Raw genomic sequence first — 112,248 nt, forward strand, 5'->3', positions numbered from 1 at the left:
CGGCTTGTCCGACAGGAAGTTGGCCGATAGGCCGTGCACCGCCTCGGCGCCGGCGGGCATGTCGCGTTCGGGATTGAAATAGGCGTGATAGGTCTTGCCGGTCGGCACGAGGTTGACCATCTCGACACACCCGATCTCGACCATCCGGTCCCCGGTTTTGGGATCGAGTCCGGTCGTTTCGGTGTCGAACACAATTTCACGCATTGGCTAACCTATCGGCCTCAAACCCCGCGATTTCAAGGGGTATCGCGACGTCGATCCGATGCCGTCGCACGCAATTCCCCAATCAGCGCAAGGACGGCATCTTCGGTTTCCGCAAGCGACGTACCGGTATCGATGACGTGGTCGGCCCGGTCTCGCTTCTCCGCATCGGGGACCTGCAGGGACAGGATGTGAGAGAACTTTTCCGCCGTCATTCCAGGCCGGGCCAGTACGCGCTCACGCTGCTGCTCCGCCCCGGCGGAAACGACGACGATGCGGTCGACGGCCTCCGCGCCGCCTTTTTCGAACAGAAGCGGGATGTCGAAGACGACCAGCGGTGCTCCTGCGTGTTCGATCAGAAAAGCCTCGCGCTTGCGCGCCACTGCCGGATGGACGATCGCCTCGAGTCGCGCGAGCGCTTCGCTGTCGCCGAAGACCTCGCCACCCAACCTGTCGCGGTCGACACCGTTCGGGCCAGTACTGCCAGGAAAGGCCGCCTCGATCGCTGGCAGCAACTCTCCTCCCGGTCCCTGCATGGCGCGCACTTCGGCATCGGCATCGAAAACCGGGACACCGGCCGCCTCGAACATGGCGGCGACGGTGGACTTGCCCATGCCGATCGACCCGGTGAGACCGATTATCAGCGGGCGGCTCATGCCATCAGTCTTTCGCGCAGTTCGGCATCATGTTCGCGTGGTGGCTCGACGCCGAAGAAATGCCCGAACGCGGCGGCTGCCTGGCCAATCAGCATGGCGAGGCCGTCGATAGTATCGAACCCCGCCCCGCGCGCGTTCTCCAGAAAGCGTGTATCAACCGGATCGGTCACGATATCATAGCCAATCGAGCCGGGTGGGGCGTGGCTCCAGTCAAAAGCGAGCTGCGGTTGGCCGCGCATGCCGAGCGGGGAAGCGTTGACCACCAGGTCGCAGCAGCCTTCACGATCGTCGAAAGCGAAATCGGTCGTATCGGCAAAGTGATCAAGCGGGGCGACGTGATGTTCGCCGTCCGGATCGAGTTCTTCGAGCAGTCCTCGCGCCTTTTCGGTATTGCGTCCGGCGAGAACGATCGTGAAATTCTCCTTCACCAGCGCGGCAATGATCGCCCGCGCCGCGCCCCCGGTCCCGATTATCCGCGCCATCCGGAAATAGTGCTGGCTCCGCAGCAGGGACTGCAGCGGCTCGAGAAAGCCAGCGACATCGGTGTTGCGGCCGACCAGCGCGCCGTCCGCTGCCTTGACGACTGTATTCACGGCCCCCACGCGCTTGGCGAGAGGCTCCAGCCGGTCGAGAAGGGGCATGATGGCCTGCTTGTGCGGCATGGTCACATTGCACCCGCGCCAGTCAGGATCTTGGCGCCGATGGTCGCAATAGGCTTCGAGGTCCTCCGCGCTGACCAACTGCGCGCGATACTCCGCATCGAGGCCGAGCTTTTCGATCCAGAAGCCGTGGATGGCCGGCGACTTGGACTGTGCGATCGGATCGCCGATGACTTCCGCGTAATGGCTCACGCGGCAAGGGCGCCTTCCTCGCGCAGAGCCTCGAGCACCTGCAGCAGCGGCATGCCGAGCACGGTGAACTGATCGCCCATGATGCTTTCGAACAGCTGCACACCCGGCCCCTCGATGCGAAAAACGCCGACGCAATAGGAAACCGCCGGCCATTCTGCGTCGAGATAGGCATCGATGAACGCGTCGCTGAGCTCGCGGACACGCAGGCGCGCGAAATCGGAGCCGACCCAGACGATCTGCCCGCCACGCGCCAGCGCCGCGGCACTGTGCAATGTCATCACCTTGCCCGAAAAGCTGCGCAGATGCTCCGCCGCCTGCGCGCGTGATGCCGGCTTGTCGAACCGCCGGCCATCGACTTCCACGAGTGAATCGGACCCGAGAACGAGCTGCTCCGACGTAATCGCCGCCGCCTTTGCCGCCGCCAGCGCCTGTGCGACCTCGGCAGGGTCGGCGCCTGCCATATCCGCTTCGAGCGCGCGCTCGTCGACATCGGCGGGCTGTGCCGTGAACGCAATTCCGGCAGCTTCCAGCATCGCCTTGCGCGAGGCGCTGTTCGAAGCAAGGACGATGCCGTTGCCTGCGATACCGATCATATCGGTTTTGCCCCCTGGCTCGATCCGCGCAGCTCGCGTTCGTTGAAAAGGCGAATGACCGCCGCGGCGGTTTCCTCGATCGATCGGCGGGTAACGTCGATCACCGCCCAGCCATTGTCGGCAAACATGCGCCGCGCGAATTTCACCTCGTCCTTCACCCGCTCGTTGTCGACATAGTCGGTCTGGCGTTCCTCGTTCAGCGTCAGCAGGCGATTGCGCCGGATCTGCACCAGCCGCTCGGGCGCAGTGGTGAGACCGACGACCATCGGTTTTTTCAGTTCGAACAGTTTCGCAGGCGGCGGGCTTTCCACGACCAGGGGGATATTCGCGACCTTGTATCCGCGATTGGCGAGATAGATACTGGTCGGCGTTTTCGAGCTGCGCGAGACGCCGGCGAGCACGATGTCGGCCTCTTCCCAGTTCTCCCAGCCCACGCCATCGTCATGGGCAATGGTGAACTGGATCGCCTCGACGCGTTCGAAATAGGCCTTGTCCATCGCATGCTGGCGCCCGGGCCGCCCATGCGCTTCCTGGCCCAGCGCCTTTTCAAGTGCAGAGGTGACATGGTCGAGGATCGGCACGGCGGGCAGGCCCTGCTGTGCGCAAACCTCTTCCAGCCGCGCACGGGTCTCGGGATTGACCAGAGTGAACATCACGAGACCCGGATTGGCCTTGAGTTCGGGCACGATCCGTTCGAGATGCTGGCGGCTGCGCACCATTGGCCAGAAATGCCGCATGACGTCGGCATCCTCGAATTGAGCGAGAGCCGCCTTGGCCAGCATTTCCAGCGTTTCGCCGGTGGAATCGGAAAGAAGGTGGAGGTGGACTCGGTTGGAAATGGTGAGGTTTCCTGCCTGTGGAGAAGCACCGGCATAAACCACGGGAGAGCCCTGGCGACAAGTTCGGGACGAAATTGCCTCCCCAATGCGAGTCCTTCGCCAGGCGATTCCCGCACACCAAATGCGAGTTTTGCGCAAGGCGACTAACAGCGAGGAAAAGTTTGACTCGACTCACTGCGGCTGGCGAGTCGCCGATCCCCTGTCGCCCTTTGCATTGCTGGAGAAATCGGGCAGGGACGGCTTATCCCTGAAATCCACAGGGCCAACAGACTCCATCATCTCTCTTTAAATAAATAATATTATTGGATTGGACTCTCCGATGCCCGGTCTCCTCCTCGATACGCTGAACGGCAAACGAGGCACGCGCGTGCCTCTCTGGCTCATGCGACAGGCCGGGCGCTATCTGCCCGAATATCGTGCCCTGCGAGAAACGAAGGGCGGATTTCTCGCGATGGCTTACGACAGCGAAGCTGCCTGCGAAATCACGCTGCAACCGATCGAGCGTTTCGGCTTCGACGGGGCAATCCTGTTTTCCGATATCCTGATCGTGCCCCATGCGATGGGGCAACATCTCGAATTCCTGGCCGGCGAGGGACCCAGGCTATCGCCAGCTCTTGTCGATGCCGCGCTCGAAGACCTGGTGGCAGACCACTCGCGCTACGATCCGATCTACCAGACCGTTCGCCTGTGTCGCGAACGCCTGTCGGACGAGGTCACCATGCTGGGCTTCGCAGGCAGCCCCTGGACGGTCGCGACCTACATGGTGGCGGGTGAGGGGAGCCGTGACCAGCACGACGCTCGCGCCATGGCTTATCGCGACCCGGCCGCGTTGCAGGCGATTGTCGATGCGATTACCGACGAGACGATCACCTATCTGCAAGGCCAGATCGATGCGGGCGCCGAGGCCGTGCAATTGTTCGACAGCTGGTCGGGCAGCCTCGCCCCGGATGAATTCGAGCGCTGGGTGGTGGCACCCAACGCCAGGATCGTCTCCGCATTGAAGGCGAGCCATGCCTCCACGCCAATCATCGGCTTCCCCAAGGGGGCAGGCGAAAAGCTGCCCGGCTATGCCCGCGAGACCGGCGTCGATGCAGTTGGCGTGGACGAAACGCTCGATCCCGCCTGGGTGGCACGCGAACTGCCTGCCGGCATGCCGGTGCAGGGCAATCTCGACCCGCTGCTTCTGCTGGCAGGAAGCGATCGGCTGGAAGACCGGGCGCGCGCCATTCTCGAAGCGTTTGCCGACCGGCCGCATGTCTTCAATCTCGGCCATGGCATCGACCGGCGCACGCCGATCGATCATGTGCACCGGCTGATCGACACGGTCCGGTCTTTCGAGGGGTGACGCGCGGCTGATGGCTCACTACATCAACGCGCAATGCAGGATGTCCTCGCAATGACCTATCTCTGGCTCAAGGCCGGCCACGTGATCTTCATGGTCTTCTGGCTGGCGGGGCTGTTCATGCTGCCGCGCCAGATGATCTACCTGCATCCGGCTACACCGGATACGGACGAGACTGCGCTGTGGGGCAAGCGAATAGGGCTCTTGCGTAAAATCATCCTGACGCCGAGCCTTGTCGTCGTCTGGCTGCTGGGCCTTGCCCTGGCGGTTTCTATCGGCGCCTTCACCCAGGGCTGGTTCCATGCCAAGTTGCTGCTGGTCATCCTGCTGACCGGCTATCACGGCTACATGGTTGCCCAGTCGAAGAAGATGGTCGCAGGCAAGCGGCCCTTGAGCGAGAAACAGCTGCGCATGCTGGGCGAGGTGCCGGGCATCCTGCTCGCGCTCATCGTGGTCCTCGTGATCGTCAAGCCGTTCTGAACCCGCGCCATGCCCGATTGGCGATTGACGGCCTGTCCGGGCAATCGTAACTGCAATCTACCTACCGGCTACAGGCCCCGCATCCGACGGGGCCGGGTCTGCTTTCTCCAAGCCCTTTACCGACCTGCCGGCCATCAAAGCTATTTTACCGAGAAAAAACAATGCATCTCAAGGATTTGAAAGAGAAGACTCCGGCCGAGCTGGTCTCGATGGCCGAGGAGCTGGGTGTCGAAGGCGCCTCGACCATGCGACGGCAGGATCTGATGTTCTGCATCCTGCGCGAACTCGCCGAGGATGAGGAATACGAAGAAAAGATCATGGGCATCGGCACAATCGAGGTGCTGCAGGACGGCTTCGGCTTCCTGCGCAGCCCCGAGGCCAATTACCTCGCCGGTCCCGACGATATCTACGTATCGCCGAACCAGGTCCGCAAATGGGGCCTGCGTACTGGCGATACGGTCGAGGGCGAAATCCGGGCGCCCCAGGAAGGCGAGCGCTACTTCGCGCTGACCAAGCTCTACAAGGTCAATTTCGACGATCCGGATGCGGTCCGCCACCGCACCAATTTCGACAACCTCACGCCGCTCTATCCCGAAGAAAAGCTGACGCTCGACACGCTCGATCCGACCGTCAAGGACAAGTCGGCGCGCGTGATCGACATCATCAGTCCACAGGGCAAGGGCCAGCGCGCGCTGATCGTCGCCCCGCCGCGTACCGGTAAGACAGTACTGCTTCAGAACATCGCCAAGGCGATCACTGACAACCACCCGGAAGTCTTCCTGCTGGTGCTGCTGGTCGACGAGCGGCCGGAAGAAGTGACCGACATGCAGCGCAGCGTGAAGGGAGAGGTGATTTCCTCGACCTTCGACGAACCGGCCAACCGCCACGTCCAGGTCGCCGAAATGGTGATCGAGAAAGCCAAGCGGCTCGTCGAACACAAGCACGATGTAGTCATCCTGCTCGATTCGATCACGCGCCTCGGCCGCGCCTACAACACCGTGGTGCCCAGCTCGGGCAAGGTGCTGACCGGCGGTGTCGACGCCAATGCCCTCCAGCGTCCGAAGCGCTTCTTCGGTGCGGCGCGCAATATCGAGGAGGGCGGTTCGCTGTCCATCATCGCCACCGCTCTGATCGATACCGGCAGCCGCATGGACGAGGTTATCTTCGAAGAGTTCAAGGGCACCGGTAACTCGGAAATCGTGCTCGACCGCAAGGTCGCAGACAAGCGGATCTTCCCGGCGCTGGACGTCGGCAAGTCCGGCACCCGCAAGGAAGAGCTGCTGGTCGAGAAGGACAAGCTGTCGAAGATGTGGGTCCTGCGCCGCATTCTCATGCAGATGGGCACGATCGATGCGATGGAATTCCTGCTGGACAAGATGAAGGATTCCAAGACCAACGAGGACTTCTTCGCCAACATGAACCAATAAGGCTCCGGCAAGGGAAACTGGAAATTAAGCGGTCGGATCTAGGAGGCTGCTGCAGGAGATATGATCATGCAGCAGCTTCTTTACCGATCGATCGCGGCGGACGGACTTGGTTCGGATGCCGTCTTCGAAATTGTCGAGACTTCGGCGCGCAACAATCCGGCCCGCGAAGTGACCGGATTCCTCGTCCGTTCGGGCGATGTCTTCCTCCAGCTGGTCGAAGGACCCACGGCATCGCTCGACGAGTTGCTGGCCGTTCTGGCCCACGATCCGCGACATCATTCGATCGAGGTCCTCGTGCGTGAGGAGATCAACCAACGCTCGTTTCCGCGCTGGCGGATGGAGCGGGTCGGCACGGATCAGCCGAGCGTTGCCGCCTTGCTCGAACGGCTCGATGCAGCGAAGGTCGTGCCCGCGGCTGCCGCGCATATCCGCGGCTTTTTCGACGCCCGCAAGGCCGCTTAGTCGCACGGTCGGCAATGGGCAGTGAAGGATTGGGACGCTCCGCGACAAGCTAACGCAAAATTAACCCTGTTTACGTAGGGAAATCCCGTGCGCGGTGACGATCGCGCATCGCTGGGCAGGTGTGCTGCCCGACGGGTTCGACAGGGGGTGTACATTGGCTGGTCAAGCGATCACGTCGCGTATCCCCTCGCGATCCGCGCCCGTTGCGCCGCGCTGACTTTTGCGATGGCTCGACTCGGCACACTCCCCTTTCCCCGCCTTGCTGCTGCGCGCCCCAATTGGCGTCTGCTCGGCCGCGAGCAATTCGCCAGCATCCTGCTGCCGGTGGTCACGGTCGCACTGCTGGCGATAATCCACCAGTTCGGCCTCTTTCGGGACAGCGACGGACGTTTGTTCGATCGCTATGCCGTGCTGGGAAGCGCCACTGCCCCGCAAGTCGTGGTGATCGAGCGCAATGCGCGCTTCGCAGCGATGGGTGAGACCGGTCGCGCCAGCCTCGACGCCGCCCTGGCCCAGCAAGGCATCGCGCGCATCGGCTATCTGGATCAGCAACCGCCCGAGGGCGCGCCTACCGGCGCGCTTCGCATCCATGCCCGGCTTGCCGACTGCGTACCGCTTGGTGACCGGTGGATTTTCACGGGTGCGCCGGTGAGTACCGGTCCGCGCACTGAAGTGGCTGCTGGCAATCTTGCCCCTTCGGAGTACGGTATCCAGCGCGGGCAGTATCTGGGCCTGCCCGCGGCGGGCCGTATAGTGCCCTCGTTCGAAGCGCGGCTCGCCGGGATTCCGCCAAGCGAAGGCGAATTCCTCGTGCGGATGCCGCGAACCCAGTCGATCCCGGTCATTCCGGCCAGCCAGATCGTGAATGGCGAGCTTGCCAGCACCGATCTTGAAGGCCTCGTTGCCATCGTGGCGGGGCGGCAGTCGCTAGCCCCGACCCTAGCCACTTCGCGTGAACCCGATCGGCTGGCGATGTCGCCGGCCCTGTTCCGCGCCCATGCCGTTCAGACTCTCGCCACGGGCCAACATGTCCAGCGCGCCGGCGTGTGGGACAGCTGGATTGTCTTGTTGGCAGCCGGACTTGCGCTGACCGTGGCCTATCGCCGCAGCGATCCGAAGCGCATGATCTTTCAGGTTTCGCTGATTGCCAGCGTCGTGATTCTCCTCGGCGGCTTGCTCGCACTCGAGCTGGCTGGCCGCTTGCTCCCGCTGACGGCCCTCTTGCTGGCCCCGTGGATTATCGCGGTGCAGCGGATGCTGATCCGCGAGCGCCGGCAGGACAACAGGCTCGAACAGGTTGCTGCACGCGCTGTGCAGAATTCGGTCCGCCGATCTGCGCTGCGCGAAGGAGCTCGCCTGCCACAGTTCGTGGAGCCTGCAGCGCGGATTGCCGGTGTTTCGAAAAGCCTTCTGATGGAGCTTTCCGGGACCGGGGAGCTCGCGCTGGTAAGCGGTATCGACGCCTCGCTGGACGACATCGCAATGGATCGCGCCGAATTTGGGCGGGAGCTGCGCAAGCTGCGTGGACGGCAGGGCGGTTTCGACGCAGCCAGCCTCGTTCCCGGCTGGGATTGCGAAGCGCGCCTGACATGGATCGGCGGGGCCGACAGGAACCTGTTCTGGCTCTACGCTGTGCCGCCCGGCGGGCGATCTGGTAAGCGCGGCCAGCTTGTCCGCGCGGCAGCATCGTCCTTCAGGGAATTGTTTCGCTGGCGTGCTGACCTCAATGCGCGCGAACGGCAGGAAGAACGCTACCTGCCGATCGACGAAAAAGTAGCCAGCGCAATCGAGCTGGTTTCGCGCGAATCGGATCAGGTCAGGCGCGGTTTCGACACGATCGATACCGCAATCATCATCTTCCACCTGATCGGCTCTCCGCTCCATGCCAATCGAGCCATGGAGGAGCTATACCAGGAAGCGGGCCTGGCACTTCACGAAACACCACTGGTCGACGCGCTTGTCGCCCTTACCACGCTGGATGTCGTCCGGATCGAGGCGATGCTGCAGGAGTTGGTCGTGCGTGGTGGCGAGATGCGACTGCCCATGCGCGAGCTGGGGCCGGTAGAACGCATCCTGAGAGTGGCGGCGCCTGACAGCATGGCGCGCGGCACCGACCGCGTCATTGTGCTCGAGGCGGTCGACATCACCGACCTGCACGCGGCTGCCGACCTGCGGCAATCGGTCGGCCTGTTCATCGACCTGCAGCTGCGCAACGACCTCGAGGCCATCCTGCTTGCCAGCGATCTGGCGGCCAACCCCCGGCTTGAGCGAGATCGTGTCGGCCCGATCGTCGCCCGCATCGGCGAGGCGGCGCGCCGCGCCACGGGACGTCTCGACGAGGTTGCCGAACTCGTACGGGGTGAGAACGACGATCTGGTCGAAGCCTGTTACCCCGTCGACGCACGCAGCCTGGTGCTCCAGACGCTCGAGAAGACAGTCGGCCTTGCCGAAGATCTCGATGTCACGATCGATGTTCAGCTGCCTGCCATGAGCGGCTTCACCATTGCCGAGCCGCGTGCGCTGGCCGACATGCTCGAGGCCATGATCCGGGTAGTCGTCGCCGACACGCCGCAGGGCGACACGGTGGTGGTCAAGCTGGAAGAGCAGGATACGCAAACGCAAATCCAGGTTTCCGGTGGCTTCGGTATCGGCTTCGGCCGCCTGGTCTATCTCCTGACCAAGGGCGAGGACCAGTCGGTCGGCGAGTATCGCCAGATCAATCGCGGGATCGCGCGAACCTCGAAGTGGGGTGGCAGCGTCTCCTACTGGGGACGCGACGCACGCGGTTTCGGCTTCAACGTCAAGCTGAGGCGCATCGGATGACAGCCCCACACATACTTATCGTCGATGACGACGAGATCCTCGCCAGCCTGCTCGAGCTGACGCTCGAGATCGAGGGCTACCGCGTTTCGACCGCCCATGACGGTGAGGAAGCGCTGGTCCGCATGGCGCAGGGCGGGATCGATCTCGTGGTCCTCGATCTCGTCATGCCCAAGATGGATGGCGTGCGGTTCCTGCGCGTGCTCAACGAAAAGGGAGAAGCACGGCCACCGGTCATCGTCATTTCCTCGACGGCCGGGAACTCGCTCAGCGATGAATTCCGCTCCCTCGGCGTCGTCGCGATTGCGCGCAAGCCGGTCGAGCCCGCCTGGCTTGTGAGCGAGATAGGTACTGCACTCCATGGCGGACAATTGCTGCGGCAATGACGCTGTTTCCGCTCACCATATTTCCCGAGGGCGGTCTCGTCAGCTCGATTATCACGACTGTCTGGGTCGGGGTCTTCGTGCTGTGCTTTTTCAACCTGCGCTACGGCTGGGTGCTGTCGGGCCTCGTGGTGCCGGGGTATATCGTCCCGCTGCTGATCGTGAAGCCCGTGGCAGGCGCCGTCATAATCGTCGAGGCCATCATGGCCTATGCGCTGGTCTGGGTGTTCAGCGAGAAACTGAGCCGCGGACGCTATCCAAGCCTGTTCGGTCGCGACCGCTTCATGGGCCTGATCCTGGCAAGTATCGCCGTGCGACTGGTCATGGATGGGTACGTACTACCCGAGATCGCCGCCTGGCTGGAAAGCGATTTCGACCGCCGGTTCGACTGGCGCGACAATCTCCAGAGCTTCGGCCTCGTCATCATCTCGCTATTGGCAAACCAGTTCTGGAAGCCGGGCCTCGTGCGCGGGCTGGGGGCGGCGGTGGTCACCATGGGGATCACCTATCTTGTCGTGCGCTACGGCCTGATGGAATTCACCAATTTCCGCATGAGCGCGGTGACCTACATGTACGAAGGGCTGGCCAGCTCGATCCTTGCCAGTCCCAAGGCCTATATCATCCTGACGCTGACCGCGCTGATCGCGAGCCATATGAACGTGCGCTACGGCTGGGACTTCTCCGGTATCCTGATCCCGGCATTGATCGCGCTGCAATGGTACCAGCCGACGAAGATCGTGACCTCCTTCCTCGAGGCAATCATCATCTACGTGATCGCCCGGCTGCTGCTCAAACTGCCGAGTCTTGCCAACGCCACCATCGAAGGCGGACGCAAATTGCTGCTGTTCTTCAACATCAGCTTCGCCTGGAAGATGGCCTTGGGCTGGTTTATCGTCTGGCAGGGCTTCGACGTGAAGACGACCGACTTCTACGGCTTCGGTTACCTGCTTTCGACGCTGATAGCGATCAAGGCACACGACAAGGACATCTTCCCGCGGCTTGCCCGCTCCACCCTCCAGGTCAGCCTGATGGGCGCCGTATTCGGCAACATCGTCGGCTTCGGCCTGTCCGCGGCAGTTTCGCGCACGACGGTGGGGGACGCGGCGAGGGCACAGCAGGCGGCTGCGGTCAGAAACAAGCAACTGGACCTGCTGGTGGTGGAGGCTGTCGGCGATGCGCACATGCGCGCGGCAAGCGGTCGCGCGGCGCCGCTTCTCGCCGGAGCCGAAGAGGCGCTCGCGGAACTGGTCTTCTCGCTTGAAAGCGGCGCGCCGCAGTCGTCGCCCGATTTCGACATGCAGGCGGGCGGGTGGCGGCTGATGGCGGTTGGCGAACAGCGTCTGGCAATTGTGCGCGCCGATGGCGCCGGCCGCGAGCTGCTGGTGTTCGATCCGTCTGCAAGGCGCGATGCGGCGGTGGTGCTGCGTGATCCGACCAGTCGCCCGGGAATGGCGACGGCGGCGATGGTCCTGCAAGACCGTCTCGACGCGCGCTGGCTGGTCCTTTCCGCACCGGTCCCGTTGGCGGATATCGAGCGCCGCAGTGTGGCGGATATTTTCGGCGAGGCGACCAAGGCGGTCGAACTGGAACTCGAGCCGAGCGCTAGCGATGACAGCACAATCTCCTATGCAGACGCTTCCATCGGAACGATCGATCTGCCCAGCCTTCGCACCTTCGCCCCCGACATCACCGCGCGGATCGACGCAGAAGCGACCGAAGGTAGAGCGGGCAGCCGGGCGATCCTGTTCTTGGGGCGGAGTGCCCAATCCAGGCTCAACGCCGTCCGCGCACCGCAGCTTCGCGGCACGGGTGCCTGCAGATTGGTGGACCCAACCAACGCTCGCCGGCCATGGAGAAACCACGAACGCCTTGCATTCCTGCGCTATGAAATCGCGGCGCCGCTAATAGAGGATTCGCTCAATGGAGGGACCGCTTTAACCGCGCGCACAGCTGCTGACATTGCTGGTTTCGGTGTGGGTCTGTGTCAGATAGCGGGGCGCGACCACTGGACGCTGTTTTCCAGCGCCCGGCACGAGGGGCAGGTATTCCTGGCTGCTGATGCTCCTGTCCGGAAAAGCGTTCTTACCTGGCAGGAAGGCGACTATGTGCGCGCAGCCCGGCTTGGCGCAGTGGTGCATCGCAGCTGGGGCAGCGATCTGCTGCTCGTGGCTCCCTGGCCCGACAGCGCCGCCAATTCGCCGCGGAGCATGACAACCGTGTTCTGGCATGAGGTGGTCAGACAGCAAGATGAGGATATCGAGCCGTTCTCGCTGCATCTGCGGCAACGCACGCGGGCAGCACCCGATATTGCAGGTCGCCCCGATATTCTCGTCGCAAGAGACGTCCTCGGCCCCGAACATCCGGATCTCGAGCCGCTGGTGTCGGCAATGCGGTCGGCAGGCGTGCGTACGGTCGTCGCCGATGGCAGCGCGGCATTCGGCGGTTACGAAGCGCGACCCGGCACGATCGAACGCTATTATGCGACCACCCAGGGCCGCCGCTACGCGATCGGCTGGGTCATGAATTATGCGGGAGGCGCGCGATGAGCCTGACGCTGATCGCGCGCAGCGCGGCGTTTCTCCTGCTGGGTACTCTGGCAGCCTATGGCGGGTGGGTGTGGGCGCTTCCCATGGCGCGCTACGTCGTTGCGGCACAGGATTCGACCAGTCAGGACCTGCGCATCGCCGATCGCATGCTGGCCTATAGGCTCGGCGAGCAGGAGCCGCTCAGCTTCGCCTTCTCCCAGCCGGTGGACAACCTTCGCCTCCTGACGCATGCCGCAACGGCCTCTCCGCCGACCGACGTGAAAGGGCTGATGTACCGGCTGAGGATCTCGCTGTTCGATGGCGATGGAAACCAGTTGGCCGAGTACGAGCAGGCGCTACTCGCCGGGCGCGACGACGGCTATTTGCCCGATGGCAGGGCCCGCCGTTTCTATCGCACGGGCGACCTCGCCATCTGGGGCGTCGCGCAGCTGGTGGTCGAAAACGACACGCCCTTCACCCGCGTCGACATAACGCTGATCGAGGCCGATGCCCCGGTAACCGCAGTCGACGTTCGCGTTTACGAACGCCGGCCGGTCCTGGCGGGTGAGGAGCGCGATGTCCTGCTGCGGCGCAGCGCGCAGGAGCGGGCTACCTTGACCGCTTTCAGCCCCTTTCCTGCCGAGATGCTTACCGAGGACGAGGTGCGCAATCTGGCGCGAAATCTCTGGCGTCCGGTCGGCCCGGTCGGCGTCGAGGGTCGCGATTACGACGCACTGGTGATCTATGCCGCGCAGCGCGGCGAGGAAGGCGCATCATGATGCGCTGCCGACTTCTGTTGCTTGCGCTCTGCACCGCGGTCGCCGGCTGTGCTCCCGAACCGGACGAGGCACGCCTCCTGTTCGCCAAGGGCGCTGTTCAGTCCAAGCAGTTCGCCGCAATCGGTTTAGCGGGAAGCGAGAAGGACGGCATCGTCAGCCTGCGCGATCCGGGGCGCTGCGGCGACAAGGGCGAATATCGCCTGCGCGCCGAAGGCGGCGCACCGGTGCTGGTCATGGCGCCGCACGCTTTCCATGATCGCCATACCGGCGATCTCGCCTGGCTCCTGTTCGACAGTGTCCCGACACGTGCTGCGGCGCGCAACACCGTTCCGCGCCAGGAGGTTCAGGGCAAGAACGAGGCCCGCTGCGCCGTGGTCGATCTAGCCGGCGAGCGTGAGCATCCGTTCACTTCGTTTGCGCTAGGTTTTTCCGACCGCTTTCCGGGCGGGCTGGTGGTGCAGATTCACGGCTTTGACGGAGAACTGCGCGCCACTGCGCGTGCGCGCGACGGAGCAATCATCGTTAGCGACGGGACGACAGAACCCGGGACTACGATATTCGATCTCGCGGATTGTTTGAGTCAGGCGGTTGAGCCACGCGAGGTGCTGATCTTTCCGGTGCAGACCCGTGAACTAGGCGGGCTGGAAAATGCGCAAGGACAGGCGCTGCGTGATGCCGGCGGCGCGGGCTTCGTGCACCTCGAACTCTCGCTTGAATTGCGCCGCGCTTTGCTGGAAGACAGGCGGCTCCTCGACCGGTTGGGGTCCTGTCTCGAGCGAGTTGCCGCATGAACGCCGTCACCCATATCGAGCTGCCCGGCTCCGATGCGTTGGAGGTGCCCCTCGGCAAGCGACTGGATCGCGGCTTCGCTCCCAAGCTGCTGCCCGTATATGCCGACCTGCGAGAGGAAATTCTCGCCTATGCCGCGGACAAGGGAGATGCGCTGCCCGCCGCTCGCCACGCGACTGTCCTGACCGATTTTTGCCTCCTCCAACGCGATGCCATCGCACGGCTCGGCAAGGCGGAGGCGCAGTTCCAGTCGCGCCACGCCAGCGCGCTCGACAGTGCGGAACAGCGTGCTGCAGTGCTGGATTTCGCACGGGCAATGGGTTCGCGCGGGCGGTCGCTCAAACGCGATGCGGAAGCGACGAAGGAGTTCTTCGACGCCGATGCCGTGCTCGAGCGTTACACGAAGCGGCTCGGCGAACGCGAGCGCGTGCTTGCCTTCGCTTTGGAGAGGCTCGGCTGGATCGCCGGGGAGGCCGCGGCATCCGATCCGCTGGTGCTGGAAGGCGACAGTTTCACCGAGCTTTTCGAAGAATTGCTCCCGGCAATGCGTCACTGGCTCGGCGATCCGCGCATCCGGCGCGCCGCCCATAGTTGCATGCGCCGTATTGCGGAGCAGCTGCCCTCGCGCACGGGCGGGCTGTGGCTCGATGCCGCTCTCAGCGCGACCCGCCGCGCCTGCCTTGATCACGGAGAGGATGTATGGACGCAGTGCGAGGCTTTCGATGCCATGTTTGCGCTGTCGCCCCACACGGTCCATTCGCTGGTCGAGCGTCGCCTCGCGGCAGATCTGGAGCAAAAGACCGCTGCCCAACGCGATAGCGAGGTTTTCGTCCGCCGGCACCTGGTCCGCCGGGTCGCGGCGCGCGTGGACGCAAACCCCCGGCTCGACGCCGGTTTCGAGCTCCTGTGCACAGACGCCGAAGGCGCTGTCCGGCAGGTCCTTGCCGAAATGCTGCCGCTGCTCAGCCCGGCCCGCGCGAGCCGGCTGGCGCAGCAACTGGCCCGCGATACGGACCCGCAGGTGCGCGCTGCCCTGTTTGCCCGGCCCGCGGACATGCTCGGAGTGCTGTCGGCCAATTTCTATATTCGCATCCTGACGGCGGTACTTCACAAGGATGAAGACGAATTCGTCCTGCGCATCGCGCTCGACGCCTGCGCCCTTCTCGCCGAGGAAATCGCGCGGACCCAAGGCGAAGTGGCGGATGGCATCGTGCGCCAGCTCTATCGTGCCGTGGAGGGCCTGCGGGGGCGCGATCCCAAGCCGAAGCTCTGGCGCTGGAGCGACGAGACACGCGAGCGGATCTGGTTCTGGACAATTCCGGAGGCACGGCAAATCGGCGAGGAGCTGGCAAAGGTCGTCGTGCCCATGCGCGAGGGGGCGATCCGCCGCATACCGGCTCTTCGCCAGTGGATTGAAGATGACCGGGATCGGGTCGGCCGGGTCATGGCAGTGCTCGCCCAGCGTGATTTCGGCCTGGCATTGAAGGCTGGGCGACGTCCGACGATCCAGCGTGGGGAGTTCTTCCGCCGACGCGCCTGGCGCATGCTGTTCGAGGGACGGCAGAGCGCGACCGACAAGCGGCAGGCTTTCTACCATACGAAGGGTCGCCACTATCACGGCGACATGATTGCGCCGAGCGCACGCATGGCCGAGCTTGCTCCAACCAAGGTTCCCGGCGAGCCCCTGTTCGAAAGCGCCGAAGGGGGCTGGCGCAATTATCTCCCGCTCGTCGATCAGGTCCTGTCCGCGCTCGATCGTGGGGGCCGGACTCAGGTTTACACCAGCGCCGGCATCACCAGCGTGGAAGCGCCCGCGGGCATCCTTTTACGGACGCGCGCCTTCAGCGCAGTTACGCGCCGCTTTCCCGAGCTTGCTGCCCAGCGCAATCGCGACCCCGAAGCCTATGTCGGTGCGCTGCGAACACTGGGCCTGACGCTGGAATTCAGAGGCTATGACGATACGCCGGGAGCGCCCACACCGCATATCGTGAAACTCTATAGTGCGGGCGGCGTGTTCGCTGCGCTGCCGATCGTGTGGGATCGCGCTTCGGCCTATGTTTCGACGGTTTTCGCCAACAATCTGGTGGAATTGGGCGTATTTGTCGGCCTCGCAAGCGCATGGTTTCTCGGCCGCCACGTCGTGCTTGGCTGGCAGGCGCGGCGGCTGCGCAACGGACTTTCGCTGGTGCTGGGAGGCTGGGGAACGCGCGGCAAATCGGGCACCGAACGGCTCAAGGCTGGTCTGATCAACGCGCTCGGCCCCTCAATCGTCTCGAAGACCACTGGCTGCGAAGCGATGTTCCTGCTCGGCAATCCCTATGGCGAGCTGACCGAAATGTTTCTCTTCCGACCCTATGACAAGGCGACGATCTGGGAGCAGTTCAACCTGCTCAAGACCTCGCGCGGGCTGAAGGCGCGCGTCTTCCTGTGGGAATGCATGGGCCTCAACCCCTCCTACGTCCGGGTATTGCAGCAGGACTGGATGCGGGACGATATCGGAACTATCACAAACACTTACCCCGATCACGAAGACGTGCAGGGTCCGGCCGGCCGCAACATCCCCGAAGTCATGTGCGAATTCATTCCGCATGGCTCGACGCTGCTGACAACCGAGGAGGAAATGCTCCCGATCCTTGCCGAGGGCGCGGACAAGGCCGGAACAGCCATGCGTTCGGTCGGCTGGAAAGAGGCCGGCCTGATCCACAAGACGTTGCTGGACCGTTTCCCTTACGAGGAGCACCCATTCAATATCGCGCTGGTGACGGCGATGGGCGACGAACTGGGGCTTGAGCCGGACTTCTGCGTGAAGGAGATGTCCGACCGGGTGGTGGCCGATCTGGGCGTGCTGAAAACCTATCCGCGCACCGAGATCGACGGGCGCAGCCTGCAATTCGTGATGGGGATGTCCGCCAATGAACGTTTCGGTGCGATGGGCAACTGGACGCGCATGGGGTTCGCAGACCACGATCTGGAGAAGGACCCGGAAGTCTTCGTCACCACCGTGGTCAACAACCGCGCGGACCGCGTCCCGCGCAGCCGGGTTTTCGCACGCATGCTTGTGCGCGATGTCGCGGCCGACAGGCATTTCCTGATAGGGTCCAATATCGAGGGCCTCCTTGGGTTCATCGAGGAGGAATGGGCAGACTATTCCGCCGATCTCAGCCTGGTCGCCAAGGACGAGGCGCCGCTGGAAAGGCTGCGCGCCTTGGCGAACCACCAGCGCATCGCGCTCACCCCGACCGCGCTCGAGGGCGTGCTGGCTGCAATGCTCGCCCCGCAGGGCGAGAGGATCACCGCGAAAGCCGCCGTGGAAGCGGCGCGAGCCGGCGCGCTTGCGCAAGCATTGCGGGATGCGAAGGTCGAGCATGGCGATGCCATCGCCGCCCACTACGACGGGATGGCCGCCCTTCATCGCGATTATGTCGCCATCGAGCAGGCCGTGACCGGCGGAGCCGATCCGGCAAGCCAGGACCAGGCGCTACGCGCGCTGCTCGGCAAGGCGTTTCACGCCAAGCTGGTACCCGTGCGCGACTACTATATGAAGGGCGAAGCGATCGTTCGGCTGGTCGCCGCGAACACACCCCCGGGCCTGCTCAACCGCATCATGGGCATGCAGAATATCAAGGGCACGGGTCTGGACTGGGTCTATCGCTGGCAAGCCTGGGAGGCTGCGTGGAAAGCGTGCCAGCAATTGCGCGAGGAGGATCCGGCAAGCGTGGAGCGGGGCTACCGCATGCTGGCCAGCTTCCACGAATTCGGCGCGCTCAGCGAGGCGGAGGTGCGCGCTGTGCTGGGTGAACTGCGCGGGCAGGGTGCGCAGGCCCCGCTGTCGCAGGCGCAGATCGACGGCCTCGAGGCCCGACTTGATGACCAGATGGGCAAGTTCGCATCCCTGTCGATCGACGCGGGCGCGGGCGATTCCGGCAAGAACAGCAGGCTTGCCGGCGCCGGCACGAATTTGGTCACGGCGGTCGAGGCCTTCATCGATGCTGGCGATGCCGTCCGGCGGCGCAAGGCGGCCGACCGGATTTATGCCTCGCTCATCTCCGAGCAGATTTCCAACCAGCGCGCGGCGGCCGAATTGAAGGTTCTCACCACGCGCCAGAAGGGCGGCTGGCTGATGAAGGCTATCAAGGATCGGCGCGAGAAGCGGGCGGCCTGACGGGCAGCAGGTTCAGGCGGAGGTCGCGTATCCCGTCGACCCCGTCCGGCAGGTGTCGAGGCTCTAGAAGCGGTAGCCCGCGACGAGCCCGAACCTTGCTCCGTCCATATCGTAACGAATGTCGTTCGATTGCCGGAACCGGTATTCAGCGCTGGCGGTAGCATAGGGTCCGCGGCTGGCCCGCCCCCAGGAAAGGTCCACGGAGGGCGCGACGTAGCTGTCCTCGCGCAGCGCGCCGTCGGCATCCCCGCGAGCGATGCGCGCGGCATAGTCCCATTCGCGATATTCAACCGAAGGCCGCAGGCGCAGCATCCTGTTCAGGGGATGACTGTACTTGATGCGCGCCACCCGGCGATCGTAGCTGCGTCGTTCCTCGTCTTCGCTGCGCAGCTGTTCGACCCGAGCGTCCAGGCGCAACCAGTGGTAGGGGCCGAAGCGGCGGTTGTATTGCGCGGTGGCGCGATAGCCTTCGCCCTCCCCGGCGCGGGCCGTGTCGTATTCGCGCTGGCGATAATCGGCTTCGATCCGGACTCGATCGTTGCCCTGTTCCCACTCGACACGCGCGGCAATCGAGGTCTGGTCTGCGCTGAAGGCCTCGAGCACAGCAACGTTTTCGAGGCGCCTGGCCTGCAGGCGTACGGTGACGCTGGGCGAGATTTCATGCTCGACGCTCGCCGTCACGCCGTAAGTGGTAAGCGTATCCCGGTTCATGCCTTCATAATCGAATACGCCGGCATCGATCTCGACGCGCGCGGTGGTGTTCGGGCTCAGGCTCCAATCGAGTGCAAGATCGCCACGAATGCCAAAGCCCGAACTGTCGATATCGTCGCCATCTTCCATCATGATGTCGGATTGGATGCCGATCACTTCGACGCGCGCAGCGATTTCGACCGGATCGCCATTCTGTGCCAAAGCAGGCAGGGCGAGCGCAGCCAGCAAGACCGCAACTGCGGCAGCGGCCACGCGGCGGGCCCGGGCGACACAGGTCGTCAGCATCGCCTCAAATCTCGCCCTGAAGTGCCTCGCGGGCGGATTTCAGCACCGGCCTGACGTCCTCGCCCGCGAAAAAGGCCGCGAGAAGCGCCGTTTCCTGGCCGCGCGCGACATCGCCCAGGCGCGGTTGCCCGAAGGATCCCGCGATACCAGCCAATTGGTGCATCTGGTTGCGCAGATCCATGACCAGCGCCTCGTCGACCATGCCCTCACGTGCCAGTGCTCCATCGAGCAGCCCGAGAAGGGCGATCGTCCGATCCTCGAATTTGGACTTCAGCGCGGCCATGGCGGCATTGCGCGTGCGTTCGGGGCGGCTGCCAGTGCGGTGGCCCCAGGCGCGCAAGGTGGCGCGCAGGTCATCCAGCGCGACCGGTTTCTCGAGGTAGGCCTGCATGCCGGCGGCGCGATAGGCGCGCACTTCCTGCAATTCGGTGGCGGCGGTGATGGCAATGATCGGCAGATCGTCTGCGCTGAGCCCTTCGGTCCGCAGGCGTCGCGCGGTCTCGACTCCATCCAGGATAGGCATGTTCACATCGAGCAGGAGCAGCGAATAGGGTCGCCCGGCCTGTTCCGCCGCCCGGATCATGCCGATCGCCTCGAGGCCGTTGACTGCATGGTCCATAGCGACCGACAAATGGCGGGTCATCGCCAGCAGGACGTCCGCGCTGATCTGCGTATCCTCCGCGAGCAGGACCCGCAGGGCAACGGCCGCATCCCTCTCGGCCGAAGCCCGAGGGTTTTCACGCAATGGCCAGCTATCGGATTTCGGCTCGAACACGCGGCCGATATGGCAGAACAGGGTTAAACGAGACCTAACGATGAATGCCTAGGCCGCGCAGGACCAAGGTCCCGGCTATTGGCCGTCAGCCCGCCTTCATGCGCTCAAGCTCGGCTCCCATCTGCTCCCACACCTTGTTCACGGCCTTGAGCGGTCGAACCATGACCTTGAAATCGACGATCTTTCCATCTTCGTCAAACCGGATGAGGTCGATCCCGTTGACATGGATGCCGTCCATCTCCGTGGTGAATTCGAGCAGCGCGTCATTGCCGTCGGTCATGGTGCGAACATAGCGGAATTCGGCGTTGCCCAGCGTCTGGCCCGCAGCGGCAAGATAGGCGGTGACGATGGCCTGGCCGTGTTGCGGCGTGTGCACTACCGGCGAATGAAACACTGCATCTGGGTGTATCATCGCCGCCAGCTCCCCTGCCTTGCTGCCGTTTTCGATGACGCGATGCCAATTTTCCAGCCCCTTCGTCGCTGCGCTCATGGTTTATCCTCCTGCCGTTCAAACCCGCCGAAACGTATCCGCCCGCGCCGCGGACCAGTGGCGCGCATAGGGCGTTGCCTCGGCATTCTCGAGCAATTCTCCCGGCTCGAGGAACGTGTAAATGCGGTCGATGGCATCCGAGCGGGCGCCATTCAAGCGTTCGCGCATGTCATGGGGCGAAATCTCCCACGGGCTCGACAAACCCATGGCGACCACGATTTCGCGCAGGGAGTGGACGGTCTGGCGCTGGAATCGCGCCACCCGCGGGCCCTTGTCTTCTACCACGAGGCCGCGCTGCCGCCAGGCGTCCTGCGTGGCGACGCCGGTCGGGCAGGTGCCCTTGTGGCAGTTCATCGACTGGACGCAGCCGAGCGCGAACATGAAGGGACGCGCGGCGTTGCACCAGTCGGCGCCGAGAGCGAAGGCCTTGGCCATCTGCGCGCCCGAGTGGATCTTGCCCGATGCGGCGATCTTCACCCGATCCTTCAGATTGAGTCCGACCAGCATGTTGCGCACCATGATCTGGCCTTCGCGGAGCGGCATCCCCACCGAATTGGACAGTTCAAGCGGCGCGGCCCCGGTTCCGCCTTCAGCGCCATCGACAGTGATGAAATCGGGGTGGAGGCCGGTCTCGATCATTGCCTTACCAATGGCGAAGAGTTCGTGCGGCTGGCCGACGCAAAGCTTGATGCCGATTGGCTTCCCCCCGGAAAGATCGCGCAATTCGGCGAGGAATTCGAGCATTTCGACTGGCGTGGCAAAGGCGGGATGTGCGGCGGGAGACACGACCGTGTCGCCGACGGGCACGCCGCGAGCCTCCGCGATTTCCTGCGTGACCTTTTTGCCCGGCAGCACGCCGCCATGGCCCGGCTTCGCGCCCTGGCTCAGCTTGAGCTCGATCATCTTGACCTGCTCGTCGCCTGCGCGATCGCGGAACTGGTCGGGATCGAAACTGCCATCGGGCTTGCGCGCGCCGAAATAGCCGCTGCCCAACTCCCAGATCAGGTCACCACCGTGCGAACGGTGATATTTGCTGATCGATCCTTCACCGGTATTGTGAGCGAAACCGCCCATGGCCGCTCCGGCATTGAGCGCCTGGATAGCCTTGCCGGACAGGGAGCCGAAGCTCATCGCGGAGATGTTCAGCAAGGCGGAGGAATAGGGCTTCGCGCAGCTTCCCTCGCCGATCGAGACCCGCCAGTGATCCGGCGCGTCCTCTTTGGGAGCGATCGAGTGGCTGAGCCATTCGTACTCGTCCGAATAGACGTCGAGCTCGGTGCCCATCGGGTGCGAATCCAGATCGCCCTTGGCCCGGGCATAGATCAGCGCCCGCGCCTGGTGGCTGAAAGGGCGGCCCTCGAGATCGCTTTCGACGATGTAGGATTGGGCGAAGGGGCGCAGGTCCTCCATTAGCCAGCGAATCCGCGCGATCAGCGGATAGTTTCGCCTAAGTGTATGATCCTGCTGAAAGAAATCCCAAATCGCTAACAGCGTCGCGGGTACCAGCAGCCAAAGAAGCCAGCGGGTCGGATCCCAGAGCCATGCGGCACCGCACAGGGCAAGCAGGGCGAGCGGGACGATGTAGCGAAAGGGGACGCGCTCCACGCGTCAGCCAAGGTGCTCGGCGAAGAATTCCGCGCTGCGCCGATCGGCTAGCTGCGCCGCGTCATCGGAGCGCCGCTCCCCGAATTCGGTCGCAAATCCGTGGTCGAGACCCTCGTAGTCGAACAGGGTGACCTTGGGATGATCGTCCAGCCCGTCGTGCATCGCCTTCTGCGTGTCCTTGTCGACGAAACCGTCTTCGGTCGGAATATGCAGCATCAGCGGATGCGCTATCGCGTGCTTCTCGCCAAGCAGCCCGTCGATCCCGACGCCGTAATAGCCGACCGTCGCATTCACATCGGTGCGCGCGGCGGTCATGTAGGCGAGACGGCCACCGAGGCAGTATCCGACGGCCCCGACCTTCGCGACATCCTCTTCACGCCGAATATGATAGATTGTCGCTTCGATGTCGCGAATGCCCTGATCCTGATCGAACTTGCCCATCAGATCGAGCGCGCGCTGGAATTCCGGTTCGACGTCGGGATCGAGCTCGATCCCCGGCTCGAGCCGCCAGAACAGGTCCGGCGCGACCGCGAGATAGCCGTCTTCGGCCAGCTTGTCGCATTTGCGCCGGATACCGGCGTTGACCCCGAAGATTTCCTGGATGACGATGATCGCAGCGCGCGGGGTGTCGGCCGGCCGCGCGACATAGGCATCGAATTGCGTGTCGCCGGACAGGGTGGAAATCTTGACGGTCTCGGTCATGCGGGGGCTCTCCTGTGTTGATTGGGGTCTAGCGCTTGCCGAGAAGGCTTGGCAAACCCAGATATGCGTAACAGCGCCACAACGGAGGAAGCGCCATGAAGGTCCACATCGAAATCGACTGCACCCCCGAAGAGGCGCGTACTTTCATGGGTCTGCCCGACGTAGGCAAGGCCAACGCGGTCTATGTGGACATGATGTCGAACGCCATGAAAGGCGTGTCCAACACCGAGCAATTGCAGGAATACGCGCGCCAGCTGGCACCCATGGGGCAGGCCGGCTTCAAACTGTTCCAGAGCTTCATGGAGGGGGCGAACTCGGCCCGGCCCGGCTCGAAGTCGGGAAGGCCTGCCGACGAGGATTGAGGCTCGAGGCCTGCACCGCCACCGATGACCGATACGATCTATGCGCTATCGAGCGGTGCCCCGCCTGCGGGCATCGCGATCATCCGCATTAGCGGACCGTTCGCGGGCGAGGCGCTCTCTCGGCTCGCGGGTAAGCGACCACGCGCGCGACATGCTGCGCTGCGCACCTTGCGAGCGGCCGATGGCTCGGTTCTCGATCAGGCGCTCGTCCTGTGGTTTCCCGGGCCGGCCACGGCAAGCGGCGAGGACATGGCCGAATTGCACTGTCATGGTGGGCGCGCCGTCGTCGAAGCCGTCCTCGCCGAGCTTGGCAGGCTGGAAGGCTTCCGTGAGGCGCAACCTGGCGAGTTTACGCGCCGCGCTTTCGCCAATGGCAGGATCGATCTGGCCGAAGTCGAGGGGCTCGGCGATCTGCTTGCAGCTGAAACCGAATGGCAAAGGCGAGGGGCGATTGCAGCCGCCGGGGGAGAGCTTTCGCGACGCATCGAGCAGTGGCGCGGCGAGGTACTCGGTCTTTCGGCCAAGCTTGAGGCCGTCATCGACTTTTCGGACGAGGACGATGTAAGCCAACTTCCGGCCGATTTTTCCGGCCAGCTGGCGGCGTTGGCCGGCGCTATCGAGGAAATCATCGCGCGCCCGCCATTGGAGCGGCTCAAGGACGGCGTGCGCGTAGTCTTCGCTGGCCCGCCGAATGCGGGAAAGTCGTCACTTTTCAACGCTATATTGAAAGAGGGCGTGGCAATTGTGTCTGCCGAGGCGGGCACGACACGCGATGTGATCGAGCGGCCGATTGCATTGGGCGGGGCGCCCTTCGTCCTTGTCGATACTGCCGGTCTGCGAGACGAAGGCGCCAGCGCTATCGAGGCGATTGGCGTCGATCGGGCGAAGCAGCAAATGGCGAGCGCTGATATCCTGCTCTGGCTGGGGCCCGCCGACATGGCACCGGAGGGCGCGCATCTGGTCCAGTCGAAATCCGACCTTTTGGCGGAGATGCAAGTAGCAGACCATGTCGTTTCATCTGTAACTGGTGAGGGACTGGACGATCTGGTCGATTGGTTGGTCGCAACTGCGGCCGGACTTTTGCCACCGCTCGACCGGCTAGCCCTCAATCGTCGACAGCGCGCTCTTGCCCGGGAGTGTGCGGTGCATCTTCGCAGCGCGGAGGGGCAGAGCGATCCGCTGCTCGCCGCCGAGGACCTGAGGCTTGCGAGATTGGCGCTCGACAGCATATCTGGCCGCAGTTCCACCGAGGACATGCTTGATGCACTTTTCGGACAATTCTGCATCGGAAAGTAGGGCCGCGAACGATGTTTCACGTGAAACAAAGGCCCTTTGACCGCGCACCTGCGTATCGGTAAGAGGCGCTCATGCGCGAATTCGATGTTCTGGTTGTGGGCGGCGGACATGCCGGCGTCGAGGCTGCCTGCGCTGCGGCGCGGATGGGGGCGAGTACGGGCCTCATATCGTTCGACCTCGATGCAATCGGAGCGATGAGCTGCAATCCGGCAATCGGCGGCCTCGGCAAGGGCCATCTCGTCCGCGAAGTCGACGCCCTTGACGGCGTAATCGGTCGCGCGGCGGATGCGGGCGCGATTCATTACCGGATGCTCAACCGCTCGAAGGGGAGTGCGGTCTGGGGCCCGCGCGTCCAGGCTGATCGCCGCCTGTTCAAGGCGGAGGTGCAGCGTATCATCAGGGCAGAGAGTCGGCTGTGTTGCATTGCAGGGGAGGCCGCGTCGCTCGTGCTCGAAGGAGGGCGTGTTGCCGGCCTTCATCTTGCAGATGGCACGCGCCTCAGGGCCAAGGCGGTCATCCTGTGCACCGGGACCTTCCTCGGCGGGGTACTGTTTCGGGGTGAAGAGCGACTGGAGGGCGGCCGGATTGGGGAAAATGCGGCCCACCGTCTGGCGGAGCAATTGCGCGCTGCCGCCTTGCCCATGGGGCGGTTGAAGACTGGAACGCCGCCGCGCCTCGATGGCAGGACGATAGATTGGGCCAACCTCGAAGAGCAGCCGAGCGATGGCGAGAACTGGACCATGTCTGCCTTGTCGGGTGGAAGGGATAACCCGCAGACTTTCTGCGCGGTGACCCGGACTAACGAGCGCGCGCATGACGTGATCAGGGCCAATCTCGATCGTTCGCCGCTTTTCTCGGGGGCCATTGCCGGGGCCGGGCCACGGTATTGCCCCTCCATCGAAGACAAGATCCACCGCTTCGGGGACCGCGATGGCCATCAGGTCTTTCTCGAACCTGAGGGTCTGGATACCCATCTCGTCTATCCGAACGGCATTTCCACCTCGCTGCCCACCGACGTGCAGCACGAGATGCTGCGCGCCATGAAGGGATTGGGCCGGGTCGAGATGGTGGTTCCCGGCTATGCGGTGGAATATGACCATATCGATCCGCGAGCGCTGCGGCACAGCCTCGAGCTGCATGCCGTGCCCGGCCTCTATTGTGCAGGCCAGATCAACGGCACGACCGGCTATGAGGAGGCGGCCGCGCAGGGGCTCGTGGCCGGAATGCATGCAGCTTGCGCTGTGCTGGACAAGCGGCCCGTCCCGCTTGACCGCTCGAATTCCTATATCGCTGTGATGGTCGATGACCTCACGCTGCACGGTATCAGCGAGCCCTACCGGATGCTGACCGCGCGCGCCGAATACCGCCTTCGTCTTCGGGCGAGCAATGCCGACAGCCGCCTGACCGGACTTGCGATCGACGCTGGCCTCGCAGGAGCGCGCCGCACCGAATACTACCGCCGCCGCGAAGAACGGCGAAGCGTGTACGAGGGTGTATTCACGCGCCCGTTAGCCGCGCCTGAACTTGCGGATGCCGGCTTGCCGGTCAAGCGCGATGCTGGCTCGAAAACCGTGGCAGAGTGGCTATCGACCGGGAATGTCGAGTTGGCGGACCTTGTCTCGCTGGGCTTACCGATCGACCTGGAGGACGATCTGGCGACCGAGATGGCCGAGGATGCGGCCTATGCGCCCTATCTGGCACGGCAAGACGCTGAATTGCGCGATCTGCGCGCCAGCGAGGCTCTGCCGCTCCCACCCGACTTTCGCTACGATCTGGTGCCCGGCTTGTCGAACGAGATGGTCGAGCGCCTGAGCAGCGCGCGGCCCGAGAATCTTGCTGCGGCGGGGCGAGTACAGGGCGTGACTCCCGCTGCGCTTGCGGCGGTCCTCGTCCAGGCCAAGCGTGCCGGAAGCCTTGCTGCATGATCGAGAGTGAGGAGGGGGCCAGGGCGTTCGTAGGCGATCTCGCTTCACATGAAGCACTGGACAAGCTCGAGCAGCTCGGGCGCGAGCTGGAAGCCGAGAACGCCCGACAGAACCTTGTCGCCAAGAACTCGCTGCCTCAGTTATGGCAGCGCCATATGGCCGATTCGGCGCAATTGCTCCGATTTGTGGAGCCGAGCCAGCGCCAGTGGCTCGATCTTGGCTCAGGCGCCGGATTTCCGGGCCTGGTCATAGCGGCCCTTCGTCCCGCGCAGCGCGTGGTTCTGATCGAATCACGCCGCAAGCGGGTGGAATGGCTTCTTCGAATGGTGGACGCGCTGGAATTGCAGAATTGCACGGTCGAGGGGACCCGGATGGAACAGGTGGAGACGGTAAAGGCGGGAATTATCTCGGCTCGCGCCTTCGCTCCGCTGCCTCGGTTGCTCTCATTATCCGCACGGTTCTCCACAACCACCACGCAGTGGGTGTTGCCGAAGGGCCGTTCGGCAGCGCAAGAAGTAGGTGAACTGGCTGCGGCCAACCGAAGGATGTTTCACGTGGAACAATCGCTCACAGATCCGGAAGCCGGGATTATCGTGGGTCGGGGCCAATGGCGGGCGTCGAAATGATAACCGTCGCCATTGCCAATCAGAAGGGCGGGGTGGGCAAGACCACGACCGCGATCAATATCGCCACCGCCATGGCCGCTACCGGGTGGAAGACACTGCTCGTCGACCTCGACCCTCAGGGCAACGCGTCAACCGGGTTGGGCATCGCCAGTACCGAGCGTGAGAACAGCAGCTACGATCTCCTGCTCGACCAGCGCAACCTCTCCGAATGCGCCCTGCAAACCGATATTCCCGGCCTCGACATCGTGCCGGCCACTCAGGATCTCTCCGGTGCGGAAGTCGAACTCGTGTCGGTAGAGGGCCGGACGCATCGCCTTTCGAAAGCGCTGGGCAATCCAGGCGCAAATTACGATGTGTGCTTTGTCGATTGCCCGCCGTCGCTGGGGCTGCTGACGCTGAACGCCCTGTGCGCCGCCGATACATTGCTGGTGCCTTTGCAGTGCGAATTTTTCGCGCTTGAGGGGCTTAGCCAGCTTCTTCAGACCGTCGAACGCGTGCAACAGGGTTTCAACCCCGAACTCGGCATCGTCGGGGTCGTGCTGACCATGTTCGACCGGCGCAATCGCCTGACAGATCAGGTGGCCGACGACGTGCGCGACTGTCTCGGCCAGCTCGTCTTCGAAAACGTGATCCCGCGCAATGTTCGCCTGTCGGAGGCCCCCAGCCACGGGCTGCCCGCACTCATATATGACCACCAATGCCCCGGCAGCCGCGCTTACATCGGCCTTGCGCGCGAGCTGATCGGCCGCCTTCCCCAAGCCAGGAAAGCCGCATGAGCGACGATATCCAGACCTCCCGCCCGATTGATCGTAAGAAAAAGCTCGGGAAGGGCCTCAACGCCTTGCTGGGCGAGACGCGCCGCGAAGAACCGCTGGTACGCCGCGAGATAACCGGAGAGGTGGGTTCGGACGATTCGACATCCACTGCTCCGCCGACAGGGGCAGACGGGCTCGCGTCGATCCCCGTGGGGGAGATCGAACCGCTGCCCGGGCAGCCGCGCACGAATTTCCGGGACGAGGCCCTGGACGAACTTGCCTCCTCTATCGCCGCGCGCGGCGTGATTCAGCCGATTATCGTCCGGCGCCTCGGATCCGGCCGCTTCCAGCTGGTCGCCGGTGAGCGGCGCTGGCGCGCTGCGCAGCGCGCGCGATTGCACGAGATTCCGGCGATCGTCCGAGAGCTCGACGACCGTGAGGTCATGGCTCTCGCGTTGATCGAGAATCTTCAACGTGAAGATCTCAATCCGATCGAAGAAGCGCGCGCCTATCAGAAGCTCGCCGACGACGAAGGGATGACGCAGGCGGAGATCGCAAAGCTGGTCGACAAGTCGCGCAGCCACGTGGCGAATTTTCAGCGCCTGCTCGCTTTGCCCGACAAGGTTCTCGCGCTCGTCTCCAGCGGAGCCCTGTCCATGGGTCATGCCCGTGCGCTCATTGGCAATGACGATGCGATACTCTTGGCCCAGCGCGCGGTAGAGGAAAATCTCTCCGTCCGCGAAATCGAAAAGCTGGTGCGTTCGCCCGCCAAGGGGGCGCCGCCGGTCGGCAAGCCTTCGAGAGCGACGCGGGGTCCAACGGACAATGCCGATATTGCCGCCGTCCAGGGGCATCTCGAGGAATTTCTCGGCATGCAGGTGCGCATCAAGACCGACGCATCGCCCAATACCGGCACAGTGACGATTCGTTATCGCACACTCGACCAGCTCGACCTGCTGTGTCAGCGGCTGACTGGCGGCGATATTTAACGTAAAATCAAAGCTTTACGGCGAAATTTGCTCGTTCAGTCGCGTGCCCTGACAGGCGTTCCGTCGCTATAGCGCGCCGCGCGTGGCTGCATCACCGTGACCGGCACGAGCATATAGTCGCCGGTCGGGGAGGGCGTGCCCCGCAGGCCGCCGCTTTGGGCGCTCGCCAGATAGCCATCGAGATAGGCTTCACAGCGCGCAAGACTGTCATTTGCGGGACGATTTTCGTCATCGTCGGTATCGTCGACGGGAGGCGTAAGCCGCCTCGCGCATTCGGTCAGCCATGCGCTGCGATCGAATTGCACCACCCGGCCGCCCGCGGGGAGCACAGGCTCTTCACCTGCGCGATACACGTAGGTGTCCATCGAACGCGGACTGCCGGAGGATGCGCCCGTGTAAGCTACAGGCGCAGGGGTCGAACCAGAGGAAGCGTAGCGATCCGGTTCTACCGAATTCAGTGGTTGGACCACCGGACGTTGCACGAATGTCGGTGCGGTTCCGTCTTGGCGCGCCGGAATCACCCGCCTCGCGCCGGTTTCCGGCTCGTCGAGCTCGATTTCGATCTGCGGCACCGCATGTTCTGTGTCAGACATTTCCGACGCAGCGTATTCGGTGTCGTCGACCCGCTCGTCGGAACCGGATTGCGCCGAAACGTTGGCCGGAATCGCAGCAAGCGCGACAAACGGGAGGAGGTAGAGACGCAGTTTCATCGACATGGGCTCCCTGAACGGATCCGGGCGGGTTCTTCTGCCAGAATACCATCATTGTCGAAGGCGCCAAAACCGGCGCATTCAACTGTGCCCATTTGGGATGTTTTGCTAGATGCGCGCGGCCAGGATTTCGGCCAGTCGCTCGATCCCTGCGCGATCCTCCTCATCGAACCGCGCGAGGTTGGGGCTGTCGAGATCGATGACAGAAACCACCGATCCGTCCCGAATTACCGGCACCACAAGTTCCGAGCGGGTTTCGGCATCGCAGGCGATATGCCCCGGGAACTCGTGCACATCTTCCACCAGCTGCGTCTCGCCCCGCTCTGCAGCCACCCCGCACACACCGGTTCCCAAGGCGATGCGGATGCAGGCCGGCCGCCCGACGAACGGCCCAAGGACGAGCTCGCCCTCGACCATGCGATAAAAACCCGCCCAATTCAGATCGGGCAGGAAATCGCCCAGTAGGGCCGCGACATTGGCCATATTGGCGACCGCGTCGCTCTCCCCCTCGGTCAGCGCGTCGGCGGCGCTGACGAGTTGCTCGTAAATATCGGCCTTCGAGGCCTCTGCACCGGGGCGGAAATCATACATCGAGCTCGATCTAGTCGGCCATCGCGAAAGGGCAAGGCCCATTGCCCAGCGCGAGCGCCTCGCCTATTCGCTAAACTCATGAGCCTCGCCAAGAAACTGGGCATCGCCCTCGTCATCGTCCTTCTTCTCGTTGCAGCCGCGTTCTGGTTCCTGACGCGCGGCGATACCGCCAGCGTCGCATGGGACGAGGTGGTCGGCACCGATCCGCTTCTCGAAGAACCCGAGGCGGAGACAATTCCGACCGTCGCGATCGCCGAGCCGGTCGGTTGGGCCGCGGGTGAAGTTCCCGCCGCAGCCGAAGGGCTTGCCGTTTCTCGTTTTGCCGAAGGGCTGGAGCACCCCCGCACGCTTCAGGCCCTGCCCAATGGCGACATTCTCGTATCGCTGACTCGCGCTCCGGCGAAGGAGGGTTCTGGAGGTCTGGTGGGGTGGATTTCCGACCTGCTGATGGATCGCGCCGGTGCCGGGGGCGTCTCGCCCGATCAGGTGGTCCTGCTGCGCGATGCCGACGGCGATGGCAGCGCGGAAATCCGGCAAGTGCTGCTCGAGGGGCTGGCTTCGCCTTCGGGTCTCGCCTGGAATGACGGGACGCTCTATGTTGCCAATCACGACGCGGTTCTCGCCTATCCCTACGAACTTGGCGCCTCGAGCGTGTCGGGCGAACCGCGCAAGATTACCGATCTTGCGCCCGCCGGCGGTCACTGGATGCGCAATCTCGCGCTGAGCCCTGCGGGCGACAAGCTCTACGTGGCGGTCGGTTCCGACACGAATATTGCCGACAAGGGCATTGAGGCCGAGGAGGGGCGCGCGCTGATCTGGGAGATCGACCTTGCGAGCGGCCGGCGCCGCGTGTTCGGTGGCGGGCTGCGGAATCCTAACGGGCTCGATTTCAATCCCTGGTCGGGCGAGCTGTGGACCACTGTGAACGAGCGAGACATGCTCGGTTCGGACCTTGTGCCCGATTATCTGACCAATGTGCCGGTCGGCGCGCAATACGGCTGGCCGTGGGTCTATTTCGGCGACAATTTCGATCGCCGCGTCGAATACCCGATCCCCGCCTATATCAACTACGTCCGCACGCCCGAATATGCGCTCGGGCCGCATGTGGCGGCGCTTGGCTTCGTGTTCAGCGCGGAGGGAGCCCGCATGGGTGAGGATTTCGCCAGCGGCGCGTTTGTTGCGCGTCACGGCTCGTGGAACCGCAAGCCTCCGTCTGGCTATGACGTGGTCTATGTCGCGTTCGACGGCCGCGGCAATCCCACCGGCAAGCCGATCCCGGTGCTCGGAGGCTTCTTGCAGGATGACGGCACGACGCGCGGACGCCCGACCTGGGTCGAGTGGGCGCAGGACGGGGCTTTGCTGGTTAGCGACGACACGGCGGGGATCATCTGGCGCGTCATCGCACCGGGAGCTGAGCGGCAAGCCGGTATCGAGCGCGTGACGGGGGACCGCCTGCCAGCGCGGCGCGAATTGCGCGGGCAGCAAGCCACCTTCGGCGAGGACGATTACGCCCGGAGCGTCGCGCCCGAGTAAGTCGCGCGGCGCGACTTCCTATCCGAGGAGCTGCGCCGTCTCCAGCTCGTAGAGTCCGATCGATCCTGCGGTTGCCGAGCCTTTGAGCCCCGCAGCCTCGGGAACGATCCGGTCGAGGAAAAACCGCACCGTCGCCTTTTTCGTCGCAGCGAGCGAGGGGGAGGCTCCCGCCTCGATCGCCCGGGCCTGTCGCACAAGCTGCCATGCTGCGACGGCCACCGCCAGCATGGTGCAGAAAGGAACCGAGCCCGAGAGACGGTCGTCGAGGCTCGCCTCCTCGCGCATCCATCGCGCCACCGTCGCACAGTCGCCGGCAAGGGCGAACAGGTCCGGCTCGTCGGCGCAGTCGCGTGCGATGTCCTCGGTCAGGCCGATGACCGCCTGGCCGTCGTCCATGCCAAGCTTGCGCGTCACGAGGTCGGCGGCCTGGATGCCGTTGGTACCCTCGTAAATCGGGGCGATGCGCGAATCGCGCCAGTGCTGCGCCGCGCCGGTCTCTTCTACGAAGCCCATGCCGCCATGGACCTGCACGCCGAGGCTGGCGACTTCGATGCCAATATCGGTGCCCCAGGCCTTGATCAGAGGCGTCAGCACTTCGCCGCGGGCCTTGGCGGCCTCGTCGCCCAGAACACCGCGATCGACTTGTCCTGCAGTGTAATAGAGCAGGGCACGAGCGCCTTCCGTCAACGCCTTCATGCGCAGCAGCATGCGGCGCACGTCGGGATGCTCGACAATCGCCACCGGCGCGCGATCTGGCGATCCGGCGCGCGCGGACTGGATGCGATCGCGCGCGTAATCGAGGGCCTGCTGCGTCGCGCGCTCGCCGATCTGGACACCCTGGTTGCCGACATTGATGCGCGCGTTGTTCATCATCGTGAACATTGCCGCGAGACCGCGGTTCTCGGCGCCAACCAGCTCGCCGACGCATTCGTCATTGTCGCCATAGCTCATGACACAGGTGGGCGAGGCATGGATGCCGAGCTTGTGTTCGAGGCTGACACAGCGGAGATCGTTGCGCGGTCCGAGCGAACCATCCGGTTTCACATGATACTTTGGTACGATGAACAGCGAGATACCGCGGCTGCCTTCCGGCGCATCGGGCAGGCGCGCAAGCACGAGGTGGATGATATTCTTCGACAGCTCGTGCTCACCCCAGGTGATGTAGATCTTCTGGCCCTTGATCAGGTATTTGCCCGCGTGCTCGCCATCCTCGATCGGCGTGGCCGTGGTGCGGAGCGCGCCGACATCCGATCCCGCCTGCGGTTCAGTAAGATTCATCGTACCCGACCACTCGCCGCTGACGAGCCTGGGGAGATATTTCTCCTGCATCTCGCGCGAGCCATGATGCTCGAGCGCCTCGATCGCCCCGACGCTCAGCATGGGGAGCAGATTGAACGCCATGTTGGCTGTGCCGAGATTCTCCAGCACGTTGCACGAGAGCGTGAAAGGCAGGCCCTGTCCGCCGAACTCGACCGGTCCCGAGATGGCATTCCAACCCTGCTCGACATAATGCTCGTAAGCTTGCGCAAAGCCGTCCGGCAAGCGCACAACGCCATTCTCCAGCTTGGCCCCTTCCAGATCACCGGCGCGATTGAGCGGCGCCCATTCGCCGGCCGCAAACTGGCCAATGCCCTCGACGATGGCCTCGACCATATCCGGCTCGGCAGCGGCAAATCGTTCGGACTGGGCCAGCTCCTCGATCCCGGCATTGACGCGGATGGCGAGCAGCTGGTCCTGCGTGGGGGCGGTGTAAGTCACGTGCAATCCTCTTGGCTTTCGTGCCCCCCAGATATAGCGGGCAGGCATGGTCGGCAAATACGCTACGGAAACGCTTCGCGCGGATAATGGTGGCATCGAACGTGCGGCGCAGATCCTGCGCGGCGGCGGGCTGGTCGCAGTGCCGACCGAAACGGTCTACGGCCTTGCCGCCCGCGCCGACGATGATGAGGCCGTGGCGCGCATTTATGCCGCCAAAGGCCGGCCTAGCTTCAATCCGCTGATCGTCCATGTCGCCTCGCTCTCGGCGGCGGAACGCCTGGCCGTATTCTCAGAAGCGGCACGCGCGCTCGCCCGGCAATACTGGCCGGGTCCGCTCACGCTGGTCTTGTCGCGCCAGCGGGGCGCGGGGTTGGCCGCGGCGGTCACCGCGGGCCTCGACACTGTCGCTCTGCGTATGCCGAGCCATCCGGCAATGCGCGATCTGCTCGAATTCACCGGCCTGCCGCTTGCCGCGCCATCGGCAAATCGCAGCGGCTTTGTCAGCCCGACAAGCGCAGCGCACGTCCTGGGCGCGCTCGACGGGCGAATCGACGCGGTGATCGACGGAGGGCCTTCAGAAGCGGGCATCGAATCGACCATCGTGGCCGTCGGCGAAGATGGGTCGCGTCGGGTCCTGCGCCCGGGACCGATCCTGCTCGAAGATATCGCTCGCCCGGATGCTGGCGGGCGAATCGAAGCGCCGGGCCAGCTTGCGAGCCACTATTCCCCCGGCAAGCCTGTTCGCCTTGATGCGACAGAAGTTGCGCCAGACGACTTTGTGATCGGCTTCGGCGCGATGGAAGGCGACTGTACCCTGTCGGAAGCCGGCGACCTGGCGGAGGCTGCCGCGCGCCTCTACGCCTGCTTTCACCAGGGTGCGATCTCGGACAAGCCGCGCATCGCGGTCGCGCCGATCCCCGAGGAGGGCATCGGGATCGCGATCAACGACCGATTGCGTCGCGCGGCGACGCCGCCCGACTAATCCTTCGGTTCGACCGGGATGGTCGGGATGATCTGCTGGATTTCCGCATAGGTGCCGCGCGCCTGGTCGCAGGCGCGCCGGCTGCCGTCGGTGCAGTCCTGCATTTGTCGGGCATATTCGCGCTCGAGCTTGGCGAGGCGCTCCTCACGCCGCCGAATTTCGCGGCCGCGCTTCTCGTCGGCTTCGGACTGGCTTGTTGTCGCTAGATCCACGCCCTTGCTCGCAATCTTGACCGGAGCAGTGACGACATCGAGGGCCGTCTTCGCGATGCATCCCGAGACGAACAGGCTGGCCGGTACTACGGCAATGAGGGCTAGGCGATGCATGACGAATCCTTTCGCGGCATCGCCTAGCCAAGATTGCGCTAACCGTCGATGAACTCAGTTTCCGGCAGGGTCGGGGGCTTCCGGAGTTTCCGGCGCCCGAGGCGTATCGGGCGCGTCAGGCGCGGCCGGCGCGCCCGCGGTTTCGCGCCGCGGCGCAGTCTTGGAGCAGCTCAGCGTTCCCGAACCGACCTTGCTGGCGGCGCACTCCGCATTGCCGCGAACCACGACGTCGCCGGAGCCGACAATGCTGGCATCTACGCGGCCATCCGAGGCGAATTCCGCATCGCCCGATCCGGCAACCGACACCTCGGCCCTTTCCGCGCGAAGGCCTGCCATGCGGGCCGAGCCCGAGCCGGCGATGGTAAGCTCGAGCCGCTCGACCTCGCCCGTGGCTTCCAGATCGCCCGACCCGGCGATTGTCGCTTCGAACCGCTCTGGACCGGCCTCGTCGATTTCAAGGGTACCCGAGCCCGCCACGGTCACATTTGCGCGCGATGCCACGCGTTGGGCGCGAATCGTGCCCGAACCGGCCAGGGTCAGGTCCTCGGGATCGGGCATCGTGACGCGCACGGTCGCCACGCCCTTGCCGCTCCAGCTGTCCTTTTCGCGATGGATGGCAAGCATGTCCTCGTCGAGCGCAAAGCGCAGCGCTTCGACCGCTTCGGGATCGCCCGATACGTCGATTTGAAGAGTGTTGCCGCTGGTCACCAGAACCTCGTCGGGTCCGGCGAGGACAAGCTTGGTCGGGGCGGCGCCGGTCATATCGAGTTCGGACAGGGGAACGCCTTCGCTGTCGCCGAACCGGATGTTCATGCCGTCGCAGCCCGACACCAGCGCCGCTGAGGCAAGCGCGGCAGCGGGCGCCAGCTGCTTGAGAATTGTCTGTATCATCATTGCTCCTGATCTCCCGTGCAGTCCGTATTGGTGATGTAATACAGCGAGAGCCCGGGTTCAACCCGAAGCAAAAAGGCCGCCCCTTGCGGAGCGGCCTTTTCATCGAGCCGTTGTGGCGGTTTACCGGTCAGGCGTCTTCGGTGTTCTCGTAATACTGCGGCGCATGCTCGCGCAGCACGTCGAGGATCTTTTCCAGCGCAGTCGGCTCGTCGGTCTTCTCCATCGCGGCCAGTTCGCGAGCGAGGCGGCTGGAGGCCGCTTCGAAGATCTGCCGTTCCGAATAGCTCTGCTCGGGCTGGTCGTCCGGGCGAAACAGGTCGCGGGTCACCTCGGCAATGAGGACGATTTCGCCAGAATTGATCTTGGCTTCATATTCCTGGGCACGGCGCGACCACATGGTGCGCTTGACCTTGGGCTTGCCCTTCAGGGTTTCCATCGCTTCCTTGAGCGTCTTGTCGCTCGACAGCTTGCGCATGCCGATCGATTCGACCTTGTTGACCGGAACGCGGAGCGTCATGCGCTCCTTCTCGAAGCGGAGTACATACAGATCGAGCTGCATGCCGGCGATTTCCTCGCTCTGCAGTTCGATGACACGGCCCACGCCGTGCTTGGGGTAAACAACGTAATCGCCAACGTCGAAGGCATCAGCCTTGCTTGCCATGCAATCCATCCTTTCGTGGGGCGCGACCGGGGTGGGGGAGCAACATCGCTACAAGCTCCTCGCATCCCGAAACGGAGTGCGACTCGGCCCTTGCGAAATGTTGCGGAAGGTGGCGTGCCCTTTCTTCTCTAGCACCTTACCGGGAGCAGGCCGGTAGAGTTGTTGCATTATATAGCACACAAAGCTGAATATTGCGAGTCGCTGTAACGAAGCGGTCACGGAGCGTCGTGAAACCCATCGGCGAGCGCGGTGACCTCGGCGCCGAACAGCAAGGCGAAGCCGCTGACCCAGAACCATGTGATCAGGGCGACGACGGCGCCAAGCGATCCGTATGTGGCGTTGTAGCTGGCGAAATTGGCCGCGTAGAACGCAAAAGCCCCGGTCGCTGCAAGCCACAGCACGGCGAAAATGGTCGCGCCGCGCCAGGCCGCCTGCCACGCCGGCCGACGGCCTCCCGGGGCAAAGCGATAGATCAAGGCTGCCCCGGCCGCGGCAAGCGCGAGCATGAGGGCGAGCGTCACCAGGCGGGCCAGCGGTCCGGCAAGGCCGGCCGTTGCCGCGGTGAGCCCGGCCGTCGCGGCGAGGGCGATGGCGCCCCCGGCAGTGATGGCGAGTGCAACCAGGTTCTGCCGCAAGAAGCCGCGCGGTTGGTCGACATGGAATACGATATTGAGACCGGTGATCAGCGCGCTGGCTGCACCGCGCGCACCCACCAGTGCGATGCCCAAGGCGATGAGGAGGCCGAAGCCCTGTGCGCCGCTATCGCCCTGGGAAACTTGCGCCAGCTGGTCGCCGATCAACTCGGCCGCAGCCTGCGGCAGCGCGTCCGCCAGGCCACCGATGTGGCGCGCGACCGTTTCGGGCTCGGCGATAATGCCATAGGCGAGAACCACCGCGCCCAGCGCCGGCACCAGCGCCAGCAGGGCGTAATGCGCGATGCCTGCAGCGGTCAGCGAAATGCGGTCCGCGCTGCCTGCGGTCCAGGCGGCTTTCAGTCGATCAAGCAAGGAAATGGATCAATCGCCCTCGCCGGGCTCGGGCGAGAAATACTTGTCGAACTTGCCTTCCTCGTCCTTGTGCTCGTCGGCGTCGGCCGGCGGCTCCTTGCTTTGCGTGATGTTCGGCCATTCGGCCGAGAACTTCGTGTTGAGCTCGAGCCACTTCTCGAGATTGTCCTCGGTATCGGGAAGGATCGCCTCGGCCGGGCACTCCGGCTCGCACACGCCGCAGTCGATGCATTCGCTGGGATTGATGACGAGCATGTTCTCGCCCTCGTAGAAACAGTCGACCGGGCACACTTCGACGCAGTCGGTATATTTGCATTTGATGCAGGCGTCGGTGACGACATAGGTCATTGGGTCGGTGATCCTTCGCGAAGTGTTTACCTGGTTCGGTGCTGCTAGGGCCGATCATCCGTTCGGGTCAAGCTCCCGATAGCAGGCCTGCGCGTCGCGGGGTGGACCCCTCCGGTCAGGCATCCCCAATATCTCTACGAGACGCACCTGGTTCCCGAGCGGAATGGTGAGCACGTCACCAATCCGTATGTCGATTGCTCCGCGCGTGACCCGCTCGCCGTTGCGGCGAATATAGCCCTTTTCGACCAGCTTTTGTGCCGCGCTGCGCGTCCGGACGAACCGAAGGTAGCAAAGCAGCCGGTCAATCCTCATTCGGCGCTCATGCCGTCATGTCAGCGAAGCAGCTCTGCAAGGCCGGCAAAGGCACTGCCTTCGCGTGGCCTGGCCGGAGCGCGCTGCGCCTGCTTGCGGCGCGACGGGCGCCATTCCCAGCGATCGGGACGCGGTGGACCGAACACCCCATCAGGCAGAGGCTTCGCTCGCTGGACGCGAAATCCGGCGACGCCAAGCAGGCGGATGGCATTGTTCTCCTCAAGGCCGATGGAAACCGGGAGCGAAAGATCGAGCACGAACTTGCGCTTGCGATCCTGCGCCTTCGCCCTTGTCTCGTGCGCAGCGCGCAGGATCTTCTCGGCCAGATCGATGCGGATGGCCTGTTCGCCTGCCGGCCGGTAGCCCGACGGCAGCTTCTTCCCGCCAGGGATGACCGGCAGCATGGCCTCCTGCAGCGGCCGGCGATCTACGCCGAGCGCATTGAGCAGCTGGCGCGGTGCGGGTTTCAGCAGCAGAGGCGAAAAGACGTCGAGTGCACCGAAGGTTACCCCGATCTTGCGCAGAAACGGACGCATCTCTTTCGGCAGATGCTCGATCCCGGCCCGTTCGCGGCTGGTGTAGCCATGGCCGGCGATCAGGTTGAGCAACAGCGCGCGCGCCTGCGAGCCTGCCTCGGGGTTGGCCGAGGCCTGATGCATCTTTTCGAGCGGCGCGAGCGGTTCGAGTTTCGCCGCGAGCCAGACCTCCAGCGCGGCGAGCAACTGCGTGCGGGCAGCATCGGGCAGCGCCTTGAGTTCGCGTGTCGGCTGGAGCAGCGACGCGACGGTGCCCTCGCGCTGTTCGAGCGTGACGAGGTCCTGGCCTTTCCAGCGGATTGCCCCGCGCGCGAGTTCGAGGTCGGACAGGTCCGAGGCCGCCAGCGCCTGCGCCTGTTCGCCCAGCAGGCGGGGGAGGGCCTTTTCTGCGGCCGCCAGCAACATCCGCCGGTCCTCGTGCCGCGCGGACGGATCGACGTCGAAACGAAAACCCTGGATCGTGCCGAGGTGCTCGCCTTCGACGCTTACCCCGCCGTCCTCGGCCAGTTCGATCGGAAGCATTTCGGGATTTTCACCCAGCGATTTCATCAGGATAGCCGTCCTTCGATTTACGAATCTTTCGGTCAGCCGCGCGTGAAGCGCGTCCGACAGTTTGGCCTCGACCGCCCGGGCACGCGACGCCATCTCGTCACGCGCCAGCACCCAGTCTGGGCGCTGGCAGATATAGGCCCAGCTGCGAATCGCCGCGATCCGCCCCTGCAGCGTATCGATGTCGCCGGCCATGTTGTCGAGTTCGCTGATCCGCGCGGCGACATAATCTGCGCCGAGATAACCGCCACGCAGGTCCTGCCACAGTCGCGCAACGAAACGGGCATGCACGTCCGGGCCGCGCTGGCGAAAATCGGGCAGCGAGCACGCCTCCCAGAAGCGGCGGACGTTTCCGGGCCCACGGATCGTCTGCCCGACCGGCTCCTCGGCCAGGCGCTTCAGCGTGGCAAGATCGATCGCCTCGGGCGCAGCCCTCAAGGCACGGTCTGCGGGCGAGGCCTCGAGGTCGGCGATCAGCGTTTCGAGCGAATCGTAGCGAGGGTCCGGCTCGCGCCAGAACAGGTGCGTCAGCGGCCCGAAGCGATGCTCCTCGATCGCGTAAATTTCTTCCTCGGTGAATTCCGGCTGCGTGCCGCCACGGTGGCTGCCGCCCAGCGTGCCGAAAGTGCCGTCGCGCTGGTGGCGCCCGGCGCGCCCGGCAATCTGCGCCATCTCGGCGGGCAGCAGGCGCCGCATGCGCTGGCCGTCGAACTTGGTCAGCCCGGCAAATGCGACATGCGTCACGTCGAGATTGAGGCCCATGCCGATCGCATCGGTGGCGACGATGTAGTCGACCTCGCCATTCTGAAACAGCGCGACCTGCTTGTTCCGCGTTTCCGGGCTGAGCGCGCCCATGACCACGGCCGCGCCGCCTCGGAAGCGGCGTAGCATCTCCGCCACGGTATACACCTGCTCGGCACTGAAGGCGACAATCGCGCTGCGTGGCGGCAGGCGCGACAGCTTGCGCGGCCCGATATGGGTGAGAGTGGAAAAGCGCGGCCGGTCCGAAATCTCGGCGCGCGGTAACAGCTCGCGCACCAGCGGCTCTGCAGTGGCGCTGCCGAGCAGCATTGTCTCCTCGCGCCCGCGCGTGTTCAGCAGGCGATCGGTAAAGATGTGGCCGCGTTCGCGATCTGCGGCGAGCTGGACCTCGTCGAGCCCGACGAAGGCGGCCCCCGCGCCATTGCGCGGCATGGCCTCGACTGTGCAGCACATGTAGCGCGCGTTCTTGGGCTCGATCCGTTCCTCGCCGGTGATGAGCGCGACCTGGTCCTCGCCCTTGATGGCACGCACCCGGTCATAGACCTCGCGTGCCAGCAGGCGCAGCGGAAAGCCCATGCAGCCGCTCGAATGGCCGCACATGCGTTCGATCGCCAGATGCGTCTTGCCGGTGTTCGTGGGTCCGAGGACCGCCTTGATCGCGCTACCCTGCACCCGCCCTAGGTGGCAGGCGCCACGCCGAACCGCAACCGTCCGACGTCGCGCCATGTCGCTTCGTCGCAGACGGGACTCGCGCTGCCGCAGCTTAAGCGGGTGTTTACTTTAATTCGGCACAGAAAGCGGGCAATGGACCCGCAAGGGTCTGGTCGCCCTGTGATCGAGGGGCGGCCACGGACGGAGGGTCTGGCGTGTATTGGTCTCATGGGGACAGCGAACAAGGCGGTTCCACGCACGCGGCGGATGATGGCGCCGCGGCTGCGGCTACGCTTGCGCACGACCAGATCGTCGACGAGCCAGCACGGTCCAGGCCGCGGCTTGCAGAGTTCCGGGACAAGCTTTTCACGAAAATTGCTTCGGTCGATATCGCGCTCGACCTCGGTAGCAATATCGGCAGCCGCCGCTGGTTTCGCGGCATGGGTACGTTCGTCGGCCTGTCCGCCGCAGCGCTTGCCTTCTGGCCGAGTTTTGCACCGCTCGAGGCCGCGCCGCCTGTCCCCGTCGGCGATGCGGTGCGCGCAGAATACCGCAGCCAGATGATCATGCCGCTGGCACTCGGGGCGGACAGCGGACGCCGCATGGGCGCGACGCGTCTCGTGCAACCGCTTGCCGAAGCGCCGGAACGGCCACGCATCGAACTGGTCGCAACGCTGGCCCAAGGCGACGATTTCGAACGCATGCTGCGCCGCGCAGGGCTGGGCCGGGACGATACGCAGCTGGTGACCAACATGGTATCGGCGGCGATGCCGCTCAGTGAGATCGAATCGGGTACCAAGGTCGACATCGTTCTGGGCCGGCGCCCGCAATCAAACGCGCCGCGTCCGCTAGAGGAACTGGCCTTCCGCGCCCGGTTCGACCTCGAATTGTCGGTCGGTCGCCTGGACGAGGACGGGCCGCTGACGCTGGTGCGCAAGCCGATCCGCGTCGACGACACGCCGCTGCGCATTCGTGGCGTCGTCGGCGACAGTCTCTACCGTTCTGCGCGCGCAGCGGGCGCGCCTGCCAGTGCAGTGCAGGCCTATCTCAAGACGCTTGGCCAGCATGTGAACATCGATCGCGAGATCCGCGCGAACGACACGTTCGATTTCATACTCGCCCACCGACGGGCCGCTACGGGCGAGCGACAGGCGGGGCAGCTGCTGTATGCCGGTCTCGAGCGGGCCGAGAAACCGCGTGTCCAGCTGATGCGCTGGGGCACGGATGGCGAATTCTACGAGGCATCCGGCGTCGGCGAGCAGCGTGGCGGGCTGATGGCTCCGGTGCCGGGACGCATGTCATCAAGATACGGAATGCGGCGCCACCCGATCCTCGGCTATCGGCGCATGCACGCCGGGCTCGATTTCAAGGCGCGACACGGGACGCCGATCGTGGCCGTGACCGATGGCCGCGTGCTGTCCGCGGGCCGCGCTGGCGGGTGCGGGAATGCGGTCAAGCTGCGCCATGGTGGCGGGATCGATACGCGCTATTGCCACATGAGCCGCATCGCGGTGGACCGTGGCCAGTCCGTCCGGCGCGGGCAGGTGATCGGCTACGTCGGGTCTACCGGTCTCTCCACCGGGCCGCATCTCCACTATGAAATGTACCGCGGTGGCCGGTCGATCAATCCGGCCTCGGTCAAATATGTGACGCGCGCCCAACTGAACGGCGCGGAACTGGCCCGCTTTCGGGATACGCTGGCAAAGCTGCGAACGGTCGAGCCTGGCGCTGCTCTCGCCGATCTCGCTCCGACGGCCAGCGAAACTGCCAACACAATGCCGCAACGCGAAATCGACAAGATCGACGGGCCCCGCTCGTTGCCCTGACGTGCGCCTTGGCGATTGCACCGCGTCCGCCCATGCGGCATTGCTGAGGGCATGAGCATCGCATCCTATCCCGCCACACGCCTGCGCCGGACTCGCGCCCATGCGTGGAGCCGCCGCATGCACCGCGAAACGGTGATGACGAGTGCGGATCTGATCTGGCCGCTGTTCGTGACCGATGGAACGGGCGTAGAGGAGCCTGTCGCAAGTCTGCCGGGGGTATCGCGCTGGTCCGTCGACGGTATCGCGGCGCGCGCGAAAGAGGCCGTCGATCTCGGTATTCCCTGCGTGGCGCTGTTTCCCAACACGCAACATGACAAGCGGAGCGAGGATGGCGCCGAGGCCTTCAATCCCGACAATCTCATGTGCCGCGCGATCAGGGCGGTGCGCGATGCCTGCGGCAGCGATATCGGCATACTCACCGATGTAGCCCTCGACCCCTATACCAGCCACGGGCAGGACGGGCTGCTCGACGATCACGGCTATGTCGTGAACGACGATACGGTTGCCGTGCTGGTCGACCAGGCGGTCAATCAGGCCGAGGCCGGGGCGGACATCATCGCCCCTTCCGACATGATGGACGGCCGTGTGCGCGCGATCCGCATGGCGCTGGAAATGGGCGGGCACCACAACGTGCAGATCATGGCCTATTCGGCGAAATATGCCTCCACCTTCTATGGCCCTTTTCGCGATGCCGTGGGATCCGGCGGCCTGCTGAAGGGCGACAAGAAAAGCTACCAGATGGACCCGGCCAATGGTGACGAGGCGATGCGCGAGATCGCGCTCGACATTGCCGAGGGCGCCGACAGCGTGATGGTGAAGCCGGGCCTCTCCTATCTCGACGTGATCTGGCGCGCGAAAGAGGCCTTCCACGTGCCGGTCTTCGCCTATCAGGTGAGCGGCGAATATGCGCTGATCGAGGCAGGTGCGGCGGCCGGGGTAGCGGATCGCGAGGCGCTGCTGATGGAAAAGCTGCTTGCCTTCAAGCGCGCCGGCTGTTCGGGCGTGCTGACCTATCACGCGCCACTCGCCGCGCGCATTCTCAATGGCTGACACTATTTCGGTGGCCGATACCGGGGCCGGATTTCACCACGAAACCGATCGCCTTGTCCTGCGCGACTGGCGCTCGGAGGATTGGCCGCGGTTCTGGGAGCTGTGCAACACGACCGCAGTGATGCGCTGGCTGGGCGGCGTAGCGGATGCCGCGACACAGGCAGGCGCGCAGGAGCGGCTGGAAGGCTATCGCCGCGATCACGGGCACACCTTCTGGGTCTGCGAGCGAAAGGCCGACGGCGGCCACCTGTCCGGGCAAATGCTCGGTTTTTGCGGATTGAAGCGCTCCAATGTCGAAGACGAGACGGTGTTCGGGATGATGGAGGTCGGCTGGCGCCTGCGCGAAGATGCCTGGGGGCACGGCTATGCAAAAGAAGCGGCGATTGCCTCGCTCGACCTCGGCTTCGGTCGCTTCGGGGGCGAGGAGATTGTTGCGCTGACGGTCCCGGGCAACACGGCAAGCTGGGGCCTGATGCTGCGCCTTGGCATGTCGCGCCGCGAGGATCTCGATTTCACCGACCCGCGCTGGGGGCCGGACCTCAACCCCACGATCGTCTATTCTATCGATCGCGAAACATGGCTTGCACGCGATGCCTGACATCATCGCCGAGACCGAGCGCCTGATTCTGCGCACGATCGGCGAGGGCGATGAAACGGAGCACGACCGCCTGCTGAATTCCCCGACGATAATGCGCTACATTGGCGGCCCGATGGAACCGGCGGAGATCGAGCAGCGGCATGCCAAGGGCATGGCGATGTTTGCGCGCGAAGGCTTCAGCTTCCTGTTCGTGATCGAGAAGGCGAGCGGGGAGATGGTCGGCTATTGCGGGATCAAGCGGGTCGATGATCCATCCGCGCCGAACGTCGGCGATCACGAGATCGGCTGGAAGATCCGCGAGGATCGCTGGGGGCTCGGTTACGCAAGCGAGGCGATGCGCGCGGTGATCGACTGGGCCTTCTCCCGCATTGGCGCGCCACATGTCGTTGCCATTACCGACCCAAACAATACCGCAAGCTGGAAGCTCATGGAAAAACTCGGCATGGTGCGGCGAGAGGAGCTGGATTTCGAGGCCGAGCACGGCCCGCTGATCCAGTATTCGCTGACCGCAGACCAATGGGAGAGCGCGGCTTGAGTATCCATCGACCCGGCGTGACGATCATTCCGATTCACGGCCATACGCCGAAAATCCACGACAGCGCCTTCATCGCACCTGGTTGCACAATCATCGGCAATGTCGAGATCGGTGCCGACAGCTCCGTATGGTACAATTGCGTATTGCGCGCCGACGTCAGCCGCATCGTTATCGGCGAGCGGACCAATATTCAGGACGGCAGCGTCTGCCACTGCGATCCGGAACGTCCCGGCGATCCCGATGGCTCGCCGCTCATCATCGGCGACGACGTGCTGGTCGGGCATATGGCGATGGTCCACGGCTGCACGATCGAGGACCGCGGCTTCGTCGGCCTCGGCGCGATCGCGATGAACAAGGCGGTCATCGGTAGCGACGCAATGCTCGCGGCAGGTGCCATGCTGACCGAGGGCAAGGTGATGGGCGCGCGCGAACTTTGGGGCGGCCGGCCGGCGCGCAAGATGCGCGACCTCGACGATGCTGCGATCGCCGGCATGCGCATGGGCGTCGCGCATTACGCGGAAAATGCGAAGGCGCATTCCAAGGCGATCGGGGACGCTGATCTGACCTAAGTCGCGCGGCGCGACTTTTTGATGCGTGCGGTCCGGACATCCGTCCGGCCCTTGCGGCGGCACCAGCCCACGCCCCCACCCGGCCACCCAAACAGTATAGTGCCGTGGGTGGCCGGGTGGGGGCGTGGGCTGGTGCCGCAAGGAGAGCGCGGATGCGCTTTCCGCACCCGACAAAAAACCCTTCTAATCCCGCACCAGCGCCCTTAGCGCTTCCACGCGATCCGCCTCGTGCGGTGGCTTGTCCCAGCGGATGCGGTGGATGCGCGGGAAGCGCATTGCGAGGCCGGATTTGTGACGCTTGCTTTCATGGACGCTGTCGAAGGCGACTTCGAATACCAGGCTCTTGTCGGTTTCACGCACCGGGCCGAAGCGGTTGACGGTATTGCGGCGCACATGGCGGTCGAGCTTTTTCAGTTCCTCGTCGGTGAAGCCCGAATAGGCCTTGCCCACCGGCAGCAGATCGGCGCCCCGGTCCGGATCACCGTCCCAGCAGCCGAAGGTATAGTCCGAATAGAAGCTCGACCGCTTGCCGCTGCCGCGCTGGGCATACATCAGCACGCAATCGACCAGCAGCGGGTCGCGCTTCCACTTGTACCAGTAGCCGACGCGTCGACCGGCGATATAGGGGCTGTCCTTGCGCTTGAGCATCAGCCCTTCGATGGAATCGTCGCGGCTGCCCTCCCGGATCTGTGCGAGATGATCGAAGTCGCGCGCCTCGACGATCCGGCTGAGGTCGAAGTGGCTGTAGGGGAGGCGCTCCATCAGTGCTTCGAGCCGGGCGCGGCGCTCGGTCCAGGGCGAAGGGCGCAGGTCTTCCCCTTCGACCAGCAGGGCATCATATAGCCGCACGAAGGCCGGTGCCTCCTTCAGCATCTTCTTGCTCACGGTCTTGCGTCCGAGCCGTTGCTGCAAGGCATTGAAACTCGCGGCGCCGCCCTCTTCTCCGCCTTGGTGTGTGCCGCGCACCAGCAACTCGCCGTCGAGCACTGCGGGAAAAGGCAGCACGTCGAGGAGTTCAGGGAAAGTCGCCGAGATATCATCTCCGGAGCGTGAATAGATGCGGGTCTCATCGCCGGCGCGGACCAGCTGCACGCGGATCCCGTCCCACTTCCACTCCGCGGCATAGTCGGCGAGGTCGACCACCGTCTCTTCGAGCGGGTGCGCGAGCATGAAGGGCCGGAAGGTCGGCAGATTCTCGATGTCGGGCGGGTCCTCGCCATGCGCCGCCCAGGCGAACAGCTCCGGATAGGGCGGGGCGAGACCGTGCCAATATTCTTCGACTTCATCGACCGAAACGTCGAAGGCCTGTGCGAAAGCGGTCTTGGCGAGACGACTGGATACGCCGATGCGCATCCCGCCCGTCGCGAGTTTGAGCAAGGCATAGCGTCCCGACGGATCGAGCCGGTCGAGTAGCTTCGGGAGCTCGGAGACCACGGTCTTGCGGTTCATCGCTTCGAGCAGTTCGACCGTTTCACTGACCGACGGCGGCGACGGCGGTTCATCGGGCGCGGGCCAGAGAAGGCTCGCGGTCTCGGCCGTATCGCCCACGAAATCGCGGCTGAGCGACCACAGGACCGGATCGATGCGGTCCTTCATCAGATTGCGAATGGTCGAGCTTTTCACCGCTGGGAAATCGAGCCCGTCGGACAGGGCCGCGAGGGCCCAGCCGCGGTCGGGATCGGGCGTCGCCCGAAGGTATTCGGCGATCAGGCGCAGCTTCTCGTTACGGCTCCGCGTATAGACCAGCGCGTCGATGAGGGCGGCAAATTCTTCCACGTCTCAATCGTCCTCATCGTCGTAACCGACGAGTGCCAGCGCCCGAGCACGCCGCTGATGAAGCTGGCACCAGCGCAACAGGGCATCTTCGCGGCCGTGGGTGATCCAGTTCTCCTGCGCATCGACTTCCTTGATCGTGCGCGTCAACTCGCCCCAGTCGGCATGGTCCGAAATGACCAGCGGCAGTTCCACATTGCGCTGCCGGGCGCGCTGGCGGACGCGCATCCAGCCGCTGGCCATGGCGGTGATGGGATCGGGCAGGCGGCGGCTCCAGCGATCGTTCAGCGCAGAGGGCGGGCAGACCACGATCGCGCCGCGCATGTCGTCCTTCGCATAGTCCGAGACGAGCCGCAGTTCGCCCAGATCGACGCCATGCTCCTCGTAAAGGCGGCACATCTTCTCCATCGCGCCATGCAGATAGATTGGGTGGCGATGTCCGGCGCGGCGCAGTTCCGCGATCACGCGTTGCGCCTTGCCCAGCGCATAGGCCCCGACGAGCACGCAGCGATCGGGATGCGCGGCAAGCCGATCGAGCAGCTTGGCCATTTCGTCTTCGATCGGGGGATGGGTAAACAATGGCAGGCCGAAGGTGGCCTCGGTGATGAAGATGTCGCAGGGCGTGACTTCGAACGCCGGACAGGTGGGATCTTCGCGGCGTTTGTAATCGCCGGTCACGATCACGCGCTCACCCGCATGTTCGAGCAGGATCTGAGCGCTGCCCAGGACATGGCCGGCCGGAATATAGGTCGCATCGACTCCGCCCTTAAGCCGGATCGTCTCGCCATATTCGACGGGCACCGCCTTGTGCGGGATCTCGCCCGCATCGTCTTCGGCTCCGGTGCGATAGCGCAATTCCATGATCGCCAGCGTCTCTGGCGTCGCGATCGTCTCGCCGTGCCCGCCGCGCGCGTGATCGGCATGACCGTGCGTTACCAGCGCCTTGCCGACCGCCTTGGACGGATCGACCCAGCAGTCGGCTGGAGAAATATGGATGCCGTGCGGTTCGGGCTTGATCCAGGAAAAGGGCGCGCTCACGCCCGATTCAAGCGGGCAGCGCGCCAGACGTTCCCGGGCAAGTAATCACCGGACCGGCTTGAAGCGCTCCATAAGCTGCCTGAACCCCGGTTTCTGCCCGGTGGCGAGCAGGCTGGCACGGAACAGTCGACCCAGGAAAACGACTTCGAGGGCGACAAATGCTGCAAGCAGCAGGCCGGCGCCGACCATTTCCCACCATTCGATACCGGTGCCAAGCCGTGCGAGCACGGTGAAGGGCGTCCACAGCGGAATCCATGTCAGCAGCTGCACGATCAGCCCTTCCTTGCCTGCCACGATCGAATTCAGGAGCAGCGTGATCGGCAATAGGATGCCGAGCAAGACGGGCATGAGATAGCCCTGCGCTTCGCTCATGGAATCGGCCATGGCGCCAATGGCGACAAAGATAATCGAGATCGCAATATAGCCGGCAATGAAGAAGAAGATCATCGCGAGGATGACCCCCGGCGAAGACAGCGGCTCCAGCGCCGGACGGATCATGTCGGCGATCGCGCCTTGCGTGAAGAACACGACCACCGCGGCGCACCCCAGCCACACGGTGATCATCGACAGACCCACCGCCAGGGCCCCCACCAGCTTGCCGTACATCAGCTCTTCGGGCCGTATGCAGGCAAGCAGCGATTCGAGGAGCTTGTTCGATCGTTCCTCGACGGAGCCCTGCAGCATCCAGCTACCCGACAGCATGAGGCTCATCATCAGGATGTAAGAGAGCGCAAGCGGCACGATCGACCGGATCAGCAGGGCCTCGCGCGCGCCGCCGCCAGGAGGGGGCGTGGTGACCGCGATCGCTGGCGCTGCACTCTGAACCGCGCGCGCCTGATCCGGGGACAGACCCTGTTGCAGGAGCAATCGCTGGCGCAGCTCACCCGTCAGCACTTCCTGCAATTGGGTCACGAAGCTGGTGCGGGGCTGATCCTTGGACCACAGCCGGATCATGGGATCCGCCGGATAGCCTTCGCCAATCAGGAGCACATAATCCGCCGCCTCCTCGCCCGCCTCTTCCTCATCGGCGTCGAGCAGGGCGTCGATTCGCTCATCCAGCAGCGCGTCCTGGCTCGAGACCAGTTCCGATGGCGGGGGCGCGAAGACATATTCCGGTTCGTGCGGCTCGAATTCGGGCGTTGCCTCCGGACGGATCCGTTCGATCTTCTGGAGAGCGGCATCCAGTCCGCCCTGACGGCGAAACTGTTCGACATCGGTTTCGGTATACCAGCGGTCGTGCTGCGCCCATGCGGCATCGGGATCGGCCGCTTCCAGCTCGTGCCGCCGAATATAGCGCGAAAGGTCGCGCAGAGTGTGGCGGTCCTCTTCCAGGGCGAAACGCTGCTCGATTGCGGCGGCGGCAGACCCGCCGGCACGGTCGAGGATCATCACCCGCGTCGCTTCCTCATCATCGAGCGAGCGTGCGAACAGCGGCCCGATGGCCAGCGCCACGGGCACCAGCAGCAGGGTAAGCCAGAAGCTTTTCATCATGGCGATCTGGCGGAATTCGCGGACCGCCACGAGCAGTATGTTGCGCATCATCGCTCGATCTCCCCGTCACCCACCATGCGCACGAACACCTCGTGTAGTGACGCGCGGCGCTCCTCGAACCGGCGCAGAGGCACGCTGCGCGCCGTGCAGGCTTCCAGCACTGCATCGGCATTCGTCCCGGGGTCGAGCGTGAGGTCGTAGCGCGCCCAATCTTGCCCTGCATCCTCGACCCGATCGGCGCGCATCACGCCCGGCACGTCAGCAATCGCGGGTCTTGCGATGGCCGTGATATGCGCGGGCTGGGTCGCACGCGCCTCGTCGAGCGTGCCCTCGAAGCGCTTGGCGCCTTTCTTGAGCAATAGAAGTCGGTCGCATAGCCGCTCTGCGTGCTGCATGACGTGGGTCGAGAAAATCACCGCGGCACCGCGCTGCGAAGCGCGCAGGATCTCGTCTTCGAGCAGGCCCTGGTTGACCGGGTCGAGACCGGAGAAGGGCTCGTCGAGCATCAGGAGTTCGGGGCGATTGACCAGTGAGCAGGCAAGCTGGACTTTTTGCGCCATTCCCTTTGACATGTCGCCGATCTGGCTCTTCGCGCGGTCGGCGAGGTCGAAGCGTTCGAGCAGCTCCATGCCGTGGCGGTGCGCGTCAGCCGGCTCCATGTGCTTGAGCCGACCGAAATAGACGATCGTCTCGATTGCCTTCATGTGGGAATACAGGCCGCGCTCCTCGGGCAGAAATCCGATCGCATCGGATTTCCGCTTGTCGGGCGCCGCACCCAGCACCTCGATCCGGCCCGACGTCGGCCGAATGATGTCGAGCACCATGCGCAGCGTTGTCGTCTTGCCCGCGCCATTGCCGCCGAGGAAGCCGAAGATCTCTCCGGGTTCGACGGAGAAGGACAGATCGTCCACCGCCAATACATCGCCGAAGCGCTTGGTAAGGTTCTCGACCCTCAGAACCGACACGGTGCAATCCCCCTTGCTGATGTCCGAGCGGTATGGGAGCGGCGCGCCCGCCTCAAGCCTTTATGTGGCGAATACCAAAAAAGGGCCGGCAGATGCCGACCCTCTCTCGGGTTTTTACCAATCGAGAAGCGATCTACTTGCCCTCGTCGGTGCTTTCGCTGGTGCCGGCTTCGGGCTTTTTCGCGGGCGGATTCTTTCTCGCCGCTGCCTTCTTCTTCGGCTTGGCCCTTGTCTTGGGCGGGGCTGGGGTGAGTTCGAACGACGGCTTGCCATCCTTCATCGTCACCGACACCTCGCCGCCATCGGCGAGCTTGCCGAACAGCAGTTCTTCGGCCAGCGGCTGCTTGATCTTTTCCTGGATCAGGCGGCCCATCGGGCGTGCGCCATAGAGGCGGTCGTAGCCCTTGTCGGCCAGCCAGGCGCGAGCCTCCTTGTCGAACTGGATCTCGACATTCTGTTCGGCCAGCTGCAGTTCGAGCTGGAGGATGAACTTGTCGACCACGCGGGCAACGGTGTCCTTGCCGAGGTAGCCGAACGGCACGATCGCATCGAGACGGTTCCGGAATTCGGGCGTGAACATGCGCTTCACCGCCTCCTCGCTCGCGTCTTCCTTGCTCACGTCGCCGAAACCGATGCCCTGGCTTGCCATGTCGGCAGCGCCGGCATTGGTCGTCATGATCAGCACGACATTGCGGAAGTCGACCGTCTTGCCGTGATGGTCGGTCAGGCGACCGTTGTCCATTACCTGCAGCAGGATGTTGAACAGGTCGGGATGCGCCTTTTCGATTTCGTCGAGCAGCAGCACGCAATGCGGATTCTGATCGACCGCGTCGGTCAGCAGGCCGCCCTGATCGTAACCGACATAGCCCGGAGGCGCGCCGATAAGGCGGCTGACGCTGTGGCGCTCCATATATTCGGACATGTCGAAGCGCTTGAGCTCGATCCCCATGATGGAAGCGAGTTGGCGCGCGACTTCGGTCTTGCCGACGCCCGTCGGGCCGCTGAACAGGAACGAGCCGATCGGCTTGTCCGGATCGCGCAGGCCCGCGCGGCTGAGCTTCATCGCGGTCGAGAGCTTCTTCACCGCCGCATCCTGGCCGAACACGACATGCTTCAGGTCGCGCTCGAGATTCTCGAGCGCCTTCTTGTCGTCCTTCGACACCGACTTGGGTGGAATGCGGGCCATGGTCGCGATGACGGCTTCGATCTCCTTGGCGGTGATCTTCTTCTTGCGACGGCTCGGCGGCACCAGCATCTGCATCGCGCCGACCTCGTCGATCACGTCGATCGCCTTGTCTGGCAGCTTGCGGTCGTTGATGTAACGCGCGGAAAGCTCGACCGCGGTCTTGAGCGCGTCCTGCGTGTAAGTGACCTTGTGATGGTCCTGGAATGCGGACTTGAGACCCTGAAGGATCTTCACAGTATCCTCGATCGTCGGCTCGTTAACGTCGATCTTCTGGAAGCGCCGCAGCAGCGCGCGGTCCTTCTCGAAGTGGTTGCGGAACTCCTTGTAGGTGGTCGAACCGATGCAGCGGATCGCGCCGCTGGAAAGGGCAGGCTTGAGCAGGTTGGAAGCGTCCATCGCCCCACCACTGGTCGCCCCTGCACCGATGACCGTGTGGATTTCGTCGATGAAAAGGATCGCTTCGGGCATGCCTTCGAGTTCGTTGACCACCTGCTTCAGGCGTTCCTCGAAGTCCCCGCGATAGCGGGTGCCGGCCAGCAACGCGCCCATATCGAGCGAATAGATGACCGCGTCCTGCAGAACTTCGGGCACGTCGCCCTCCACGATCTTGCGCGCAAGGCCCTCGGCGATGGCGGTCTTGCCGACGCCGGGATCGCCTACATACAGCGGATTGTTCTTGCTCCGGCGGCATAGGATCTGGACCGTCCGATCGACCTCTGGACCGCGACCGATAAGTGGATCGATCCTGCCATCCTCGGCCTTCTTGTTGAGGTTGACGGTGAACTGGTCGAGCGCGGTTTCCTTCTTGCCCTTGCCGTCGGCCTTTTCCTCGGCCTGTGCTTCGCCGCCTTCGCTACCCTCGGGCGGGCGACTTTCGATCTGCTTGCCGCCCTTGCCGATGCCATGGCTGATGAAGCTGACCGCATCGAGCCGGCTCATGTCCTGCTGCTGCAGGAAATAGACCGCATAGCTGTCGCGTTCGGAAAACAGTGCCACCAGCACGTTGGCGCCCGTGACCGTGTCCTTGCCCGATGACTGGACGTGCAGGATCGCGCGCTGGATTACGCGCTGGAACCCGGCGGTCGGCTGCGGATCGGCGCTCTCTTCCGACTGCAGGGCCTGGTATTCCTGCTCGAGATATTGCTTCACCACCGCGCCGAGTTCGGCGAGGTCGACACCGCAGGCATTCATGACCTGCGCCGCGTCATCATCGTCGATCAGCGCCAGCAACAGATGTTCGAGCGTGGCATATTCGTGCCGTCGCTCGCCGGCGTCGCTGAGAGCTGCGTGAAGGGTTTTCTCGAGATTTGCTGCAAAGCTGGGCATTCAGTTGTCTCTTTCGTGGGACTCGCAAGATGCGAGATGGAAGCAGCCTAGGCACGCAAGGTTAGCCAAAGCTGTATGCGGCGACACCGCGCGTTCGGGGGATATGGGAAGGAGCGCTGCGATTTTCAGCCCCCCTGCCATCCCACCTAGTCCTTTCGCCCGAACAGGGCCTCGGCAGCGTCGCGATGCGCGGCGGCCTTGAGTCGGTGGCTTTCCACCCGGGCGATTTCGGCTTCTAGCAGGGCGATGCGCTGTTCCAGCTCGTCCTGCGAATAGGGTTCGAGGTCCTCCGCGGCGAGCTTGCTCGCGGCATCACCTCTGGGGCGCGGACGATCGTCGTCTTCCATTGCTGGGCAGTCTTCCTTGCGCGCCGGTTGCTGTCAACGGGGGGCTTGGGTAATGCCCCCCCAAATGCGATGAGGCGTTGCGACGCGCTATCGCGGGGGCAGACAGGGGACTTGCGTGGCTGACGACTTACCCGAAACGATGATGGCAATGGGCTTCGATGAACCCGGCGGACCGGATGTGCTGCGCGTCGAGCATCTTGCGGTGCCCCGCCCAGGCGCGAACGAGGTGCTGATCAGGGTGAGCCACGCCGGCGTCAACCGACCTGACGTGATCCAGCGACAAGGTTTCTACCCGCCCCCGCCGGGCGCCTCGCCCATCCCGGGGCTCGAGGTTTCCGGCACAGTCGTCGGCCTCGGCGAAGGCGCGCCGCCCGAAATGCTAAATCGCCGGGTTTGCGCGCTGGTATCGGGCGGGGGCTATGCGGAATATTGCCTGGCCCATTCTGCCCATTGTCTGGCTGTGCCCGAGGGCATGGGGATGGACGAGGCAGCCGCGATCCCCGAAACGCTTTTCACCGTCTGGCACAATGTGTTCGAGCGCGGCTTCGTCCGCGATGGGGAGACCCTGCTGGTGCACGGCGGGACCTCCGGGATCGGCACGATGGCGATCATGCTCGGCAAGGCGTTCGAACTGACAGTCATCACGACCGCCGGCAGCGCAGAGAAATGCGCTGCGGCACGCGATCTCGGTGCCGATCTCGCGATCAATTACAAGGACGAGGATTTCGTCGAGCGGGTGAAGGCCTTCACCGACGGCAAGGGCGTCGATGTGGTGCTCGACATGGTGTCGGGCGATTACGTCGCACGCAATATCGAATGCCTTGCGGACGATGGTCGTCATGTCACCATCGCCGTGCTCGGCGGCCTCAAGGCCGAGATCAACATGGCCACGATAATGCGCAAGCGCCTGACGCTGACCGGTTCGACGCTGCGCCCCCGATCGGACGAATTCAAGGCGCTGCTCGCCGACGAGATCTACAATCACGCTTGGCCGCTGTTCGAGGATGGGACGATCCGCCCGGTGATGGACGAAAGCTTCCCTCTGGCAGAAGCAGGCGCGGCGCATGCGCGGATGGAGGGTGGCGACCACATCGGCAAGATCGTGCTCCAGGTTGCAGGCGACTGACTCCGAACCGTCTCAAAGTCGCCGATGTGTAACCGCGCGGTGCGATGCGCGTAACAATCGCATGACAAGGCGGTCCCGCACATGCAGCGGGGAGCCGTCCCATGACCGAACTGCCGAGCGGGCTCGAAGCCCTTCACAATGTAGCCAATTTCCCCTCGATCAAACCGGCCGTGCCGGAAGTAACCAAGGGCGAGCGACGGCGCTTTCGCACGATCTGGATCAGCGACGTGCACCTCGGTACGAAGGGCTGCAATCACGAACTGCTGATTGATTTCCTCGACCACACCGACAGCGACACCATGTATCTGGTCGGCGACATCATCGACGGCTGGCGATTGAAGAAGAGGTTCTACTGGCCCGCCGAACACAATGATATCGTCTGGCGCATCCTCAAGCGGGCGCGGCGCGGGACACGGATCGTCTATATCCCGGGCAATCACGATGAGATGGTGCGGCCCTTTTGCGGCATGAATTTCGGCGGAGTCGAAATCCGCCGTGCGGCATTTCATGACACTGCCGACGGGCGGCGCCTGATGGTGCTGCATGGCGACGAATTCGACGCGGTCATGCTGGCCCACCGCTGGCTCGCGTTCGTGGGCGACGCGGCCTATCACGTCATGATGAAGCTGAACGGCTGGGTGGCCAGCGTGCGCAAGCGGCTCGGCCTGCCCTACTGGTCGATCTCCAAGGCGGCGAAGCACAAGGTCAAGAACGCGGTCGAATTCATCGGCAAGTACGAGGAAGTCGTCGCCCGCGCTGCCGGCGAACGCGGCGTGGACGGCGTCGTCTGCGGGCATATCCACACGGCGGAATCGCGCATCTTCCTGCACGAAGGCGCGCGCGTGGAGTACTGGAACGACGGCGATTGGGTCGAAGGTTGCAACGCGCTTGTCGAGCACGAGGATGGTAGAATGGAAATCCTGCACTGGGCGGAAGAAGTTGCGCGGCGCGACATGTGCGCGCAGGCGGCACTGCCCGAGCCGGAGGCGGCGTGACGGCATTGTCCATCGGAGAGCTGGGCGGGAAGGCGACGGTGGCGATCGCGCCCGATGCGCCACACCGCATTGCGATCGTGACCGACGCCTGGCTGCCGCAAATGAACGGCGTGGTGCGCACATTGACGACGACATGCGAGATGCTGCGCTCGCGGGGGCACGAGGTAATGGTCGTTTCTCCCGACCAGTTCCCAAGCCTGCCCTGCCCCACCTATCCTGAAATCCGCCTCGCGCTCGCGCTGCCGGGAAAGGTTGCGGGTCTCTTGCGCGGCTTTACACCCGATGCGATCCACATTGCCACCGAAGGACCGCTCGGCATGGCGGCACGGCGCTATTGCGCCCGCAATGGCGTGGAGTTCACCACCGCCTACCACACGCAGTTTCCCGACTACGTCGCCCGGCGCACGCACCTGCCCGCACACTGGTTCTGGAACTACATCACCTGGTTCCACCGCCCGGCGAGCCGGATCCTCGTCGCCACCGAAAGCATTCGGTGCGAGCTGCGCGACCATGCTCTCGATCGGCTCCACCATTGGGGCCGCGGGGTCGATCTCGCCTGCTTCTCTGCGGACGCTCCGCAGCCGAGCGAATATGAAGGCCTGGCAAGACCGATCCAGCTCTATGTCGGCCGGGTCGCGGTGGAAAAGAACATCGAGGCATTTCTCGAGGGCGGCTTTCCCGGCAGCAAGGTGGTCGTCGGCGACGGCCCGCAACTGGCGGAACTACGGCAAAAATTTCCCGAGACCGTGTTTCTTGGCCGCAAGGCCGGACGCGACCTTGCCGGCTGCTATGCCGGCGCAGATGTGTTCGTGTTTCCCAGCCAAACCGACACATTCGGCCTCGTCATGATCGAGGCGCTAGCCTGCGGGACGCCGGTTGCAGCCTACCCGGTCGCCGGGCCGCGCGATATCCTGACCGAAGAGGTCGGCGCAATGTCCGATGACCTCGACCGCGCGATTGCAGCGGCGATGTTCTGCGATCGCAAGGCATGTGCGGCCTATGGCGCATCCTTCAGCTGGGAGGCGGCAACGGCGCAGTTTCTCGCCGGCCTGGCGCCCGTTACGGCGGGCGAACTGCCTGCGGCCTAGGGATTTGCTTGCCGAATCCGTGCCGCTGACCTACATCACTGGCATATCGGCCGTCCCGCGAGGGGCGGCCTCTCTATTTTCGGATCCAGGAAAAGGCACCCTCATGGCCGACCAACCCAAACCGCTGATGCCGCATGCGACCGCCACCTGGCTGGTCGACAATACCGGCCTTTCCTTCGAGCAGATCGCCGAGTTCTGCGGCCTCCATATCCTGGAAGTGCAGGCGATGGCCGACGATCTTGCGGGCAGCAAATATACCGGCCGCGACCCCGTCCATGCCGGCGAGCTGACGCAGGACGAAATTGCCAAGGGCGAAAAGGACAGCGAATACGCACTGAAAATGCAGCGCGCGCCGGTCGCGGTCAGCCGCACCAAGGGGCCGCGCTACACGCCTGTGTCCAAGCGGCAGGACAAGCCTGACGGCATTGCCTGGATCCTGCGCAACCACCCGGAGATTTCCGATGCGCAGATCGGCAAGCTGATCGGCACCACCCGCAACACCATCGGCGCTATCCGTGACCGCAGCCACTGGAACATCCAGAACATCCAGCCCAAGGATCCGGTGACGCTGGGCCTGTGCTCGCAGCGCGAGCTCGACGCAGTGGTCGCCAAGGCAGCCAAGAATATCCCGGTTGCCGAGGGCGAAGAAGTGCCGGCCGTGGCGCCGTCGGGCGCAAGCGATCGCGAGCGCCTGATCGAGGAACTGCGCGCTGAACGCGATGCCAATGAAAAGGCAGCCGCGGAAGCCGCTCAGGAAGCCGAAGCCGAGGAGTGGCTGCGCGCCAAGCGCGCCGCAGAGGAAGCGGGCGAGGCTCCCGCTGCGCCGAGCGACGATGCCTGAGCAACGGCCTCGCCAGTGAGATCATGAAAGGGCAGGGAAAGCAGCGCGCTTTTCCTGCCCTTTTTACTTGCCTTTAGGACACGATGCCGCATGTAACTGACATGGATGTAAGCAAGCTGCCGAACTACCACCCGGTCCCTTGGGATACGCAATTCGAGCCGATGTCGCTGCCCGAAATGTTCGCGCGCACGACCAGGCGGCGGGCTGCGGCACCCCTGCTCCATTTCCTCGGCCGCAGCTATAGCTATGCCGAACTGTTCGGTGAGGCCCAGGCGTTTGCGCGGGGCCTGATGGCCCGAGGCATCGGTCAGGGAGACCGGGTCGGCCTGTTCCTGCCCAATGTGCCGAGCTACGTAGCGGCCTATTACGGTGCGATGATGGCGGGCGCCGTGGTGGTCAATTTCTCGCCGCTCTATTCAGTCGAGGAGCTGGCCCAGCAGGTGGCCGATTCCGGCACGCGCGTGCTGGTGACGGTGGATGTGCCCGAACTGTATCCGACGGCGCAAAAGGTCCTGCGCGGTTCTGCGCTCGAAATGCTGGTTGTGAGCCAGCTGTCGAGAATGCTGCCTCGCCTGAAGGGTCTCGCCATGCGGCTCCTGGCGCGCAGCAAGATCGCCGCGGTGGACTATGACGATACCACCCTGGCGTGGAAGGACGTGGTCGATGGCGCGCCACAAGATGCGCCGTTGCCCGACATTGCTCCCGATTCGCTGGCGCTGCTGCAATATACGGGCGGAACCACGGGCACGCCAAAGGGCGCCATGCTGACCCACGCTAATCTCTCCATCAATGCGCAGCAAACTGCTGGCCTCAATCCTTTCGGCGATCCGGAGAACGAGATTTTCATGGGCGCGCTGCCCTTTTTCCATGTGTTCGCCAATACTACCCTGCTCAATCATGCGGTGGTGACCGGTGCGGCGATCGCGATGGTCCCCAGGTTCGAAACCAAGCAGGTGCTGCAAACGATCGAAAAATATGGTGCGACCGGATTTCCCGGCGTGCCGACAATGTTCCAGGCCCTGCTCGACCATCCCGACCTGACGAAAACCGACCTCTCCACGCTGAAGGTCTGCATTTCAGGCGGTGCACCGCTTGCAAATCCACTGCGCGAGAAATTCGAGGCGGCGACTGGCGTGCGGCTGGTCGAAGGTTATGGCCTCACTGAAAGCGCGGGCGTCGTTTCCGCCAACCCGTATGAGGGTACGCGAAAGCCCGGCACGATCGGACAGGTCGTCATGCGGACCGAGGTCCTGCTCCTCGACAAGGAAGATCCCGCGAAGATCGCTCCGGATGGCGAACCGGGCGAGCTGGCGGTGCACGGGCCGCAGATCATGCAGGGTTACTGGAACCGACCGGATGCGGCGAAGGATGTCTTTGTCGAGCACCTGGGCAAGACATGGCTGCGCACCGGCGATGTCGCCACGCTGGACGATGATGGCTTTCTCGAGATTGTCGACCGGATAAAGGACATGATCGCGGTCGGCGGGTTCAAGGTCTTCCCCAGCCAGGTGGAAGATGCGCTGCTCGAGAACGATGCGATCAAGGAGGCGCTGGTGATCGGCGTGCCCGACGATTATCTCGGCGAACGGCCGCGCGCCTACGTCACGCTCAACTCCGGCGCACACGAAAGCGGCGAGCAACTGGCGCAATGGCTCAACCAGCGCATCGGCAAGCATGAGCGAGTCGAAAGCGTGGTGGTGCGCGACGAGCTGCCGAAGACGATGATCGGCAAGCTCGACCGTAAGGCCCTGCGCGCCGAAGTCTTCGGCTAGACCGATGCGTCGCAGGCCGGACTTCACCTGATCGGGTGGACTGCGAGGCCGATTCCGGAACGGTAGAATAGAAGAAGGCCGCCTGCGTCGTTGCGCGGGCGGCCTTCATCCCCTCCGACTTGTGAACGGTCAGTTGGCGACCGAAAGCTCCGGCTTGGCACCCGCTTGCGGCTGCGTCGCGGTGCCCGCCTGCGCCGCCTTCTTGGCATCGCGATGGGCGAAACGACCTTCGACCTGCGCGCCCTGCTCGATGGTCAGCGCGTCGTAGAACACGTCGCCGTCGATCTTGGCAGTCTTGAGGATCACCAGTTCCCGTGCCGTGATCGATCCGGTGACCGTGCCGGCGAGCCGGGCGCTTTCCGCCTTGATCGCGCCGGTCACGTCGCTGGTCTCGCCTTGAACGAGGCTGGTGCAGGCGATATCGCCTTCGACCGAACCGTCGATATGGAGATCGGCCGAGGCCTTGATGTCACCCTTGACCATGAGGTCGGAGCCGAGGACCGAGAAGGTCGAGCTGTTTCTGCTGGCCATGCCGCGTCCCCCGTCAGTCTGCGCGGGCGAGCTGGGGAGCTCGTCGGATTTCTTCGAGAACATGGGGGGCTGTCTCCAGGAAGGTGCGCGGGTTAACCGCGCGATTGTTGATGCGGACCTCGAAATGGAGGTGCGGGCCGGTCGAACGGCCGGTGCTGCCGATGGCGCCGATGGTCTGGCCCGGGGCAACCTGGTCACCGACCTTGGCACGGAAGGCGGACATATGCGCATAGCGTGTCATCAGGCCGTTGCCGTGGGTGATCTCCACGGTCTTGCCGTAACCGGACTTGCGGCCGACGAAGGTCACGCGCCCCGCGGCGGCGGCATAGATCGGCGCACCCTTGGGGCCACGGAAATCGAGGCCCTGGTGCATGGCGCCCGCGCCGGTAAACGGATCGCGGCGATAGCCGAAGCTCGAGGTCACCATCTCGACCGAAGCCGGGGCAACCTGCGGCACGCCGGCCAGCCCGTTTTCAAGCGCCGACATGCGCGCGATCGACAGGCCGAGGCGCTCGAAGCGCGGATCGATAGTGCCATCGACGCTAGTCGCCAGCTTTTCCAGCGGGCCACCCATCGCGCTGCGATCGGCCTGACGAATCATCGTATCGGGATTGAGGCCGAGCTGTTTGAGGGCATCCGCGGCCTTGGCGGCACGCCAGTCGGCATAGCGGGTCAGGCCTTCGACAAAGGCGAGCTGGCGCGCTTCGATGCGAGCCAGTTCGGCGGCTTCGGGGATAGCCAGGCTGACCTTGTCGATGGTCGCGGCGGCTTCGGTCGCGGAATCGGACACGTTTTCCACGGCCTTCACGTCTTCGGGAAGAGAGGCGACCATGTCCTCGATGAAGTCCTGGCGCTTGACCAAGTCGCTCGTCACAGCGTCGAGATTGTCGCGATAGGCATTTACACGCTCGGTCGCGGTGGCGACCTTCGCCTCGCGGTCGAGCAGCGACAGGCGATCGGTGGTGGCGCGATACTGCGTCCAGCCGGCGACTGCCATCGAGATGACCCAGATCGACAAGATGGCGAGCGCCGCAGCGGCAGCGATGATCTGCACGCGCGAGGAAATGGTGATGAAGCGGACCTGACCCTGCGACCGCATGAAGAATTCGCGATCCGGAAACCAGTTGCGCAAGCGGTTCCCCCAACCGCTGGTGGCTTGTTTGCTATACAAAACGACCCGTCCCTTATGGTCTTACGTCCCTGATTGAGACCGTTAACAGGCGTTCGCTACCAAATCGAATCCGGGTTCCCGTTAATTCTGTGAGTCGAGCAGTTGGCGGGACGAGTCGTTTCATCGTTGGAAAATTTTCGTGCGGAAGGAGGTTCGAAAAGTTAAGCCGACATTTACCATTTCCATGGCTTCGCCGCCTTCCGCGCCCGCCAACCCTCTGTTTAAAAGTGACAAATACATGACAGGACATCGCCGTTGAGCCGTGCGCGTCGAATCGGATTGCTGGGCGGGAGCTTCAATCCGGCCCATGGCGGCCATCGCCGCGTGTCGATTTTCGCGCACAAGGCGCTGGGTCTCGATGAGGTGTGGTGGCTTGTTTCACCCGGGAATCCGCTCAAGCCGCGCGACGGGATGGCGCCCCTGGCCACGCGCATGCGCTCGGCAATCGCCCAGTCGCGGCGGGCGCCGATCCGGGTCACGGCCATCGAGCAGCGCTTGGGCACGCGTTACACCGTCGACACGCTGAGCAGCCTTGCACGCCGATACCCGCGCAATCGGTTCGCGTGGCTGATGGGCTCCGATAATCTCGCCCAGTTCCACCTCTGGCGCGACTGGCGGAGGATAGCGCGGACCATGCCGATTGCAGTCATCGCCCGCCCGGGCTATATGGATGCTGTCGTCGCAAGCCCCGCGATGGCCTGGCTGCGGCGCTTTCGCGTGCCGCTGTCCAGCTTCGTCAATGGGGGCGATTGGAGTGCACCGGCACTGGTGACCTTGCGTTTCGATCCCGATCCAAGATCGGCCACGGCCATTCGCCGCGGCGATCCCGATTGGCCGAAACGGTTCGCCGGGCCGCCTCCAAGGGACCAGCTGACACATCGGCTCGTTACGTCGCAGGGGGAAACTCCGGCGCCATGATGCGCGATATTTCTCTCATGCCCCACGCCTCTAGATCCAGGAGTAACGCACCCGCCTATGACACAGGCGCATACAAATCCGGCACAGGCCGGCAAAAGTCCGGCCAGAGTCGCATCCATGACGACGGCTGAGGACGATCCGCTGCTCGATCTCGTGCTGCAGCAGCTCGACGACGATCAGGCGCAGGACATCGTCGCAATCCCTCTCGAAGGCAAAAGCTCGATCGCCGATCACATGATTATCGCCTCGGGCCGCTCGACGCGCCAGGTCGCCTCCATCGCGCAGAAGTTGGCCGAGAAGATCAAGCAGGCGGGGTTCGGCCCGGTGAAGCTTGAAGGGCTTCCCGCCGCCGACTGGGTCCTGCTCGACGCGGGCGACGTCGTAGTGCACCTCTTCCGCCCCGAAGTCCGCAGCTTCTACAATCTGGAGCGCATGTGGGCCTTCGGAGACGCCCCGCCGGTCGCCGGCACGGCCTGACAGTTTTTCGCACCCGCCTCCGCGTGTGCGCTGTCCTCGCTCAAGCGACCTGACGGTCGCATCGCTGCGGGCGGCCGCTTGGCCTTGCCTCGCCTTTGGCTCGGTGCTCTGGGAGCGGCAAGCGTCGGAGGGTGGATTTTGCTTTTACATATTATCGCGCGCGGCAAGATCGCTCGATCGCCGGAGGCGGAAATGGTCGCGCGGTACGAAAAGCGGCTGACTTGGCCCATCAAGCTTACCGAATTGCCAGAAACGGGCGGGCGCGTTCCCGAACCGCAATCTCCCTACAAGACCGTCCTGCTAGACGAGCGGGGGAAAGACCTTCCATCTGAGGATCTTGCCGCCATTCTCGGGCGCTGGCGCGATGACGGCATGCGCGAGTGCCGCTTCGTTCTCGGAGCTGCCGACGGTCATTCGGAGGACGAGCGCCGCGAGGCCGACCTTCTCTTGGCATTTGGCCGTGCGACGTGGCCGCACCTGCTCGCCCGGGCCATGCTGGCCGAGCAACTCTATCGGGCGACGACGATCCTTGCCGGGCACCCCTATCATCGCAGCGGGTAATGCTGCAGACATGACGTCATGATCCGGCTCGCCTCGCTCCTTCTGCTGTGCGCTTCCATCGTCCTTGTCGCGGCTGCGTTCGAGCCGCTCGGGGCCCGGTCCGGCGCGCAATTCGAGAATGCGGGCGCCGCGCGCGAGGCCCTCGAGACTGCGCGCAACTTGCAGCGTGACGCTCGTGCGCGAGCCGAGCGGTTTGAGCAGCGCGCCACCCGCTCACGCGAAGCCGCCGACAAGGCAACCGACGAAGCTGCGGCACTTGCTGCGCGAGTCCAGCAAGCGGAAGCGGCGATTGCCAGTGCCGAGGCGCGCGAAGCGATCGCGGTGTCGGAACGTCGGAAGCTCGACCGCCGCCTGGCCGAGCGCCGCGAACCGCTCGTCCGGCTGACGGGCGCCTTGCAGAGCATGTCGCGCCGTCCGCTTACGCTCTCGGCCCTGCAGCCGGGCTCGCTGCGCGATCTGGTATTCACGCGCGCGGTCCTGGACAGTGCGATACCGCAGGTACGGATCAGGACTGCGGCTCTGCGTGGCGAGCTTGATCGTGCGCGTTCGCTGGAATCCGAGGCGCGCGCCGCGCTGGCCGACCGGCGGGAGGCGGAGGCGCAGCTGTCGCAGAGGCGCGCAAATCTCGTGGCAGCCGCGCGGCGCGAACGGCTTGCCGCCCGCGCGGCGTCGGGCGGTGCCGCGCGCGAAGCACAACGTGCGCTCGTGCTGGCGGAACAGGCACGAGATCTCGATGCGCTGGTCGGCCAGATCGAGCAGGCTGGATCGTTGCGGCAGGAACTGGCTGCCCTGCCGGGACCGCTGCTTCGTCCGGACAATCCGGGACAGGCTCGCCGCACCGCTCCGCCCACTCCGCGGGCACGCGCGACCGCACCGCCCGACCGCTATCTCCTGCCCGTTGCCGGCAAAGTTGTCCGCGGGTTCGGCGAGGCTGCCGAAGGTGTTCCGCGCCAGTCCGGCATCACCCTGTTTGCGCGCGAGGGAGCGCAAGCGGTAGCGCCTGCGGCAGGACGGATCGTGTTTGCCGGACCCTACCGGGGCTACGACCGTATCGTGATCGTCGAGCATGCTAACGGATGGACCAGCCTCGTGACCGGGCTGGCGGCGCTCGATGTGGGAGTTGGCCAGCAAGTCGCCGCAGGGTCGCCCATCGGACGCGCCGGAGGGGAGGCGCGCGAGATCGCCCTCGAATTGCGGCGTGACGGCGACCCGGTGAACCCGCTCGACTACCTGCGCTAGGTCGTCCGTCGATTTGGCCTTCACAAGCCGCTCATGCCCACTCATCTGGCATTAAGCGGCGCTGCGCGATACACTGAGCCGTGAATTTTGGAGTCTCCCGCCCGATGAAACTTGCCGCCCTGCTTCGGTCCGCCGCCCTCGTCACCGCCGTGGCGATCATCCCCGCGACCACTGCGGGCATGGCGCAGGTGGAAGGGCGGGCGGGTCCTGAATTCGCCAAGGTCATGGCGGTCTACCAGCGGATCAAGTCGAGCTATGTCGAGCAGGTCGACGACGACAAGCTGATCCGCGGCATGATCGATGGCATGCTTTCCTCGCTCGATCCGCATTCGGGCTATCTCGACGGCAGCGATCTTCAACGCCTCGAAACGATGATCGACGGCAACTATTCCGGTCTCGGCCTTTCGGTCGTGATGGAAGACGGGGCGGTGAAGATCATTTCGCCCTTCCGCGGCAGTCCCGCTGACAAGGCCGGGCTGAAGGCGGGCGATTTCATCACGCACCTCGACGGCAAGCTGATCGTCGGCGGCAGCCTCGACGAAGCTGTGGCGCAGATGCGCGGGCCGGAAGGAACCTCGATCGGTCTGACCGTTTTCCGTCCGGGCCGCGACGAGCCCTTCGACGTGACCGTGACGCGCGGTGTCATCGAACTCGAACCCGTTACCTGGGAGCTCGAAGACGGCAATATCGGCCACATCATGATCAACGAATTCTCGCGCGATGTCGGCAGCGACGTTTTCGCCGCGTGGGAGGATCTGAAGAACCAGGCGACCGGCCGCTTGAACGGATTGGTGCTCGATTTGCGCTCCAACCCCGGCGGCTCGCTCGACGAGGCAGTGGCGCTGTCCGACCTGTTCCTGACAGAGGGCCGTATCGTGTCGCAGCGCGGCCGCGCGCGAGGCGAGAACATCTATTACGACGCCGAGACCGTGTTTCGCGGCGACATCGCGCAGGATATTCCGATCATCGTGCTGATCGACGAGGGGTCCGCTTCGGCCTCGGAAATCGTGGCTGGTGCGCTGCAAGATCACCGTCGCGCGGTGGTGATGGGCCAGCGCAGCTTCGGCAAGGGCAGCGTCCAGTCGCTTCTCCCGCTCGGCCGCGACGCCGCGCTCAAGCTCACGACTGCACGCTATTACACGCCGTCTGGTCATTCGGTGCAGGAAGGCGGGATCAAGCCCGACATCGCCGTGCCGCAGCTGTCCGACCCCGATCTGGCCAAGCGCTCGCGCTTCACGATGCGCGAATCGGATTTGCGCGGCCATCTCGTGAACGAGGCGGGCCTCGCCGACGAGGCGATGGAGCGCGACCAGCGCGACGATCCGCGCTTCCAGCTGACGGCCGAGGAGCTCGAGGAACGCGGCATCGAAGATTTCCAGCTGCATTATGCGCTCGAAACCCTGCGTCGGACCTCGCCGAATGCGGTTGCCCGCCGCGCCAGGTAAGGTAAACGGCTGGGCATGAGCCTGTCTCCCCCATCGCGGCTCGCCCGCGCTCTGGCCCTTGCCGTTCCGGCCCTGTTGCTGGGCGGTGCCTACGTTTCCGAGTATGGCTTCGGCCTCTTTCCTTGCGAAATGTGCTGGTGGCAGCGGTGGCCCCATTTTGCGGCAGTCGGCGTGGCGCTGCTGGCCTTCGCGGTTCCGCCACAGCGCCTGTGGACGGGCCTCGCCGCAATCGCGATTCTTGTGTCGGGGGCAATTGGCCTGTTTCATGCTGGCGTCGAATATGGCTGGTGGGAAGGGATCACCTCCTGCACGGCAATCGTTGCCGATGACGGCGGCAGCGCGCTTGATTCGATCATGAACACACCGCTGGTGCGCTGCGACGAACCGGCCTGGACGTTGCTCGGCATCAGCCTGGCAGGCTACAATTTCCTGATCTCGACCGCCGCCGGCATCGCGATCCTGGTCTTGCTCGGAAAGGACAGGCGGACATGAGCCCCGATACGAAGAAACTGCCCGATCATATCGCCCGGATGATTCGCGTGGATCAGGCGGGCGAGTTCGGCGCGACACGCATCTACGCCGGCCAGCTGGCAGTCATGGGCGATCGCGGGCCGGACTCGGCGGAAATCGCGGGCATGGCCGAGCAGGAAGCCGGCCACCGGGAAAAATTCGATGCGCTGATGGCGCGCCGCGGCGTGCGGCCGACGCTCCTGCAGCCGTTTTGGGATCGCGCGGGCTTCGCGCTCGGTGCGGTCACGGCGCTGATCGGCCCGGAGGCGGCGATGGCCTGTACCGCCGCGGTCGAGACGGAAATCGACGATCACTATTCGCGCCAGCTCGATCGTTTGATGGAAACCGGAGAGGATCCGGAATTGGCCGCGATGATCGAGGAGTTCCGCGAAGACGAGCGCGAGCATCGCGATGCCGCGCTGGCCGCGGGCGCGGAGCGCGCGCCGGGCTATCCGCTGATGTCGGCTGTCATCCGCGCCGGATGCCGCGCGGCGATCCGCATCTCGGAGCGTGTTTGAGGGAACACGCAGGGCGCTTCGCGCGCTTCATGGACAGTTCAGTGCCGTTGCAGCTAATCTGCGACGATCAGGAAATCTCACGAGGATACGATGACCAAGCTTCTTTCGCTGCTCGCCCCGGCCACCGTAGCGCTTGGCGCTGCTACCCTCGCTGCGCCCGCGGCGGCGCAAACGCCGGTCGAGACCGGCGACGACAGCTACAATATGGTCATCGTCTATGGCGACGATGCCTGTCCCGAAAGCACCCCCGATGTCATCGTGGTCTGTGCCCGCAAAGGTGAGAACGAGCGGTATCGCATCCCCGAGCGCCTGCGCTTTTCCGATGATCCGGCGAACCGCGCCTGGGCCGAGCGGGTGGAACAGCTCGAATATGTCGGCCAGTCGGGCATCATGTCATGCTCCCCGGTCGGCGCTGGCGGCTTCACCGGATGCACGCAGGAACTGATCCGCGAAGCCTATGCCGATCGCGAGAATTCGTCCGAAGTCCGGTTTGGCCAATTGGTGGCGGAAGCGCGCGCCGAACGGCTCGAAGGCATCGATGCGGAAGCCGCAGCCGAGCAGGAGCGCGTCGAAATGATTGAACGCGAATATATGGAGCGGCTCGAGCGCGAGCGCGCCGGCCAAACGCCCGACGAGGCCGCACAAGTGGAAACCGAAGAGGAAGTGCGCGAGATCGACGATCTCGCCCGCCCGCCCGAAGGCTGAGCGGGGAACCGGTCAGTTCTTGTCGAGCGCGATGTCCGGGGCGTCTTCCTGCTTCATCCCGACGACATGATAGCCTGCATCGACATGATGCGTTTCGCCGGTGACGCCGGATGACAGATCGGACAGGAAGTAGAGCCCCGATCCACCGACATCGTCGATCGTGATATTGCGCCGGAGCGGCGAATTGAGCTCGTTCCACTTCAGGATATACCGGAAGTCTCCGATTCCGCTCGCGGCCAGCGTTTTCACCGGCCCGGCGCTGATTGCGTTGACGCGAATGTTTTGCGGGCCGAGGTCGTTCGCCAGATATTGCACGCTTGTTTCCAGCGCCGCCTTGGCGACACCCATGACGTTATAGTGCGGGATGACCTTCTCCGCGCCGTAGTAGGTCAGCGTCACGATCGAACCGCCGTTCGGCATCATTTCGGCCGCCCGCTTCGTCACCGCAACGAGGGAATAGGCGGAAATGTTCATCGTCATCAGGAAGTTGTCGAGGCTGGTATCGACATATTTCCCGCGCAGTTCATTCTTGTCCGAAAATCCGATTGCATGGACCACGAAATCGAGCGTTTCCCAGCGGTCCTTCAGCGTGGCAAACGCTCGGTCTAGCGCCGCCATGTCGGACACGTCGCATTCGATCACGAAATCGCTGCCCAGCTGTTCGGCCAACGGAGCGACCCGTTTCTTCAGCGCTTCGCCCTGATAGGAAAACGCCAGCTCGGCCCCGTGTTCAGCCAGTTTTTTGGCGATGCCCCAGGCGAGCGACTTGTCGTTGGCGAGCCCCATGATCAGCCCGCGTTTGCCTTCCATCAATCCGGTCATGTGCTCACCTCCGCCTTTTCGCCGTCTGCCTCCAGCGCCTTTTCCTCGGGCGTTTCAGCGAGCGCTGCGTTCAATTCCGCGCCGATAACCACGCCGAGCCCGACAAGCCAGAAAAAGAACAGCGCGATCATGATCCCGGCAAGGCTGCCGTATGTGAGATTGTAGCTGAAAAAACTGCGCAGGACCGCCGGCAGCAGCGATGTGACGAGGATCCACCAGATGGTCGTGAACAGCACCCCGGGCCACTTGGGATACTGCCGGCTGCGGTAACGCGACGGGGTCAGCGTGTAGAAGATCAGGTAGAGCGAGCCGAACAGGCCCAGCGCGGGCACGATGCGCGACAGGCGCAAATCGTTCACGTGATCGATGAATTGCGGGAAATAGGCCTCGATCACCTGCTGCGCCGCGCCGATGATGACCTGCGCGATGAGCGACAGCATGAGCAGCAGAACGGCGGCGATGATCACCCCGGTGCTGAACAGGCGGTATTTCCAGAAGGCATGCGTCATCTTGGTGCCATAGGCACGCCGCAGGATGTCGCGGATCGTCTCGATCAGGCTGCCGACGGTCCACAGGGCGACCAGCGCGCCGGCCCATAGCAACCAGCCGCTGCGCGAATCGATGACATCGCGCGCGACCGGTTCGATGACATTGCCGACGCTGGGCGGGAGGGTGACGAGGATCGCGTTGATGGACGCCGCCCGGTCGCTCTCCTCGCCGAACAGAGAGAACAGCGCGGCACCCAGAATGAAGAAAGGGAATATCGAGAACATTGCCAGATAGGCGAGGTTTCCGGCATGGATGAAGCCGTCGTTGAACGTGCCGACAGCGGTTCGCTTCATAACCTCCCAGGCGCGGGTGCCGGGCCCGATTCGACGAACCACATGCCCCCTCAGCGAATGAGCCTCGCTGCGGCGCGCCTCGGGCGACAGCGATTGGACTTCGCGTTCTTGCTCGCTGGGGAGCGGTTTCGCACTCAAATATCTATACCCCGAGCTTGCTGCGTGGGTCGCCCTCGTCCTTCCAGCCTTCGAGCCGCTTTGCAAGCTCGTCGAGATTGTCGGGTAGCTGGATTTCCAGCGTAACAAGCTGGTCGCCGCGGGCTCCGGATTTCTGCGTGAAGCCCTTGCCCTTCAACCGCAGCACCGTGCCGCCATGCGTGCCGGGCTTGATCGTCATCATCACCGGGCCATCGACCGTGGGCACCCGCACCTTGCCGCCATTGACGGCCTCGTCGAGCGTGATCGGCAGGTCGAAGCGGACATCGTCGCCCTCGCGCCGGAACAGGCGATGGCGCTCGATCTCGATGGTCACCAGCCCGTCGCCAGGGCCGGCAGGCCCCTGTTCGCCCTTGCCCTTGAGACGCATCTGCGTGCCGTTCTCGACCCCCTTGGGCAGCTTGAGGTCTATCGTCTTGCCGTCGGCCAGCGTTATCCGCTGGTCTCTCAGCGTGGCGGCTTCGACGAAGGGCACGCGCAGGCGATAGGCGATATCCGCGCCCTTGCGCGGCGGCGGGCGTCGCGCGCCGCCACCGGCGAATGGTCCGCCGCCCATGCCCGAATTGCGCTGTCCGCGACCGCCGCCGAAGAGGCCTTCGAAAATATCTCCGAGGTCGACGCCGTCATTGCCGAAGCCCTGGAAATCCTCCGCGCGATAGCCGCGCTGGCCGCCCGGCCCGGCTCCGGCATATCCGCCGCCCATGCCGGCAAAGGGATTGGCGGGATTGCCATCGGCATCGATCTCGCCGCGGTCGAACTGGGCGCGCTTGTCCTTGTCCGACAGCAGGTCGTAGGCCTGCGTCACCTGGCTGAAGCGCTCGGCTGCCTTGGGATTGTCCTTGTTGCGATCGGGATGGAGCTCCTTCGCGAGCTTGCGATAGGCGCTCTTGATGTCCTTCTCGGTGGCGCCGCGCGCAACGCCGAGGATCGAATAGGGATCGCGGGAATTCGTAGCCATGGAGCGTGTTAGCTAGGTGCAACAGCGTCGCCGCGCAAGCGCGGGCGGTTTCCAGCGCGCAACGAAGCGGATAGGGGGCTTGGGATGGACAGCGATTTTCTCCAGTTTGTGCCGGTTCCCTGCCCCGAACGGACGCAGGAGCCTTTTGCTCCTCAACCGAGTTTCATTCCGTAGGATTCGCCCGATGCAGACCGATAAAAGCGCAATACCGCAAACCGACCCCTTCTCGCTTTTCGAGGTGTGGTTCGGCGAGGCCAAGGCGAGCGAGCCCAACGATCCCAATGCGATGGCGCTGGCCACCGCATCGCCAGACGGCATGCCATCGGTTCGCATGGTCCTGCTCAAGGCACGGGGTGTCGATCAGGGCGAAGGCGGGGGCTTCGTCTTTTACACCAATGCGCAAAGCCGCAAGGGCGAGCAGATCCAGGCCAACATGCGCGCCGCGTTGCTGTTCCACTGGAAAAGCCTGCGCCGCCAGATTCGCATCGAAGGACCGCTGGAGGAGGTGAGCGAGGCCATGGCTGACGACTATTTCCACTCGCGTCCGCGCGCCTCGCAGATCGGCTCTGCTGCCAGCGACCAGTCGCGTCCGCTGCCCGACCGACAGGTCTATCTCGACCGGGTGGCGGCGCTGGAAGACCGCTATCCCGAAGGCGACATCCCGCGCCCACCACACTGGACCGGCTTCCGGCTCAGCCCGCGTCGGATCGAATTCTGGCAGGATCGCGAGTATCGCCTGCATGACCGCCGCCTGTTCACCCGCGAAAGCGCGACCGAGGCGTGGGACAACACGCTGCTATATCCATGAGGCATCGGCAATGACCGATAATCGCGCCACGCTGGCCCGGTCTGCGGCCTTTGCCTCGATCACGGTGGCGGTGATCCTGGTTGCGCTGAAAAGCTGGGCCAGCTGGCGCACCGGATCGACTGCCATGCTCGGCAGTCTAGCAGACTCCGCGCTCGACCTGATCGCCAGCCTCGCCACGCTCACCGGCGTGTGGATCGCGTCCATGCCTGCGGACGAGGACCACCGATTCGGCCACGGCAAGGCCGAGGCGCTGGCGGCGATCTTCCAGGTCATGCTGATCGCGCTTTCGGCCTTCGGCATTGCGATGCGGGCGATCATGCAATTGTCAGGCCGAGCCGACACAGCCGCAGCGGAGGAGGGCATCGCGGTTTCGCTCATCGCCATTGCGCTGACCTTCGCGCTCCTCGGCTGGCAGCGCTATGTCATGCGCCGGACGCGCAGCCTTGCGATTCAGACCGACCATCTTCACTACAAATCCGATCTCTTCCTCAATCTCGCGGTGATCGCGGCGCTGGTGCTCGACCAGTATCTTGGGCTCGGTCAGGCCGATCCGTTGTTCGGCCTCGCGATCGCGGCCTGGCTTGCGTGGGGCGCATGGCGCGGGGCCAGCGATGCGGTCGACGATCTGATGGATCGCGAGTGGCCCGAGGAAAAGCGGCTCGCTTTCGTCGAGGCCGCGGCGCGCCACCCGGAGCTGTCCAACTTGCACGACCTGCGCACGCGGACGAGCGGCCATCGCGACTTTGCGCAGTTCCATGTCGACCTGCCACCGATCATGACGGTCGAGGAAGCGCATGACATCATCGAGCGGGTCGAGGCTGACCTGTGCGAACGGTTTCCGGGGCTCGAGCTGCTGATCCATATCGACCCCGAGGGCCATGTCGACGAGCCGGACAATCCGCTGGTCGAGGATAATGAGTTCGCCAAACTGGAGCGGGACGAATGACCAAGGCGTTGCCTTACTGGCATGTCGATGCCTTCGCCGACCGGCCGTTTGCCGGCAATCAGGCTGCGGTGATGCCGCTTGATGAGTGGCTGGATGATGCTGTGCTGCAGGCAATTGCCGAGGAGAACAACTTCGCCGAGACCGCCTTCGTCGTTCCCGACGAGAACGGCGAGGCGGATTATGAATTGCGCTGGTTCACGCCGACCGAGGAAGTGCGCCTGTGCGGCCATGCCACGCTCGCCAGCGGCCATGTCCTGCTGACTCGCGATGGCGGCGATCGGGTGACCTTCCACACGCGGCGCGCGGGCAATCTCGAGGTCCGCCGCGCGGAAGCTGGATATGAGCTCGGCCTGCCGCTTATCCCGACAGAGCCGGGCTCGTGGGACGAAGCCGTTGTCCTGCTGGGTGCCGAGCCCCGCGAAGTGTGGCTCAATCCCGATGGGTACGGCATCTACCTGTTCGACAGCGCGGCTGCGGTCACAGGCCTCGACCCGGACATGCGCGGCTTGCGCGCGTTGGGGAACGACCAGTTCATCTGCACTGCGCAGGGTGGCGATGTCGATGTCGTCAGCCGGGTCTTCGTGCCCGGCGGGGGAGTGGACGAAGACAGTTTCACCGGATCGGCCCATGCTGCGCTGACGCATTTCTGGACCGAACGGCTTGGTCGCGACAGTTTCACCGCTTACCAGGCCTCGCAGCGCGGTGGGCATGCAACATGTCGCCGTGAAGGTGAGCAGGCGTGGCTTTCAGGCCCTTGCGTCACCGTGGTGGAGGGGCGCTTCCTGCTTCCCTAGCTGGCGGGATAGAGCTCTATGATATCGGCCAGCTGCTGAAGCATGGCGCGTCGTTCCTCGGCATTGGAATGGCCGAGGCGCACCACGGTGAGCTTCTGGCTCGGCGATACAAACACGAACTGTCCCATATGGCCGATAGCGGCAAAGGCGCTGTGTGGCGCACGGCTTGGAAACAGCGGATGCTGCTCGCCTTCGGGCAGCGGGCGATTTAGCCAGGTCTGCAGGCCGTAATGGGGTGCCGTGGGACTGGATTCGACCATTTCTTCGACCCAGGCACGTGGCACCAGCTGCTCCCCCTTCACCGAGCCCTTGTTGCGCAGCATTTCGCCGAATTTCGCCCAGTCGCGGGCATTGGCGTGGATCAGGCTGCCGCCGATAAGCGTTCCCGCGCGATCGAATTCGGGCACGGCGCTGCTCATGCCGAGCGGGGTAAACAAACGCGCATCGAGATAGTCGGCCACTGCCTTGCGCCGCGCCTCGGGGCTTGGATTGTCGGTCAGCGCGCGCGCCGCGATATCCGCAAGGATGACGGTGGTGTTCGAAGAATACTCGAATTTCGCGCCCGGTTCGGCCTCGAGCGGCTGGGCGGTCGCGTAATCCGCCATGTCGTCGCGCCCGTCGAGGAACAGCATGCGCACTTCGCTGCTCTCGTACGGCGGGTCGCCTGCTTCGGTATGTTCCAGTCCGGCGCTCATCTGCAGCAATTGGCGCAAGGTGATGTCGGCGCGCGGATCGCCGGGACGCTGCCAGCGCGGCACCGGTGCGGGCGCGTCGAGGCGCAGCTTGCCGTCGGCCACCAGCATGCCGATCATCACGGCGGTCACGGTCTTGGCCATCGACCAGCTGACGAAGCGGGTCTGCGGACCGTAGCCCTCGCCATAGCGCTCGGCCGCGATTTCGCCGCCGTGCAGAACGACAAGCGCTCGTGTCTCGCCCAGATCGTCGAGCGTGAACAGATGGTCGATCTCGCGCGCCAGTGCCTGGGTCGGAGCACCCGGATCGGCCTTGACCGCCGCGAGCGCTTCTTCGCTCAAGGGCGGTTCCTCGGCAGGGCCTGGACTGCCGCATGCGGCAAGGCTTGTGGCGGCAAGGGCAAGCGCGATAAGGGGTCGTGTCCGCATGGGCATTGGGCGTCACTCGCATGAAGGAATCCGACTTGGCAACGGCCAAAAACAGGTCTGGCAGACTGCGTGTCTGGCTGTGGCTCGCGCTCCTCATCGCCGCGGCTCTCGCAATTGCATGGGTCATCTGGGGCGAAGGACTGCGAAAGACCGGCGAGGCTGGCACGGCCTATGCCGCCCATGTCGCCTGTTCCTGTCGCTTCATTGCGGGCCGCAGCCTGGAAGATTGCGCAAAGGACAAGCTCGAAGGAATGGAGCTGGTCCGCCTGTCGGAAGACCCGGTCGCCAAGAGCGTGACAGCATCGATCCCGCTGGTCGTTTCCGACACGGCGACCTATCGCGAAGGCTATGCCTGCGTTCTTGCCGAGTGGGAGCGTTAGGCGCTCGCTTCGGCGAGGTATGCGGCATAGGCCTGCTCGAGCCCTTGCCGCAGCGAAATTGACGGCGTCCAGCCCATCGCTGCAATCCGCGAATTGTCCATCAGCTTGCGCGGCGTTCCATCGGGTTTGGAAGGGTCGGTAGCAATCTCGCCCTCGAATCCGACGACCTCGGCCACGAGCTTCGCGAGATCGCCAATGGCTATGTCCTCGCCCGAACCGACATTGATCGGGCGGACGTCGGAATAGTCTTGCAACAGCATCACGCAGGCATCGGCAAGGTCGTCGACATGCAGAAATTCGCGCCGGGGCGTTCCGCTGCCCCAGATGGAGAAGCTGCCCGCTTGCGCCAGCTTCGCCGCATGCGCCTTGCGGATCAGCGCCGGAACGACATGGCTGGTCGCCGGGTCCCAATTGTCGCCAGGCCCGTAAAGGTTGGTGGGCATCGCCGAAATGAAGTCCCGACCATATTGCGCGCGATAGGCGGCGGCCAGCTTCAGCCCGGCGATCTTGGCGATCGCATAGGCCTCGTTCGTGGGCTCCAGCGGACCCGACAACAGGGCTTCTTCCCCAATCGGCTGGGCGGCATCGCGGGGATAGATGCAGGAGGACCCAAGAAACAGCAGTTTGCCAACGTCGTGACGATGCGCGGCGTCGATCACATTGGTCGCGATGGCGAGGTTATCGTAGAGAAATTCGGCCGGGCGTGTGGCATTGGCAAGGATTCCGCCGACACTCGCGGCAGCGAGGATAATTGCGTCGGGTCGGTTCTCGCCAAGCCAGCGGTCGACAGCCGCGCGCTCGCGCAGGTCGATTGTGCGGGGGGCGGTAAGGCATTCGCACGGCTCGTGCCCGAGGCGGCGTATCAGCGCCTGGCCGACCATTCCTCCATGGCCTGCGATCCAGATGCGTTTGCCGCCCAGCGCGAAGTGCGCCACGGTCAGCAGCCCCGGATGAGCGCGACGTCCGCCGCGACCATCTCGCGCACGAGGTCGCGCACCGGGACGGTTGCTTCCCAGCCCAGCTCCGCCCTGGCCTTGCTCGCATCGCCGCGCAGGACATCGACTTCCGTGGGCCGGAAATACCGCGGGTCGACCTCGATCAGGCAGCGGCCGGTGTCGGCGCAAACGCCCTTTTCGTCGACGCCGTCGCCGCGGAATTCGAGGTTGATGCCGATGTCCTCGAAAGCCCAGCGCGCAAAATCGCGGACGCTCGTGGTGACCCCGGTGGCGAGTACGTAGTCGCCGGGCTCGTCCTGTTGCACCATCCGCCACATGCCATCGGCATATTCGCGCGCATGGCCCCAATCGCGCTTCGCATCGAGATTGCCGAGATAGAGGCGGTCCTCGATGCCCAGCGAAATCGCCGCCGCTGCCCGGGTGATCTTGCGGGTAACGAACGTCTCGCCCCGCACGGGGCTCTCGTGATTGAACATGATGCCGCAGCTGGCATGCATGCCGTAGGCTTCGCGGTAATTGACGGTGATCCAGTGCGCATAGACTTTCGCCGCAGCATAGGGGCTGCGCGGATAGAATGGCGTCGTTTCGCTCTGGGGTGTCTCGCGCACCAGCCCGTACATCTCGCTGGTCGAGGCCTGGAAGAACCGCGTCTGACGTTCGAGACCGAGGATGCGTATCGCCTCGAGCAGGCGCAATGTGCCAAGGCCATCGGCATTGGCGGTATATTCCGGCGTTTCGAAGCTGACCTGCACATGGCTTTGCGCGGCGAGATTGTAGATTTCGTGCGGCTGCACTTCCTGAACGACCCGGATGAGATTTGTCGCATCGGTCACATCGCCGAAATGCAGATGCATCTGCGGTTCTTCGCGATGCGGATCTTCGTAGATATCTTCAATGCGGCCGGTGTTGAAGGATGAGGACCGGCGTTTCACGCCATGTACCTCATACCCCTTGTCGAGCAGGAACCGCGCCAAGAACGACCCGTCCTGTCCGGTCACGCCCGTTATCAATGCGCGTTTCGCACTCATTCCCGACCTCGAACCCTTATTGGCATCCGGCATTGGCGAACGAATCCGACGATGCAAGGGCGTCTGCGCCAAAACACACGGTTTTCAGGCGTCGACGGGCTTCGTGCTTTCGATCCATCCGCCGCCGACCACGCGTTCGCCGGCATATATGACCGCCGCCTGACCCGGTGCGACGCCATATTCGGGCTGGTTGAACCGCACGGTGCTCGAGCAGCCTTCGCCAAGGCCGCCATCCAGCGTGACCGGTACCGGCTTGGCGAGACTACGCACCTTGGCTGTCAGCGGTACATCGGGGAGCGGCCCGATGCGGTTGGTCTCCACGACGCGGGCCTCGGACACGGCGAGCAGGCGGCGCGGACCGACGCGGACCTGCGCCTGTTCCGCATCGATGCCTACCACGTAGAGCGGTTCGGGCTGGCCGCCGATTTCCAGCCCGCGACGCTGGCCTACCGTATAGTGGATGACGCCCCGGTGTTCGCCCAGCACCTCGCCGGTCGTGGCATGAACGATCGCACCGGCGCGCGCGCCTTCGGGCCGCATCTTGCGCACGATCTTGGCGTAATCGCCATCGGGCACGAAGCAGATATCCTGGCTGTCTGGTTTGCCAGCCGTCCTCAGGCCCGCCTCCTCGGCCAGCGCGCGAACATCTGGCTTGGGCATGCCGCCGAGGGGGAAGCGCAGGAAATCCAGCTGCTCCTCGGTCGTCGCGTAGAGAAAATACGACTGGTCTCGCGCCGGATCGAGCGCGCGATGAAGCTCGGGTCCCGCCGGCCCCATGAGGCGCTGCACGTAATGGCCGGTCGCGAGGCAGTCCGCGCCAAGTTCGCGCGCCATCGCGAAAAGGTCGGTGAATTTGGGCCCCATGTTGCAGCGGATGCAGGGTACCGGGGTTTGCCCCGCGAGGTAGGCATCGGCGAAATTCTCGACCACTTCCTCGCGAAAGGCGCTTTCATGGTCGTGCACGTAGTGCGCGATGCCCAGCCGCTGGGCTACCGCGCGCGCGTCGGCGATGTCGTCGCCGGCGCAACATGCGCCCTTGCGCCCGGTCGCGGCACCGTAATCGTAGAGCTGCAAGGTGATGCCGATGACCTCGGCCCCGCTTCGGGCAGCGAGGGCGGCGACGACCGAACTATCGACGCCGCCGGACATGGCGACGACGATGCGGCACTGCTCAGCCGCACGCGGCAAGTCGAACAGTCCGGCTGCCTGAACCGGCGAAAGGGCGATGTTTTCGGGCATGTCGGGCCCCATACACCGCGGGGGGGCTTGGCACCAGAGGCCAGCGCAGCCTGCCCGACCGCATGTTTTACGGTTCGTTCACCATGTGCGTGTATCCCCGGAAAAATGATCGAGGGGCAAATTCGAAGAGCTGATCTGGGGGAGCGCGGCGATACCGCGGATTTACGCCGTTTCCGCTGGACCGACCTGGTCGCGCGACTGGCCGCGACTCGTGAGCTGCGCGAGGAGATCGACAGGCTCGAAGGTGGCTTTACCGCCTTTGCAGATGTTCGCCGCGAAGGCGGAGAAAAGCATGAAGACGCCATTAACCACGATGTTTCAACCGATGGCAAACTGGACGCGCTAGGCCCAGGTGGCACCGCAGGCGATGCGACCTCAGGCGAACGAGAGACGGAATGATTGAGAACCAGGATATCCGCCCAGCGCAGGTGATCGGCCCCCTCGGGGAGCCCCTGACGCTTGAGGATTTGCCGTCGCCCAAGACCAAGCGCTGGGTCGTGCGCCGCAAGGCCGAGGTCGTAGCTGCGGTGAACGGCGGCCTGCTCACCATCGACGAGGTTCTGGAGCGCTACAGTCTCAGCCTCGAGGAGTTCGCTTCCTGGCAGCGGGCGGTCGATCGCTCGGGCATGCAGGGCCTGCGGGTGACGCGGATCCAGCATTATCGCGATCTCTACGAGCGCCAGTTGAAATACTAGGCCGGCGATTTCCGTCTCCCCGTCAAAGGCGGGAACAAAAGCGCGAACCATCCGCTCCTACCTGTTGAGCTTCCGCAGAAAAGGGGAGCCTCTTTCCGCTGCCAAAACGCGCTCTGCGTATCGGCATTGCGGGTGAACAGGAGGAAAATCATGGGTTTGATCATTGCATTGATTGTCGGTGGCGTGGCGGGTTGGCTTGCCAGCCTGGTGATGAATCGCGACGCCTCGATGGGGATTTTCTGGAACATCGTCGTCGGTTGCGTCGGCTCGGTCGTCGGCAACCTTATCGTGGGGCCGCTGTTCGGCGTCGGCGGAAGCGTGCAGGAATTTTCGCTTACGGGACTTCTGATCGCCGTTGTCGGCGCGATCGTCCTGCTGGCGATTGCGAACCTCGTGCAGCGCGGTCGCGTTCGCTAAAGCGCATCGGGTTTGACAATAGTGGGGCCGGGGGTCGCGAGACCTCCGGCCTCGTTGCATCTGCATCACAGAACTTGCCATTCGTCCAGCCTCGGTCCACCTCGGTCGATAGGTGCATTGCCGGGATGCCGGGACCGCGATACCGCAATCGAGCTAGTATCTTGCGCTTAGTGACCTAGCGATGTAATACACTGCGATCAGATCTGACGCGTACCGGGGCGATATGGCGATGAATTACGAATCCGGCTTCCAGGCCGACAATGCAGACCTTGCTTCGCCCGGCGACACTGTCGAGGGTGCGGAGCAGCCCGGTCGTTCGCGCAATCGTCTCTACTGGATCATCGCAGCAATCGCTTTGCTGGCCATCATCGCTGCGGCCTATTACGCCTTCTCCGGCGGCGCAGCAGACGAAGGTGCTGGCGAGGATAGCCAGTTGCCGACCGTGACGGTCATTCGCCCCGGTTCGAGTTCTGTCGAGGGCGTCATCACCGCTACCGGCACGCTTGCCGCGCGGCGCGACCTGCCGGTCGGCGTCGTGGGAGAGGGTGGCCGCGTCACCTCCGTCCCGGTCGATGAGGGAAGCTGGGTCCGGCAGGGTCAGGTCCTCGCAGTGATCGATCGATCGGTTCAGTCGCAGCAGGCGCAGAGCGCTGCCGCGCAAATCCAGGTCGCACAGGCCGATGCCAATCTCGCCCAGGCCAATCTCGACCGCGCCCTCCAGCTGGTCGAGCGTGGTTTCGTATCGACCGCCGACGTCGACCGACTGACCGCGACGCGCGACGCTGCGGTCGCCCGCGTGCGAGTCGCCCAGGCGCAGCTGCGCGAATTGCGCGCGCGCAACGCGCGGTTGAACATCGTTGCCCCTGCTTCGGGCCTGGTGTTGGAGCGCAACGTCGAAGTCGGTCAGACGGTCAGCGCCGGCTCGCCGCCGCTTTTCCGCATCGCTCGCGGCGGTGAAATGGAGCTCGAGGCCCGGCTGGGCGAGGCGGATTTGGCGCGTGTGTCGGTTGGCACCCAGGCAGAGGTCTCGCCTGTGGGTTCGGATCGGGTTTTCAGCGGACAGATCTGGCAGGTCTCGCCGCTCATCAGCCAGCAGGATCGTCAGGGTACGGCGCGGATCGCCCTGCCTTATGCCCCGGCTTTGCGCCCCGGCGGTTTCGCCACTGCACGGATTGTCAGCGGCACGGTCACGGCACCGATCCTGCCTGAGAGCGCGGTCTTGTCGGATGATGACGGTGCCTACGTCTACGTGATCGACGCAGACAATACGGCGCAGCGCAGGGCGATCGAAACCGGCGCGGTCACGCCGAAAGGAATTGTCGTGACCGGGGGCCTGACGGGTACGGAGCAGGTTGTCCTGCGCGCAGGTGGATTCCTGAACCCGGGCGAGACCGTGAGCCCGCAACTGCAGGGCAGCGAGGGCTAGGACATGGGCTTTCGCAATATATCGGCATGGTCGATCCGGAACCCGACCATTCCGCTGGTCGCGTTTACCGCGCTTCTGCTGGCCGGTCTCATCAGCTTCATGCGCATGGACGTGGTGAATAATCCGGACATCGAATTTCCGGCCGTCAATGTAAACATCTCGCAACCCGGCGCCGCTCCTACCGAAATCGAAAACCAGATCACGCAGCGTGTGGAAAGCGCAGTCCGCTCGCTCAATGGCGTGAAGACGATCAGTTCGACTGCAAGCGAGGGCAATTCGCGCACCTTCATCGAATTCCAGGTGGGAATCGATCCGAACGACGCGACTGCCGAGGTGAAGAATGCCGTGGATTCCATTCGCGGGTCGCTGCCGGACGGGATACTCGAACCCCGCGTGACCAAGGTCGAAGTTGCGGGCGGCTTCCTCGGCATTTACGCCATCGAAGCCACCGACATGACGATCGAGCAGCTCAGCTGGTTCATCGACGATTACGTGGCCAAGCAACTGCTTTCGATCGAGGGCATGGCTGAAGCGGGGCGCTGGGGCGGGGTTGACCGCGAGATCGAAGTCATTCTCGAACTGCAGAAGATGCAAGCCTTTGGTGTCACCGCCAGCCAGGTCAATCAGGTTTTGCGCACGGACAACCTCGATACGGCAGGCGGTATGGCAGAGGTGGGCGGAACGCGGCAGTCGGTCCGCGTGCTCGGCAACACCGATACTGCTTTCGAGCTGGGCCAGCGACAGATCCGGTTGCCGAACGGAACCGCCGTAAAATTGTCCGACATTGCGACAGTTCGCGATGGCTATTCCGAACGCACCTCCATCAGCGAGGTGGGCGATAAGGAAGTGGTCAATTTTTACATGTCGCGTGCCAAGGGGGCATCCGATGTAACCGTCTACGAGGAGGCGAAAGAGAAGATCGCCCAGATGCAGGCGGAAAATCCGAATGTGAAATTCATCCCGCTGTTCGACACGGTTCGCTACACCGAGGAACAATACTCCAGTTCCATGGCCGCCATGATCGAGGGTGCCATCCTCGCTGTCGTGGTGGTTTTCTTCTTCCTGCGCGACTGGCGAGCAACCTTCATTTCCGCTGTCGCCATCCCGCTTTCGGCAATCCCCACCTTCTGGTTCATGGACCTGCTTGGCTTCAACCTAAACCAGCTCTCGCTGCTCGCACTCGCATTGGTTGCGGGCGTTCTTGTCGACGACGCGATTGTCGAGGTCGAGAATATCGTGCGCCATATGCGTATGGGGAAGACCGCCTATCAGGCCAGCATCGACGCAGCGGACGAAATCGGCCTGCCGGTCGTGGCGACGACCATGTGCATTGTCGCGGTCTTCCTGCCTGTCGGCCTGATGCCGGGCATATCAGGACAATTCTTCAAGAACTTCGGCCTTACCGTCGTTGTTGCCTCACTCATGAGCCTCGCTGTTGCGCGCATGATCACACCGATGCTTGCCGCCTACTTCATGAAGGCCAAGGGGACCGGGGCTCACGGCGAGGGCAAGTGGATGGATCGCTATATGGACGTCCTGCGCTGGTCGCTTGACCGCTCGGCGACCAATCGGATGCGCGATGGACTGGCGTCGCCGAAGCATCGCTGGCTTTATATCCTCAGCCTGTTCCTGGTGATACTCGCCCTCATCGTCGTCTCTGGCGGAGTGGTGATCTCCGTATTCGGCGTACTGGAACAGGCGCAAGTGCCGTCCACGATTGCTTCCGGTATCGTCGAGGATCCTCAGTCCTTTTTCTACACGCTGATCGAGAAGCCTCTCCAATTCGTGCAGCTCACCGTTTCGGTGCTCGTTGGCCTCTTTGCTTGCGTCCTCCTTCTGGCCGGTATCGGCATGCTGTGTAGGCTGATCGGGGCGCGTCTCGGCGACTCCTGGAAATATCTGCACGCGCGTCTGTACGACCATCGTTTCTGGATGATCAGCTTGGGGTGGTTCTCTTTCTTGCTGACGATCCTGCTCTTCCAGCAGTTACCGTTCCAGTTCTTCCCCGACACCGACGACCGTAACGTACGCGTCGAAATCGAGATGGTCCCCGGCACCACTTTGGAGTCCACAAAGCGCGTTACCAACCAGGTGTCCGGATTGCTGTACGATCAGCAAGAGGTCGAACTTGCGCTCAAGCGGATCGGAGAGGGCAATGCGTCAATCTTCGTGACGTTGCGCGACGATCGTGAGCGAACTTCGGTCGAGTTGCAGCGCCAGCTTGCCCCTCAGCTAGCGCAGATCGCCGATGCGCGGGTGAGGTTCCAATCGATGAACGGGCCCGGGGGCGGCGGAAGCGGGCGTGACCTCACCGTGATGCTCGCGGGATCCGACCCGGTTCTGCTCAATTCGACAGCGGCGGACCTGGTCGAGCAGATGAAGTCTCTCGACAGCATCGTCGCGCCTCGGATTACCGCAGATGTCAGGCGGCCTGAAATTGTCATTCGACCACGTCCAGAACTGATGAGCGAACTGGGTGTGTCGACGATTGCCGTCGCTCAGACCATCCGGATTGCGACGATGGGCGAGATCGAGCAGAATGCGGCACGCTTCTCGCTTTCCGATCGGCAGATTCCTATACGGGTCAGGCTTCCCGAAGCAGCGCGCGAAAATCTTGTCACCATCGAAAACCTTCCCGTACCGACCTCATCCGGTGCTTCGGTTCCCTTGGGGCGTATAGCGGACATTACGTTTGCCTCGGGCCCGACAAGCATTCAGCGCTACAACCAGAACAGGCGCGTATTTATCGGCGCTGACCTCGCTGATGGCGTTCTGCGCGGAAATGCAATGGAAGAGATCGACGCTCTGCCTGCGCTTCAGGATCTGCCACAAGGTGTGATCCGCGACTCCGTAGGGCAGGATGAATCGCAAGAAGAACTGCTCGACAATTTCGCGGTCGCACTCCCGACCGGGATCTTCCTGGTCTTCGCGGTTCTGGTATTGCTCTACAAGCGCGTGATGAGCCCGTTGGTGAACATGACCTCCCTCGCCCTTGCCCCCTTGGGCGGCGTTTTCTTGCTGTGGCTTGTCGGACAGCCCATGTCGATGCCGGTCCTTATTGGTATTCTGCTCCTGCTGGGCATCGTGTCCAAGAATTCCATTCTGCTGATAGATTTCGCGATCGAGGCAATGGAGGCTGGCGTCGCCAAAATGGAGGCTATCGTCGATGCCGGACACAAGCGTGCGCAACCCATCGTCATGACAACCGTCGCGATGACGGCGGGCATGGTGCCGGTGTCGCTTTCAGGGGTCCTGGGTTCCGGCGACGGCGCGTGGCGGGCGCCGATGGGAACGATGGTAATCGGCGGGCTGATCCTGTCGACGATCCTGACACTGCTGATCGTTCCGGCAGGCTTCAGCCTTGCTGACGGTTTCGAGAAGCGGGTCGGCCCGTGGCTGCGCAATCGCTTGCTGACGTACCGCCCCGGCGATGAGACGCGCAAGGTAGGACCAGATCGTGCAACGGAGATCGAGCCTGCCGAATGAACGGGCGCAAATAGTCGGGATATGTATGCAGCTGGCGACCCGGACCGGAAAGCGGAGTGGCGTGCCAACACCGCAATCCGGCTTGGGAAGGATGATTGCTCAGGTTGTGCTCAACAATAGATTGCCTGCAAAATGCGCAGGACAATATCTCCGCCTGCGTTCTGATAGCAAAATGATGGCGGCTCACGATCCGATGCAGAGGCTGCATAAATCGGGACGCTCGCCAGTGACAATGCAGCAAAAACGCTAAAGATCTTTCTGGGCATATGGACTCTCCTTTCAATAGATTTGACGCGACGCAATTTGGTCACCCGTTATCGTATTCCAAATCTCACTCAGCGCAAATTTTTGGGAAAGAATCGACAGAGAAGACTTCCTTTTGAAGATTGAGATCGAACACACTCCCGACCGCGCGCGCGCCATGCGGCGCACCGCGACGGGCCTGATCGTGCTGATGGCGGCCCTGTTTCTCCTGTCTGGGCGCTATCTCGAGCTGCATCCGGCCTGGGGCTATCTCCACGCTTTCGCCGAGGCGGCCATGGTCGGCGGGCTGGCCGATTGGTTTGCCGTGACCGCCCTGTTCCGCCGGCCCCTGGGCCTCCCGATTCCGCACACTGCGATCATTCCCGAAAACAAGGACCGCATCGCCGACACCATGGCCGGCTTCCTGCGGGAGAATTTCCTGACCCCGGCGGTGGTCGGACGGCGCATGGGCTCGATGAACCTCGCCAAGGCGGTGGGAAGCTACCTTGCCGATCCCAAGGCCACCCGCGATACGCGCATCCGGCTCGGCGCGGGCGAACTGGCGGTGGAAGTGCTGGAATCGCTCGATCCCGACAGGCTCGGCGGTCAGGTGCGCACGGGCATCAAGTCTCAGCTCGACAAGCTGGAAATCGCGCCGCTCCTGGGTGGCATGCTCCATGCGATGATTGCCGATGGTCGCCACAAGCTGCTGATCGACAAGATCATTCGCTGGGCAGGGCTCGTGCTGGAGGACAATGAGGAGCTGGTGCGCGATATGGTGCACAAGCGCGCCAATGCGATCCTGCGTTTTACTGGCCTCGACGAGCGCCTGGCCAATTCAGTGATCGATGGCCTCTACAAGCTGCTGGCGGAAGTGCTGGTCGATCCCGATCATCCGCTGCGCGACAAGATCGAAGAGGGCTTGCAGGAATTTGCCACCGGGCTGCGCGAAGATCCCGAGTTGCAGGCGCGGGTGGAGCGGATGAAGCGCGAATTGCTCAACAACCCGGCCATTGCCGAATGGTGGCAGGGCGTGTGGGAGCGCCTGCGCGCCAACCTCATCAAGACGATCCGCGAATCCGGCGGGCTGGGCTCGAGCTATGTCAGCGAGACGCTGGGAGAGCTTGGTGCTGCGCTACGCGACGACGAGCGCTTGCAGCGGCAAGTCAACCGGTTCGCCCGCCGTACCGCCGTCGGCATCGCCACCCGCTATGGCGACCAGATCGTGCGTCTCGTATCGGAAACCGTGCGGCGCTGGGACGCGCAGACGATAACCGATCGGGTAGAGAGCGCAGTGGGCCGCGATCTCCAGTTCATCCGCATCAATGGCACGATGGTCGGTGGTCTTGTCGGGCTCACGATCCACTTCGTAAGCGAGACCTTCTTTTGACCAAGGGCTTAAGCGCTACCCGATGCGATAGAAAATCCGGTTGAGGTAATAGGAGCGGACTCCATTGCCTTTGGCATCCTTGGCGGGTTCGAAGACGGCTTTCTTCCGCATGACACCGCAGGGGCTGTCGTACTCGCCGAAACGATCAGCCACCGTCTGGTTCACCATCACGCAATCCTCGAGAGTCCCGTCGGCAGTCACTGTCATACGCAGCATGAAGTAGGCCTGCGCACCCGTACGCAAGGCCTTGAAGGGATATTCCCGCTGGATGGTGTCTACGACCTGTTCCATGTTCGTGATCCGAGGCGGGCTGACGACATGGCGTTGCTGTTCGGGATCAAAGCCCCAATGCTTCACCAGATCTTCCGTGCACATGTTCAACGCTGCGAGCGCCTTGTCCATCGGACCCAGGTCGAGCCGCACATCAGCGCGCCCTTTCTGGCTCAGGGTAAAGCGCTCGATGGGTTTGGCAGGCGGCGCATCCAGCGCCGCGAGCCCGACCGGATCGCTCGACCAATCCCGCTCGTCCTCACTCTCGTCCGATATCTTTTCGGAAGAAGCGACAATCGGGCTCGAAGCGGTCACAAGCCGACCGAATTCGCCCAAATCCATATCCCTGACTTCGATTTCGCCCTGGTCTCCACCCGGACCGAAGGCGTAACTTGCCTTTTCGCCAATCCGGTAGTCGTCGACGAGAGGACCGGCGACTGCCCAAGTCGCTGCCCGCGACGGTTCCCACTGCTCGAGGTAGAATGCTGTCCGGGCATCTTCCGGTCCGAACATACGCAGTAACCGGCATTTGTGTTCTGCCATGTCGAGGTGCCAATTGCTGGCAGGCTCCAGGACGGACGCTGCTGCATTCGCCGTAGCCGCAGAAGGCATTGTAAGTGCAGTCGCAGCCGCAAGCGTGAATGCGGCGGAAACTGATTCGATGCGGCTCATGTAAAAATCCCCCCGAAGCTTGGATGCTTCGGAGGGATATTTATCGGCTTAGTGGCGAGGATCAAAGTTTTTCGGTCAATTCCGGCACGATTTTGTACAGATCACCGACAATGCCGATGTCTGCGACTTGGAAGATCGGAGCATCCTCGTCCTTGTTAATGGCGATGATGGTTTTGGAATCCTTCATCCCGGCGAGATGCTGGATCGCGCCCGAAATGCCGATGGCGATGTAGACTTCCGGAGCCACGATCTTGCCGGTCTGGCCGACCTGGTAGTCGTTGGGGACATAGCCTGCATCCACCGCGGCGCGGCTGGCGCCGATCCCGGCATTCAGCTTGTCGGCCAGCGGGGTGATGACCTGGTCGAATGTTTCCGAATCCTTCAACGCGCGACCACCCGAAACGATGACCTTGGCGCTGGTGAGCTCGGGCCGGTCGCTTTGGGCCATTTCTTCGCCGACGAAAGACGAGATGCCTGCATCGCCAGTGCCGGAAACCTCTTCGATCGCAGCCGATCCGCCTTCGGCTTCTGCCTTGTCGAAGGCCGTTCCGCGTACGGTCAGCACCAGCTTTGCGTCCGAGGATTCGACCGTAGCGATGGCATTGCCCGCATAGATCGGACGGGTGAAGGTCTTGTCGCCTTCCACCGAGAGGATGTCCGAGATCTGCATCACGTCGAGCAGGGCTGCCACGCGCGGTGCGATATTCTTGCCGGTGGTGGTAGCCGGAGCGACGAAAGCGTCATAGCCGTCCATCAGCTTGGCAGCGAGCGGCGCGACGTTTTCGGCCAGCTGGTGTTCGTACGCCGCATCGTCGGCCTTGAGCACCTTCGAAACGCCCGCGATCTTGGCAGCCGCTTCGGCAGCGCCGCCACAATTCGCGCCCGCCACGAGAGCGTGAACTTCGCCCAGCTTGCCTGCAGCAGTAACGGCGGCAAGCGTGGCGTCGGCGACGGACGTGTTGTCATGTTCGACCAGAACCAGAGTGTTCATGTCAGTAAATCCTTATTCCGCGGGTCCGCTCAGGCGATACCCATGGCCTTCATCTTGGCGACCAGCGCATCGACGTCCTCGACCTTTTCGCCCGCTTGGCGAACCGGCGGCTCGGAGACATTGGTGGTCTTGAGACGCGGCGCGGTGTCGACACCGAAGTCGCTCGGTGTCTTCGTATCGAGCGGCTTCTTCTTTGCCTTCATGATATTGGGCAGCGAGGCATAGCGCGGCTCGTTCAGGCGCAGGTCGGTGGTAACGATGGCCGGCAGGGTCAGCTTGACCGTTTGCAGGCCGCCATCGACTTCGCGCTTCACGGTGACGCTGTCGCCGTCGACCTCGACCGTGTTGGCGAAAGTGCCCTGCGGCCGGTCCATCAGCGCCGCGAGCATCTGCCCGGTCTGGTTGCTGTCGTCGGAGATCGACTGCTTGCCAAGCATCACGATGCCCGGCTGTTCCTCGTCCGCGATCGCCTTCAGGATCTTGGCGACGGCGAGCGGCTCGAGATCGTCGTCGGTTTCAACGAGGATCGCGCGGTCGGCGCCCATCGCGAGTGCGGTGCGCAGCGTTTCCTGCGCCTTCGCCGGGCCGATCGAGACCGCGACGATCTCCTCGGCCTTGCCCGCCTCCTTGATGCGGATAGCTTCCTCGACGGCGATCTCGTCGAACGGGTTCATGCTCATCTTCACGTTGGCGAGGTCGACGCCCGACCCGTCCGCCTTGACGCGCGGCTTGACGTTGTAGTCGATCACCCGCTTGACGGGGACGAGGATTTTCATGCGAATTCCTTCCTCTCGAAAAAGTCTGCCGCCCACCTACCTTGCGTTTACGTAAACGTCAAGCAGGTGACCCTGCCGGGTGTGGCGCAGAGATCCTCGGGCCGGAGGCAGAGCGACTGTCTCCGAATCTGTACTTGTAGTTCTATTATGCTTGGCCGCGGCGAAGGTTTCCTGCGACCTTGCCATCAGGGCGCGCGTTCGAATGCCGCACACAGATCGTGCCGATAAATCTGACGAAAGCCGAGCTCTGCAAGGACCGGCGGCGTGCCCTCGGGACCGAGCAAATGCTCACCCGCTTCGAGCAGGATTCGACGACAGTTTTGCAGCGCGCCACTCTCGTGGGCGAGCACGGCATCTTCCGCCCCCTCGATATCCATGACCAGATCGAAGCAGGTGATCGCGTGCTTTTCGAGCAGCTGCGACAGCGTTCGCGTTGGCACCTCGACATTGCCATCGTCCGATACTTTGCCGGACAGGCCGCGGCCGGCTGCGAAACGAACGGTCTGAGCGCCGCTGTAATCGATGGCAAACTGTTCGACCACGACATCGCCAAACCCATTGAGCTCGAGATTGCGGCGGGCGCGTGCCGCGAGCGACGGCTCGGCTTCCACCGAGATTTGCCGTTTGCCTGCCGACCGGCGCCGCGCGAGTTCGCACGAGATCACCCCGATCGACGCGCCCAGCTCCACGACATCGTGCGTGCCATCGTAGAAATGCGTGGCCATGTAGCGTTCGCCGCGCTCGTAGAGACCGACCAGAAGGGAAGCGGCGTGGCGCTCGTGCCCGCCGCGCAAGTCAAAGCGCAGCCCCCGGCTCGCGACGATCCCGTCACTGCCCAGCGCAAGGTGTCGCAGAGCCGGATTGTCGGCCAGCGCCGCAAAGGCGCGCGCCTTGAGCGGTTCAGGCAGGCGCGCGCGGATGCGGTCGAGCAGCGGTTGGCGAAGCGGCGACCCCCTGGCTCCGGAGTCGCGCATCCGGCTCAGGCGGCCTTCTTGACCTCGGCCACGATCTTGCGCGCAGCATCACCCAGGTCGTCGGCGCTGACGATCGGAAGGCCGGAATTCTCGAGGATTTCCTTGCCGGCTTCGACATTCGTGCCTTCGAGGCGGACGACCAGCGGGACGGAAAGATTCACGTCCTTCGCCGCCTGCACGATGCCGTTCGCGATCACGTCGCATTTCATGATGCCGCCGAAAATATTGACGAGGATGCCCTCGACCGCCGGGTCCTTAAGGATGATCTTGAATGCCGCGGTGACTTTTTCGGTCGTGGCGCCGCCGCCCACGTCGAGGAAGTTGGCAGGGAAGGCACCGTTCAGCTTGATGATGTCCATCGTCGCCATGGCGAGGCCCGCGCCGTTGACCATGCAGCCGATGTTGCCGTCGAGCTTGATGTAGGCAAGGTCGTACTCGCTCGCCTCGACTTCGGCTGGATCTTCCTCGGTTTCGTCGCGCAGCGCCTCGATATCCTTGTGGCGGAACAGGGCGTTGCCGTCGAAGCTCATCTTGGTGTCGAGCACGATCAGCTGGCCGTCATCGGTTTCGACCAGCGGGTTGATCTCCAGCATCTCGCAGTCAAGGTCCATGAATGCGGTGTAGAGCTGCTTCGTCAGCTTCTGGCACTGCTTGTTCAGGTCGCCGGTCAGCTTCAGCGCGAAGGCGGCCGCCCGTCCGTGGTGCGGCATGAAGCCCTGCGCCGGGTCGATGGTGATGGTGGTGATCTTTTCGGGCGTCGAATGCGCCACTTCCTCGATGTCCATGCCGCCTTCGGTGGAGACGATCATCGCGACCTGCCCGCTCGCCCGGTCGACCAGCATCGAGAGGTAGTATTCCTTCGCGATATCGACCCCGTCGGTGACGTAGAGGCGATTGACCTGCTTGCCCTCGTCGCCGGTCTGCACAGTCACCAGCGTGTTGCCGAGCATTTCTTCCGCATCGCGCTTCACGTCATCGATCGACTTGGCGAGGCGAACGCCACCCTTCGCGTCTGCACCCAGCTCCCTGAACTTGCCTTTCCCGCGGCCGCCGGCATGGATCTGCGCCTTGACCACGTAAAGCGGCCCAGGCAGCTTCTTCGCGCCTTCCACGGCTTCCTCGACCGTGAGCGCGGCATGTCCGGCGGGCACCGCGATGCCGTATTTCGCGAGCAGTTCCTTGGCCTGGTATTCGTGGATATTCATGAGAGCGTTCGTCCTTCGCGCCGATGCGCGGCTGGAGGGTTGGGAATCGTGGCCGCGCATAAGCATACGTAGGCCTTCTTGAAAAGTGCCGCGTTCGGGTGCAGTTGCGCTGCCGATCCCATGATCGACAGCAAGCGCCTCGAATCGATCGTCTCCGAAGCGGGACGGATCGCCCACGACCTCTGGCCGGGGGCCGGCCATGACGTGCGCAGCTGGGAGAAAGAGCCGAACAGTCCGGTCTGCGAAGCAGATCTGGCCGTGGACGCCTTTCTCAAGCGCGAACTCGGCGCACTGCTGCCTGCAGCCGGGTGGCTGTCGGAAGAAACCGCCGATGCGCCCGAACGCCTTGGCCGCGACCTCATCTGGCTCGTCGATCCGGTCGACGGGACGCGCGATTTCATTCGCGGTCGCAAGGGCTGGGCGGTTTCCGTCGCCCTCATCAGCGCGGGACGCCCGCTCGTCGCCATGCTCGCAGCCCCGGCGCGGCAGGAGATGTGGAGTGCGGTCGCCGGGCGCGGCGCGCTGCGTAACGGCGAGCGGCTGGCGGCATCGACGCGGCGCGACTTCACCGGATCGCGCGTTCCGGCAGCCTCGCTGCCCAAGACCGACCGCGATCTCGTGAGCGTCGACCAGCCCAATTCGATCGCGCTGCGTATCGCGATGGTCGCTGCCGACGAGGCCGATCTGGTAGCGACGCTGCGCTGGGGCTTCGAGTGGGACATCGCTGCGGCAGGGCTCATCGCGCGCGAGGCCGGGGCGGCAGTAACCGACGCCTTCGGGCAAAAACTCGATTACAACAAGCGCGATCCGCGTGCCTTCGGAGTCCTGGCAAGTTCGCCTCACATCCACGAGGCGGCGGTTGAGCGGCTTGCGGGACGTGCCGCGGTGATCGGGCAGAAAAAGTCCACCGCATAGAAGCGGCATAGAAAAAGGGCCGATCCGCAGACCGGCCCTCTTCCTTCGCTTCGGTTATCCGATCAGTAGCCCTGCGATTGCTGGGCTGCTTCCACGTCCTGCTGATCGAACGGGATGATCTTGATTTCCACGCGGCGGTTCAGCGGCTCGTTGACGCCATCGGCGGTCTGGACGGCCAGGCGCGATTCGCCGAAGCCCATCCAGCGGATGCGCGACGATGCGACGCCCTGCGAGATGAGGTAATTCGCCACGGCCTGCGCGCGCTGTTCCGACAGGCGCTGGTTCACGTCGGACGGGCCGGTCGTATCGGTGTGGCCATAGACGTCCACGAGGCTGTTGGGGTACTGCCGTAGGCTGGCCGCCACGCGGTCGAGCAGGTCGCGGAAACCGGGCGAGATCTGGTAGCTGCCGGTCGCGAAGGTCACGCCGTCGGGCAGATTGACGAGGATGGCATCGCCGCCATCGACTTCGCTCACATCCACGCCGGACCCGGAAGTCTGTTCTTCCAGCTCCTTGATCTGCTGGTCCATGCGGTAGCCGACATAGCCGCCGGCCGCGCCGCCTGCTGCCGCGCCGATGATGCGTCCGGTCTTGCCGCCGATGACGCCGCCCAAAAGGCCGCCAGCAACAGCGCCGCCAACACCGCCGAGCACGGTGCGCGAGACCTTGCGTTCGCCAGTGTTGGGGTCGGTGACGCAAGCGGAAACGGTCATCAGGGATACTGCGGCCAGGCTGGCCGTCAAAACACGCGACTTCTTCATTTTGTAGTCCTCCTTCAACGCGGCCTGTTATCTGTATGCGGCCGCACGCGGTTGGACGCGCCCATCCCGCGTCGTGCCTCATCAACACCTTCGCGCGATCCTCGTTCCACGAGCGCCCAAAGCGGCGAGGGAGAAAGGCTGCGCAAGACGCTGGCACGCGGTCGCTTTTGTGCTAGCGCACGAGGCGTGACACCCTTTCCCTGGACAGATGTGCTGATCATCGCGGCGCTTATCGTGCTCAACGGCGTTTTCGCCATGAGTGAGCTGGCGATCGTATCCGCCCGCACCGCCCGCCTTCGTTCCGCGGCCCAGCAGGGCAATGGCGGGGCGAAAATTGCGCTCAGGCTTGCTGCCGAACCGGGCAAGTTCCTCTCCACCGTGCAGATCGGGATAACGCTGATCAGCATCATCGCCGGCGCCTATTCGGGCGCCAGCCTCGGCCAGCCGCTCGGCGAGAGACTGGCGGCGTGGGGCTTTCCGGCAGAATATGCGGCAGAGGCTGGCTTCGCGCTGGTGATCGCCCTCACCACCTATCTGACGCTGGTGGTCGGCGAACTGGTTCCCAAGCAGGTGGCGCTGCGGGCGGCGGCCCCGATCGCAATGGTCATGGCGCGCCCGATGGCCCTGCTGGCGAAAGTCGCGGCACCGCTGGTGTGGTTGCTCGACGCTTCGTCCGGCTTGCTCATGAAGCTGCTCGGCGTTCGCCGCAGCGGGCAGGCTGCCGTCACGGCGGAAGAGCTGCACATGCTGTTTGCCGAAGCGACCCAGAGCGGCGTTATTGAGCACGAGCAGCACCAGATGCTGCAAGGCGTTGTTCGGTTGGCTCAGCGCCCGGTGCGCGAGGTGATGACGCCACGCACGGAGGTCGACTGGATCGACCTCAATGCCGATGGCGCCGCGATCAGGGCGACGATAGAAAGCAGCCCCCATTCGCTCATGCCGGTGGCGGACGGCTCGCCGGACAAGGTCGTCGGCATCGTCAAGGTGCGCGAAATCCTCTCGCGCTTCGTCGCAGGCGAAACCGTCGATCTGGCGGCGCTGATGAAAAAGGCCGAGGTGGTTCCCGACCAGCTCGACGCGGTCGACGCGCTGCGAGTGCTGCAGCAGGCCGAGATCGCCATGGCTATGGTCCATGACGAATACGGCCATCTCGACGGTATCGTGACACCTGTAGACCTGCTGACCGCGCTGGTGGGCGATTTCGCCAGCGACCAGGATCCGGGCGATGCCCCCGGACTGGTCGAGCGCGAGGACGGGTCTCTGCTGGTTTCGGGATCGCTTTCTGCCGATACCCTGGCCGACCGACTGGGTCTCGAATATGGCGACGACCGCGAATTCGGTACGGCGGCGGGTTATGCGCTGCATGTGTTGAAGCGCTTGCCGACGGAGGGCGAGCATTTTTCCGATCAGGGCTGGCGCTTCGAGGTCGTGGACATGGATGGCCGCCGGATCGACAAGCTATTGGTCGCAAGCGAGACCGAGGCTCAGCCGGAAGAGGCGGAGTAGCGCCGGTTTCTCGCAGAGCGCCGAGCGCGCTCGCGCGGATGCGCGAGTGAAACAAAGAAAACCCATTTTTCCGCGAAAAATGGTGCTGCTGGGGAGGATTGAACTCCCGGCCTCACCCTTACCAAGGGTGCGCTCTACCACTGAGCTACAGCAGCACATGCCGCCGCAAGACGCCTTGCGGGGTGGAGGCGCGCGCTATTGGCAGAGCGGGCGGCAAAGTCAACCTTCGCTTGAGCCGAGGCGCGAAATTGGCAAAAGGTTGCGCCATGAGCGCCAAGGACGAAAAAACGACGCGCGAGGACCGCCTCGCGGCGAAACTTCGCGAGAACCTCCGCCGTCGCAAGGCCCAGGGTCGGGAGCTCGGCGGCAAGCCGGGACACGAAATCCGCGACTCGGGCGAGGACGGCCTTTCCAAGGATGGACCTGACCGCTAACGCGCGAAGCCACGCAATTCGGGAGCAAGAATGTCCAAGCTGATCCTCGTGCGCCATGGCCAGAGCGAATGGAACCTCGCCAATCGCTTCACCGGCTGGTGGGATGTCGACCTGACCGAGAAGGGCGAAGAGGAAGCGCGCGAGGCGGGCGAGCTGATGAAGGCCAAGGGGGTCCTGCCCACCACCGCCTTCACCTCGGTCCAGAAGCGCGCAATCAAGACGCTCAACATCGCGCTAGAGGCATGCGATCGGCTGTGGATCCCGGTGACGCGCGACTGGCATCTCAACGAACGCCACTACGGCGGTCTGACGGGGCTGAACAAGCAGGAGACGCGCGACAAGCATGGCGACGAGCAGGTGCATATCTGGCGCCGCAGCTTCGACGTGCCGCCGCCCGAAATGGAACAGGGCAGCGAATTCGAAATGGCGGACGATCCGCGCTATGCCGGGATCGACGTGCCGCGCACCGAAAGCCTCAAGCTGACAATCGAGCGCGTGCTGCCCTATTGGGAAAGCGCCATCCTGCCGCAGCTGGGCGAGGGCGAGACGGTGATCATCTCCGCCCATGGCAACAGCCTGCGTGCGCTGGTGAAGCACCTTTCGAATATTTCGGACGACGAGATTACCGGGCTCGAAATCCCGACCGGCCAGCCGATTATCTACGAGTTCGACGGCACGACGGTCGCCGGTGAACGCTATTACCTCAAGGACTCCTGACGTGAGTGCCCCGAGTTCACCAAAGGTCGCAATCGTCATGGGCAGCCAATCGGACTGGGACACCATGACCTGCGCCGCGGAGGTTCTCGAGGAGCTCGGTGTCGAGGCCGAAGTGCGGATCGTTTCGGCCCACCGGACGCCCGATCGCATGTATGATTTCGCGAAGGGCGCGGCGGATGCGGGGCTGGAGGTGATCATCGCCGGTGCTGGCGGTGCGGCGCATCTTCCCGGCATGATCGCGGCGCTGACGCATGTCCCGGTGCTCGGCGTCCCCGTCCAGTCGAAGGCGCTTTCGGGTCAGGACAGCCTGCTCTCGATCGTGCAGATGCCCGCCGGGGTTCCGGTCGGCACGCTGGCGATCGGCAAGGCGGGCGCGACCAATGCCGGTCTCCTGGCGGCCGCGATCCTCGCCAACCACGATGCCGCCCTGGCGCAACGCCTGCAGGACTGGCGCAAGGCACGCAGCGAGGCCGTGACCGAGCGGCCGGTCGACTGATGCTCAGGCGCGGGGGCACGATCGGAATTCTGGGCGGCGGCCAGCTTGGCCGGATGATGGCGATGAGCGCCGTCCAGCTCGGCTACCGCTGCATCGGCTATGCCCCCGAAGGCGACAATGTCGCAGCCGGCGTGTGCGAGGATTTTTTCACCAACCGCTGGGACGACACTGCCGCTCTCGCCGCATTCGCAGCAAAATGCGACGTCGTGACGTGGGAATTCGAGAACGTTCCCGTCACAACGGCCCAGGCGATCCCGGCGGACCGCATTTTCCCGCATCCGCGCGCACTCGAAACCGCGCAGGACCGGCTGAACGAGAAGCGCTTCGCCGAAGGGCTCGGCGGCAAGCCCGCGGCCTATGCAAAGGTCGATGCGGCCAGCGATCTCGTCGGCGCGGTGGACCGGCTGGGTGCGCCCGGCATCCTCAAGACCCGGCGTGATGGCTATGACGGCAAGGGCCAGTGGCGCATCGGGTCGGGTCGCGATGCCGATGCCCTGAGATTGCCCGATGATCCGCTGATCTACGAAGGCTTCGTCGAATTCGATGCGGAATTCTCCGTCATCCTCGTGCGCGGACAGGATGGCGAAATCCGCTTCTGGGACAGCCCGCGCAACATGCACGAGGACGGGATCCTTGCTGCCTCGCTGCTGCCTGCAGGCAAGGCGGTGGAGGGGCAGGTGCAGGAAGCCCGCCGGCTGGCAGGCGAAGTCGCCGATGCGCTCAAATATGTCGGTGTACTCACCTGCGAATTCTTCGCGACGCATGAAGGGCCGATCTTCAACGAGATGGCGCCGCGGGTGCACAATTCGGGGCATTGGACCATCGAAGGCGCGGCGACCAGCCAGTTCGAGAATCATATCCGAGCGGTCGCCGGCCTGCCGCTGGGCGATACCGCGACCACGGCGGCGGGCGTGGAGATGCGCAATATCCTCGGCGAAGAAATCGAGGGGGCACACGCCTTCCTCGCCGATGCCGACACCCATCTGCACGACTATGGGAAGCGCGAGGTGCGCGATGGGCGCAAGATGGGCCACTTCACCCGCCTGACCCGCGCATGAGCCTGTTTTGCATCTATGCCCGCGCCGCCAATGGCGCGATCGGGAAGAACGGCCGCCTGCCCTGGCACCTGCCCGCCGATCTGAAGCGCTTCAAGGCGCTGACCATGGGCAAGCCGATGGTGATGGGCCGCAAGACCTTCGAGAGCCTGCCCGGTCTCTTGCCTCGCCGCCGACATATCGTGCTGACCCGGCGCGAGCGATGGGACTCGACCGGGGCGGAGGTCGTCCGCTCGGTCGAGGAGGCGCTGGCCGTCGCTCGGCGCGAAGATGAAGCCGCGGATATCGCGGTGATCGGTGGGGCCGCGATCTTCGATGTCTTCCTGCCGCATGCGAACCGGGTCGAACTGACCGAAATCCATCGGGACTTCGACGGTGACGTCTTCATGCCGCCGCTCGGCCCCGAATGGCAGATTGCGGGGCGTGACGATTTCGAAGCCGAGAGCGATACGCCGGCCTATTCCTTCCTGACCTACGAGCGAGTAGGCGAGGAGGAGGGCGGATGAGGTTCCTCGACCACCGCGAGCAATTGCCGGAGAGCCTGCGCGGGGCGATCATCGCGCTCGGCAATTTCGATGGCTTTCATCTCGGCCACCAGGCGGTGGCGCGGCAGGCGATCGACTGGGCGCGCGCCGAGGGGCGCCCCAGCATTATCGCAACCTTCGATCCGCATCCCGTGCGCCACTTTCGGCCCGACGCGCCGCCGTTCCGCCTGACGACGCTGGAACAGCGACAGGAACTCTATCTCGCCGCCGGGGCCACCGCGATGCTGGTTTTCCATTTCGACGGCGAACTGGCGGGGACAACGGCGGAGGATTTCGTCCAGAAATTGCTTGGTGAGCACCTCGGCGTGGCGGGCGTGGTCACCGGCGAAGACTTCACCTTCGGCAAGGCGCGCGGCGGCAATTTCGACAAACTGGTCAGCCTCGGCAAGGAAGTCGGCATCGAGGCGCGCGCCGCCACGCCGGTGATGGACGAGGGCAAGCCCGTTTCCTCCAGCCGCGTGCGCGAGGCGCTACGCGAAGGCGATCCGCAGGAGGCCGCGCGCCTGCTCACCCGCCCCTTCGCGATTCGCGGCATCGTCCAGCATGGCGACAAGCGCGGGCGCGAGATCGGCTATCCCACGGCGAACCTGTCGATCGAGCAGTATTTGCGCCCGAAATACGGCATCTACGCTGTCACGGGTCGTATCCTCTCGACCGGGCAGGAGCTGAAAGGCGCAGCCAATATCGGCGTGCGGCCGCAATTCGACCCGCCCAAGGAATTGCTCGAGCCTTACTTCTTCGACTTTTCCGGCGATCTCTACGGGCAGGAAATCGAGGTGGCCTTCCACCACTTCCTGCGCGGCGAGGCGAAGTTCGACAGCCTTGATGCGCTGACCGCGCAGATGGAGAAAGATTGCGATGAGGCGCGCCGTCTTCTAAGCGCGCGCGGCAATGACTGAACCCAAAGCCTCCGAACGCGACTATCGAGACACGGTCTTTCTGCCCAAGACCGATTTTCCCATGAAGGCCGGCCTCCCGCAGAAGGAGCCGGGCATCCAGTCGCGCTGGGAGGACGAGCAGCTCTACACGCAGTTGCGCGAGGCCCGCATCGGCCGGAGCAAGTTCATCTTCCACGATGGCCCGCCCTACGCCAACGGCGACATGCATATCGGCCATGCGCTGAATCACGTGCTGAAGGACATGGTCTGCCGCACGCAGAACCTGCTCGGCAAGGATGCGCCCTATGTGCCCGGCTGGGACTGCCACGGCCTGCCGATCGAATGGAAGGTCGAAGAGCAGTATCGCAAGAAGAAGCTCGACAAGAAAGCGGTCCCCCCGGCTGAATTCCGCGCCGAATGCCGCGCCTATGCGCAGCACTGGGTCGACGTGCAGCGCGAGCAATTGAAGCGCCTCGGCGTGATGGCGGACTGGGACAATCCCTACCTCACCATGCAGTTCGACAGCGAGGCGACCATCGTGGCCGAGCTGATGAAATTCGCCGAAGCGGGCAATCTCTATCGCGGCTCGAAGCCGGTGATGTGGAGCCCGGTCGAAGAAACCGCGCTGGCCGAGGCGGAGGTGGAATACGAGGACATCGTCTCGACCCAGATCGACGTGGCGTTCGAGATCACGGAAACGGCCAACGAAGATTTGTCCAGTTGGCTCACTGTAGCAGAAGACATTGGCTCGAAGGTCAAAGCAATCATATGGACCACCACCCCGTGGACCATACCCGTAAACCAAGCGCTCGCTTACGGGCCTAATATCCAATACGTTCTTGTCCACGCGGGCGGTGACTATTTTCTCGTCGCTCAGGACCGGTTGAATGACACGTTAGCGCGGGTGAAAAAGAGCCCTTGGCTCGCGGAAAACGGGGAGAGCGGCTGGAACATTGCTTGGGTTGGCAAAGGCTCCGACCTCGCCGGAACCGTCGCGCGCCACCCGATGCACAAACTCGGCGGCTTCTACGCCAAGCCGCGCCCCTTCCTGCCGGGCGAATTCGTCACCACCGACAGCGGAACGGGCCTCGTCCACATGTCGCCCGACCATGGCGAGGACGACTTCCTGCTGTGCCGTGAATACGGGCTGGAGCCGCAATTCGCGGTCATGGCCGACGGGCGCTATCGCGACGACTGGCCGTGGCTGGGCGGAGACGACGATCGCCGCCGCGCGGTGATCAACAAGACGTTCAATGCGCCCGACGGCCCGATCTGCTCCGACCTTCGCGAAGCCGGCGCGCTGCTTTCGGCGAGCGACGACTACCAGCACTCCTACCCGCACAGCTGGCGCTCCAAGGCCAAGGTCATCTATCGCTGCACGCCGCAATGGTTCGTGCCGATGGATAAGGATTTAGGACTTATCTCTCAATCCGTTCGCCCTGAGCCTGTCGAAGGGCCGCACTCCACTTCTGGTGCCGCATTTGAAGAAGAGGGCAGGGCTTCGACAAGTTCAGCCCGAACGGGTGAGGGCGACACGCTCAGAAACCGTGCCCTCGAGGCCATCGCCGACACGCGCTTCGTGCCGGAGAAAGGCCGCAACCGCATCGGCTCCATGGTCGAAGGCCGCCCGGACTGGGTGCTCTCCCGCCAGCGCGCCTGGGGTGTGCCGATCACGCTGTTCGTGAAAAACGGCACCGGCGAGTATCTGCAGGACCCGGCCGTCAACGCGCGCGTCGTCGAGGCGGTGCGCGAACAGGGCGTCGATGCCTGGGACGAAAGCCGCAAGGCCGAATTCCTCGGGGCCGACCACAATCCCGACGATTACGAGATGGTCACCGACATTCTCGACGTCTGGTTCGATTCGGGCTGCACCCATGCCTTCGTGCTCGAAAGCGGGCGCTGGCCGGAAATGCAGTGGCCGGCGGACCTTTATCTGGAGGGCAGCGACCAGCATCGCGGCTGGTTCCAGTCCTCCCTGCTCGAAAGTTGCGCCACCCGCGGCCGCGCGCCCTACAACCAGATCCTGACCCACGGCTTCACCATGGATGCCAAGGGCAAGAAGATGTCGAAGAGCCTCGGCAATACCATCGATCCGCTCAAGGTCATGGAGCAATACGGCGCGGACATCATCCGCCTGTGGGCGCTCTCGGTCGACTATACCGAAGATCACCGCATCGGCGACGAGATCCTGAAAGGCGTCGCCGACCAGTATCGCAAGCTGCGCAACACCTTCCGATATTTGCTGGGCGCGCTCGACGGCTTCGTCGGCGACATGGGCGATGCGGGCGAGGTGCCGGAACTGGAGCTGTATGTGCTCGCCCTGCTGGCCGATCTCGACGGGAAGCTGCGCAAGGCGGTCGATGAGTACGACTTCAATGCCTACACGCGCCTGCTGGTCGATTTCTGCAACGAGGACCTGTCGGCCTTCTTCTTCGATATCCGCAAGGACGTGCTCTATTGCGACGGGCCGGACAGCACCAAGCGCAACGCCTATCGCACCGTGCTCGACCTGCTGTTCCACGCGCTGGTCCGCTATGCCGCGCCGGTGCTGGTGTTCACGGCGGAAGAGGTCTGGAGCACGCGCTATCCAGATGGCGGCAGCGTCCATCTGCTCGAATGGCCGCAGGTGCCCGGCGTCACTGCCGATGGCGCCAAGTGGGCCAAGCTGCGCGACTTGCGTGAAGACGTGATGGAAGCGATCGAGCCGCTGCGGCGCGAGAAAGTGATCCGCTCCGGCCTCGAAGCCGATGTGACCGTGCCCGCAGATGCGGTGCCCGAAGGCTTCAGCGATGCCGACCTCGCCGAACTGTTCATCACCGCGTCAGTCACGCGGGGGCAGGGCGACACGGTGACCGTAAGCCGGACCAACGAGAACAAGTGCGGGCGCTGCTGGCGCCTGCTGCCCAGCGTGGCCGAGGATGGCGCGCTGTGCGATCGCTGCGAGGAAGTCGTGGCCGAGCAGGACGCAGCCGCATGAATCCGGTGATGAAAAACCGCCTGATCGGCTGCGTGATAGCGCTGGCGATCTTCGCTGCCGATCAATGGTCGAAGAATTTCGTTACCAGGACGCTCGGCATCGACGAGATCGGCGACGCGATGGAGATCGTGCCGTTCTTCGACCTGCGCTTCACGCGCAATTTCGGCGTCTCGCTTGGCATGTTCGAGGCGACCTCGCCCGAAATGCGGTGGGGTTTGGTGCTGGTCACGGCGCTAATCGCGCTCGTGGTCACGGTCTGGATGCTGCGCGAGAAGTTGCTTGGCGACATTATCGCGCTGTCCTTCATCCTCGGCGGTGCGCTGGGTAATATCAAGGACCGCTACGAACTCGGCTATGTGGTTGATTTTGCTGATCTGCACTTCGGCGATTTCCGCCCCTTCCTCATTTTCAACGTCGCCGATGCAGCTATCACCATCGGCGTCCTCATCGTTCTTGCGCGCGCCTTCTTCATGCGCGACAATGACGACCAAGAGGTCGACGACCTCATGAACACCAAGGCGGCCGATGCCGCGGAGAGCAAGTGATGACCAAATTCGCCCGTATCGCCCTTATTGCCGGGCTCGGCGCCATGACCGCGGGCTGCGGCAGCGGCGGCCTGCTCAATCGCGACCGGCCCGATGAGTTCGCCGTGCAGCGTCAGGCGCCGCTGGTGGTCCCGCCCGATTTCAATCTTACGCCGCCCGCTCCCGGTGCACCGCGCCCGGCCGAAGGCACGACGGCGGAGCAGGCTCTCGACGCACTGTTCGGTGGCCCGGCCCCGCGTTCCAGCGTGGAAACCAGCGTGCTCGACCGCGCCGGTGCAGCTGCGCCCGGCATCCGCTCCAGCGTCGGCGATCCCGCCACCGCAACCGTCGCCAAGGGTTCGGTCACCCGCGACATCATCGCCGCTCCCGAAGGCGACGGCGCGACCGCGGTCGCGGTAATACCTTCCTGATTTAGCCTCAGGCGCCGGCGGCCGCATCCGCGGCCTTAGGCTATCCTCGCTCACGCGACCTGAAGGTCGCATCGCTGCGGGCGCGCAGTCGCGCTTGCCTCGCTGCGCTCGGTGCTCTGGGAGAGAAGGGCTCGCGCAAAATCCGGGCCGGCGGAGGCCCGGCAAGGGCGACCGCCCGCCCGCAGGTGCCTGACCGAGCGAAGCGAGGGAGGATCAGCGCCGAGGACGCGCCGACGGATGTCGGTGCGAAAAACAAGAACCAGAATGCGCAGCGAAACCTACGTACTCCGCTCCGCTTTATCCTGCGCATTCGTCCCCTTGATCATGTCGCGCATCGCGGACCATTCTTCGTCGCCGAGGCCATGCAGCGCGCCCCAGAAGGTGCCGCCAGTCGCCTGGTAGCCCGCGCCGTCGATGGCGATGGTCTGACCGTTCACCCATTCCGCGCCCGGACCCATCAAGAAGGTCGCGAGATTGGCGAGTTCGTGCATCTCGCCGTGGCGGCCCATCGGGTTCATTTCGTCGTTGGAATTCCCGCCACGTCCGCCGGGCGAGAGGCGCGCGCTCATGCCCTTGGTCGGGAAGAGGCCGGGCGCGATCGCGTTGAAGCGCAGGCCGTAGCGGCCCCACTCGACCGCGAGGCTCTGCGTCATCGCATTGATCCCCGCTTTGCTCATGGCGGAGGGCACCACGAAAGCGCTGCCGTTCCAGACCCAGGTGGTAAGGATCGAGAGGAAGCTCGCCTTGCGCTTCTCCGCAATCAGCCGCTTGCCGACCTCCAGCGTGACATAGAATGTGCCACGAAATACGATATCGCTGATCGCATTGAAGCCGTTCACCGACAGGTCTTCGGTGCGGCTGACGAAATTGCCCGCCGCATTGTTGACCACGCCGGTCAGCGGCCCACGCTCCCAGATCGCATCGACCATGGCCTTGATCGCGTCCGCATCGCGGATGTCGCAGGCATGGCCGACCACCGTGCCGCCATGCGCGTCCATCAGCGCTTGGGCGGTTTCGTCAAGCTTTCCCTGGCGTCGCCCGCAGATATGCACTTCGGCGCCCAGCTTGAGGAAAGCCTCCGTCATTTCGCGCCCCAGTCCGGTGCCGCCACCCGTCACCAGGATGCGCTGGCCCTCCATCAGGCCATCGCGAAACATCAGCTTCGAAATATCCATCGCTTTTCCTCCTCCAATCAAGCCTTGTTCAATTGGGGCCTATCGTAAGCAGACCGCGAAACCCAATTGAATCGCCGTGCTGTATTGCCTAGCTAGCACGGCATGGACGATGACGCCCTCACGCCGCTCGACCCGGCCTATGCCTCGATGCTGCGCCTGCAATTTGCGATCGTCTCGCTGGCGCTGGTGGCGGGGGCGACTGTCGCAGAACTGGCCATTCCTGGCTGGACAGGCGTCGTCTGGGTGCCTGCGATCCTGTTATCGCTCTGGCTCCTCATTCGCCTACCCATGCGGCGCTATGCGGCACGCGGCTATATGCTGGCGGAGGAGCGCCTGCGCGTGGTCCGCGGAATCCTGTTCCGCTCCGACACGGTCGTTCCCTTCGGCCGCGTCCAGCACATCGACGTAAATCAGGGCCCGTTCGAACGTCTCTTCCACCTCGCTACGCTGACAGTGCATACGGCGGGCTCGCACAATGCATCGGTTTCACTGCCGGGACTGAACCAGGCGGACGCAAACGCAATGCGAGAAGAGATTCGCGCAGCGATCCGGCGCGATACGCAATGACGGCACTGGCGGTCGCCAAGCCGCAACGCACCCACCCGAAAACCTTCGCGGTGAAGGCGGCGACGATGCTCACCCAGCTGGTCGTGCCGATCGGTGTCGGCGCCGTGACCATTCTTGATGATGGCGACCTGTCCGACTTGCTCATGTTCTTCCTCCCATTGATCGTGGTTGTGGTGGGGCTGAACTTCCTGCTCGCCTATCTTCAATGGACGCGGCTCACCTACGAAGTGCGCGACAGCGACATCCGGGTCGAGAGCGGCCTGTTGTCCCGTGCGGCCCGTTCCGTGCCATACGAGCGGATCCAGGATGTCAGCCTCGAACAGAAGCTACTCCCGCGCCTGTTCGGTCTGGTCGAGGTTAAATTCGAAACCGGAGCTGGCGGGGGCGACGATCTCAAGCTCGCTTATCTCGCACAGGGCGAGGGCGACCGGTTGCGGGACCTGGTCAGAGCACGCCGTGACGGGCGGGAGCCGGCCGTCGAACGCGCAGCGAAAGAAACCTCGCGAGGCGATGTCCTGTTCGCCATGGGGCCACAGCGCGTCATCACCTTCGGTCTCTTCGAATTTTCGCTCGCCGTCGTCGCGGTACTGGGCGGCCTTGCGCAGCAATTCGATTTTCTCCTGCCCTTCGATCTGTGGGATATCGACGGCTGGCAGGAACGCCTCGCCGGGCCGGGGCAGTATCTCGCAGGTCTCGGGCCACTGGCGCAAATCGTCGGCATCGCAGTCGCGCTCCTGATCCTCGCCGTTGTCGGCATTGCCACCGGCATCATTCGCACTGCGCTGCGCGAGTGGGATTTCAGGCTTGAGCGGACCGACAAGGGTCTGCGTCGCCGCCGGGGACTGCTGACCCGCACCGATGTCGTCATGCCGATCCATCGGGTGCAGGCGCTCAAGGTAACGACCGGCATTATCCGCCGCCTGTTCGGCTGGCATGCGCTGAGCGTGGTCAGCCTCGCCAGCGACAGCAGCTCCGCCAATCATCAGGCCGCGCCTTTCGCGCAACTGGGGGAGATTGCCCCGATCACGGCGACCACGGGCTTTTCGCTCCCTTCAAGCGACATCGGATGGACACGCCGGAGCGCCAAGGCCAGCGTGGATGGCGCCCTGATCGACCTCGCAGTCATGAGCGCGATAGCACTGCCCGTCTGGTACTTCTCGCCTTTTTGGTGGAGTGCGCTGGTGCCCCTCGCGATCGGCGTGTTCGGCGCGGCCCGGGAATACTACCTCTATCGCTTCGACCGGCACGCGCTGGCCGAGCGCTTCCTCTATGTCCGACACGGCTGGCTGGCCCCGAAACTCACGATCGGATCGCGCGTCCGCCTGCAATCGGTCGAATTGCGTCAGGGACCGATTGCGCGGCGGCGCGGCTATGCCGATCTGCATCTCGGCCTGGCGGGCGGCAGTTTCGCGGTCGAAGGCATGCCGCTCGAACACGCGCGTGCATGGCGCACGGCCATTCTCGACAGCATCGCGACGACCGATTTTTCCGAATTGCTCGAGCCTGAGAGTTCAAGCCTGCAGGTCTGACCACTCCGGATTCCGGCGGAAAGCCGCTTCCACATAGGAGCAGTCGGGCGCGATCTTGAAATCCTGCTCGCGCGCATCCGCGATCAGCGCATCGACCAGTTTTCCGGCGATACCCTTGCCGCGCATCTCGGGCGGCACGAATGTGTGGTTCGCATGGCGCACGCTTCCGCGCGCGACCCATGTCAACTCCGCCTGTCGCTCCACGCCGGGCAGGTCGACCACATAGGCCCCCCGATCCTCGCTGCCGCGACGCTCCACCGTCACATCACTGCTCTCGCTCATGCACAAATTCCTTTCTGTCCAAGCAATGCATGCGCGGTTATGCGCGTTCCGATGCAGTTCCTTTCCGACAATGCCGCCAGCGTCCATCCTGCCGTGTGGGAAGCGATGCGCGCTGCCGACGATGCCGATGCACCTTATGATGGCGATAGGCTGAGCGCGGCGCTGGACGAGAAGCTGTCGGACCTGTTCGGCCGCGAATGTACCGGCCTCTGGGTGGCAACCGGCACGGCCGCGAATTGCCTGGCGCTTGCGACCATGGTGCAGCCGCATGGCGGCGTGGTCTGTCACAAGGAAGCGCATATCGAAATGGACGAAGCCGGGGCGCCGGGGTTCTACCTGCACGGCGCAAAACTGCTTCTGGCCGAAGGTGAGGGCGCCAAGCTGACGCCGGACGCCATCCGCGCGGTCATCGACCCGATCCGTGACGATGTGCATCAGGTCCAGCCGCACGCGATCTCCATAACGCAGGCGAGCGAATACGGCCGCAGCTATCGGCCGGGCGAAATCGCCGCTATTGCCTCGCTGGCCAAGGAACGCGGTCTCGCGCTGCACATGGATGGCGCGCGGTTCGGGAATGCCGCTGCCTTTCTCGATTGCGGTGCTGCCGAGGCCGCCGGACCGGTCGATGCGCTCAGCTTCGGTTTCGTGAAAAATGGCGCGATGAGCGCCGAAGCGATCGTGTTCTTCGATCCGCAAGCCGCCGATATCGCGCGCTATCGCCGCAAACGGGCGGGCCATCTCCAATCGAAGGGGCGGTTTCTCGCGGCGCAGGTCCACGCCATGCTTGCCGAAGACCTGTGGCTCGCCAACGCCCGCGCCGCCAACACCGCCGCAGCCGAGATCGCCCGGGCCTGCGGCGAGCGCCTGATGCATCCGGTCGAGGCGAATGAGCTGTTCGTTCGCTGCACGCCGGAAGAGCGCGAAACGCTACGCGAACAAGGGTTCGGCTTCTACGACTGGGGCAGCGATGCGGCACGCTTCGTGACCGCGTGGAATACGCGCGAAGAAGATGCTCGCGCACTCGCCAGGGCAATTGCCGACCTATGAGTTCCGGCGAAAGCCTCTTCACGCCGCGTAACTTCGGCGCGTTCCTGCTCGTCAGCGTGATCTGGGGCGGGACGTGGCTCGTCATCCGCGACCAGATTTCGTCGGTCCCGCCGGCCTGGTCGATCACCTATCGCTTCATCGTGGCGGCGCTTGGCATGTTCGCGCTTGCCGTGTTTCGCGGCGAGAGCCTGCGCATCGCGCCCGGCGGCTGGCGCTGGGTGTTTGCGCTCGCCCTGTTCCAGTTCTCGCTGAATTTCGGCTTCGTCTACAATGCGGAGCGGTTCATTACCTCGGGGCTGGTCGCGGTAATGTTCGCCTTGCTCGTGGTGCCGAATGCGGTGCTGGGGCGCATTTTCCTCGGCCAGCCGATCAGCCGCGAGTTCGTGCTGGGCTCTGCCATCGCGGCCATCGGCGTCGCCATGCTATTTGCGCAGGAATATCGCGCCTCGCCCGCGACTCTGGCCCAAGTCCTGACCGGCGCAGTTCTGACGATTGGCGGTATTCTCGCGGCCAGCGTGGCCAATATCGTCCAGGCGACGGAAGGTGCCAAGCGGCAGCCGCTGCTGACACTGCTGGCATGGGCAATGCTGGTCGGCGTGGCGATCAATGCCAGCTTCGCGCTACTGGTTTCCGGACCGCCCGTGTTCGACCAGCGCCCGGCCTATACACTCGGCATACTGTATCTGGGCCTTGCAGGTTCGGTCGTGACCTTCCCGCTCTATTACGGCCTGGTACGCAAGGTCGGCGCGGGGAAGGCAGCCTATAGCTCCGTGATCGTGCCGGTCGTGGCAATGATCCTGTCGACGCTGTTCGAGGGGTTCATCTGGGGCCCGCTCCCGGCTGCGGGAGCCGCGATCACGCTGGTCGGCATGGTCGTGGCCATGCGGGGCCGCGCCGCGCCGCCGCCACGGCGTGCTACTCCTGAGCCTTGATCGCAGCGAGACCTTCTCGGAAGGTCGGATAGGCAGGCTTCCAGCCCAGTACCCGCTTTGCCTTGCCGTTCGCGACCCTGCGATTTTCCGCATAAAATCCGCGCGCCATTGGCGAGAGGTCGGCCTCGTCCATCGTCTGGAGCGGCGGCGGTGGCACGTCCAGCAGGCGGCAGGCTTCCTCGATCACCGCATTCTGGCTCGTTGGGAGATCGTCGGCCAGGTTATACGGACCCGGCGGAGCATCGCTCTCGAGGCAAGCCATGACCCCGCCGACGATATCGTCGACATGCACACGACTGAAGACCTGCCCCGGCAGGTCTATGCGATGCGCCTTACCCCCGCGGATCCGGTCGAAGGCACTGCGCCCGGGTCCGTAGATGCCCGGCAGGCGAAGAACGCGCGCGCCGTGGTCCAGCCAGCGCGAATCGCACTCGCTTCGCGCGGTCCGTCGGCCGCCGCCGGTGGGTACCGCCTCGTCGACCCAGGCCCCCTGCCAGTCGCCATAGACGCCGGTCGAGGAGAGATAGCCGAGCCATTTGCCGGCCAGCGCCCCCGCATAGCGATCGAGCACCGGGTCGCTGCCGTCCGCTGGCGGGACCGAGCTCAACACATAGCTCGAACGCGACAGGGCCGCTTCGACCGCAGCATTATCGTCGAATGCGACGCTTCCGTCGCTGCCTGTCGCCTCGATCGCCCAGCCTGCCGCGCGCAGCGCTTGCGCAATCCGCTTGGCCGTGTAGCCGAGACCGAAAATGAACATTCGGGTCATCGGGGCGTTCTAGCTCACGATCCGCGAAAGCACAGGAAATTCCCATGGATATCGCCCGCACGCCTGCCACACCCGACGGCAATCACGAGATGGCCGATGCCGCGCCTTCGCCTCAGGAGCCGGCCACTATCCGACGCGAGGATTACCAGCCTTTCGCATGGCTGGTCCCCGAGACGCGGCTCGATTTCGATCTCGGTCTGGAAAGCACGCGCGTCCGCGCAACGCTCACAGTCGCTCCAAACGACAAAGTCGCGCCTTCGCCCACTATCCGGCTGAATGGCGACGGACTGCAGCCTGCCAGCGTCAAGGTCGACGGCGAGCCGACGCAGAGCTACGTGATGGACGGCGACGACCTGATCCTGACCCTACCCGCTGGCGCGCACGAGATCGCGATCGAGACCGAGATCCAGCCCGCATCCAATTCGCAGCTGATGGGGCTTTACGCCTCGAACGACATGTTGTGCACGCAGTGCGAAGCCGAGGGGTTTCGCAGAATCACCTTCTTCCCGGACCGGCCCGACGTCCTGTCGACCTATACCGTGCGCATGCGCGGTCCGAAGGCGCAACTTCCGGTGCTGCTATGCAACGGGAACCGCGTCGATACAGGCGAGGAGGGCGAGATGCACTGGGCCGAATGGCACGATCCCTGGCCCAAGCCGTCCTATCTCTTCGCGCTCGTCGCGGGCGATCTTGTGGCGCGCACCAACCATTTCACGACGATGAGCGGACGCAAGGTGGAACTCAACGTCTATGTGCGCGAGGGCGACCTGCCGCGCACCGAGCATGCGATGGAAAGCCTCAAGCGTTCAATGAAATGGGATGAAGAGACATTTGGGCGCGAATACGATCTCGACCTGTTCAACATCGTGGCCGTCAGCGATTTCAACATGGGCGCGATGGAGAACAAGGGCCTCAACGTCTTCAACACGAAATACGTGCTTGCCGACCCCGAAACCGCGACCGACGGCGATTTCGACGGCATCGAGGGCGTGATCGGGCACGAATACTTCCACAACTGGTCAGGCAATCGCATCACCTGTCGCGACTGGTTCCAGCTCAGCCTCAAGGAAGGCTTTACGGTCCTGCGCGATCAGCTGTTCAGCGCCGACATGGGCAGCGAACCGGTCAAGCGGATCGAGGACGTCCGTATTTTGCGCAGCGTCCAGTTTCCAGAAGATTCCGGTCCGCTGGCGCATCCGATCCGGCCGGATTCCTATCGCGAGATCAACAACTTCTACACGGCGACGGTCTACAACAAGGGTGCCGAAGTCATACGCATGATGCGCACCATGGCGGGCACCGAACGTTTCCGTGAAGGGACCGATCTCTATTTCGAACGCCATGATGGCGAGGCCGCGACCTGCGAAGATTTCGTGACATCGATCGAGGATGGCGCAGGGCTCGACCTGAAGCAGTTCCGCCTGTGGTATTCGCAGGCCGGCACGCCCCAGGTAACGGCGCGCCTGACGCATGAAGGGCAGACCGCTCGGCTCGAACTCTCGCAGAGCGTGCCCCCCACGCCGGGCCAATCCGACAAGAAACCGATGCCGATCCCGCTCAAGATCGCTCTGTTCGATCGCAGCAGCGGCTCCCATCGTGGAGAAGAGCTCGTGGTGCTCGACGAGGCACGGCGCGAACTGACGTTCGAGGGCTTCGATGCGCCGCCGGTCCTGTCGATAAACCGCACATTTTCCGCGCCGGTCACGATCGACCGCGACATTCCGCGCGACGATCTCGTCTTTCTGGCGGCACGCGACGATGATCCTTTCGCCCGCTACGAGGCGATGCAGGAACTGATGGCCGGCTATCTGGTGGCCGCGGCAGGTGGTGGCCTCGCCGAAGACCAGCGCGAAGCGGCAGTCGGAGATATCGCCGGGGCTATGCGCGCCGTGCTGACGGATGGCGCGCTGGACGATCTGATGCGTGGCGAATTGATGATGCTTCCGAGCCAGACCTATCTTGCAGAACAGATGCTGGTCGCCGATCCAGGCCGCATACACGAGGAGCGCGAGGCGTTGAAGGCGCAGCTCGGGAGACGTCTGCGCGAGGAATTGCATCGGCTCTACGACCGGGCCGAACAATTGCCATATTCACTCGATCTGGCTGCGCGCGGTGCGCGCAAGGTAAAGACGCAAGTGCTGGTTCTGGCCGCGGCGAGCGATCCGGAAAAAGCGGTCGAGCTTGCGGCCCACCAGTACGACCGGGCCGATAACATGACCGACAGGCAGGGCGCGCTGATGGTGCTTGCCGGTACGCAGAGCCCCGAACGCACCACCCGCCTGCTCGATTTCTATAATCGCCATCGAGACAATGCACTTGTGGTCGACAAATGGTTCGCGCTTCAGGCATCTTCCCTTCATCCCCAGGTGATAGAGCACGTGAAGTCGCTGGCCGATCACGCCGAATTCACGCTGAAGAACCCCAATCGCGTGCGGTCGCTCTACATGGCATTTGCAGGCAATCCCCACGCTTTTCACGATGCGAGCGGGGAAGGGTATCGCCTGATTGCCGACCTCATTCTCGAGCTCGATCCGATCAATCCGCAGACCGCGGCGCGCTTCGTACCCCCGCTCGGTCGCTGGCGGCGGATCGAATCGGGCCGTTCCGCCCTTATGCGCGAACAGCTGGAACGGATCGCCGCCGCGCCGAAGCTGTCCCGCGACACCTACGAACAGGTCACTCGCTCGCTTGGCTGAAGTCGTGACATCGTCCGCCCTGGATGGCGTGCCACACGCGTTTTCGACGCGCGAGGAACTCGACCTTGCTGGTATCTTGCCCGACGGCGTTCTCGTCCGCGTGCGCCAGGTGCATTCTGCGCATGTAGTCTTCGCACAGGATGCGATGGCGACTGCGCCTGAAGCCGATGCGATCGTGACCGATCGGCCGGGCCTTCTGCTCGGCATCGTCACCGCCGATTGCGCGCCGGTACTGCTGTATGACAGCGAAGCGGCCGTAGTTGGCGCAGCGCATGCTGGATGGCGCGGCACAGTGAGCGGTGTGCTCGAGAATACGGTAGAGGCGATGCAGCGGGTTGGCGCCAAGCCGGAACGGATGGTGGCGGTTATCGGACCGACGATCGCACAGGCCAGCTACGAGGTCGACCAAGCCTTTCGCAACCGCTTCACTGCCAAGGAACAGGCGCGCTTCTTCGAATGTGGGCGCCCGCAACACTGGCAGTTCGATCTTCCGGCTTATGCCGCCCACCGTCTGGGCGAGGCCGGTGTCGGGACGATCGAGGATTGTGGCGAGGATACCTACACCCAGCCAGCGCGCTTCCATTCCTTTCGCCGGGCGACCCATCGCGGTGAAGAAACCAATGGGCGGCAATTGAGCGTGATTGGCCTGCGCTGATGATTGCATGGCACAGCACAGCGCTTGCCAAAATCGCGGTTGGCAAGGGCGCGCGGAGCCGCTAGAGGCCCAGCCAAACCGGCTTGCCCGGGGCTTTCACGCACGCATCCTTCTTCGATCTGCGTTTGGGCTCGCCAGGCGAACGGTATCAGGTGAGATTGGCAGGGGCGGCCCGATCGGCGGCCCTTGCGTCGAAAAGCAGGCAAGGCACAGCGCTGATGGCAGATACGGCTGCAACCGCAAATCCAGAAACGACCGAAGATACGGGCGATGGCGTGCGCCGTCGCGACTTCCTCGACATCGCCGCGGTCAGCGCGGCCGGCGTCGGCGGTCTGGCAGTGCTGTATCCGCTAATCAGCCAGATGGCGCCGTCGAAGGACGTGCTCGCAGCCAGCACGACCGAAGTCGACGTGTCGGCAATCCAGCCGGGTCAGGCGATCAAGGCGGTGTTCCGCAAGCAGCCGCTGTTCGTGCGTCGCCTGACGCCGGAAGAAATCGCTGCGGCCAATGCCACGCCTGCCAGCTCCTTGCGCGATCCGGAAACTCTCGCCGACCGCACGCAGGAAGGTCATCAGGACATGCTGGTGACCATGGGCGTGTGCACCCATCTCGGTTGCGTGCCGCTGGGCGCCGCCGAGGGCGAGGTGAAGGGCGAATTCGGCGGCTATTTCTGCCCCTGCCACGGGTCGCACTACGACACCGCCGGGCGTATCCGCAAAGGTCCGGCGCCCACCAATCTCGAAGTGCCGGAATACACTTTCACCTCCGACACCACCATCCAGGTCGGCTGAGCCAAGAGACGAGAGATACGAGTATGAGCTTTCCCTGGGCCAAGGAATATACCCCCTCCAACGGGGTGACGAAGTTCCTCGACGAGAAGCTGCCGCTGCCGCGCCTCGTCTACAATGCGGTTGGCGCCGGCTATCCCGTGCCGCGAAACCTCAGCTATTTCTGGAATTTCGGCGTCCTTGCCGGCTTCTTCCTCGTGCTGCAGATCGTCACTGGCATCATCCTCGCGATGCATTATGCCGCCAACGCGCAGGTCGCCTTCGCGACGACCGAGCACATCATGCGTAACGTCAACTGGGGCTGGCTGATGCGCTATGCCCACGCGAACGGGGCCAGCTTCTTCTTCATCGTCGTCTACCTGCACATCTTCCGCGGCTTCTATTACAGCTCGTACAAGGCCCCGCGCGAGATGATCTGGCTGCTCGGCGTCACGATTTTCCTGCTGATGATGGCGACCGCCTTCATGGGCTATGTCCTGCCCTGGGGCCAGATGAGCTTCTGGGGAGCCAAAGTCATCACCGGCCTGTTCGGCGCGATCCCGCTGGTCGGCGAGCCGATCCAGATCTGGCTGCTGGGCGGTTATGCGCCCGACAATGCCGCGCTGAACCGTTTCTTCAGCCTGCACTTCCTGCTGCCGTTCGTAATCGCGGGCTGTGTGATCCTGCACATCTGGGCACTGCACATCCCGGGCTCGTCGAACCCGACCGGCGTCGAGATCAAGAGCGAGAGCGACACGCTGCCCTTCCACCCGTATTACACGGTGAAGGACGGCTTCGGCCTCGGCGTGGCGCTGCTGGTGTTCTTCAGCCTCGTCTTCTTCCTGCCGAACGCTCTGGGCCACCCGGACAACTATATCGAGGCCAACCCGCTTTCGACCCCCGCGCATATCGTACCCGAATGGTATTTCTGGCCGTTCTACGCG

Annotated in this window: 109 protein-coding genes and 1 tRNA gene (2 of these 110 cut by a window edge); 65 read left to right on the plus strand and 45 right to left on the minus strand. The window is 64.0% G+C overall.

What is annotated here, in order from left to right; all coding sequences use genetic code 11:
- The 5 genes in view from dnaQ to P8Q88_RS07770 are tightly spaced (at most 32 nt apart) and all read right to left on the minus strand, a layout consistent with a single transcriptional unit that may run on beyond the window.
- A protein-coding gene (gene dnaQ / locus P8Q88_RS07750; RefSeq protein WP_278323276.1) for a DNA polymerase III subunit epsilon crosses the window boundary here: on the minus strand, positions 1-204 show its start. It extends 492 nt beyond the left edge of the window; only the first 204 of its 696 coding nucleotides appear in the window; the start codon lies at positions 202-204; the stop codon falls past the left edge of the window.
- 32 nt (positions 205-236) lie between these two features.
- Positions 237-857 carry a dephospho-CoA kinase gene (gene coaE, locus P8Q88_RS07755; RefSeq protein WP_278323277.1) on the minus strand — a complete coding sequence of 207 codons (621 nt, stop codon included), beginning with the start codon at positions 855-857 and terminating at the stop codon, positions 237-239.
- Entirely contained in the window at positions 854-1,708 is an 855-nt protein-coding gene (aroE, locus tag P8Q88_RS07760; RefSeq protein WP_278323278.1) for a shikimate dehydrogenase, read from the minus strand. Before aroE ends, coaE begins: the two co-directional genes overlap by 4 nt.
- Positions 1,705-2,301 (minus strand): Maf family protein, encoded by a 597-nt coding sequence (locus P8Q88_RS07765; protein WP_278323279.1) that lies wholly within the window; start codon positions 2,299-2,301, stop codon positions 1,705-1,707. Before P8Q88_RS07765 ends, aroE begins: the two co-directional genes overlap by 4 nt.
- On the minus strand, positions 2,298-3,083 hold the full coding sequence (locus P8Q88_RS07770; RefSeq protein WP_278323644.1) for a pyruvate, water dikinase regulatory protein: 786 nt from the start codon (positions 3,081-3,083) through the stop codon (positions 2,298-2,300). Before P8Q88_RS07770 ends, P8Q88_RS07765 begins: the two co-directional genes overlap by 4 nt.
- Before the next feature lie 376 nt (positions 3,084-3,459).
- On the opposite strand from P8Q88_RS07770, the gene hemE reads away from it, so the two are divergent.
- The 10 genes from hemE (at position 3,460) to P8Q88_RS07820 (ending at position 18,309) form a co-directional block, all read left to right on the plus strand.
- Positions 3,460-4,485 (plus strand): uroporphyrinogen decarboxylase, encoded by a 1,026-nt coding sequence (hemE, locus tag P8Q88_RS07775; protein ID WP_278323280.1) that lies wholly within the window; start codon positions 3,460-3,462, stop codon positions 4,483-4,485.
- A gap of 33 nt (positions 4,486-4,518) precedes the next feature.
- Complete coding sequence (locus P8Q88_RS07780) at positions 4,519-4,962, plus strand: CopD family protein (RefSeq protein ID WP_278323281.1); 444 nt, start codon at positions 4,519-4,521, stop codon at positions 4,960-4,962.
- A gap of 161 nt (positions 4,963-5,123) precedes the next feature.
- Complete coding sequence (gene rho, locus P8Q88_RS07785) at positions 5,124-6,389, plus strand: transcription termination factor Rho (RefSeq protein ID WP_278323282.1); 1,266 nt, start codon at positions 5,124-5,126, stop codon at positions 6,387-6,389.
- A 66-nt stretch (positions 6,390-6,455) separates the two neighbouring features.
- On the plus strand, positions 6,456-6,851 hold the full coding sequence (locus P8Q88_RS07790; RefSeq protein ID WP_278323283.1) for a BLUF domain-containing protein: 396 nt from the start codon (positions 6,456-6,458) through the stop codon (positions 6,849-6,851).
- Between the two features lie 225 nt (positions 6,852-7,076).
- On the plus strand, positions 7,077-9,674 hold the full coding sequence (locus tag P8Q88_RS07795; RefSeq protein ID WP_278323284.1) for a hypothetical protein: 2,598 nt from the start codon (positions 7,077-7,079) through the stop codon (positions 9,672-9,674).
- Positions 9,671-10,057 (plus strand): response regulator, encoded by a 387-nt coding sequence (locus tag P8Q88_RS07800; RefSeq protein ID WP_278323285.1) that lies wholly within the window; start codon positions 9,671-9,673, stop codon positions 10,055-10,057. Before P8Q88_RS07795 ends, P8Q88_RS07800 begins: the two co-directional genes overlap by 4 nt.
- The gene (locus P8Q88_RS07805; RefSeq protein WP_278323286.1) at positions 10,054-12,600 is read left to right on the plus strand and encodes a poly-gamma-glutamate biosynthesis protein PgsC/CapC; all 2,547 of its coding nucleotides are present in this window, start codon (positions 10,054-10,056) and stop codon (positions 12,598-12,600) included. Before P8Q88_RS07800 ends, P8Q88_RS07805 begins: the two co-directional genes overlap by 4 nt.
- Entirely contained in the window at positions 12,597-13,358 is a 762-nt protein-coding gene (locus P8Q88_RS07810) for a hypothetical protein (RefSeq protein ID WP_278323287.1), read from the plus strand. The genes P8Q88_RS07805 and P8Q88_RS07810 overlap by 4 nt, the downstream gene beginning before the upstream one ends.
- Positions 13,355-14,149, plus strand: coding sequence for a hypothetical protein (locus P8Q88_RS07815; RefSeq protein WP_278323288.1), 795 nt, complete (start codon positions 13,355-13,357; stop codon positions 14,147-14,149). Before P8Q88_RS07810 ends, P8Q88_RS07815 begins: the two co-directional genes overlap by 4 nt.
- Positions 14,146-18,309 carry a hypothetical protein gene (locus P8Q88_RS07820; protein WP_278323289.1) on the plus strand — a complete coding sequence of 1,388 codons (4,164 nt, stop codon included), beginning with the start codon at positions 14,146-14,148 and terminating at the stop codon, positions 18,307-18,309. The genes P8Q88_RS07815 and P8Q88_RS07820 overlap by 4 nt, the downstream gene beginning before the upstream one ends.
- A 63-nt stretch (positions 18,310-18,372) precedes the next feature.
- Here P8Q88_RS07820 and P8Q88_RS07825 read toward each other — a convergent pair whose 3' ends face one another.
- The 5 genes from P8Q88_RS07825 to P8Q88_RS07845 form a co-directional block, all read right to left on the minus strand.
- A complete protein-coding gene (locus P8Q88_RS07825; RefSeq protein ID WP_278323290.1) occupies positions 18,373-19,305 on the minus strand; it encodes a hypothetical protein in 933 nt (310 codons plus the stop codon).
- Between the two features lie 4 nt (positions 19,306-19,309).
- On the minus strand, positions 19,310-20,080 hold the full coding sequence (locus tag P8Q88_RS07830; RefSeq protein ID WP_278323291.1) for a response regulator: 771 nt from the start codon (positions 20,078-20,080) through the stop codon (positions 19,310-19,312).
- Between the two features lie 85 nt (positions 20,081-20,165).
- Complete coding sequence (locus tag P8Q88_RS07835) at positions 20,166-20,570, minus strand: nuclear transport factor 2 family protein (RefSeq protein ID WP_278323292.1); 405 nt, start codon at positions 20,568-20,570, stop codon at positions 20,166-20,168.
- 18 nt (positions 20,571-20,588) lie between these two features.
- A complete protein-coding gene (locus P8Q88_RS07840; RefSeq protein WP_278323293.1) occupies positions 20,589-22,175 on the minus strand; it encodes an FMN-binding glutamate synthase family protein in 1,587 nt (528 codons plus the stop codon).
- A 3-nt stretch (positions 22,176-22,178) separates the two neighbouring features.
- On the minus strand, positions 22,179-22,877 hold the full coding sequence (locus tag P8Q88_RS07845) for a dienelactone hydrolase family protein (RefSeq protein WP_278323294.1): 699 nt from the start codon (positions 22,875-22,877) through the stop codon (positions 22,179-22,181).
- A 95-nt stretch (positions 22,878-22,972) separates the two neighbouring features.
- Here P8Q88_RS07845 and P8Q88_RS07850 point away from each other — a divergent pair, with 95 nt between their 5' ends.
- The 6 genes from P8Q88_RS07850 to P8Q88_RS07875 all read left to right on the plus strand — a co-directional run bounded on the left by P8Q88_RS07850 (position 22,973) and on the right by P8Q88_RS07875 (position 28,830).
- Positions 22,973-23,239, plus strand: a complete 267-nt coding sequence (locus P8Q88_RS07850) for a DUF6489 family protein (protein WP_278323295.1) — start codon at positions 22,973-22,975, stop codon at positions 23,237-23,239.
- A gap of 24 nt (positions 23,240-23,263) precedes the next feature.
- The gene (gene mnmE, locus P8Q88_RS07855) at positions 23,264-24,535 is read left to right on the plus strand and encodes a tRNA uridine-5-carboxymethylaminomethyl(34) synthesis GTPase MnmE (protein WP_278323296.1); all 1,272 of its coding nucleotides are present in this window, start codon (positions 23,264-23,266) and stop codon (positions 24,533-24,535) included.
- A gap of 71 nt (positions 24,536-24,606) precedes the next feature.
- A complete protein-coding gene (gene mnmG, locus P8Q88_RS07860) occupies positions 24,607-26,460 on the plus strand; it encodes a tRNA uridine-5-carboxymethylaminomethyl(34) synthesis enzyme MnmG (RefSeq protein WP_278323297.1) in 1,854 nt (617 codons plus the stop codon).
- A complete protein-coding gene (rsmG, locus tag P8Q88_RS07865; protein ID WP_278323298.1) occupies positions 26,457-27,086 on the plus strand; it encodes a 16S rRNA (guanine(527)-N(7))-methyltransferase RsmG in 630 nt (209 codons plus the stop codon). Before mnmG ends, rsmG begins: the two co-directional genes overlap by 4 nt.
- Entirely contained in the window at positions 27,083-27,862 is a 780-nt protein-coding gene (locus P8Q88_RS07870; protein ID WP_278323645.1) for a ParA family protein, read from the plus strand. Before rsmG ends, P8Q88_RS07870 begins: the two co-directional genes overlap by 4 nt.
- On the plus strand, positions 27,859-28,830 hold the full coding sequence (locus P8Q88_RS07875; protein ID WP_278323299.1) for a ParB/RepB/Spo0J family partition protein: 972 nt from the start codon (positions 27,859-27,861) through the stop codon (positions 28,828-28,830). Before P8Q88_RS07870 ends, P8Q88_RS07875 begins: the two co-directional genes overlap by 4 nt.
- Positions 28,831-28,865: 35 nt before the next feature.
- On the opposite strand, the gene P8Q88_RS07880 is transcribed toward P8Q88_RS07875, so the two are convergent.
- Complete coding sequence (locus tag P8Q88_RS07880) at positions 28,866-29,540, minus strand: hypothetical protein (protein WP_278323300.1); 675 nt, start codon at positions 29,538-29,540, stop codon at positions 28,866-28,868.
- Positions 29,541-29,648: 108 nt separating this feature from the next.
- Entirely contained in the window at positions 29,649-30,131 is a 483-nt protein-coding gene (msrC, locus tag P8Q88_RS07885; protein WP_278323301.1) for a free L-methionine (R)-S-oxide reductase MsrC, read from the minus strand.
- A gap of 78 nt (positions 30,132-30,209) precedes the next feature.
- On the opposite strand from msrC, the gene P8Q88_RS07890 reads away from it, so the two are divergent.
- Positions 30,210-31,664: a PQQ-dependent sugar dehydrogenase gene (locus P8Q88_RS07890; RefSeq protein WP_278323302.1), complete on the plus strand. Its 1,455-nt coding sequence runs from the start codon at positions 30,210-30,212 to the stop codon at positions 31,662-31,664.
- Positions 31,665-31,682: 18 nt separating this feature from the next.
- Here P8Q88_RS07890 and P8Q88_RS07895 read toward each other — a convergent pair whose 3' ends face one another.
- Positions 31,683-33,422, minus strand: coding sequence for an acyl-CoA dehydrogenase family protein (locus P8Q88_RS07895; protein WP_278323303.1), 1,740 nt, complete (start codon positions 33,420-33,422; stop codon positions 31,683-31,685).
- Positions 33,423-33,468: 46 nt separating this feature from the next.
- On the opposite strand from P8Q88_RS07895, the gene P8Q88_RS07900 reads away from it, so the two are divergent.
- Positions 33,469-34,404, plus strand: coding sequence for an L-threonylcarbamoyladenylate synthase (locus tag P8Q88_RS07900; RefSeq protein ID WP_278323304.1), 936 nt, complete (start codon positions 33,469-33,471; stop codon positions 34,402-34,404).
- Here the strand turns inward: P8Q88_RS07900 and P8Q88_RS07905 are convergent.
- From P8Q88_RS07905 to P8Q88_RS07935, 7 genes are all read right to left on the minus strand, one after another.
- Positions 34,401-34,730, minus strand: coding sequence for a hypothetical protein (locus tag P8Q88_RS07905; protein ID WP_278323305.1), 330 nt, complete (start codon positions 34,728-34,730; stop codon positions 34,401-34,403). The genes P8Q88_RS07900 and P8Q88_RS07905 overlap by 4 nt on opposite strands.
- A gap of 54 nt (positions 34,731-34,784) precedes the next feature.
- Positions 34,785-35,624 (minus strand): head GIN domain-containing protein, encoded by an 840-nt coding sequence (locus tag P8Q88_RS07910; protein WP_278323306.1) that lies wholly within the window; start codon positions 35,622-35,624, stop codon positions 34,785-34,787.
- A 127-nt stretch (positions 35,625-35,751) separates the two neighbouring features.
- Complete coding sequence (locus P8Q88_RS07915) at positions 35,752-36,285, minus strand: CarD family transcriptional regulator (RefSeq protein WP_050601467.1); 534 nt, start codon at positions 36,283-36,285, stop codon at positions 35,752-35,754.
- 215 nt (positions 36,286-36,500) lie between these two features.
- Positions 36,501-37,292: a YihY/virulence factor BrkB family protein gene (locus P8Q88_RS07920; RefSeq protein ID WP_278323307.1), complete on the minus strand. Its 792-nt coding sequence runs from the start codon at positions 37,290-37,292 to the stop codon at positions 36,501-36,503.
- 9 nt (positions 37,293-37,301) lie between these two features.
- A complete protein-coding gene (fdxA, locus tag P8Q88_RS07925) occupies positions 37,302-37,640 on the minus strand; it encodes a ferredoxin FdxA (RefSeq protein ID WP_278323308.1) in 339 nt (112 codons plus the stop codon).
- Between the two features lie 54 nt (positions 37,641-37,694).
- A complete protein-coding gene (locus tag P8Q88_RS07930) occupies positions 37,695-37,952 on the minus strand; it encodes an RNA-binding S4 domain-containing protein (protein ID WP_278323309.1) in 258 nt (85 codons plus the stop codon).
- Positions 37,953-37,972: 20 nt separating this feature from the next.
- The gene (locus tag P8Q88_RS07935; RefSeq protein WP_278323310.1) at positions 37,973-40,525 is read right to left on the minus strand and encodes a helicase-related protein; all 2,553 of its coding nucleotides are present in this window, start codon (positions 40,523-40,525) and stop codon (positions 37,973-37,975) included.
- A 140-nt stretch (positions 40,526-40,665) separates the two neighbouring features.
- Here P8Q88_RS07935 and P8Q88_RS07940 point away from each other — a divergent pair, with 140 nt between their 5' ends.
- Genes P8Q88_RS07940 through P8Q88_RS07960 form a run of 5 tightly spaced genes read left to right on the plus strand, consistent with a single transcriptional unit; the run spans position 40,666 to position 45,028 of the window.
- Positions 40,666-42,276 (plus strand): M23 family metallopeptidase, encoded by a 1,611-nt coding sequence (locus P8Q88_RS07940; protein ID WP_278323311.1) that lies wholly within the window; start codon positions 40,666-40,668, stop codon positions 42,274-42,276.
- A gap of 51 nt (positions 42,277-42,327) precedes the next feature.
- Positions 42,328-43,326: a porphobilinogen synthase gene (hemB, locus tag P8Q88_RS07945; protein WP_278323312.1), complete on the plus strand. Its 999-nt coding sequence runs from the start codon at positions 42,328-42,330 to the stop codon at positions 43,324-43,326.
- Complete coding sequence (locus P8Q88_RS07950; RefSeq protein ID WP_278323313.1) at positions 43,319-43,924, plus strand: GNAT family N-acetyltransferase; 606 nt, start codon at positions 43,319-43,321, stop codon at positions 43,922-43,924. Before hemB ends, P8Q88_RS07950 begins: the two co-directional genes overlap by 8 nt.
- The gene (locus P8Q88_RS07955) at positions 43,917-44,459 is read left to right on the plus strand and encodes a GNAT family N-acetyltransferase (protein WP_278323314.1); all 543 of its coding nucleotides are present in this window, start codon (positions 43,917-43,919) and stop codon (positions 44,457-44,459) included. Before P8Q88_RS07950 ends, P8Q88_RS07955 begins: the two co-directional genes overlap by 8 nt.
- A gap of 2 nt (positions 44,460-44,461) precedes the next feature.
- On the plus strand, positions 44,462-45,028 hold the full coding sequence (locus tag P8Q88_RS07960; RefSeq protein ID WP_278323646.1) for a gamma carbonic anhydrase family protein: 567 nt from the start codon (positions 44,462-44,464) through the stop codon (positions 45,026-45,028).
- Between the two features lie 183 nt (positions 45,029-45,211).
- Here P8Q88_RS07960 and P8Q88_RS07965 read toward each other — a convergent pair whose 3' ends face one another.
- The 6 genes from P8Q88_RS07965 to P8Q88_RS07990 all read right to left on the minus strand — a co-directional run bounded on the left by P8Q88_RS07965 (position 45,212) and on the right by P8Q88_RS07990 (position 53,154).
- A complete protein-coding gene (locus P8Q88_RS07965) occupies positions 45,212-46,804 on the minus strand; it encodes a cisplatin damage response ATP-dependent DNA ligase (RefSeq protein ID WP_278323315.1) in 1,593 nt (530 codons plus the stop codon).
- Positions 46,805-46,807: 3 nt separating this feature from the next.
- Positions 46,808-47,839 (minus strand): ligase-associated DNA damage response exonuclease, encoded by a 1,032-nt coding sequence (locus tag P8Q88_RS07970; RefSeq protein WP_278323316.1) that lies wholly within the window; start codon positions 47,837-47,839, stop codon positions 46,808-46,810.
- A gap of 45 nt (positions 47,840-47,884) precedes the next feature.
- Positions 47,885-49,381 carry an ABC transporter permease gene (locus P8Q88_RS07975; RefSeq protein WP_278323317.1) on the minus strand — a complete coding sequence of 499 codons (1,497 nt, stop codon included), beginning with the start codon at positions 49,379-49,381 and terminating at the stop codon, positions 47,885-47,887.
- Entirely contained in the window at positions 49,378-50,295 is a 918-nt protein-coding gene (locus P8Q88_RS07980; protein ID WP_278323318.1) for an ABC transporter ATP-binding protein, read from the minus strand. The genes P8Q88_RS07975 and P8Q88_RS07980 overlap by 4 nt, the downstream gene beginning before the upstream one ends.
- A 133-nt stretch (positions 50,296-50,428) precedes the next feature.
- A complete protein-coding gene (gene clpA / locus P8Q88_RS07985) occupies positions 50,429-52,807 on the minus strand; it encodes an ATP-dependent Clp protease ATP-binding subunit ClpA (RefSeq protein WP_278323320.1) in 2,379 nt (792 codons plus the stop codon).
- A 146-nt stretch (positions 52,808-52,953) separates the two neighbouring features.
- A complete protein-coding gene (locus tag P8Q88_RS07990; protein WP_278323321.1) occupies positions 52,954-53,154 on the minus strand; it encodes a DUF1192 domain-containing protein in 201 nt (66 codons plus the stop codon).
- A gap of 139 nt (positions 53,155-53,293) precedes the next feature.
- Here P8Q88_RS07990 and P8Q88_RS07995 point away from each other — a divergent pair, with 139 nt between their 5' ends.
- From P8Q88_RS07995 to P8Q88_RS08015, 5 genes are all read left to right on the plus strand, one after another.
- Positions 53,294-54,280 (plus strand): NAD(P)H-quinone oxidoreductase, encoded by a 987-nt coding sequence (locus P8Q88_RS07995; RefSeq protein WP_446532550.1) that lies wholly within the window; start codon positions 53,294-53,296, stop codon positions 54,278-54,280.
- A 101-nt stretch (positions 54,281-54,381) separates the two neighbouring features.
- On the plus strand, positions 54,382-55,275 hold the full coding sequence (locus tag P8Q88_RS08000) for a UDP-2,3-diacylglucosamine diphosphatase (protein ID WP_278323323.1): 894 nt from the start codon (positions 54,382-54,384) through the stop codon (positions 55,273-55,275).
- Between the two features lie 101 nt (positions 55,276-55,376).
- Positions 55,377-56,363, plus strand: coding sequence for a glycosyltransferase family 4 protein (locus P8Q88_RS08005; RefSeq protein WP_278323647.1), 987 nt, complete (start codon positions 55,377-55,379; stop codon positions 56,361-56,363).
- A 103-nt stretch (positions 56,364-56,466) separates the two neighbouring features.
- Positions 56,467-57,204, plus strand: coding sequence for a DUF1013 domain-containing protein (locus P8Q88_RS08010; RefSeq protein ID WP_278323324.1), 738 nt, complete (start codon positions 56,467-56,469; stop codon positions 57,202-57,204).
- Positions 57,205-57,305: 101 nt separating this feature from the next.
- On the plus strand, positions 57,306-58,976 hold the full coding sequence (locus P8Q88_RS08015; RefSeq protein WP_278323325.1) for an AMP-binding protein: 1,671 nt from the start codon (positions 57,306-57,308) through the stop codon (positions 58,974-58,976).
- A gap of 129 nt (positions 58,977-59,105) precedes the next feature.
- Here P8Q88_RS08015 and P8Q88_RS08020 read toward each other — a convergent pair whose 3' ends face one another.
- A complete protein-coding gene (locus P8Q88_RS08020; protein ID WP_278323326.1) occupies positions 59,106-59,507 on the minus strand; it encodes a bactofilin family protein in 402 nt (133 codons plus the stop codon).
- 13 nt (positions 59,508-59,520) lie between these two features.
- Entirely contained in the window at positions 59,521-60,639 is a 1,119-nt protein-coding gene (locus tag P8Q88_RS08025; RefSeq protein WP_278323327.1) for a M23 family metallopeptidase, read from the minus strand.
- Positions 60,640-60,933: 294 nt separating this feature from the next.
- Between P8Q88_RS08025 and P8Q88_RS08030 the strand changes: the two genes are divergently transcribed.
- From P8Q88_RS08030 to P8Q88_RS08065, 8 genes are all read left to right on the plus strand, one after another.
- Entirely contained in the window at positions 60,934-61,596 is a 663-nt protein-coding gene (locus P8Q88_RS08030; RefSeq protein WP_278323328.1) for a nicotinate-nucleotide adenylyltransferase, read from the plus strand.
- 117 nt (positions 61,597-61,713) lie between these two features.
- Positions 61,714-62,073 (plus strand): ribosome silencing factor, encoded by a 360-nt coding sequence (gene rsfS / locus P8Q88_RS08035; RefSeq protein ID WP_278323329.1) that lies wholly within the window; start codon positions 61,714-61,716, stop codon positions 62,071-62,073.
- 138 nt (positions 62,074-62,211) lie between these two features.
- Positions 62,212-62,634 carry a 23S rRNA (pseudouridine(1915)-N(3))-methyltransferase RlmH gene (locus P8Q88_RS08040; protein ID WP_278323330.1) on the plus strand — a complete coding sequence of 141 codons (423 nt, stop codon included), beginning with the start codon at positions 62,212-62,214 and terminating at the stop codon, positions 62,632-62,634.
- Between the two features lie 18 nt (positions 62,635-62,652).
- Positions 62,653-63,873: a murein hydrolase activator EnvC family protein gene (locus P8Q88_RS08045; protein WP_278323331.1), complete on the plus strand. Its 1,221-nt coding sequence runs from the start codon at positions 62,653-62,655 to the stop codon at positions 63,871-63,873.
- Between the two features lie 104 nt (positions 63,874-63,977).
- Positions 63,978-65,318, plus strand: coding sequence for a S41 family peptidase (locus P8Q88_RS08050; RefSeq protein ID WP_278323332.1), 1,341 nt, complete (start codon positions 63,978-63,980; stop codon positions 65,316-65,318).
- A gap of 15 nt (positions 65,319-65,333) precedes the next feature.
- The gene (locus tag P8Q88_RS08055) at positions 65,334-65,810 is read left to right on the plus strand and encodes a disulfide bond formation protein B (protein WP_278323333.1); all 477 of its coding nucleotides are present in this window, start codon (positions 65,334-65,336) and stop codon (positions 65,808-65,810) included.
- Complete coding sequence (locus P8Q88_RS08060; protein WP_278323334.1) at positions 65,807-66,346, plus strand: demethoxyubiquinone hydroxylase family protein; 540 nt, start codon at positions 65,807-65,809, stop codon at positions 66,344-66,346. Before P8Q88_RS08055 ends, P8Q88_RS08060 begins: the two co-directional genes overlap by 4 nt.
- 90 nt (positions 66,347-66,436) lie before the next feature.
- A complete protein-coding gene (locus P8Q88_RS08065; RefSeq protein WP_278323335.1) occupies positions 66,437-67,051 on the plus strand; it encodes a hypothetical protein in 615 nt (204 codons plus the stop codon).
- Positions 67,052-67,063: 12 nt separating this feature from the next.
- Here P8Q88_RS08065 and fabI read toward each other — a convergent pair whose 3' ends face one another.
- The 3 genes from fabI to P8Q88_RS08080 form a co-directional block, all read right to left on the minus strand.
- Positions 67,064-67,873 carry an enoyl-ACP reductase FabI gene (gene fabI / locus P8Q88_RS08070; RefSeq protein ID WP_278323336.1) on the minus strand — a complete coding sequence of 270 codons (810 nt, stop codon included), beginning with the start codon at positions 67,871-67,873 and terminating at the stop codon, positions 67,064-67,066.
- Positions 67,870-68,715, minus strand: a complete 846-nt coding sequence (locus P8Q88_RS08075) for a YihY/virulence factor BrkB family protein (protein ID WP_278323337.1) — start codon at positions 68,713-68,715, stop codon at positions 67,870-67,872. The genes fabI and P8Q88_RS08075 overlap by 4 nt, the downstream gene beginning before the upstream one ends.
- Positions 68,716-68,857: 142 nt before the next feature.
- The gene (locus P8Q88_RS08080) at positions 68,858-69,829 is read right to left on the minus strand and encodes a DnaJ C-terminal domain-containing protein (RefSeq protein WP_278323338.1); all 972 of its coding nucleotides are present in this window, start codon (positions 69,827-69,829) and stop codon (positions 68,858-68,860) included.
- A 184-nt stretch (positions 69,830-70,013) separates the two neighbouring features.
- On the opposite strand from P8Q88_RS08080, the gene pdxH reads away from it, so the two are divergent.
- The 3 genes from pdxH to P8Q88_RS08095 are packed head-to-tail and all read left to right on the plus strand — an operon-like array spanning position 70,014 to position 72,377.
- On the plus strand, positions 70,014-70,637 hold the full coding sequence (gene pdxH, locus P8Q88_RS08085) for a pyridoxamine 5'-phosphate oxidase (RefSeq protein ID WP_278323339.1): 624 nt from the start codon (positions 70,014-70,016) through the stop codon (positions 70,635-70,637).
- Positions 70,638-70,647: 10 nt separating this feature from the next.
- Positions 70,648-71,583: a cation diffusion facilitator family transporter gene (locus tag P8Q88_RS08090; protein WP_278323340.1), complete on the plus strand. Its 936-nt coding sequence runs from the start codon at positions 70,648-70,650 to the stop codon at positions 71,581-71,583.
- Positions 71,580-72,377, plus strand: coding sequence for a PhzF family protein (locus tag P8Q88_RS08095; protein ID WP_278323341.1), 798 nt, complete (start codon positions 71,580-71,582; stop codon positions 72,375-72,377). The genes P8Q88_RS08090 and P8Q88_RS08095 overlap by 4 nt, the downstream gene beginning before the upstream one ends.
- On the opposite strand, the gene P8Q88_RS08100 is transcribed toward P8Q88_RS08095, so the two are convergent.
- On the minus strand, positions 72,374-73,504 hold the full coding sequence (locus P8Q88_RS08100; RefSeq protein ID WP_278323342.1) for a serine hydrolase domain-containing protein: 1,131 nt from the start codon (positions 73,502-73,504) through the stop codon (positions 72,374-72,376). The genes P8Q88_RS08095 and P8Q88_RS08100 overlap by 4 nt on opposite strands.
- A gap of 29 nt (positions 73,505-73,533) precedes the next feature.
- On the opposite strand from P8Q88_RS08100, the gene P8Q88_RS08105 reads away from it, so the two are divergent.
- Complete coding sequence (locus P8Q88_RS08105; RefSeq protein ID WP_278323343.1) at positions 73,534-73,878, plus strand: hypothetical protein; 345 nt, start codon at positions 73,534-73,536, stop codon at positions 73,876-73,878.
- Here the strand turns inward: P8Q88_RS08105 and P8Q88_RS08110 are convergent.
- From P8Q88_RS08110 to mnmA, 3 genes are all read right to left on the minus strand, one after another.
- Entirely contained in the window at positions 73,875-74,819 is a 945-nt protein-coding gene (locus tag P8Q88_RS08110) for a GDP-L-fucose synthase family protein (RefSeq protein ID WP_278323648.1), read from the minus strand. The two genes, P8Q88_RS08105 and P8Q88_RS08110, sit on opposite strands and share 4 nt — an antisense overlap.
- A complete protein-coding gene (gene gmd / locus P8Q88_RS08115; RefSeq protein WP_278323344.1) occupies positions 74,816-75,862 on the minus strand; it encodes a GDP-mannose 4,6-dehydratase in 1,047 nt (348 codons plus the stop codon). The genes P8Q88_RS08110 and gmd overlap by 4 nt, the downstream gene beginning before the upstream one ends.
- An 84-nt stretch (positions 75,863-75,946) precedes the next feature.
- Positions 75,947-77,101 carry a tRNA 2-thiouridine(34) synthase MnmA gene (gene mnmA, locus P8Q88_RS08120; RefSeq protein ID WP_278323345.1) on the minus strand — a complete coding sequence of 385 codons (1,155 nt, stop codon included), beginning with the start codon at positions 77,099-77,101 and terminating at the stop codon, positions 75,947-75,949.
- 105 nt (positions 77,102-77,206) lie between these two features.
- Between mnmA and P8Q88_RS08125 the strand changes: the two genes are divergently transcribed.
- The 6 genes from P8Q88_RS08125 (at position 77,207) to P8Q88_RS08150 (ending at position 84,758) form a co-directional block, all read left to right on the plus strand.
- Positions 77,207-77,500, plus strand: a complete 294-nt coding sequence (locus P8Q88_RS08125) for a hypothetical protein (protein ID WP_278323346.1) — start codon at positions 77,207-77,209, stop codon at positions 77,498-77,500.
- Positions 77,497-77,796 carry a CtrA inhibitor SciP gene (gene sciP, locus P8Q88_RS08130; protein WP_278323347.1) on the plus strand — a complete coding sequence of 100 codons (300 nt, stop codon included), beginning with the start codon at positions 77,497-77,499 and terminating at the stop codon, positions 77,794-77,796. The genes P8Q88_RS08125 and sciP overlap by 4 nt, the downstream gene beginning before the upstream one ends.
- A 150-nt stretch (positions 77,797-77,946) precedes the next feature.
- Positions 77,947-78,213: a GlsB/YeaQ/YmgE family stress response membrane protein gene (locus P8Q88_RS08135; protein ID WP_278323348.1), complete on the plus strand. Its 267-nt coding sequence runs from the start codon at positions 77,947-77,949 to the stop codon at positions 78,211-78,213.
- Positions 78,214-78,442: 229 nt separating this feature from the next.
- Positions 78,443-79,639 carry an efflux RND transporter periplasmic adaptor subunit gene (locus tag P8Q88_RS08140; RefSeq protein WP_278323349.1) on the plus strand — a complete coding sequence of 399 codons (1,197 nt, stop codon included), beginning with the start codon at positions 78,443-78,445 and terminating at the stop codon, positions 79,637-79,639.
- 3 nt (positions 79,640-79,642) lie between these two features.
- Positions 79,643-83,125, plus strand: coding sequence for an efflux RND transporter permease subunit (locus tag P8Q88_RS08145; protein WP_278323350.1), 3,483 nt, complete (start codon positions 79,643-79,645; stop codon positions 83,123-83,125).
- A 421-nt stretch (positions 83,126-83,546) separates the two neighbouring features.
- Complete coding sequence (locus P8Q88_RS08150; protein ID WP_278323649.1) at positions 83,547-84,758, plus strand: DUF445 domain-containing protein; 1,212 nt, start codon at positions 83,547-83,549, stop codon at positions 84,756-84,758.
- Between the two features lie 15 nt (positions 84,759-84,773).
- Here P8Q88_RS08150 and P8Q88_RS08155 read toward each other — a convergent pair whose 3' ends face one another.
- From P8Q88_RS08155 to sucC, 5 genes are all read right to left on the minus strand, one after another.
- Positions 84,774-85,700 (minus strand): energy transducer TonB, encoded by a 927-nt coding sequence (locus tag P8Q88_RS08155; RefSeq protein ID WP_278323351.1) that lies wholly within the window; start codon positions 85,698-85,700, stop codon positions 84,774-84,776.
- A gap of 61 nt (positions 85,701-85,761) precedes the next feature.
- Positions 85,762-86,691 (minus strand): electron transfer flavoprotein subunit alpha/FixB family protein, encoded by a 930-nt coding sequence (locus tag P8Q88_RS08160; protein WP_278323352.1) that lies wholly within the window; start codon positions 86,689-86,691, stop codon positions 85,762-85,764.
- Between the two features lie 29 nt (positions 86,692-86,720).
- A complete protein-coding gene (locus tag P8Q88_RS08165; RefSeq protein ID WP_278323353.1) occupies positions 86,721-87,467 on the minus strand; it encodes an electron transfer flavoprotein subunit beta/FixA family protein in 747 nt (248 codons plus the stop codon).
- Positions 87,468-87,652: 185 nt separating this feature from the next.
- The gene (locus P8Q88_RS08170) at positions 87,653-88,441 is read right to left on the minus strand and encodes an FkbM family methyltransferase (RefSeq protein WP_278323354.1); all 789 of its coding nucleotides are present in this window, start codon (positions 88,439-88,441) and stop codon (positions 87,653-87,655) included.
- 5 nt (positions 88,442-88,446) lie between these two features.
- Positions 88,447-89,646: an ADP-forming succinate--CoA ligase subunit beta gene (gene sucC, locus P8Q88_RS08175; RefSeq protein WP_278323355.1), complete on the minus strand. Its 1,200-nt coding sequence runs from the start codon at positions 89,644-89,646 to the stop codon at positions 88,447-88,449.
- 120 nt (positions 89,647-89,766) lie between these two features.
- Between sucC and P8Q88_RS08180 the strand changes: the two genes are divergently transcribed.
- Positions 89,767-90,561: a 3'(2'),5'-bisphosphate nucleotidase CysQ gene (locus P8Q88_RS08180; RefSeq protein ID WP_278323356.1), complete on the plus strand. Its 795-nt coding sequence runs from the start codon at positions 89,767-89,769 to the stop codon at positions 90,559-90,561.
- A 62-nt stretch (positions 90,562-90,623) separates the two neighbouring features.
- Here the strand turns inward: P8Q88_RS08180 and P8Q88_RS08185 are convergent, their stop codons facing one another.
- Positions 90,624-91,322 carry a YiaD family glycine zipper/OmpA-like lipoprotein gene (locus tag P8Q88_RS08185; protein WP_278323357.1) on the minus strand — a complete coding sequence of 233 codons (699 nt, stop codon included), beginning with the start codon at positions 91,320-91,322 and terminating at the stop codon, positions 90,624-90,626.
- A gap of 186 nt (positions 91,323-91,508) precedes the next feature.
- On the opposite strand from P8Q88_RS08185, the gene P8Q88_RS08190 reads away from it, so the two are divergent.
- Positions 91,509-92,828 carry a hemolysin family protein gene (locus P8Q88_RS08190; protein ID WP_278323358.1) on the plus strand — a complete coding sequence of 440 codons (1,320 nt, stop codon included), beginning with the start codon at positions 91,509-91,511 and terminating at the stop codon, positions 92,826-92,828.
- 80 nt (positions 92,829-92,908) lie between these two features.
- Here the strand turns inward: P8Q88_RS08190 and P8Q88_RS08195 are convergent.
- A tRNA-Thr gene (locus P8Q88_RS08195) sits at positions 92,909-92,983 on the minus strand.
- 111 nt (positions 92,984-93,094) lie between these two features.
- Between P8Q88_RS08195 and P8Q88_RS08200 the strand changes: the two genes are divergently transcribed.
- The 9 genes from P8Q88_RS08200 to P8Q88_RS08240 are packed head-to-tail and all read left to right on the plus strand — an operon-like array spanning position 93,095 to position 100,885.
- Positions 93,095-93,262: a hypothetical protein gene (locus P8Q88_RS08200; protein WP_278323359.1), complete on the plus strand. Its 168-nt coding sequence runs from the start codon at positions 93,095-93,097 to the stop codon at positions 93,260-93,262.
- A gap of 30 nt (positions 93,263-93,292) precedes the next feature.
- Entirely contained in the window at positions 93,293-93,979 is a 687-nt protein-coding gene (gpmA, locus tag P8Q88_RS08205) for a 2,3-diphosphoglycerate-dependent phosphoglycerate mutase (RefSeq protein ID WP_278323360.1), read from the plus strand.
- A 1-nt stretch (position 93,980) separates the two neighbouring features.
- Complete coding sequence (gene purE, locus P8Q88_RS08210) at positions 93,981-94,475, plus strand: 5-(carboxyamino)imidazole ribonucleotide mutase (RefSeq protein ID WP_278323361.1); 495 nt, start codon at positions 93,981-93,983, stop codon at positions 94,473-94,475.
- Positions 94,475-95,533 (plus strand): 5-(carboxyamino)imidazole ribonucleotide synthase, encoded by a 1,059-nt coding sequence (locus tag P8Q88_RS08215; RefSeq protein ID WP_278323362.1) that lies wholly within the window; start codon positions 94,475-94,477, stop codon positions 95,531-95,533. Before purE ends, P8Q88_RS08215 begins: the two co-directional genes overlap by 1 nt.
- Entirely contained in the window at positions 95,530-96,036 is a 507-nt protein-coding gene (locus P8Q88_RS08220) for a dihydrofolate reductase (protein WP_278323363.1), read from the plus strand. Before P8Q88_RS08215 ends, P8Q88_RS08220 begins: the two co-directional genes overlap by 4 nt.
- Entirely contained in the window at positions 96,033-96,974 is a 942-nt protein-coding gene (locus P8Q88_RS08225) for a bifunctional riboflavin kinase/FAD synthetase (protein WP_278323364.1), read from the plus strand. Before P8Q88_RS08220 ends, P8Q88_RS08225 begins: the two co-directional genes overlap by 4 nt.
- Positions 96,967-99,930, plus strand: a complete 2,964-nt coding sequence (gene ileS / locus P8Q88_RS08230; protein ID WP_278323365.1) for an isoleucine--tRNA ligase — start codon at positions 96,967-96,969, stop codon at positions 99,928-99,930. The genes P8Q88_RS08225 and ileS overlap by 8 nt, the downstream gene beginning before the upstream one ends.
- A gap of 8 nt (positions 99,931-99,938) precedes the next feature.
- Positions 99,939-100,475, plus strand: coding sequence for a signal peptidase II (lspA, locus tag P8Q88_RS08235; RefSeq protein WP_278323366.1), 537 nt, complete (start codon positions 99,939-99,941; stop codon positions 100,473-100,475).
- On the plus strand, positions 100,475-100,885 hold the full coding sequence (locus P8Q88_RS08240) for a DUF3035 domain-containing protein (protein ID WP_278323367.1): 411 nt from the start codon (positions 100,475-100,477) through the stop codon (positions 100,883-100,885). Before lspA ends, P8Q88_RS08240 begins: the two co-directional genes overlap by 1 nt.
- Positions 100,886-101,163: 278 nt before the next feature.
- Here the strand turns inward: P8Q88_RS08240 and P8Q88_RS08245 are convergent, their stop codons facing one another.
- A complete protein-coding gene (locus P8Q88_RS08245; protein ID WP_278323368.1) occupies positions 101,164-102,060 on the minus strand; it encodes an SDR family oxidoreductase in 897 nt (298 codons plus the stop codon).
- A 102-nt stretch (positions 102,061-102,162) separates the two neighbouring features.
- Between P8Q88_RS08245 and P8Q88_RS08250 the strand changes: the two genes are divergently transcribed.
- Positions 102,163-102,627, plus strand: a complete 465-nt coding sequence (locus tag P8Q88_RS08250) for a PH domain-containing protein (RefSeq protein WP_278323369.1) — start codon at positions 102,163-102,165, stop codon at positions 102,625-102,627.
- Positions 102,624-104,156 carry a PH domain-containing protein gene (locus P8Q88_RS08255; RefSeq protein WP_278323370.1) on the plus strand — a complete coding sequence of 511 codons (1,533 nt, stop codon included), beginning with the start codon at positions 102,624-102,626 and terminating at the stop codon, positions 104,154-104,156. Before P8Q88_RS08250 ends, P8Q88_RS08255 begins: the two co-directional genes overlap by 4 nt.
- Here the strand turns inward: P8Q88_RS08255 and P8Q88_RS08260 are convergent.
- The gene (locus tag P8Q88_RS08260) at positions 104,139-104,438 is read right to left on the minus strand and encodes a GNAT family N-acetyltransferase (RefSeq protein WP_278323372.1); all 300 of its coding nucleotides are present in this window, start codon (positions 104,436-104,438) and stop codon (positions 104,139-104,141) included. The two genes, P8Q88_RS08255 and P8Q88_RS08260, sit on opposite strands and share 18 nt — an antisense overlap.
- 51 nt (positions 104,439-104,489) lie before the next feature.
- On the opposite strand from P8Q88_RS08260, the gene P8Q88_RS08265 reads away from it, so the two are divergent.
- Together P8Q88_RS08265 and P8Q88_RS08270 are read left to right on the plus strand one after the other, a co-directional pair.
- Positions 104,490-105,485, plus strand: a complete 996-nt coding sequence (locus tag P8Q88_RS08265) for a threonine aldolase family protein (RefSeq protein ID WP_278323373.1) — start codon at positions 104,490-104,492, stop codon at positions 105,483-105,485.
- Entirely contained in the window at positions 105,482-106,417 is a 936-nt protein-coding gene (locus tag P8Q88_RS08270) for a DMT family transporter (protein ID WP_278323374.1), read from the plus strand. The genes P8Q88_RS08265 and P8Q88_RS08270 overlap by 4 nt, the downstream gene beginning before the upstream one ends.
- Here P8Q88_RS08270 and P8Q88_RS08275 read toward each other — a convergent pair.
- Positions 106,401-107,186 carry a Rossmann-fold NAD(P)-binding domain-containing protein gene (locus tag P8Q88_RS08275; protein WP_278323376.1) on the minus strand — a complete coding sequence of 262 codons (786 nt, stop codon included), beginning with the start codon at positions 107,184-107,186 and terminating at the stop codon, positions 106,401-106,403. The two genes, P8Q88_RS08270 and P8Q88_RS08275, sit on opposite strands and share 17 nt — an antisense overlap.
- 44 nt (positions 107,187-107,230) lie before the next feature.
- On the opposite strand from P8Q88_RS08275, the gene pepN reads away from it, so the two are divergent.
- From pepN to P8Q88_RS08295, 4 genes are all read left to right on the plus strand, one after another.
- A complete protein-coding gene (pepN, locus tag P8Q88_RS08280; protein ID WP_278323377.1) occupies positions 107,231-109,882 on the plus strand; it encodes an aminopeptidase N in 2,652 nt (883 codons plus the stop codon).
- A 4-nt stretch (positions 109,883-109,886) separates the two neighbouring features.
- A complete protein-coding gene (gene pgeF, locus P8Q88_RS08285) occupies positions 109,887-110,537 on the plus strand; it encodes a peptidoglycan editing factor PgeF (RefSeq protein WP_278323378.1) in 651 nt (216 codons plus the stop codon).
- 218 nt (positions 110,538-110,755) lie between these two features.
- Positions 110,756-111,328 carry a ubiquinol-cytochrome c reductase iron-sulfur subunit gene (gene petA, locus P8Q88_RS08290; protein WP_278323379.1) on the plus strand — a complete coding sequence of 191 codons (573 nt, stop codon included), beginning with the start codon at positions 110,756-110,758 and terminating at the stop codon, positions 111,326-111,328.
- Positions 111,329-111,351: 23 nt separating this feature from the next.
- Positions 111,352-112,248 carry the 5' portion of a cytochrome b gene (locus P8Q88_RS08295; RefSeq protein ID WP_278323380.1) on the plus strand. It continues 420 nt past the right edge of the window, so the window shows 897 of its 1,317 coding nt (coding positions 1-897); its start codon is at positions 111,352-111,354; its stop codon lies off the right edge, out of view.

This window comes from Qipengyuania marincola, assembly GCF_029688625.1.
Lineage (GTDB): Bacteria > Pseudomonadota > Alphaproteobacteria > Sphingomonadales > Sphingomonadaceae > Qipengyuania.

Bases quoted from the DNA above. Each gene is read 5' to 3' on its own strand.
- coaE (WP_278323277.1), bottom strand. From the start codon at position 857: ATGAGCCGCCCGCTGATAATCGGTCTCACCGGGTCGATCGGCATGGGC.
- P8Q88_RS07765 (WP_278323279.1), bottom strand. From the start codon at position 2,301: ATGATCGGTATCGCAGGCAACGGCATCGTCCTTGCTTCGAACAGCGCC.
- P8Q88_RS07770 (WP_278323644.1), bottom strand. From the start codon at position 3,083: ATGCTGGCCAAGGCGGCTCTCGCTCAATTCGAGGATGCCGACGTCATG.
- hemE (WP_278323280.1), top strand. From the start codon at position 3,460: ATGCCCGGTCTCCTCCTCGATACGCTGAACGGCAAACGAGGCACGCGC.
- P8Q88_RS07780 (WP_278323281.1), top strand. From the start codon at position 4,519: ATGCAGGATGTCCTCGCAATGACCTATCTCTGGCTCAAGGCCGGCCAC.
- rho (WP_278323282.1), top strand. From the start codon at position 5,124: ATGCATCTCAAGGATTTGAAAGAGAAGACTCCGGCCGAGCTGGTCTCG.
- P8Q88_RS07790 (WP_278323283.1), top strand. From the start codon at position 6,456: ATGCAGCAGCTTCTTTACCGATCGATCGCGGCGGACGGACTTGGTTCG.
- P8Q88_RS07795 (WP_278323284.1), top strand. From the start codon at position 7,077: ATGGCTCGACTCGGCACACTCCCCTTTCCCCGCCTTGCTGCTGCGCGC.
- P8Q88_RS07800 (WP_278323285.1), top strand. From the start codon at position 9,671: ATGACAGCCCCACACATACTTATCGTCGATGACGACGAGATCCTCGCC.
- P8Q88_RS07805 (WP_278323286.1), top strand. From the start codon at position 10,054: ATGACGCTGTTTCCGCTCACCATATTTCCCGAGGGCGGTCTCGTCAGC.
- P8Q88_RS07810 (WP_278323287.1), top strand. From the start codon at position 12,597: ATGAGCCTGACGCTGATCGCGCGCAGCGCGGCGTTTCTCCTGCTGGGT.
- P8Q88_RS07815 (WP_278323288.1), top strand. From the start codon at position 13,355: ATGATGCGCTGCCGACTTCTGTTGCTTGCGCTCTGCACCGCGGTCGCC.
- P8Q88_RS07820 (WP_278323289.1), top strand. From the start codon at position 14,146: ATGAACGCCGTCACCCATATCGAGCTGCCCGGCTCCGATGCGTTGGAG.
- P8Q88_RS07825 (WP_278323290.1), bottom strand. From the start codon at position 19,305: ATGCTGACGACCTGTGTCGCCCGGGCCCGCCGCGTGGCCGCTGCCGCA.
- P8Q88_RS07835 (WP_278323292.1), bottom strand. From the start codon at position 20,570: ATGAGCGCAGCGACGAAGGGGCTGGAAAATTGGCATCGCGTCATCGAA.
- P8Q88_RS07845 (WP_278323294.1), bottom strand. From the start codon at position 22,877: ATGACCGAGACCGTCAAGATTTCCACCCTGTCCGGCGACACGCAATTC.
- P8Q88_RS07850 (WP_278323295.1), top strand. From the start codon at position 22,973: ATGAAGGTCCACATCGAAATCGACTGCACCCCCGAAGAGGCGCGTACT.
- mnmE (WP_278323296.1), top strand. From the start codon at position 23,264: ATGACCGATACGATCTATGCGCTATCGAGCGGTGCCCCGCCTGCGGGC.
- mnmG (WP_278323297.1), top strand. From the start codon at position 24,607: ATGCGCGAATTCGATGTTCTGGTTGTGGGCGGCGGACATGCCGGCGTC.
- rsmG (WP_278323298.1), top strand. From the start codon at position 26,457: ATGATCGAGAGTGAGGAGGGGGCCAGGGCGTTCGTAGGCGATCTCGCT.
- P8Q88_RS07870 (WP_278323645.1), top strand. From the start codon at position 27,083: ATGATAACCGTCGCCATTGCCAATCAGAAGGGCGGGGTGGGCAAGACC.
- P8Q88_RS07875 (WP_278323299.1), top strand. From the start codon at position 27,859: ATGAGCGACGATATCCAGACCTCCCGCCCGATTGATCGTAAGAAAAAG.
- P8Q88_RS07880 (WP_278323300.1), bottom strand. From the start codon at position 29,540: ATGAAACTGCGTCTCTACCTCCTCCCGTTTGTCGCGCTTGCTGCGATT.
- msrC (WP_278323301.1), bottom strand. From the start codon at position 30,131: ATGTATGATTTCCGCCCCGGTGCAGAGGCCTCGAAGGCCGATATTTAC.
- P8Q88_RS07890 (WP_278323302.1), top strand. From the start codon at position 30,210: ATGAGCCTCGCCAAGAAACTGGGCATCGCCCTCGTCATCGTCCTTCTT.
- P8Q88_RS07900 (WP_278323304.1), top strand. From the start codon at position 33,469: ATGGTCGGCAAATACGCTACGGAAACGCTTCGCGCGGATAATGGTGGC.
- P8Q88_RS07905 (WP_278323305.1), bottom strand. From the start codon at position 34,730: ATGCATCGCCTAGCCCTCATTGCCGTAGTACCGGCCAGCCTGTTCGTC.
- P8Q88_RS07910 (WP_278323306.1), bottom strand. From the start codon at position 35,624: ATGATGATACAGACAATTCTCAAGCAGCTGGCGCCCGCTGCCGCGCTT.
- P8Q88_RS07915 (WP_050601467.1), bottom strand. From the start codon at position 36,285: ATGGCAAGCAAGGCTGATGCCTTCGACGTTGGCGATTACGTTGTTTAC.
- fdxA (WP_278323308.1), bottom strand. From the start codon at position 37,640: ATGACCTATGTCGTCACCGACGCCTGCATCAAATGCAAATATACCGAC.
- P8Q88_RS07930 (WP_278323309.1), bottom strand. From the start codon at position 37,952: ATGAGGATTGACCGGCTGCTTTGCTACCTTCGGTTCGTCCGGACGCGC.
- P8Q88_RS07935 (WP_278323310.1), bottom strand. From the start codon at position 40,525: ATGGCGCGACGTCGGACGGTTGCGGTTCGGCGTGGCGCCTGCCACCTA.
- hemB (WP_278323312.1), top strand. From the start codon at position 42,328: ATGAGCATCGCATCCTATCCCGCCACACGCCTGCGCCGGACTCGCGCC.
- P8Q88_RS07950 (WP_278323313.1), top strand. From the start codon at position 43,319: ATGGCTGACACTATTTCGGTGGCCGATACCGGGGCCGGATTTCACCAC.
- P8Q88_RS07955 (WP_278323314.1), top strand. From the start codon at position 43,917: ATGCCTGACATCATCGCCGAGACCGAGCGCCTGATTCTGCGCACGATC.
- P8Q88_RS07975 (WP_278323317.1), bottom strand. From the start codon at position 49,381: ATGATGCGCAACATACTGCTCGTGGCGGTCCGCGAATTCCGCCAGATC.
- clpA (WP_278323320.1), bottom strand. From the start codon at position 52,807: ATGCCCAGCTTTGCAGCAAATCTCGAGAAAACCCTTCACGCAGCTCTC.
- P8Q88_RS07990 (WP_278323321.1), bottom strand. From the start codon at position 53,154: ATGGAAGACGACGATCGTCCGCGCCCCAGAGGTGATGCCGCGAGCAAG.
- P8Q88_RS07995 (WP_446532550.1), top strand. From the start codon at position 53,294: ATGATGGCAATGGGCTTCGATGAACCCGGCGGACCGGATGTGCTGCGC.
- P8Q88_RS08000 (WP_278323323.1), top strand. From the start codon at position 54,382: ATGACCGAACTGCCGAGCGGGCTCGAAGCCCTTCACAATGTAGCCAAT.
- P8Q88_RS08005 (WP_278323647.1), top strand. From the start codon at position 55,377: ATGAACGGCGTGGTGCGCACATTGACGACGACATGCGAGATGCTGCGC.
- P8Q88_RS08010 (WP_278323324.1), top strand. From the start codon at position 56,467: ATGGCCGACCAACCCAAACCGCTGATGCCGCATGCGACCGCCACCTGG.
- P8Q88_RS08015 (WP_278323325.1), top strand. From the start codon at position 57,306: ATGGATGTAAGCAAGCTGCCGAACTACCACCCGGTCCCTTGGGATACG.
- P8Q88_RS08020 (WP_278323326.1), bottom strand. From the start codon at position 59,507: ATGGCCAGCAGAAACAGCTCGACCTTCTCGGTCCTCGGCTCCGACCTC.
- rsfS (WP_278323329.1), top strand. From the start codon at position 61,714: ATGACGACGGCTGAGGACGATCCGCTGCTCGATCTCGTGCTGCAGCAG.
- P8Q88_RS08045 (WP_278323331.1), top strand. From the start codon at position 62,653: ATGATCCGGCTCGCCTCGCTCCTTCTGCTGTGCGCTTCCATCGTCCTT.
- P8Q88_RS08050 (WP_278323332.1), top strand. From the start codon at position 63,978: ATGAAACTTGCCGCCCTGCTTCGGTCCGCCGCCCTCGTCACCGCCGTG.
- P8Q88_RS08055 (WP_278323333.1), top strand. From the start codon at position 65,334: ATGAGCCTGTCTCCCCCATCGCGGCTCGCCCGCGCTCTGGCCCTTGCC.
- P8Q88_RS08060 (WP_278323334.1), top strand. From the start codon at position 65,807: ATGAGCCCCGATACGAAGAAACTGCCCGATCATATCGCCCGGATGATT.
- P8Q88_RS08065 (WP_278323335.1), top strand. From the start codon at position 66,437: ATGACCAAGCTTCTTTCGCTGCTCGCCCCGGCCACCGTAGCGCTTGGC.
- fabI (WP_278323336.1), bottom strand. From the start codon at position 67,873: ATGACCGGATTGATGGAAGGCAAACGCGGGCTGATCATGGGGCTCGCC.
- P8Q88_RS08075 (WP_278323337.1), bottom strand. From the start codon at position 68,715: ATGAAGCGAACCGCTGTCGGCACGTTCAACGACGGCTTCATCCATGCC.
- P8Q88_RS08080 (WP_278323338.1), bottom strand. From the start codon at position 69,829: ATGGCTACGAATTCCCGCGATCCCTATTCGATCCTCGGCGTTGCGCGC.
- pdxH (WP_278323339.1), top strand. From the start codon at position 70,014: ATGCAGACCGATAAAAGCGCAATACCGCAAACCGACCCCTTCTCGCTT.
- P8Q88_RS08090 (WP_278323340.1), top strand. From the start codon at position 70,648: ATGACCGATAATCGCGCCACGCTGGCCCGGTCTGCGGCCTTTGCCTCG.
- P8Q88_RS08095 (WP_278323341.1), top strand. From the start codon at position 71,580: ATGACCAAGGCGTTGCCTTACTGGCATGTCGATGCCTTCGCCGACCGG.
- P8Q88_RS08100 (WP_278323342.1), bottom strand. From the start codon at position 73,504: ATGCCCATGCGGACACGACCCCTTATCGCGCTTGCCCTTGCCGCCACA.
- gmd (WP_278323344.1), bottom strand. From the start codon at position 75,862: ATGAGTGCGAAACGCGCATTGATAACGGGCGTGACCGGACAGGACGGG.
- mnmA (WP_278323345.1), bottom strand. From the start codon at position 77,101: ATGCCCGAAAACATCGCCCTTTCGCCGGTTCAGGCAGCCGGACTGTTC.
- P8Q88_RS08125 (WP_278323346.1), top strand. From the start codon at position 77,207: ATGATCGAGGGGCAAATTCGAAGAGCTGATCTGGGGGAGCGCGGCGAT.
- sciP (WP_278323347.1), top strand. From the start codon at position 77,497: ATGATTGAGAACCAGGATATCCGCCCAGCGCAGGTGATCGGCCCCCTC.
- P8Q88_RS08135 (WP_278323348.1), top strand. From the start codon at position 77,947: ATGGGTTTGATCATTGCATTGATTGTCGGTGGCGTGGCGGGTTGGCTT.
- P8Q88_RS08140 (WP_278323349.1), top strand. From the start codon at position 78,443: ATGAATTACGAATCCGGCTTCCAGGCCGACAATGCAGACCTTGCTTCG.
- P8Q88_RS08145 (WP_278323350.1), top strand. From the start codon at position 79,643: ATGGGCTTTCGCAATATATCGGCATGGTCGATCCGGAACCCGACCATT.
- P8Q88_RS08150 (WP_278323649.1), top strand. From the start codon at position 83,547: ATGCGGCGCACCGCGACGGGCCTGATCGTGCTGATGGCGGCCCTGTTT.
- P8Q88_RS08155 (WP_278323351.1), bottom strand. From the start codon at position 85,700: ATGAGCCGCATCGAATCAGTTTCCGCCGCATTCACGCTTGCGGCTGCG.
- P8Q88_RS08160 (WP_278323352.1), bottom strand. From the start codon at position 86,691: ATGAACACTCTGGTTCTGGTCGAACATGACAACACGTCCGTCGCCGAC.
- P8Q88_RS08165 (WP_278323353.1), bottom strand. From the start codon at position 87,467: ATGAAAATCCTCGTCCCCGTCAAGCGGGTGATCGACTACAACGTCAAG.
- P8Q88_RS08170 (WP_278323354.1), bottom strand. From the start codon at position 88,441: ATGCGCGACTCCGGAGCCAGGGGGTCGCCGCTTCGCCAACCGCTGCTC.
- sucC (WP_278323355.1), bottom strand. From the start codon at position 89,646: ATGAATATCCACGAATACCAGGCCAAGGAACTGCTCGCGAAATACGGC.
- P8Q88_RS08180 (WP_278323356.1), top strand. From the start codon at position 89,767: ATGATCGACAGCAAGCGCCTCGAATCGATCGTCTCCGAAGCGGGACGG.
- P8Q88_RS08185 (WP_278323357.1), bottom strand. From the start codon at position 91,322: ATGAAGAAGTCGCGTGTTTTGACGGCCAGCCTGGCCGCAGTATCCCTG.
- P8Q88_RS08200 (WP_278323359.1), top strand. From the start codon at position 93,095: ATGAGCGCCAAGGACGAAAAAACGACGCGCGAGGACCGCCTCGCGGCG.
- gpmA (WP_278323360.1), top strand. From the start codon at position 93,293: ATGTCCAAGCTGATCCTCGTGCGCCATGGCCAGAGCGAATGGAACCTC.
- P8Q88_RS08215 (WP_278323362.1), top strand. From the start codon at position 94,475: ATGCTCAGGCGCGGGGGCACGATCGGAATTCTGGGCGGCGGCCAGCTT.
- P8Q88_RS08220 (WP_278323363.1), top strand. From the start codon at position 95,530: ATGAGCCTGTTTTGCATCTATGCCCGCGCCGCCAATGGCGCGATCGGG.
- P8Q88_RS08225 (WP_278323364.1), top strand. From the start codon at position 96,033: ATGAGGTTCCTCGACCACCGCGAGCAATTGCCGGAGAGCCTGCGCGGG.
- ileS (WP_278323365.1), top strand. From the start codon at position 96,967: ATGACTGAACCCAAAGCCTCCGAACGCGACTATCGAGACACGGTCTTT.
- lspA (WP_278323366.1), top strand. From the start codon at position 99,939: ATGAAAAACCGCCTGATCGGCTGCGTGATAGCGCTGGCGATCTTCGCT.
- P8Q88_RS08240 (WP_278323367.1), top strand. From the start codon at position 100,475: ATGACCAAATTCGCCCGTATCGCCCTTATTGCCGGGCTCGGCGCCATG.
- P8Q88_RS08245 (WP_278323368.1), bottom strand. From the start codon at position 102,060: ATGGATATTTCGAAGCTGATGTTTCGCGATGGCCTGATGGAGGGCCAG.
- P8Q88_RS08250 (WP_278323369.1), top strand. From the start codon at position 102,163: ATGGACGATGACGCCCTCACGCCGCTCGACCCGGCCTATGCCTCGATG.
- P8Q88_RS08255 (WP_278323370.1), top strand. From the start codon at position 102,624: ATGACGGCACTGGCGGTCGCCAAGCCGCAACGCACCCACCCGAAAACC.
- P8Q88_RS08260 (WP_278323372.1), bottom strand. From the start codon at position 104,438: ATGAGCGAGAGCAGTGATGTGACGGTGGAGCGTCGCGGCAGCGAGGAT.
- P8Q88_RS08265 (WP_278323373.1), top strand. From the start codon at position 104,490: ATGCAGTTCCTTTCCGACAATGCCGCCAGCGTCCATCCTGCCGTGTGG.
- P8Q88_RS08270 (WP_278323374.1), top strand. From the start codon at position 105,482: ATGAGTTCCGGCGAAAGCCTCTTCACGCCGCGTAACTTCGGCGCGTTC.
- P8Q88_RS08275 (WP_278323376.1), bottom strand. From the start codon at position 107,186: ATGACCCGAATGTTCATTTTCGGTCTCGGCTACACGGCCAAGCGGATT.
- pepN (WP_278323377.1), top strand. From the start codon at position 107,231: ATGGATATCGCCCGCACGCCTGCCACACCCGACGGCAATCACGAGATG.
- petA (WP_278323379.1), top strand. From the start codon at position 110,756: ATGGCAGATACGGCTGCAACCGCAAATCCAGAAACGACCGAAGATACG.